The 115,343-nt window shown below is 72.7% G+C and carries 98 protein-coding genes, 3 pseudogenes and 1 riboswitch (1 of these 102 running past the window's edge); of the genes and pseudogenes, 41 read left to right on the top strand and 60 right to left on the bottom strand.

The genetic code is table 11. From position 1 onward, the window contains the following. Together IE272_RS33785 and IE272_RS33780 are read right to left on the bottom strand one after the other, a co-directional pair. Positions 1–1,011, bottom strand: the 5' portion of a protein-coding gene (locus IE272_RS33785) for an ATP-binding protein (RefSeq protein ID WP_050356953.1). Its footprint begins 114 nt before the window's first position; the window shows 1,011 of its 1,125 coding nt (coding positions 1–1,011); its start codon is at positions 1,009–1,011; its stop codon lies off the left edge, out of view. Between the two features lie 214 nt (positions 1,012–1,225). After that, positions 1,226–1,690, bottom strand: coding sequence for an MmpS family transport accessory protein (locus IE272_RS33780; protein ID WP_190009468.1), 465 nt, complete (start codon positions 1,688–1,690; stop codon positions 1,226–1,228). Positions 1,691–1,844: 154 nt separating this feature from the next. On the opposite strand from IE272_RS33780, the gene IE272_RS33775 reads away from it, so the two are divergent. Both IE272_RS33775 and IE272_RS33770 read left to right on the top strand, forming a co-directional pair. Beyond that, positions 1,845–3,248: an SWIM zinc finger family protein gene (locus tag IE272_RS33775; protein WP_190009466.1), complete on the top strand. Its 1,404-nt coding sequence runs from the start codon at positions 1,845–1,847 to the stop codon at positions 3,246–3,248. 203 nt (positions 3,249–3,451) lie between these two features. Continuing rightward, a complete protein-coding gene (locus IE272_RS33770; protein WP_190009464.1) occupies positions 3,452–5,143 on the top strand; it encodes a DUF5691 domain-containing protein in 1,692 nt (563 codons plus the stop codon). 82 nt (positions 5,144–5,225) lie between these two features. On the opposite strand, the gene icmB is transcribed toward IE272_RS33770, so the two are convergent. Beyond that, positions 5,226–5,639, bottom strand: a complete 414-nt coding sequence (icmB, locus tag IE272_RS33765) for a coenzyme B12-dependent isobutyryl CoA mutase small subunit (RefSeq protein ID WP_032791663.1) — start codon at positions 5,637–5,639, stop codon at positions 5,226–5,228. Between the two features lie 352 nt (positions 5,640–5,991). On the opposite strand from icmB, the gene IE272_RS33760 reads away from it, so the two are divergent. Together IE272_RS33760 and IE272_RS33755 are read left to right on the top strand one after the other, a co-directional pair. Next, a complete protein-coding gene (locus tag IE272_RS33760) occupies positions 5,992–6,930 on the top strand; it encodes a lipase family alpha/beta hydrolase (RefSeq protein WP_073957879.1) in 939 nt (312 codons plus the stop codon). 206 nt (positions 6,931–7,136) lie between these two features. After that, positions 7,137–8,921 (top strand): M23 family metallopeptidase, encoded by a 1,785-nt coding sequence (locus IE272_RS33755; protein WP_190009462.1) that lies wholly within the window; start codon positions 7,137–7,139, stop codon positions 8,919–8,921. Between the two features lie 94 nt (positions 8,922–9,015). On the opposite strand, the gene pcrA is transcribed toward IE272_RS33755, so the two are convergent. Continuing rightward, positions 9,016–11,457, bottom strand: coding sequence for a DNA helicase PcrA (gene pcrA / locus IE272_RS33750; protein ID WP_050356947.1), 2,442 nt, complete (start codon positions 11,455–11,457; stop codon positions 9,016–9,018). 280 nt (positions 11,458–11,737) lie between these two features. Then, a riboswitch (cyclic di-AMP (ydaO/yuaA leader) is annotated at positions 11,738–11,904 on the top strand. Between pcrA and IE272_RS33745 the strand changes: the two genes are divergently transcribed. After that, on the top strand, positions 11,903–13,093 hold the full coding sequence (locus IE272_RS33745; protein WP_050356946.1) for a C40 family peptidase: 1,191 nt from the start codon (positions 11,903–11,905) through the stop codon (positions 13,091–13,093). It overlaps the preceding riboswitch by 2 nt. Positions 13,094–13,151: 58 nt before the next feature. On the opposite strand, the gene IE272_RS33740 is transcribed toward IE272_RS33745, so the two are convergent. Continuing rightward, positions 13,152–13,505, bottom strand: a complete 354-nt coding sequence (locus IE272_RS33740; RefSeq protein ID WP_007450921.1) for a hypothetical protein — start codon at positions 13,503–13,505, stop codon at positions 13,152–13,154. Positions 13,506–13,751: 246 nt separating this feature from the next. Here IE272_RS33740 and IE272_RS33735 point away from each other — a divergent pair, with 246 nt between their 5' ends. Next, positions 13,752–14,828, top strand: a complete 1,077-nt coding sequence (locus IE272_RS33735; RefSeq protein WP_190009460.1) for a C40 family peptidase — start codon at positions 13,752–13,754, stop codon at positions 14,826–14,828. A 42-nt stretch (positions 14,829–14,870) separates the two neighbouring features. Beyond that, entirely contained in the window at positions 14,871–15,638 is a 768-nt protein-coding gene (locus tag IE272_RS33730) for a GNAT family N-acetyltransferase (protein WP_050356943.1), read from the top strand. Positions 15,639–15,722: 84 nt separating this feature from the next. Here IE272_RS33730 and IE272_RS33725 read toward each other — a convergent pair whose 3' ends face one another. Together IE272_RS33725 and IE272_RS33720 are read right to left on the bottom strand one after the other, a co-directional pair. Next, positions 15,723–16,418 carry a LuxR C-terminal-related transcriptional regulator gene (locus IE272_RS33725; protein ID WP_007450924.1) on the bottom strand — a complete coding sequence of 232 codons (696 nt, stop codon included), beginning with the start codon at positions 16,416–16,418 and terminating at the stop codon, positions 15,723–15,725. After that, positions 16,415–17,701 (bottom strand): PspC domain-containing protein, encoded by a 1,287-nt coding sequence (locus tag IE272_RS33720; protein WP_056701090.1) that lies wholly within the window; start codon positions 17,699–17,701, stop codon positions 16,415–16,417. Before IE272_RS33720 ends, IE272_RS33725 begins: the two co-directional genes overlap by 4 nt. A 216-nt stretch (positions 17,702–17,917) precedes the next feature. Here IE272_RS33720 and IE272_RS33715 point away from each other — a divergent pair, with 216 nt between their 5' ends. Both IE272_RS33715 and IE272_RS33710 read left to right on the top strand, forming a co-directional pair. Beyond that, complete coding sequence (locus IE272_RS33715; RefSeq protein ID WP_050356941.1) at positions 17,918–19,270, top strand: PspC domain-containing protein; 1,353 nt, start codon at positions 17,918–17,920, stop codon at positions 19,268–19,270. Next, positions 19,257–19,520 (top strand): hypothetical protein, encoded by a 264-nt coding sequence (locus IE272_RS33710; RefSeq protein WP_056701091.1) that lies wholly within the window; start codon positions 19,257–19,259, stop codon positions 19,518–19,520. Before IE272_RS33715 ends, IE272_RS33710 begins: the two co-directional genes overlap by 14 nt. On the opposite strand, the gene IE272_RS33705 is transcribed toward IE272_RS33710, so the two are convergent. The 5 genes from IE272_RS33705 to guaA form a co-directional block, all read right to left on the bottom strand. Beyond that, complete coding sequence (locus IE272_RS33705; RefSeq protein ID WP_032791667.1) at positions 19,427–19,936, bottom strand: DoxX family protein; 510 nt, start codon at positions 19,934–19,936, stop codon at positions 19,427–19,429. The two genes, IE272_RS33710 and IE272_RS33705, sit on opposite strands and share 94 nt — an antisense overlap. A 119-nt stretch (positions 19,937–20,055) precedes the next feature. Further along, positions 20,056–21,324: a hypothetical protein gene (locus IE272_RS33700; protein WP_190009458.1), complete on the bottom strand. Its 1,269-nt coding sequence runs from the start codon at positions 21,322–21,324 to the stop codon at positions 20,056–20,058. A gap of 113 nt (positions 21,325–21,437) precedes the next feature. After that, a complete protein-coding gene (locus IE272_RS33695; protein WP_050356939.1) occupies positions 21,438–22,226 on the bottom strand; it encodes a class II aldolase/adducin family protein in 789 nt (262 codons plus the stop codon). A gap of 88 nt (positions 22,227–22,314) precedes the next feature. Further along, entirely contained in the window at positions 22,315–23,070 is a 756-nt protein-coding gene (locus IE272_RS33690) for an SAM-dependent methyltransferase (protein ID WP_050356938.1), read from the bottom strand. 157 nt (positions 23,071–23,227) lie between these two features. Beyond that, a complete protein-coding gene (gene guaA / locus IE272_RS33685; RefSeq protein WP_190009456.1) occupies positions 23,228–24,814 on the bottom strand; it encodes a glutamine-hydrolyzing GMP synthase in 1,587 nt (528 codons plus the stop codon). 356 nt (positions 24,815–25,170) lie between these two features. Between guaA and IE272_RS33680 the strand changes: the two genes are divergently transcribed. Then, positions 25,171–25,479 carry a chorismate mutase gene (locus tag IE272_RS33680; RefSeq protein ID WP_050356936.1) on the top strand — a complete coding sequence of 103 codons (309 nt, stop codon included), beginning with the start codon at positions 25,171–25,173 and terminating at the stop codon, positions 25,477–25,479. A 354-nt stretch (positions 25,480–25,833) separates the two neighbouring features. Here IE272_RS33680 and IE272_RS33675 read toward each other — a convergent pair whose 3' ends face one another. From IE272_RS33675 to IE272_RS33640, 8 genes and pseudogenes are all read right to left on the bottom strand, one after another. Then, on the bottom strand, positions 25,834–27,576 hold the full coding sequence (locus IE272_RS33675) for a peptidase (RefSeq protein WP_190009454.1): 1,743 nt from the start codon (positions 27,574–27,576) through the stop codon (positions 25,834–25,836). A 102-nt stretch (positions 27,577–27,678) separates the two neighbouring features. Then, entirely contained in the window at positions 27,679–29,559 is a 1,881-nt protein-coding gene (locus tag IE272_RS33670; RefSeq protein ID WP_050356935.1) for a GMC oxidoreductase, read from the bottom strand. Between the two features lie 61 nt (positions 29,560–29,620). Further along, complete coding sequence (locus IE272_RS33665) at positions 29,621–31,237, bottom strand: succinic semialdehyde dehydrogenase (RefSeq protein WP_050356934.1); 1,617 nt, start codon at positions 31,235–31,237, stop codon at positions 29,621–29,623. A 173-nt stretch (positions 31,238–31,410) separates the two neighbouring features. Next, on the bottom strand, positions 31,411–33,072 hold the full coding sequence (locus IE272_RS33660; RefSeq protein WP_050356933.1) for a serine/threonine-protein kinase: 1,662 nt from the start codon (positions 33,070–33,072) through the stop codon (positions 31,411–31,413). A gap of 116 nt (positions 33,073–33,188) precedes the next feature. Further along, positions 33,189–34,913, bottom strand: a complete 1,725-nt coding sequence (locus tag IE272_RS33655; RefSeq protein ID WP_190009453.1) for a serine/threonine-protein kinase — start codon at positions 34,911–34,913, stop codon at positions 33,189–33,191. A 183-nt stretch (positions 34,914–35,096) separates the two neighbouring features. Then, on the bottom strand, positions 35,097–38,132 hold the full coding sequence (locus IE272_RS33650) for a serine/threonine kinase C-terminal domain-containing protein (protein ID WP_190009451.1): 3,036 nt from the start codon (positions 38,130–38,132) through the stop codon (positions 35,097–35,099). 235 nt (positions 38,133–38,367) lie between these two features. Further along, a pseudogene (locus IE272_RS33645) lies at positions 38,368–40,460 on the bottom strand (serine/threonine-protein kinase). Positions 40,461–40,720: 260 nt separating this feature from the next. Next, positions 40,721–42,427 (bottom strand): glycerol-3-phosphate dehydrogenase/oxidase, encoded by a 1,707-nt coding sequence (locus tag IE272_RS33640; RefSeq protein ID WP_050356929.1) that lies wholly within the window; start codon positions 42,425–42,427, stop codon positions 40,721–40,723. 242 nt (positions 42,428–42,669) lie between these two features. On the opposite strand from IE272_RS33640, the gene IE272_RS33635 reads away from it, so the two are divergent. Both IE272_RS33635 and IE272_RS33630 read left to right on the top strand, forming a co-directional pair. Further along, positions 42,670–43,932: a nucleotide sugar dehydrogenase gene (locus tag IE272_RS33635; RefSeq protein ID WP_050356928.1), complete on the top strand. Its 1,263-nt coding sequence runs from the start codon at positions 42,670–42,672 to the stop codon at positions 43,930–43,932. 129 nt (positions 43,933–44,061) lie between these two features. Next, positions 44,062–44,691 carry a hypothetical protein gene (locus IE272_RS33630; protein ID WP_229897906.1) on the top strand — a complete coding sequence of 210 codons (630 nt, stop codon included), beginning with the start codon at positions 44,062–44,064 and terminating at the stop codon, positions 44,689–44,691. A gap of 69 nt (positions 44,692–44,760) precedes the next feature. Here the strand turns inward: IE272_RS33630 and IE272_RS33625 are convergent, their stop codons facing one another. The 4 genes from IE272_RS33625 to IE272_RS33610 form a co-directional block, all read right to left on the bottom strand. After that, on the bottom strand, positions 44,761–45,885 hold the full coding sequence (locus IE272_RS33625) for a GuaB3 family IMP dehydrogenase-related protein (protein WP_007453079.1): 1,125 nt from the start codon (positions 45,883–45,885) through the stop codon (positions 44,761–44,763). A gap of 104 nt (positions 45,886–45,989) precedes the next feature. Further along, positions 45,990–47,492: an IMP dehydrogenase gene (gene guaB, locus IE272_RS33620; RefSeq protein ID WP_032792621.1), complete on the bottom strand. Its 1,503-nt coding sequence runs from the start codon at positions 47,490–47,492 to the stop codon at positions 45,990–45,992. A gap of 138 nt (positions 47,493–47,630) precedes the next feature. Further along, entirely contained in the window at positions 47,631–48,206 is a 576-nt protein-coding gene (locus tag IE272_RS33615; protein WP_030084428.1) for a sigma-70 family RNA polymerase sigma factor, read from the bottom strand. A 279-nt stretch (positions 48,207–48,485) separates the two neighbouring features. Next, on the bottom strand, positions 48,486–49,097 hold the full coding sequence (locus IE272_RS33610; RefSeq protein ID WP_003948568.1) for a response regulator transcription factor: 612 nt from the start codon (positions 49,095–49,097) through the stop codon (positions 48,486–48,488). 451 nt (positions 49,098–49,548) lie between these two features. Here IE272_RS33610 and IE272_RS33605 point away from each other — a divergent pair, with 451 nt between their 5' ends. Continuing rightward, positions 49,549–49,875 carry a WhiB family transcriptional regulator gene (locus tag IE272_RS33605; protein WP_050356926.1) on the top strand — a complete coding sequence of 109 codons (327 nt, stop codon included), beginning with the start codon at positions 49,549–49,551 and terminating at the stop codon, positions 49,873–49,875. Positions 49,876–50,014: 139 nt separating this feature from the next. Here IE272_RS33605 and IE272_RS33600 read toward each other — a convergent pair whose 3' ends face one another. Further along, positions 50,015–50,905, bottom strand: coding sequence for a LysR family transcriptional regulator (locus IE272_RS33600; protein ID WP_007453083.1), 891 nt, complete (start codon positions 50,903–50,905; stop codon positions 50,015–50,017). An 81-nt stretch (positions 50,906–50,986) separates the two neighbouring features. Between IE272_RS33600 and IE272_RS33595 the strand changes: the two genes are divergently transcribed. The 9 genes from IE272_RS33595 to IE272_RS33555 all read left to right on the top strand — a co-directional run bounded on the left by IE272_RS33595 (position 50,987) and on the right by IE272_RS33555 (position 61,434). Next, the gene (locus IE272_RS33595) at positions 50,987–51,655 is read left to right on the top strand and encodes an MOSC domain-containing protein (RefSeq protein WP_190009448.1); all 669 of its coding nucleotides are present in this window, start codon (positions 50,987–50,989) and stop codon (positions 51,653–51,655) included. 183 nt (positions 51,656–51,838) lie between these two features. Then, complete coding sequence (locus tag IE272_RS33590; protein WP_190009446.1) at positions 51,839–53,425, top strand: outer membrane protein assembly factor BamB family protein; 1,587 nt, start codon at positions 51,839–51,841, stop codon at positions 53,423–53,425. A 124-nt stretch (positions 53,426–53,549) separates the two neighbouring features. Further along, positions 53,550–55,079, top strand: coding sequence for a multicopper oxidase family protein (locus IE272_RS33585; protein WP_159392593.1), 1,530 nt, complete (start codon positions 53,550–53,552; stop codon positions 55,077–55,079). Positions 55,080–55,089: 10 nt separating this feature from the next. Continuing rightward, complete coding sequence (locus IE272_RS33580) at positions 55,090–55,863, top strand: SDR family NAD(P)-dependent oxidoreductase (protein WP_050356923.1); 774 nt, start codon at positions 55,090–55,092, stop codon at positions 55,861–55,863. Positions 55,864–55,986: 123 nt separating this feature from the next. Beyond that, positions 55,987–57,105, top strand: a complete 1,119-nt coding sequence (locus IE272_RS33575; protein ID WP_057665312.1) for a LacI family DNA-binding transcriptional regulator — start codon at positions 55,987–55,989, stop codon at positions 57,103–57,105. A 160-nt stretch (positions 57,106–57,265) separates the two neighbouring features. Beyond that, positions 57,266–58,594, top strand: a complete 1,329-nt coding sequence (locus tag IE272_RS33570) for an ABC transporter substrate-binding protein (RefSeq protein WP_050356921.1) — start codon at positions 57,266–57,268, stop codon at positions 58,592–58,594. After that, entirely contained in the window at positions 58,591–59,520 is a 930-nt protein-coding gene (locus IE272_RS33565) for a carbohydrate ABC transporter permease (RefSeq protein ID WP_190009444.1), read from the top strand. The genes IE272_RS33570 and IE272_RS33565 overlap by 4 nt, the downstream gene beginning before the upstream one ends. Next, positions 59,517–60,359 carry a carbohydrate ABC transporter permease gene (locus IE272_RS33560; protein ID WP_050356919.1) on the top strand — a complete coding sequence of 281 codons (843 nt, stop codon included), beginning with the start codon at positions 59,517–59,519 and terminating at the stop codon, positions 60,357–60,359. Before IE272_RS33565 ends, IE272_RS33560 begins: the two co-directional genes overlap by 4 nt. Positions 60,360–60,420: 61 nt before the next feature. Beyond that, positions 60,421–61,434, top strand: a complete 1,014-nt coding sequence (locus tag IE272_RS33555; protein ID WP_056701111.1) for a hydroxyacid dehydrogenase — start codon at positions 60,421–60,423, stop codon at positions 61,432–61,434. 79 nt (positions 61,435–61,513) lie between these two features. Here the strand turns inward: IE272_RS33555 and groL are convergent, their stop codons facing one another. Continuing rightward, positions 61,514–63,139 (bottom strand): chaperonin GroEL, encoded by a 1,626-nt coding sequence (gene groL, locus IE272_RS33550; RefSeq protein ID WP_007453093.1) that lies wholly within the window; start codon positions 63,137–63,139, stop codon positions 61,514–61,516. 99 nt (positions 63,140–63,238) lie between these two features. Next, complete coding sequence (gene groES / locus IE272_RS33545) at positions 63,239–63,547, bottom strand: co-chaperone GroES (RefSeq protein WP_003966899.1); 309 nt, start codon at positions 63,545–63,547, stop codon at positions 63,239–63,241. Positions 63,548–63,825: 278 nt separating this feature from the next. Here groES and IE272_RS33540 point away from each other — a divergent pair, with 278 nt between their 5' ends. Next, positions 63,826–64,302 (top strand): DUF6234 family protein, encoded by a 477-nt coding sequence (locus tag IE272_RS33540; RefSeq protein WP_190009441.1) that lies wholly within the window; start codon positions 63,826–63,828, stop codon positions 64,300–64,302. 37 nt (positions 64,303–64,339) lie between these two features. On the opposite strand, the gene IE272_RS33535 is transcribed toward IE272_RS33540, so the two are convergent. Then, the gene (locus tag IE272_RS33535) at positions 64,340–65,263 is read right to left on the bottom strand and encodes a polysaccharide deacetylase family protein (protein ID WP_078961152.1); all 924 of its coding nucleotides are present in this window, start codon (positions 65,261–65,263) and stop codon (positions 64,340–64,342) included. 161 nt (positions 65,264–65,424) lie between these two features. Here IE272_RS33535 and IE272_RS33530 point away from each other — a divergent pair, with 161 nt between their 5' ends. Further along, positions 65,425–66,648, top strand: coding sequence for a THUMP-like domain-containing protein (locus IE272_RS33530; RefSeq protein ID WP_056701114.1), 1,224 nt, complete (start codon positions 65,425–65,427; stop codon positions 66,646–66,648). Between the two features lie 9 nt (positions 66,649–66,657). Here the strand turns inward: IE272_RS33530 and IE272_RS33525 are convergent, their stop codons facing one another. The 3 genes from IE272_RS33525 to IE272_RS33515 form a co-directional block, all read right to left on the bottom strand. Beyond that, entirely contained in the window at positions 66,658–67,326 is a 669-nt protein-coding gene (locus tag IE272_RS33525) for a hypothetical protein (protein WP_190009439.1), read from the bottom strand. Between the two features lie 50 nt (positions 67,327–67,376). Then, on the bottom strand, positions 67,377–67,841 hold the full coding sequence (locus tag IE272_RS33520; protein WP_050356914.1) for a VOC family protein: 465 nt from the start codon (positions 67,839–67,841) through the stop codon (positions 67,377–67,379). 127 nt (positions 67,842–67,968) lie between these two features. Continuing rightward, a complete protein-coding gene (locus tag IE272_RS33515) occupies positions 67,969–69,483 on the bottom strand; it encodes an MFS transporter (protein WP_190009437.1) in 1,515 nt (504 codons plus the stop codon). A 128-nt stretch (positions 69,484–69,611) separates the two neighbouring features. On the opposite strand from IE272_RS33515, the gene IE272_RS33510 reads away from it, so the two are divergent. After that, positions 69,612–70,361 (top strand): TetR/AcrR family transcriptional regulator, encoded by a 750-nt coding sequence (locus IE272_RS33510; protein ID WP_057665301.1) that lies wholly within the window; start codon positions 69,612–69,614, stop codon positions 70,359–70,361. 52 nt (positions 70,362–70,413) lie between these two features. Here IE272_RS33510 and IE272_RS33505 read toward each other — a convergent pair whose 3' ends face one another. Genes IE272_RS33505 through tsaB form a run of 4 tightly spaced genes read right to left on the bottom strand, consistent with a single transcriptional unit; the run spans position 70,414 to position 72,963 of the window. Beyond that, positions 70,414–70,683, bottom strand: coding sequence for a hypothetical protein (locus tag IE272_RS33505; protein WP_056701117.1), 270 nt, complete (start codon positions 70,681–70,683; stop codon positions 70,414–70,416). Then, entirely contained in the window at positions 70,680–71,798 is a 1,119-nt protein-coding gene (gene tsaD / locus IE272_RS33500) for a tRNA (adenosine(37)-N6)-threonylcarbamoyltransferase complex transferase subunit TsaD (RefSeq protein ID WP_073957894.1), read from the bottom strand. The genes IE272_RS33505 and tsaD overlap by 4 nt, the downstream gene beginning before the upstream one ends. Then, positions 71,798–72,319: a ribosomal protein S18-alanine N-acetyltransferase gene (rimI, locus tag IE272_RS33495; RefSeq protein ID WP_050356909.1), complete on the bottom strand. Its 522-nt coding sequence runs from the start codon at positions 72,317–72,319 to the stop codon at positions 71,798–71,800. The genes tsaD and rimI overlap by 1 nt, the downstream gene beginning before the upstream one ends. Next, positions 72,316–72,963, bottom strand: coding sequence for a tRNA (adenosine(37)-N6)-threonylcarbamoyltransferase complex dimerization subunit type 1 TsaB (gene tsaB / locus IE272_RS33490; protein WP_190009511.1), 648 nt, complete (start codon positions 72,961–72,963; stop codon positions 72,316–72,318). The genes rimI and tsaB overlap by 4 nt, the downstream gene beginning before the upstream one ends. A gap of 134 nt (positions 72,964–73,097) precedes the next feature. Between tsaB and IE272_RS33485 the strand changes: the two genes are divergently transcribed. Then, on the top strand, positions 73,098–73,694 hold the full coding sequence (locus IE272_RS33485; protein ID WP_179890786.1) for a hypothetical protein: 597 nt from the start codon (positions 73,098–73,100) through the stop codon (positions 73,692–73,694). A 56-nt stretch (positions 73,695–73,750) separates the two neighbouring features. Here IE272_RS33485 and IE272_RS33480 read toward each other — a convergent pair whose 3' ends face one another. The 12 genes from IE272_RS33480 to IE272_RS33425 form a co-directional block, all read right to left on the bottom strand. Then, complete coding sequence (locus tag IE272_RS33480) at positions 73,751–73,948, bottom strand: hypothetical protein (protein ID WP_050356907.1); 198 nt, start codon at positions 73,946–73,948, stop codon at positions 73,751–73,753. 137 nt (positions 73,949–74,085) lie between these two features. Further along, entirely contained in the window at positions 74,086–76,173 is a 2,088-nt protein-coding gene (locus IE272_RS33475; RefSeq protein ID WP_190009436.1) for a serine/threonine-protein kinase, read from the bottom strand. Between the two features lie 84 nt (positions 76,174–76,257). Continuing rightward, the gene (locus IE272_RS33470; protein ID WP_229897903.1) at positions 76,258–78,438 is read right to left on the bottom strand and encodes a serine/threonine-protein kinase; all 2,181 of its coding nucleotides are present in this window, start codon (positions 78,436–78,438) and stop codon (positions 76,258–76,260) included. 5 nt (positions 78,439–78,443) lie between these two features. After that, positions 78,444–79,364 (bottom strand): serine/threonine protein kinase, encoded by a 921-nt coding sequence (locus IE272_RS33465; protein ID WP_190009434.1) that lies wholly within the window; start codon positions 79,362–79,364, stop codon positions 78,444–78,446. Positions 79,365–79,461: 97 nt separating this feature from the next. Further along, on the bottom strand, positions 79,462–80,031 hold the full coding sequence (gene tsaE, locus IE272_RS33460) for a tRNA (adenosine(37)-N6)-threonylcarbamoyltransferase complex ATPase subunit type 1 TsaE (protein WP_050356904.1): 570 nt from the start codon (positions 80,029–80,031) through the stop codon (positions 79,462–79,464). Beyond that, complete coding sequence (locus IE272_RS33455) at positions 80,000–81,238, bottom strand: alpha/beta fold hydrolase (protein WP_050356903.1); 1,239 nt, start codon at positions 81,236–81,238, stop codon at positions 80,000–80,002. Before IE272_RS33455 ends, tsaE begins: the two co-directional genes overlap by 32 nt. Further along, on the bottom strand, positions 81,235–82,404 hold the full coding sequence (gene alr, locus IE272_RS33450; RefSeq protein WP_190009432.1) for an alanine racemase: 1,170 nt from the start codon (positions 82,402–82,404) through the stop codon (positions 81,235–81,237). The genes IE272_RS33455 and alr overlap by 4 nt, the downstream gene beginning before the upstream one ends. Positions 82,405–82,464: 60 nt before the next feature. Then, positions 82,465–82,851 (bottom strand): DUF488 domain-containing protein, encoded by a 387-nt coding sequence (locus IE272_RS33445; protein WP_190009431.1) that lies wholly within the window; start codon positions 82,849–82,851, stop codon positions 82,465–82,467. A 47-nt stretch (positions 82,852–82,898) separates the two neighbouring features. Beyond that, the gene (locus IE272_RS33440; RefSeq protein WP_190009429.1) at positions 82,899–84,347 is read right to left on the bottom strand and encodes an NAD(P)H-hydrate dehydratase; all 1,449 of its coding nucleotides are present in this window, start codon (positions 84,345–84,347) and stop codon (positions 82,899–82,901) included. A 74-nt stretch (positions 84,348–84,421) separates the two neighbouring features. Further along, positions 84,422–84,790, bottom strand: coding sequence for a holo-ACP synthase (locus IE272_RS33435; RefSeq protein ID WP_050356899.1), 369 nt, complete (start codon positions 84,788–84,790; stop codon positions 84,422–84,424). 57 nt (positions 84,791–84,847) lie between these two features. Beyond that, positions 84,848–86,695 (bottom strand): glutamine--fructose-6-phosphate transaminase (isomerizing), encoded by a 1,848-nt coding sequence (gene glmS / locus IE272_RS33430; RefSeq protein ID WP_190009427.1) that lies wholly within the window; start codon positions 86,693–86,695, stop codon positions 84,848–84,850. Positions 86,696–86,803: 108 nt separating this feature from the next. Further along, entirely contained in the window at positions 86,804–88,171 is a 1,368-nt protein-coding gene (locus tag IE272_RS33425; protein WP_050356896.1) for a M14 family metallopeptidase, read from the bottom strand. A 353-nt stretch (positions 88,172–88,524) separates the two neighbouring features. Here IE272_RS33425 and IE272_RS33420 point away from each other — a divergent pair, with 353 nt between their 5' ends. The 3 genes from IE272_RS33420 to IE272_RS33410 all read left to right on the top strand — a co-directional run bounded on the left by IE272_RS33420 (position 88,525) and on the right by IE272_RS33410 (position 92,864). Further along, entirely contained in the window at positions 88,525–88,899 is a 375-nt protein-coding gene (locus IE272_RS33420; protein WP_229897901.1) for a hypothetical protein, read from the top strand. A gap of 110 nt (positions 88,900–89,009) precedes the next feature. After that, a complete protein-coding gene (locus tag IE272_RS33415; RefSeq protein WP_190009425.1) occupies positions 89,010–92,402 on the top strand; it encodes an ALF repeat-containing protein in 3,393 nt (1,130 codons plus the stop codon). Between the two features lie 84 nt (positions 92,403–92,486). Continuing rightward, complete coding sequence (locus IE272_RS33410) at positions 92,487–92,864, top strand: hypothetical protein (RefSeq protein WP_190009423.1); 378 nt, start codon at positions 92,487–92,489, stop codon at positions 92,862–92,864. 19 nt (positions 92,865–92,883) lie between these two features. On the opposite strand, the gene IE272_RS33405 is transcribed toward IE272_RS33410, so the two are convergent. From IE272_RS33405 to IE272_RS33390, 4 genes are all read right to left on the bottom strand, one after another. Next, complete coding sequence (locus IE272_RS33405; protein ID WP_190009505.1) at positions 92,884–94,173, bottom strand: RNA polymerase sigma factor; 1,290 nt, start codon at positions 94,171–94,173, stop codon at positions 92,884–92,886. 56 nt (positions 94,174–94,229) lie between these two features. Continuing rightward, a complete protein-coding gene (locus tag IE272_RS33400; protein WP_050360936.1) occupies positions 94,230–94,580 on the bottom strand; it encodes a YciI family protein in 351 nt (116 codons plus the stop codon). Between the two features lie 111 nt (positions 94,581–94,691). Then, positions 94,692–96,029 (bottom strand): BTAD domain-containing putative transcriptional regulator, encoded by a 1,338-nt coding sequence (locus tag IE272_RS33395; RefSeq protein WP_190009421.1) that lies wholly within the window; start codon positions 96,027–96,029, stop codon positions 94,692–94,694. A gap of 121 nt (positions 96,030–96,150) precedes the next feature. Continuing rightward, the gene (locus IE272_RS33390; RefSeq protein ID WP_190009419.1) at positions 96,151–97,233 is read right to left on the bottom strand and encodes an epoxide hydrolase family protein; all 1,083 of its coding nucleotides are present in this window, start codon (positions 97,231–97,233) and stop codon (positions 96,151–96,153) included. Between the two features lie 150 nt (positions 97,234–97,383). On the opposite strand from IE272_RS33390, the gene IE272_RS33385 reads away from it, so the two are divergent. Further along, positions 97,384–97,839 (top strand): MarR family winged helix-turn-helix transcriptional regulator, encoded by a 456-nt coding sequence (locus IE272_RS33385; RefSeq protein WP_190009417.1) that lies wholly within the window; start codon positions 97,384–97,386, stop codon positions 97,837–97,839. Between the two features lie 227 nt (positions 97,840–98,066). Next, positions 98,067–98,546 (top strand): hypothetical protein, encoded by a 480-nt coding sequence (locus IE272_RS33380; RefSeq protein WP_190009503.1) that lies wholly within the window; start codon positions 98,067–98,069, stop codon positions 98,544–98,546. Here IE272_RS33380 and IE272_RS33375 read toward each other — a convergent pair. Together IE272_RS33375 and IE272_RS33370 are read right to left on the bottom strand one after the other, a co-directional pair. Then, positions 98,547–99,490, bottom strand: a pseudogene (locus IE272_RS33375) (hypothetical protein). It abuts the gene before it with no gap. Between the two features lie 340 nt (positions 99,491–99,830). Next, on the bottom strand, positions 99,831–100,250 hold the full coding sequence (locus IE272_RS33370; RefSeq protein ID WP_056701143.1) for an ATP-binding protein: 420 nt from the start codon (positions 100,248–100,250) through the stop codon (positions 99,831–99,833). A gap of 141 nt (positions 100,251–100,391) precedes the next feature. Here IE272_RS33370 and IE272_RS33365 point away from each other — a divergent pair, with 141 nt between their 5' ends. From IE272_RS33365 to IE272_RS33325, 9 genes are all read left to right on the top strand, one after another. Then, a complete protein-coding gene (locus IE272_RS33365) occupies positions 100,392–101,273 on the top strand; it encodes a helix-turn-helix domain-containing protein (RefSeq protein ID WP_056701145.1) in 882 nt (293 codons plus the stop codon). Next, on the top strand, positions 101,270–101,458 hold the full coding sequence (locus IE272_RS33360; protein WP_056701146.1) for a DUF397 domain-containing protein: 189 nt from the start codon (positions 101,270–101,272) through the stop codon (positions 101,456–101,458). The genes IE272_RS33365 and IE272_RS33360 overlap by 4 nt, the downstream gene beginning before the upstream one ends. Positions 101,459–101,460: 2 nt before the next feature. Then, entirely contained in the window at positions 101,461–101,859 is a 399-nt protein-coding gene (locus IE272_RS33355) for a VOC family protein (RefSeq protein WP_050360945.1), read from the top strand. 117 nt (positions 101,860–101,976) lie between these two features. Further along, positions 101,977–102,504 carry a GNAT family N-acetyltransferase gene (locus IE272_RS33350; RefSeq protein WP_078961358.1) on the top strand — a complete coding sequence of 176 codons (528 nt, stop codon included), beginning with the start codon at positions 101,977–101,979 and terminating at the stop codon, positions 102,502–102,504. 88 nt (positions 102,505–102,592) lie between these two features. Next, entirely contained in the window at positions 102,593–103,207 is a 615-nt protein-coding gene (locus tag IE272_RS33345; RefSeq protein WP_050360947.1) for an RNA polymerase sigma factor, read from the top strand. Then, on the top strand, positions 103,195–104,211 hold the full coding sequence (locus IE272_RS33340; protein WP_050360948.1) for a CU044_5270 family protein: 1,017 nt from the start codon (positions 103,195–103,197) through the stop codon (positions 104,209–104,211). The genes IE272_RS33345 and IE272_RS33340 overlap by 13 nt, the downstream gene beginning before the upstream one ends. Positions 104,212–104,364: 153 nt before the next feature. Then, positions 104,365–105,360: a type I pantothenate kinase gene (gene coaA / locus IE272_RS33335; RefSeq protein ID WP_007453141.1), complete on the top strand. Its 996-nt coding sequence runs from the start codon at positions 104,365–104,367 to the stop codon at positions 105,358–105,360. Between the two features lie 29 nt (positions 105,361–105,389). Continuing rightward, positions 105,390–106,355, top strand: coding sequence for a DUF389 domain-containing protein (locus tag IE272_RS33330; protein WP_056701148.1), 966 nt, complete (start codon positions 105,390–105,392; stop codon positions 106,353–106,355). Positions 106,356–106,454: 99 nt separating this feature from the next. Next, on the top strand, positions 106,455–107,558 hold the full coding sequence (locus IE272_RS33325) for a PP2C family protein-serine/threonine phosphatase (protein ID WP_190009415.1): 1,104 nt from the start codon (positions 106,455–106,457) through the stop codon (positions 107,556–107,558). A 231-nt stretch (positions 107,559–107,789) separates the two neighbouring features. Here the strand turns inward: IE272_RS33325 and glmM are convergent, their stop codons facing one another. The 4 genes from glmM to IE272_RS33305 all read right to left on the bottom strand — a co-directional run bounded on the left by glmM (position 107,790) and on the right by IE272_RS33305 (position 112,550). Further along, positions 107,790–109,148 (bottom strand): phosphoglucosamine mutase, encoded by a 1,359-nt coding sequence (glmM, locus tag IE272_RS33320; RefSeq protein WP_050360951.1) that lies wholly within the window; start codon positions 109,146–109,148, stop codon positions 107,790–107,792. Positions 109,149–109,423: 275 nt separating this feature from the next. After that, entirely contained in the window at positions 109,424–109,951 is a 528-nt protein-coding gene (gene rpsI / locus IE272_RS33315; RefSeq protein ID WP_007453146.1) for a 30S ribosomal protein S9, read from the bottom strand. A 43-nt stretch (positions 109,952–109,994) separates the two neighbouring features. Then, positions 109,995–110,438, bottom strand: coding sequence for a 50S ribosomal protein L13 (rplM, locus tag IE272_RS33310; protein WP_007453147.1), 444 nt, complete (start codon positions 110,436–110,438; stop codon positions 109,995–109,997). Positions 110,439–110,930: 492 nt separating this feature from the next. Then, positions 110,931–112,550, bottom strand: a complete 1,620-nt coding sequence (locus IE272_RS33305; RefSeq protein WP_056701151.1) for an ABC-F family ATP-binding cassette domain-containing protein — start codon at positions 112,548–112,550, stop codon at positions 110,931–110,933. A 67-nt stretch (positions 112,551–112,617) separates the two neighbouring features. Here IE272_RS33305 and IE272_RS33300 point away from each other — a divergent pair, with 67 nt between their 5' ends. Continuing rightward, entirely contained in the window at positions 112,618–113,469 is an 852-nt protein-coding gene (locus IE272_RS33300; RefSeq protein WP_190009412.1) for a hypothetical protein, read from the top strand. 65 nt (positions 113,470–113,534) lie between these two features. Here the strand turns inward: IE272_RS33300 and truA are convergent, their stop codons facing one another. The 3 genes and pseudogenes from truA to IE272_RS33285 form a co-directional block, all read right to left on the bottom strand. Next, positions 113,535–114,389, bottom strand: coding sequence for a tRNA pseudouridine(38-40) synthase TruA (gene truA, locus IE272_RS33295; protein ID WP_098891950.1), 855 nt, complete (start codon positions 114,387–114,389; stop codon positions 113,535–113,537). A 90-nt stretch (positions 114,390–114,479) separates the two neighbouring features. Next, positions 114,480–114,983 carry a 50S ribosomal protein L17 gene (gene rplQ / locus IE272_RS33290; protein WP_018960210.1) on the bottom strand — a complete coding sequence of 168 codons (504 nt, stop codon included), beginning with the start codon at positions 114,981–114,983 and terminating at the stop codon, positions 114,480–114,482. Positions 114,984–115,208: 225 nt separating this feature from the next. Beyond that, positions 115,209–115,343 (bottom strand): annotated as a pseudogene (locus IE272_RS33285) (DNA-directed RNA polymerase subunit alpha); the annotation flags it as partial.

Genomic DNA, 115,343 nt, shown 5'->3' with positions numbered 1-115,343 from the left:
GACCGCGCCGAGGATGCCGGCCGCGACGTCGCCGGGGCGCAGGACGCCGTCGCCGAAGTGGGCGGCGAGCGCGAGGCCGTTCGTGACGACGGAGATCGCCTCCGCGGTGGAGAGCGTGCCGGAGGGGGACTTGAGCTTGGTGCGCCCGTCGGTGGTCACCCCGTCGCGCAGCTCGCGGAAGACCGTCACCACGCGCCGGATCTCGGTCAGGCCCTCCGGCGCCGCGGGCAGGTCGAGCGACCGGCCGATCTGGTCGACCCGCCGGGACACGATGTCGACCTCGGCGTCCGGGGTGGCGGGCAGGGGCAGCACGACGGTGTTGAACCGGCGTCGGAGCGCGCTGGACAGCTCGTTGACGCCCCGGTCCCGGTCGTTGGCCGTGGCGATGAGATTGAACCCTCGGACGGCCTGGACCTCCTGTCCCAGTTCGGGAACGGGAAGCGTCTTCTCGGACAGGATCGTGATGAGCGAGTCCTGCACGTCGGCCGGGATGCGGGTCAGCTCCTCGACCCGGGCGGTCATGCCCTCGGACATCGCCCGCATCAGCGGACTGGGGACCAGGGCGTCGCGGCTGGGGCCGTGGGCGAGCAGCTGGGCGTAGTTCCACCCGTAGCGGACGGCTTCCTCGGGCGTCCCGGCCGTGCCCTGCACGAGCAGCGTCGAGTCACCGCTGACGGCGGCGGCGAGATGCTCGGACACCCAGGTCTTGGCCGTACCGGGAACGCCGAGCAGAAGCAGCGCACGGTCGGTGGCGAGCGTGGTCACGGCCACCTCGACCAGACGACGCGGGCCCACGTACTTCGGCGTGATCACCGTCCCGTCCGGCAGGGTCCCGCCCTGCAGATAGGTGGCGACGGCCCAGGGCGACAGCCGCCAACGGGCGGGCCTCGGGCGGTCGTCGGCGGCTTCGAGCGCCTTCAGCTCGTCGGCGAACGCGTCCTCGGCGTGCGGGCGCAGCACCTCGGCGCCCGCCTCCGGCCCGACGGCCGCGGTGGTTTCGGACACGGTCATGGATCCCCCTCCAGATCGGTCGACCTGATGTGGTTCCCACCGTGCACCATGCCACTGACAACGGGCCCTGACCGCAGGTCAGGGCCCGTCCGTGAACGCGCGGGACCGGCTCAGCCACCCCCTCCCGGCCCCAGGCCCCCGGTCGGCCGGTCGGCCGGTCGGCCGGTCAGCCGGTCAGCCGGTCAGCCGGTCAGCCGGTCAGCCGGTCAGCCGGTCAGCCCACGATCGGCGACACCGCGACGCAGCCGCCCGCCGTGAGCATGCCCTCCCCCTTCGCCTCCTTGATGACCTTGCCCTTGTAGGTGATGGTGCAGGTGACGTCGGCGCCGCCCGCGTCCACGGCAATCGGCATGACGGCGGGCGGCATGATGCCGCGCAGCTCGACGGTCTTCTTCCACGGCAGGGTCGGCGACTTGACGGTCTCCAGCTCGGGCTCCATGGCCTCCCCGGCGCCTCCGTGGTACGTGATCTCGTCGACGCTCTTGCCGGTGACCTCGTACGTGACCTCATACTTCTCGTCCACGGTGGTGTCGACCCCCTTGGCGATCGCCTCGTCCACCGACTCGGCCGAGCAGGCGCCGAGCCCGAGCACGAGACCGGCGATGGCGAGGGCGTGGGCAGCGGCGCGCACGGGGCGGTTGGTTCTGGCGGTGCGTGCGGTGCGGATGGTGCGGTTCATTCCGGGATCCCCCCTGGATCGGACCGGGCACGGATCAGTTCCGTACGCGGAGATCGCAGGGAAACGCAAGGAAATGGCAAAGTCAAATCCCGCTCGGGACGGCTGCTTCGCAGGTCGGAGGGGACTGTCAGTGGTGCCCCCTACCGTCGGGGACATGCTGCTATCTCACGGGGGAGAACCCTCGCCCACCGGTGGACCGGTGGCGCGCTGGTCGGTGGAACAGGTGCTGGCACTGGCCCCTGACGACGCATCACGCAAGGCCGGTACGCGGCTCGGCGCGGCCGGCCCGTGGACGGACACGGGCCGCGATGGAGCGGGCGCGGTGTGGGGCCTGTGCAAAGGGAGCGGGAGCACGCCGTACCGGACGGTGGTCGACACCACCGGCCCGGCCTACTCCTGCAGTTGCCCGAGCCGGAAGTTCCCGTGCAAGCACGCGCTGGGGCTGTTGCTGCTCCGGGCCTCCGACGACGCCGCGTTCCGGCCGGGCGAGCCGGCCGACTGGGCCGCGGCGTGGATCGAGGGACGGCGCGGACGCGCGGCGGAGAAGGGCGGGCCCGCCCCGGGCGGCGACGCCGCGCGGGGCCCCGCCGACGCCGCCGCCAGGAAGCGGGCGGAGCGCCGTGCCGAGCGCGTCACGGGCGGGGCCCAGGAGCTGGAACAGCGCCTGGCCGACCTGCTGCGCGGCGGACTCGCCGCGACCGACCGCTCGGGGTACGGCCTGTGGGAGGAGACCGCGGCCCGCATGGTCGACGCCCAGGCCCCGGGGCTCGCGGCCCGGGTGAGGGAGCTGGGCGCCATCACGGGGTCCGGTCCGGGCTGGCCGGTCCGTCTGCTGGAGGAGTGCGGCCTGCTGCATCTGCTGGACACGGCCTGGCTCGGCCGGGAGCGGCTGCCGGACCCGCTGGCCGCGACCGTGCGTACGAGAGTGGGACTGCCCATGTCCGCCGAGGGCGCCCCGGTCCGTGACCACTGGCTGGTCCTCGCACAGTACGACACCCCGGACGGCAAGATCGTCGCCCGGCGGATCTGGCTGTACGGGCGGGAGTCGGGCCGTACGGCTCTGCTGCTCTCGTTCGGCGCGGCGGGCCGGTCCCCGGCGCAGGCGCTGCCGGTGGGCACGACGATCGACGCCGAGCTGACGCCGTATCCGGGCGGCGGGCAGCTCCGCGCGGAGCTGGGCGAGCAGTTCGGAGCCATGACCCCGGCCGGGCCCCCGCCGGGGATCGCCGCAGCCGCCGCGCCGGCGGTCTACGGGGACGCCCTGCGGGAGGACCCCTGGCTGGACGCCTGGCCGGTCACCCTGCGCGACGTCATACCCGTACCAGCCAAGGACGGCTGGCAGGTGGCGGACGCGCACGCCGACTCCGCGCTGCCGATCACCCCGGCCGCGCTGTCCCGGCCGGGTCTGTGGAAGCTCGTCGCCCTGTCCGGCGGCGGCCCGGTCACCGTGTTCGGCGAGATCGGCCACCGGGGCTTCGACCCGTTCGCGGCCTGGGAGCCGGGCGAGACGGAGGAGGGCGGGCGCACCACGGCCGGCTCGGTCGTCCAACTGGTCTGACCCGCGCGACCGCCGACCCGCCAAGCGCACCCTCCACCCCCGCTCGGTGCACGCCGATCGGAGCACCCCCGACCGGGCCGACCCGCCCGGCACACCCCGACCACGACCCACACCTGCCCGACGCACCGCGACCAGGCCATCCCCCGCCACCAGTCCGCCGCCCCAGTCCGACATCCGCGCATTCCTGCCGCTGGAGGGGAAAGATGCCTCGCACGACCAGTCCCACCACCACCGCCGCCGATACCGCTACCGGTACGGCCGATACGGCCGCCACGGCCGTCTCCGCCGCGTCCTCCGCTTCCCTCGGCTCCCTCTCCTGGGAGGAGCTGGTCACCTCGGCGCTCCTGGGTACCGACCGCCGCCCCCCGACGCCACGCGGCGGCCCCGTACCGGCCGATGCCGCCGCGGTCCTGCTGGACGCCGCCGCGCTGCACACCGTGCGGCAGCGGGCCGGGCTGCTGCCCGCCGTGCCGGAGGCCCGGCCCGAGCCCGCCGCACCGGATCCGCGCCCGGCGCTTCCCGAGGCCGCCCGGCACCGGCTCGCCCACCTGCTGGCCGACCGTGCCGCGCCGTCGGGCGGTGGGCGGCGCGGGGCCGCCCCCGACCTCACCGAGCTGATACCTCAGTGGCTGGCCACCGCCAACCGGAAGGGCTTCCGCGCCCCGGCGGCCCTGTTGCCGCCGCTGCTGGACGCCGCCCGTGCCCGTACGGACCTGCGCCCGCAGGCGCTCGCCTTCGCCGGGCCGCGCGGCCTGTGGCTGGCCGGGCTGAATCCCGACTGGAAGTTCGCCCTGCGGGGCGCGGCGAGCGGCGCGCTCCACCCGGACATCTCGGACCCGGAAGCGGTGGGCCGGCTGTGGGAGGAGGGGCTGTTCGCGGAGCGCGTCGCGCTGCTCGACGCCGTACGGGCGCAGGATCCGGCCGCCGCGCTCGTCCTGCTCGCCACGACCTGGTCGGCCGAACGGGCCGAGGACCGGCTGATGTTCCTGGACTCCCTGCGGTCCGGGCTCGGGGGCGACGACGAGCCGTTCCTGGAACAGGCCCTGTCCGACCGCAGCCGCAACGTCCGCGCCACCGCCGCCGAACTGCTGTCCGCCCTGCCCGAGTCGGCGCTCGCCGGACGGATGGCGGCCCGCGCGACATCCTGCGTGAACCCGGACCGTACGGGCGACAGCACCTCCATCGCCGTGGAGGCGCCGCACGAGTGCGACGCGGGAATGCAGCGTGACGGCGTCGCCGCGGTCCCGCCGACCGGCCGGGGCGAACGGTCGTGGTGGCTGGGGCAGTTGGTGGAGGCCACCCCGCTCGGCGTCTGGGAGGAGCGGTTCGGGGGACGTACCGCCGAGGAGGTCGTGACCCTGCCCGTCGCCGACGACTGGGCGGGCGAGCTGCACGCCGCCTGGTGCCGGGCCGCCGTGCGGCAGCGGAATCCGCAGTGGGCACGGGCCCTGCTCGGGCGTCCTTCCGCACCCCCGGCGAGCGGCCCCGGGACGGCCTCGATCGCCGAGCGCTCGAAGCTCCTCGCGATCCTGGACCAGGCCGAACGCGCTTCCTGGGTGGCCGAGTTCATCGCCGCACACGGCCTCTCGGAGGCGTTCCAGCTGCTCGGGGTGTGCACGGTCCCCTGGGCCGGGCCGCTCGGGCGTGCGGTGGTCGACGCTCTCGACATCGCGCGGGACGGCGGGAGTTATCCGTGGAGCTTCAGCGGAGTGATGGGCCTCGCGGAACGCTGTCTGGATCCGGCCGAGGCCGACCGGCTGGAGGTCCTGACGGCGGCGCAGGACGAGCAGGAGGGGGCGTCGCCTGGGGCGGGCGGCTACTGGTCGGAGGCCTTCCAGCGCCTGGTCTCCACCCTGCGGCTGCGCGCCGCGATGGAAGCGGAGCTGATGTCCTGACGCCGCGACGGCGTGGGCGGCGACGGAACGTCCGCCGCCCGCGCGGGCCCCGTACGCAGCGGGCCCGCCCCGGGGGCGGCGTTCAGGCCTGGGCGGCCTGGCGGACGTTGGCGTTGACCCAGGTGACGATCTCGGTCGTCGTCGCCCCCGGCGTGAAGAGCTCGGCGACGCCCAGCTTCTTCAGCGGCGCGATGTCGTCCTCCGGGATGATCCCGCCGCCGAACACCTTGATGTCCTCCGCCTCCCGGTCCTTCAGCAGCTCGATCACCTTGGCGAACAGCGTGTTGTGCGCCCCGGAGAGGATCGAGAGGCCGATGGCGTCGGCGTCCTCCTGGATCGCCGTGTCGACGATCTGCTCGGGCGTCTGGTGGAGCCCCGTGTAGATCACCTCCATGCCGGCGTCGCGCAACGCCCGCGCGATGACTTTGGCCCCGCGGTCGTGGCCGTCGAGTCCCGGCTTGGCCACCACCACACGGATCGGACCGGTCACACCCATCACTGCCTCCACCTGGTCTCCCGCGCCTGAAGGGCCGGGGATGTGAACGAACGTTATCCACAGCATCCCGCAAGGCGCTGTTTCGCGGCAGGCGGGGAGGGGGAAATCACACGTGGGACATGTTCGCCAGGCGTCGTCCCCCGTAACCGCGGTGTTCCGGCCGCGCGGGGTCCGGCGCAAGGGGAGCCGCTACGAGGTCGCCGTACCACCGCGCCGCCAGCCGCACGGCACGGTGGTACGGGCGGCGTCGCCGCCCGGCCGCCACCGGCCCCGCGACCCTCGTGCCGACACCCCATGAGGGCATACGGGGACGGGAGCCGCCTCCCCCGTACGCCAGTACAGGAGGTCGGCCGTGAAGCTCCTCCCTCCCCTCCCCCCGCTGCCCCGCCTGCCGGGCCCCCGGATGTCGTCCGCACTGCTCGGCGCCACCGCACTGGAGCTGGCCGTCCTCGTCGGGCACCTGATCGCCTATCCCTTCGGTCTCACCCCGGAACGCCGCCCGCCGCGCCGGCCGACCCGACCGGCGCGCACCGGCGCCCACGGCCCGGACGGGGGCGAGACCGCTCCCCGTGCGACCACCGCCGGGGGCGAGGCGGCCCCCCACGCGGCCACCGCCCTGCCGCTCGCCGCCGACGACGCGCCACCCGTCGTCCTGCTGCACGGCTTCATCGACAACCGTTCCGCGTTCGTCGTCCTGCGGCGCGCGCTGACCCGGCACGGCCATCGCCACCTGGAATCGCTCAACTACTCGCCGCTGACACGCGACATCCGCGCCGCCGCCGACCTGCTCGGGCTCCATGTGGAGGAAATCTGCGCACGCACCGGGCACAGCCGGGTCGACATCGTCGGGCACAGCCTCGGCGGCCTGATCGCCCGGTACTACGTACAGCGACTCGGCGGTGACCGACGGGTGCGCACCCTGGTGACGCTCGGAACCCCGCACGGGGGCACCGCCGTCGCCCCCGGGGCGGGCATTCACCCCATCGTGCGTCAGATGCGCGGCGGTTCCTCCGTGATCGAGGAGCTGCGCACCCCCGCCCCCGGCTGCCGGACCCGGTTCGTGAGCTTCTGGAGCGAGTTGGACCAGGTGATGGTCCCCGTCGAGACCGCGTGCGTCGACCATCCCGATCTCGACGCGGTGAACGTACGCGTCACCGGCATCGGACACCTCGCGCTGCCCGTGCATCCGACAGTGGCCGCCGCGATCCTTGAGGCCCTCGATGCGCCGGAGGCCGGAGAGGACACCGCCACCGCCACCGGTTCCTCCACCGGGGCAACGTCCGCGGCCTGAAATAGAACATCACTCGAACGTAGGGCCAAGCCTGCGCCTGCCGTCCACCGAAAGGCGGCCGATTGCCCGTTTCCTGCGAACGCAAAACCTGTCGAAGATTGTCGTCCTCACATACCGCCGGGTACAGTCGCGGCCACTGCTTCCCCCTGGGACCTCCCTGACCGGGACCCCAGAACAGTCCTGCTGCCGAGGCGAGAGAGACGTTGGTGAACGACCAGCACCCCCACGCCGGGCATGTCGGGTACGACGACCGATCGACCGGCGGCTTCGACACCGACCCGCTCTTCGGCTCCCTTCCGGGCGGCCACGACACCGGCTACGACGCGGGTCACCCCGCCGCCGGATACGGCGACACCACCTACGGCGCCGGCTACGACGCCCCGTACGCGACCGGACAGCCGGACCACAGCGGCCAGTACGACTCCTCCGCATGGGACACCGGCACCGGCGCACAGCAGACTCCCGCCTACGACGGTTACGCCGCCCAGGAGCAGGCCCCGCAGCAGTGGGACACCTCCGGGGCCTGGCAGCAGGTCACCGACCAGGACCTGACCGGCCAGTGGGCGACCGCCGACACCGGCGCGTTCCCCACCAACGGCTTCCCCGCCGCCCCGTACGGCACGGACACCGCGTACGCCACGGAGGCGTACGGCACCGGGACGTACGGGACGGGCGCCTACGACACCGGTGCGTACCCGGCCGGCACCGCGTACGGAACCGGCGGCATCCAAGACGCCGACGCCTACGGGACCGGGTCGTATCCGACCGGCGCGTACGGCACGGCGGCCGTCGCCGCCGACACCGGGACGTACGCCACCACCGCCTTCACCACGGGCACGTTCGACACGGGCACCCATGGCTCCGGCTCGCACGACACCGGTTCGTACGACACCGGCGCCTATGAGACCGGCGCTTACGAAACCGGTGCCTACGGCACGGGGACGTACGACACGGGCGCCTACGACGCGACCGCGTGGAACTCCGGCGCCACGCCCGGGGACACCGCGTACGAACCCGAACAGACGTCGCACCCGCTGTACGAACAGCAGCCGGCCGACCCGACGGCACTCGACGCGACGGCCGAACCGGACGGCACGGCCGAGGAGTCACCGGCCGGCCCGTCCGTCACCGCCGAGTTCGCCGCTCTCGCACCGGACGCCGCGCCGGAGCCGGACGCCGGGGACGACTTCCCCGCCCCGCACTCCGTGAACCGCACCGCCGTCCGTCCCCCCGCTCCCCGCAACCGGGCCCGTCGGCGCACCCCCGCCAAGCGTTCCGCCCTGCTGACCGTCGCGGTGCCCTCCGCCTGCGTGATGAGCGTCGCGGGCATCGCCGCCGCCTCGGTCGGCGGGATGCCCGGCGGCGAGGAGAAGCCGGAGGAGACGACCACCTCGCTGGCGGTCGCCGACCCCAGCACGGTCAAGCCGGTCGCCGCGAACAACCGGCTGGACAGCCAGCTGGAGCAGCTCTCCGAGGGCAGCGACGACTTCCGGGAGCGTGCGAGCCGCACCCAGGAGCGCATCGACCTGCGGGAGCGGCAGGCGGCGGAGAAGAAGAAGCGCGAGGAGGAGGCCGCACGCCGTGAGGCGCTGCGACCCAAGTTCGTCCTGCCGGTCAAGCAGCATGGGCTCAGCGCCTACTACGGTCAGGCGGGCGTCAACTGGATGTCCGTGCACACGGGCATCGACTTCCCCGTCTCGTACGGCACTCCGGTGATGGCCGCGACCGACGGCACCGTGCGCACCCAGCTGAACAGCGCCTACGGGGTCATGGCGATCGTGACCGCCGCCGACGGCACCGAGACCTGGTACTGCCACCTCAGCAGCACCAAGATCCGCTCGGGCCCGGTGAAGGCCGGAGACGTCATCGCGTACTCCGGGAATTCGGGCAACTCCACCGGTCCGCACCTGCACTTCGAGGTCCGGCCCGGCGGCGGCTCGGCGATCGACCCGCTGGCGTGGCTGCGCAGCAAGGGCGTCGACCCCAGCTGAGACGGAATCACAAAAACGGACAGACGAAAGCGGGAGAGAGAGCCTCGGCCCTCTCTCCCGCTTTCGTGTGTCCGGCTCCGCCGGTCCCGCCCGTCTACAGCTTCTCGACCGGCGCGTACCGCAGCAGGAGCTTCTTCGGGCGTTCGTCGCCGAAGTCGACCGTCGCCTTGGCCTGGTCGCCGAAGCCCTCGACGGCCGTCACCGTGCCGAGCCCGAACTGGTCGTGCGTGACCCGGTCCCCGGCCACCAGGGTGACCGTCGGCTTCTCCGCGCCGCCGCGCCGGGTCGCGAAGCCCGAGGGGCCGGAGCGGGAGCGCGAGGAGGACAGTGAGGACGTGATGCCGGAGGTGGGCCCGGCGGGGGCGGCCATCGGGCCCTTGCGCCGCCAGTCCAGGTGCTGCTCCGGGATCTCCTCCAGGAATCGCGAGGGCGGGTTGTACGAGGGCTGGCCCCAGGCGCTGCGCATCGCGGCCCGGGTCAGATAGAGCCGTTCGCGGGCGCGGGTGATGCCGACGTACGCGAGGCGGCGCTCCTCCTCCAGCTCCTTGGTCTGGCCGAGGGCCCGCATGTGCGGGAAGACGCCGTCCTCCATGCCGGTGAGGAAGACGACCGGGAACTCCAGGCCCTTCGCCGTGTGCAGGGTCATCAGCGTGATGACGCCGGAGCCGTCCTCGTCCTCGTCGGGGATCTGGTCGGAGTCGGCCACGAGGGCGACCTTCTCCAGGAACTCCGCGAGCGTGCCCGTGCCCTCCTCGTCGCCGCGCTCCTGCTCGAATTCGAGGGCGACGGCGGCGAGTTCCTGGAGGTTCTCGATGCGGGTCTCGTCCTGCGGATCGGTGGAGGCCTGGAGCTCGGCGAGATAGCCCGTGCGCTCCAGGACCGCTTCCAGCACGACGGCGGGCCCGGCACCGGACTCGACGATCGTGCGCAGCTCCTCCATCAGCGTGTTGAAGCGCTTGACGGCGTTGGACGAGCGGGCGGCCATGCCGTACGCCTCGTCGACGCGGCGCAGCGCCTGCGGGAAGGAGATCTTCTCGCGCATCGACAGGGCGTCGATCATGGCTTCGGCGCGGTCGCCGATGCCGCGCTTGGGGACGTTGAGGATGCGGCGCAGCGGGACGGTGTCCTCGGGGTTGGCGAGGACCCGGAGGTAGGCCAGGACGTCCCGGACCTCCTTGCGCTCGTAGAAGCGCACACCGCCGACGACCTTGTAGGGCAGGCCGACGCGGATGAAGATCTCTTCGAAGACACGGGACTGGGCGTTGGTCCGGTAGAAGACGGCGACGTCGCCCGCCTTGGCGTCGCCCGCGTCGGTGAGCCGGTCGATCTCGTCGGCGACGAACTGCGCCTCGTCGTGCTCGGTGTCGGCGACATAGCCGGTGATGCGGGCGCCGCTGCCGGCGTTGGTCCAGAGGTTCTTGGGGCGGCGGCTCTCGTTGCGCTCGATGACGGCGTTGGCGGCGGAGAGGATCGTCTGGGTGGAGCGGTAGTTCTGCTCCAGCAGGATCGTCGTCGCGCTCGGGTAGTCCTCCTCGAACTGGAGGATGTTGCGGATGGTCGCGCCCCGGAAGGCGTAGATCGACTGGTCCGCGTCGCCCACCACGCACAGCTCGGCGGGCGCGTCGGCCTCCCCGGCCGGGCCGACCAGCTCCCGCACCAGCGTGTACTGGGCGTGGTTGGTGTCCTGGTACTCGTCGACGAGGACGTGGCGGAAGCGGCGGCGGTAGTGCTCGGCGACGTCGGGGAAGGCCTGGAGCAGGTGGACCGTCGTCATGATGATGTCGTCGAAGTCCAGGGCGTTGGCCTCGCGCAGGCGGGCCTGGTAGAGCGCGTACGCCTGGGCGAGGGTCTTCTCGAAACCGTCCGCGGCCTGCCCGGCGAAGGTCTCCTCGTCGATGAGCTCGTTCTTGAGGTTGGAGACCTTGGCGGTGAAGGACTTCGGCGGGAACTGCTTCGGGTCCAGGTCGAGGTCGCGGCAGACCAGGGCCATCAGGCGCTTGGAGTCGGCGGCGTCGTAGATCGAGAACGACGAGGTGAAGCCGAGCTTCTTCGACTCGCGGCGCAGGATGCGGACGCACGCGCTGTGGAAGGTCATGACCCACATGGCGTTGGCGCGGGGGCCGACGAGCTGCTCGACGCGCTCCTTCATCTCGCCCGCGGCCTTGTTGGTGAAGGTGATCGCGAGGATCTGCCCGGGGTGCGTCCCGCGCTCGGCCAGCAGGTGGGCGATGCGGTGGGTGAGGACCCTGGTCTTGCCGGAGCCGGCCCCGGCGACGATGAGCAGCGGGGACCCGGCGTGCACGACGGCGGCGCGCTGCTCGGTGTTCAGCCCGTCGAGCAGGGCGGCGGAGTCGATCACCGGGCGCGCGTGACCGTCCCGGTAGTACCCGTCCCGGGGCGGCGGGGGCGCGTCGTAGACGCCCTCGAAGAGTCCCTCCGGCACCGCTTCGGGCGCGTGGTCCTCGGGGGGCGGCGGGGGGCCGTCCTCCGCGGGCTGGAGGCCGGTCAGGAAACTGTCGTCAAAGAGGCTGCTCATCGCCTCCCGAGTCTAGGCGGCCGGACTGACAACGTTCCGCCGAAGGCCGGAAGCGGGCGCCCGCACCGGGGAATCGCCCGCCCCTCACCCGTACGCACGGAGACCGGACGTCGACGTTCCGTGAAGGAGTGCCCGGTCGGAGGGGGTGCCGGGCCCCCGATCCGGAAAGGTCACGAAAATGTATCGGGCATATCGCTCATCGTCCTTCCCAGCGGCGGTGCCGGTTGGCTAGCGTGCTCGGTCAGGTGATCCGTACCTCCCTGAGGCGAACCACGCCTAACGGACACCTCTGCCGAATCCGTCCTGCCGCCCTGGCAGTTCGGAACCGGGGACCCACACGCAGCACCGGGGTGAATCGGTCCGTGTCCTCGCATCCGGACCGTAGGACAGCCTTCCGTTCCGTCCGAACCCGACAGCTAACCCGGTAGGCGGTCCACGGAAGGAGATGCCGGTCTTGGCATCGCATCGCAAGCCGCGCACGAAGGTGCGCACCACCACTCCCGCCGTCGGGCTGACGACGGCCGCGCTGGCCTCCGTGACGCTGCTCTCCACGCAGAGCGCCACGGCCGCGCCCGCGGAGCCGAAGCCCGCCGTCGAGGAGGTCCAGAAGAAGGTCGACGCCCTGTACCGGCAGGCGGGCGCCGCGACGCAGGAGTACAACCGGGCCAAGGCCGCCTCCGCGTCCCAGCAGACGAAGGTCGACACGCTGCTCTCCGACGTGGCGAAGCGGACCGAGAAGATCAACGAGGCGCGCCGGGCGCTGGGCTCCTACGCGGCGGCCCAGTACCGCAACGGGGGCATCGGGCCCGCGGCGACGTTCTTCCTCGCGGACAACCCGCAGGGGTACTTCGACCAGAGCCGGCTGATGGACCGGGCGACGGAGCGCCAGCAGAGGTCCGTCACCGAGTTCCGTACGCAGCAGGCGTCGGCGGCGAAGAAGCGCGCGGAGGCGGTGAAGAGCCTGGAGACCCTCACCGAGACGCAGGCCACGCTCGCCTCCAGCAAGAAGGACGTGCAGACCAAGCTCACCGAGGCCCGCGGCCTGCTCTCGCGGCTGACCGCCGAGGAGAAGGCGCGGCTGGCGGAGCTGGAGCGCAAGAAGGAGGCCGAGGCGAAGGAGAAGGCGGCGAAGCTGGCCGCCCGGCAGGCCGCCGAGGCGAAGGAGCGGGCCGAGGCCGAGGAGAAGGCCCGCGAGGAGGCCGCGAAGGAGTCCGGCGACGGCTCGGGCTCCGGTACGGGCACGGATCCGGGCCCGGGCACCGGCAGCGGTACGGACAGCGGCTACGCCGCCAAGGCGGAGAAGGTGCTGGCCTTCGCCCGCGCGCAGATCGGGAAGCCGTACGTGTGGGGCGCCTCGGGCCCCTCCAGCTACGACTGTTCGGGGCTGACCCAGGCGGCGTGGCGGGAGGCGGGCGTGACCCTGCCCCGGACGACCTGGGACCAGGTGGAGGTCGGGACCCGGGTCGCCACGTCCGACCTGAAGCCGGGAGACCTGGTCTTCTTCTACGACGACATCAGCCACGTCGGCATCTACAAGGGCGACGGGATGATGATCCACGCCCCGAAGCCGGGTGCGAACGTCCGCGAGGAGTCGATCTACTACATGCCGATCTACGGGAGTGTGCGCCCGGCGTAGAGCGGGTTCCCGGCGCGGAGTGTGCGCCCCGCCCGGAGCGGGCGCACGCCGCGCGGGCTCAGGTCCAGACCGTGGCGATGAAGATGTTGGCGGCCGTCAGTCCGCCGACCGCGGCGAACGCGCCCTTGTCCACCGTCTCGTCGTCCCGCTTGACGTAGACGAGGGCGAGGATCACGACCAGCAGCGCGAGCTTGATGCCGATCTTGACGTTGTTCACGGTCTGGTCGTCGGCCTGGTTGAGTCCGACCAGGGCGACGCCGGTGACGAGCATGGTCAGCGCGCCGTGCAGCATGGCGGGGATGAACCGGGCGGTGCCGGCCCCCATGGCCTTCATCTGCGTCAGGAAGCCGCCCAGCAGGGAGGCGATGCCGATGATGTGCAGGGCGACGAAGACATTGATGAGTACGTCCATGGCTCCGGAGCCTAGCCATGGCCAAGGTTTTACCTTTCAGTGAGGCAAACCTTCCTTATGCGCTAACTCCGGTATTGACCGTATTGCCCTGATGTACGGGCGTATCGCTGATCAATCATGACCGCAGAAACGTCACATCAGGGCAATAGCAGTCATGACGACTGTTTTCCCGGCACCGGGATTAGCGTCCTTCACGGACCCGCCGATATCCCCCGGCGGGCAGCCGACAGGAAGGATGCCGCCCCCGTGGCAGCGCACCGCAGGTCAGCCCACCGAAAACCCAAGCAGCGCCCGCTCACCGGCTCTGCTGCCCGCACCGCCGCCACCCTGGCGCTCGCCGGGGCCGCCACCGCCGGCTCGGTCACCGGGGCGGGCGCGGCCCCCGCCGAACCGGCCCCCACCGCCTCGCAGGTCAGGGCGGAGGTCGACCGGCTGTACCACGACGCCGAGGTCGCCACGGAGAAGTACAACGGGGCGAAGGAGAAGGCGGACGCCGCCACCCGCACCGTCGACGCCCTCACCGACGAGGCCGCCCGCCGCACCGCCCGCCTCAACACCGCCCGGCACGCCCTCGGTTCGCTGGCCACCGCGCAGTACCGCAGCGGCACCCTCGACCCGGCCGTGCAACTGGCGCTCTCCTCCGACCCCGACGCCTATCTGCAACGCGCCTCCTACCTCGACCGGGCGGGAGACCGGCAGAACGGCCTGCTGCGCGGTATCCGGCGGCAGGTCTCCCAGATCACCGGCGTCAAGGCCCGCGCCGACCAGGAGACCGAACGCCTCGCCGCCCGCCGCACCGAGCTGCGCGAACACCGCACCGCGATCCGCACCAAGCTGGCCGACGCCCGCAAGCTGCTGGACACCCTGACCGCCGACGAGCGCGCCGCCTACGAACACGCCGCCGACGCCCGGCACGGCGGCGGCCCGTCCCACGCCGACCGCTCCGCCGGCCGCGTCCCGGTCGCCGCGCCCGGCTCCCGCGCCGCACAGGCCATCGCCTTCGCGCACGGCGCGATCGGCAAGCCGTACGTCTGGGGCGCGACGGGCCCCAACGCCTTCGACTGCTCGGGCCTGACCCAGGCGGCCTGGAAGGCGGCGGGCGTGAGCCTGCCGCGCACCACCTACACCCAGATCAACGCCGGAGCCCGGATCCCGCGCTCCCAACTGGCCCCCGGGGACCTGGTGTTCTTCTACTCCGGGATCAGCCATGTCGGCCTCTACATCGGCGGCGGCCAGATGATCCACGCCCCGCGCCCCGGAGCACCGGTCCGCATCGCGCCCGTCGATGAAATGCCTTTCGCCGGAGCGACCCGGGTGGCATAGTCCGCCGCGCCGGTCCCGCTCTCCCGCCGAAGGAACTCCCGTATGACGATGGCGAACGCCGTCCAGGACTACGCCCGCGCGCTCGCACTGCGCTCCCCGTCCCACTACCGGGTGGGCCCGTTCACCGTCCGGCACAACCCGGGCTGGGAACTGAAGTACGCCAACTACGCCATCCCCGACCGGGGCGCGGAACCCACGGCGGACGACGTGGCGGCCCTGGTCGACGCGTTCGGGAAGCACGAACGGCTCCCCCGCCTGGAGTTCCTGCCCGCCTGGGCCCCGGCCGTCGAACCGGCCCTGCTCGCCGCCGGTTTCACCGTGGAGAACCGCGCCCCGCTGCTCGCCTGCGGCCCCGAGGACCTCCGGACGCCGAAACCTGTCGACGGACTCCGCATCGGCACCCCGGTCACCGAGGCGGAGTTCACCGGTGCCGCCCGCGTCCAGCACCAGGGTTTCGGCGGCGAGGGCGAGCCCGACCCGGGGGCGACCGACTGGCTGCGCGCGGCGGCCACCGGCGACGGGGTCGCGGCGCTGGCCGTCCTCGACGGCGCGCCGGCCGGCGTCGGCGGCTGCTCGGCCGCGATCGACGGCCTGAGCGAACTGGCCGGACTCGCCGTCGCCGCTCCCTTCCGTCGTCGCGGCGTCGGGGCCGCGCTCTCGGCCTGGCTGACGGAACGGGCCTTCACCCAGGGCTGCCGGACGGTCTGGCTGGAGCCCGGCGATGCCGACGTCGAGCGGGTCTACGCGGGCATCGGCTACCGCCGGATCGGCGAGAAGGTCAACATCTCGCTCGACCCGGCCGGCGGCTGAACCACGGCCCCGGACCGACAGGAGGACGGCGGCCTCGGTCCGAGCAGTGGGCGACGGCCTCGGTCCGACCGGTGGGCGACGGCCTCAGACCAGGCGTCGTGCCGTCGCCCACCGGGTCAGTTCGTGCCGGTTGGAGAGCTGGAGCTTCCTGAGGACCGCCGACACGTGCGACTCGACCGTCTTCACCGAGATGAACAGCTGCTTGGCGATCTCCTTGTACGCGTACCCGCGCGCGATCAGCCGCAGCACCTCGCGCTCGCGCTGGGTGAGGCGGTCCAGGTCCTCGTCGACCGGCGGGGCGTCCGTGGAGGCGAAGGCGTCCAGGACGAAACCGGCCAGCCGCGGCGAGAAGACCGCGTCGCCCTCCTGGACCCGGAAGACCGAGTTCACCAGATCGGTGCCGGTGATCGTCTTGGTGACGTAGCCGCGCGCACCGCCCCGGATGACGCCGATGACGTCCTCCGCGGCGTCCGAGACGGACAGCGCGAGGAAGCGGACCGGGTTCTCGGCCGTGCCCATCATGGGGGCACAGCGGCGGAGCACCTCGACGCCGCCGCCGCCCGGGAGGTGGACGTCGAGGAGGACGACCTCGGGGCGGGTCGCCGTGATGACGGTGACCGCCTGGTCGACGTCGGCGGCCTCGCCGACCACCTCGACACCGGTCTCCTCGGTGCGGCCGATCTCGGCCTGCACCCCGGTGCGGAACATCCGGTGGTCGTCGACGAGCACGACCCGTACCCGTCGCTCCGGGCCCCCGGTGGCTTCGGTGTTCTCGGTCATTCGCTCGCCCTTTCCATCTCCAGCTCGACCTCGGTGCCCCCGCCGGGCACCGAACGCAGCCGGGCGCTGCCGCCGTTGCGCTGCATCCGGCCGATGATTGATTCTCGTACGCCCATCCGGTCCCCGGGAACCTCGTCGAGGTCGAATCCCGGACCCCGGTCCCGTACGGACACGAAGACCGTGCGGCCCTCGACCTCCGCGAAGACCTGGACGGCGCCGCCCTCGCCACCGTACTTGGCGGCGTTGACCATCGCCTCGCGCGCGGCCTGCATCTGCGCGGTCACCTTGTCGTCGAGGGGGCAGTCGCCGACCACGACGACCTCCAGCGGCACCCCGTGCTTGTCCTCGACCTCGGCGGCGGCCCGTTTGACCGCCTCCGCCAGGGTCTCCGGCTCGTCGTCCTCGTCCTTGCCGGTGCCCTCGGGGTTGTAGAGCCAGTTGCGCAGCTCGCGCTCCTGGGCGCGGGCGAGGCGTCTGACCTCGCCGCCGTCGTCGGCGTTGCGCTGGATCAGGGTGAGGGTGTGCAGCACGGAGTCGTGGACGTGGGCGGCGACCTCGGCCCGCTCCTGGGCGCGGATGCGCATCAGGCGCTCCTCGGAGAGGTCCTGGGTCATCCGCACCAGATAGGGGCCGGCGAGCAGGGCGATGCCGGTGAGCACGGCGATGGCCGCGGTGAGCACGTTGCCGAGCTGGGCGGCCGAGCCGCGCACCACCATGAACACGGCGAGGCCGAGGCCGACGAGGGCCACTCCGGCGAGTCCGCGGGCCAGGTGGAGCAGCTTGCGGTTGCGGCCGGTCTCCATCCAGCGGGCGCGGCGGGCGTTGTCCGCCTGCCGCCAGACCAGGACGGAGCCCGCGCCGATCAGGAGGGTGGGCCAGATGTAGCGGTCGGCCTCGCTGCCCATGTCGACGTTGACGACGAACGCGACGGCCCCGACGGTCAGGGCGACCAGCGCGAAGACCTGGCCCCTGTCCGGCTTGCGGAGCTTGCGGCGGCCGTCCGCCGAGGTCTCGAACACCGAGCGCGGGGCGTCGACGCCGCCGACGCCGAGCGGCACGACGATCCAGAACACCGCGTAGAGGACCGCGCCGAGGCCGTCGGTGAAGAACAGTCCGAGGAAGAGGAACCGCACCCAGGCGACGGGCAGCCCGAGGTGTCCGGCGAGCCCGCGCGCGACGCCGCCGAGCAGCCGGCCGTCGGCGCTGCGGTAGAGCTTGCGCGGCGCGGGCTCCTCCGGGTCGGCGGCGAGGGAGCTGGCGGCTCGGGCGGTGGCGGCTGGCATACCCCGATCGTCACACGCGCGGACGCGGGGCGGCATCAGGGTCGGCCCCCGAAGTGACCCTGATGCTGTCCCCCGCGTGCACCTGGTGACAGCTCCCCCGGCCGCTCCGCCCGGCGTGCGCGCCCCGGCCCTTCAGGGGCGCACGCGAGCAATATCAGGGACCGTCCAGGGTCGTCGCGGGTCCCGGCCAGCGGTCCGGCCCGTCACCATGGAGGCATGACCGCTCCCTCGGACGCCGCTCCCGGCGTCGCGCCCCCCGAAGCGCCGAAGCCGACGCTGCGGCGCACCCCGCGACAGAAGGTCGTCGCCGGGGTGTGCGGCGGACTCGGCCGGTACTGCGACGTGGATCCGGTGATCTTCCGGATCGTGCTCGGTGTGCTGTCGGCGACCGGAGGCATCGGTCTGATCTTCTACGGCTTCGCCTGGCTGCTGCTGCCCGCGGACGGCGACGACGAGAACGAGGCGCGCAAACTGCTGTCGGGACGGGTCGACGGGGCGTCCCTGGTGGCGCTGCTGCTGGCGCTGATCGGCTGCGGGCTGTTCCTGTCGATGCTGCACAACCGGGAGATGCTGGCGTTCGCCGCGCTGCTGACGCTGGCCGTCGTCGGCTTCTCCGTGTGGACGCAGTCCCGGCGGACGGCGGGGGCCCCGGAGGACCCGGCGGCCCCGCCCGGCGCACCGGCCGCCCCTCCCGGCCCCGCGCACACCGGCGGCCTCGGCACGCCGCCGCCGGAGGTGAAGGCCCCGCCGACGCCGGGCAGTCCGTCGTGGTGGCGGGACCCGATCGTCAAGGACGGGACCACGGGGCCGGTCGGCTCCGGGTATCTGTGGGGTCCGCCGGACACGGACGCCGGCACGGCGCGCGCCGGGGTGAAGGCCGGGCGGCCCCGTCCGGACGCCCCGTTCCTGACGCCCCGGCCGTCGCCCGTGGAGCGCGGGCCGCGCTCCATCGGCGGCCCGGTCTTCCTGGCGGCGCTGGTGGCGGGCGGTCTGGGCACCGGGCTGAGCTGGGAGCAGCAGCCGCTGGGCGTCGCCCTCCAGATCGGCCTGGTCGCCGCCCTCGCGGTGTTCGGGTTCGGTCTGCTGATCGCCTCGGTGCTGGGGCGGACCGGTTTCGGCACGGTGCTGATGGCGATGATCACGGCGGGTCTGCTGGCGGGTGCGGCGGTGCTGCCGAAGGACATCGACACGTCGTGGGCCCGCCAGGAGTGGCGGCCCGCCTCGGTGTCCGCCGTAGCGCCGCACTACGAGCTGAGCACGGGCGACGCCCGGCTGGATCTGTCCCGGCTGAAGGTGCCCAAGGGCGAGACCGTCCGCACGGGGCTCGATGTGGCGGCGGGGCGGGCGGCCGTCGTCGTGCCGAAGAACGTGGTGGTGAAGGTGCGCGCCGAGGCGGGTCTCGGGGAGATCCGGCTGGAGGAGGGGCAGCGGGTCCAGGTCCGGATCAACAGTGACGAGGCGAAGCAGCGGACGCTGCCGCCGCCCTCGGGCACGAAGCCCGCCGGAACGATCGAACTGGTGCTGGAAGTCGGCATCGGACAGGTGGAGGTCACTCGTGCTGCGTCATGAATTCCGGCCCGGCCGCGCGGTGGCCGGCCTGGTGATGCTGGGCCTGGCCGGCGGGTACGCGGCCGACGCCGCCGGGGCCTGGGAGGTCCCGTGGACGTTCTTCCTGCCGCTGTTCCTCGGCGGGCTGTGGCTGGCCGCGACGGTGACGTGGGCCGCCTACATGCTGCGGCGGCGGCGCGAGGCGAGGAAGGCGTCGGCGGAGAACACGGCGGCGCCCGCGAGCACCAGCGGCAGCCACGCCATCAGATAGGGCAGGTCGTTGCCGTAGTAGTACGGGGTGGCCTGCCAGCTCACGGTCAGCCAGAGGCTCAGCGAGATCAGCGCGCCGCCGAGCGCCGCGAGCCGGGCCCAGAGGCCGACGAGGGTGCCGAGTCCGACGAGGAGTTCACCGGTCGCGATGGCGTAGCCGAAGCCCTCGGGGCTCTTCAGCGCCAGGTCGACGAGGGCGGGGATCGCGGAGGAGTCGCGCACCCCGCGCATCATCTCGCCGATGGACCCGGTGCCGGTCGCGGACAGGAACGCGCTGTCCGTGAGCTTGTCGAGGCCCGCGTAGACGAAGGTGACGCCGAGGAAGATCCGCAGGGGCAGCAGGGCGTACGTGCCCGCCTGCTCCTTCAGCGTCCTGCGCTCGCCCAGACCGTACGATCCGCCGCCGTAACCGTTCATCACCGCTGCCCTACTTCCCGAAGTCCCGTCACCTCGACCATACGTACGCCCTGGGCGCGCTGCTCACCAGGGCTGGGACGCGATCGGCGGCGGAAATTCGCCCGGGGACCGGGTGACGGTCAGTCCGTGACGTCGATCGGGCAGCGGTTGGTCTCCACCCCGGCGGCGGTGACGACCTGGACGTCCACCGTCCCCGGCTCGACCTCGACCGGGACGGGCACGGTCAGGACGGTGTCGGTCGGGTTGGCGAAGCCCCCGGCGACCGGGATCAGCGGTACGTGGACATGGACCGTGCCGATCCGCACGACGAGCCGGGCCAGCCGGTCGGGGCTGCCCGCGCCGGGCGGTACGAAGCCCGCGCCCCGGATCTCGATGTCGTCGCCGGTCCGGATCGGGGCGTCCAGGTCCCCGGCCTCCCGGGCCCGCACGACGGACAGCACGACGGGCCGGCCGCCCTCCGTGTACTTCCCGGCGAAGTAGGTGGCCGCCGAGACGGCCACCAGGAGCGCGAGCCCCCACGGCAGGTCGGGCAGCTGCTCGGGGCGGCGGGCCAGGCGGACCGCGGAGAACAGCACGGCGACGGCGCTGACCAGCACGTACTGCACATCGGTGAAGGAGCCGCGCCCCGAGTCGTCGGTGAGCAGGTCGGCGGCGCGCGGCCGGTCGGCGCGCAGCTTCTGGAGCCGCTGGCCCAGCACCCGTACGGTCACCACGCGCCGTACGACGACGGCGACCGTGCAGACGAGCGCCAGCACGGTCACGACCCCGGCGGAGCGCACGAGGTCGAGCCCCTCGATCAGCGCGTCCCTTTTCTCCGGGTCGGAGGCGCCCGCCAGTTGCAGGGCGAGAACGAGAACGGCGAAGACGGCCAGCAGCACCCAGGCCGCGGCGACCGTACGGGAGGTGGAGAGCCGGTTGTCCTCGCCGATCAGCGGGGCGAGGAGGCCGCCCCGGGCGCGGTGGAAGCGGGCGGCGGCGGTGAGCAGCCCGGCCGTGAGGAGGGCCGCGATCAGCCCGGCGGTACGGGCGGTGGACCAGCCGGCCCCGATCGCGGTGAGGCTCGCACCGACGAGGAGCGCCCCGGCCGCACCCCAGACGGCGAACAACGTCCCCCGCCAGACCTGGTGGAGCCAGGCGTCACCGGCTTCCCGGGCCCGTTCGGCGACGGTGCGGGCGGATCCGGTCAGCTCGTCGGACACCCACTGCCGGGACGCGGACGCGGACTGGGCGACCCCGGCGGGGAGGCCCTTGCCCGCAGCCAGTTCGTCCCGTTTGGCCAGGAACGCGGCGACGGCGCGCCGGTGTCCGTGACGGGCTCCGTGCGGGCAGTCGCCACACGTACAGCCGCCGCTGTGCGTGCCGCTCGTCCTGGATTCGTCCAACGCCACGGAGGATTACGCCCTTTCCCGCCCCGGTACAGCCAACTCACTTGCGATATCAGCGAATTGTGCCGTACCGGGCGGGCAGCGCCCGCATCGGGGCGGACGACGGGCGGGGACCGTCAGAATGTTCGAGAGATCCGCTGCCACAGGGGCTGGTAGTTGATCCAGGCCACCAGGTCGCCGCCGAGGTGGTCGCGGGTGGTGACGGCGTCCCGGTGCGAGATGAGCACGGGCTTCCCGGCGGCCCGCGCCAGCAGCTGCACCTGGCAGGCGCGCTCCATGGTGAGGAACCACCAGGCCGCCGCGTCCACCGAGCCGCCGACGGTCAGCAGCCCGTGGTTGCGCAGGATCACCGCCTTGTGCGGCCCGAGCGCGGCGGCGATCCGCCGGCCCTCGTCCTCGTCCACGACGACCCCGGAGTAGGCGTCGTACAGCGCGTGGTCCTCGTAGAAGGCGCAGGATTCCTGGGTGATCGGCTCGATCGGCTCCCCGAGCGCGGCGAGCGCCCGCCCGTGCGTGGAGTGGGTGTGGGCGACGGCCACGGTGTCCGGTCGGGCCCGGTGCACTGCGGCGTGCACGGCGAACGCGGCCTGGTTGACGTGGAAGCGGCCCCGGAGCACCTGGCCGTCGCCGTTGACGAGGATCAGGTCCTGCGGGGCGATGTCGGCGAAGGGCGCGCCGAACGGGTTGACCCAGAAGCAGTCCGCCAGTTCGGGGTCGCGGGCGCTGATGTGCCCGGAGACCCCGTCCTCGTACCCGAGCTGCCCGAACAGCCGCAGCGCGCCCGCCAGCCGCTCCCTGCGGTACGTGCGTTCCTCGTCCGGCGAGGCGTGCACGGGCGGCATCGCGAACTGGAGCTGTTCGACGGGGATCGGGGCGGGGGCGGGCACGGCGACCGGCTCGGACATGGCGGCTCCTCGGGTTCCCTGGGCGTACGGGACCGGAAGCTACCGCCGGGTGGGTCAGGTGACCAGAGGCGTGACGCCCCCGGCCGGGTCAGGTGCTGAGCACCAGATAGGCGAGCGTGAGGTACGAGCGGTAGCCGCCGTAGTAGCCGGTGCGGCGGGCGTCGATCTCGGCCGTCACCTCGGCGTGCAGCGGATGGTCCGGGTGCTCCAGTGCCCAGCGCTGACCGCGGCCGATCGGTCCCTCGGACTCGAAGAGGTCCCATTCGCGTTCGTCGGCGACGGTGACCTGGAGCGCGCGCAGCCCGACGGACTCCGCCAGCCGGATCAGCTCCAGCAGCGACCCGAAGTCCCCGGGCTCGGCCCCGACGCCCGCCAGCGCGGCGGGGGTCGGCTCCTTCAGCCAGATCCCCTCGCCGAACAGGACCCGTCCGCCGGGGCGCACGGTGGCGGCGAGGGCGGTGAGGGCCTCCCGGGTGGTGCCGGGCCAGGCGTGCGAGGAGCCGATGGAGACGGCGAGGTCGTATCCGTCCTCGGCCCATGCGGCGGCGGGCACCTCGTGGAACCGCACGCGGTCGCCGAGGCCCCGCTGCCCGGCGAGCTTCCGCCCGCGCGCCACGGCGTCGGGGTCGGTCTCGACGCCGTCCCCGGTGGCCCCGGGCGCGGCGTCGACGAGCCGCATCAGCAACTCGCCCCAGCCGGAACCGAGATCGACGATCCGCGCCCCGGGAGCGGGGGCGCAGGCGGCGATCAGCCGATCCGCGTGCTCCTCGGAGAGCGGGGTGTTCCAGGTGAGGCGGTCATTACCGGCGGCGGACACGATGGCGCGGACTTCTTCGGCGGACATGGTGCAGGAGCCTTCCACGGACGGGGGGACCGTGCCACCGGATATGGCCCCGGCCCGGACGCGCCGATGCCGTCGCCCGGGCGAACGGACGACGGCATCGGCTTTGGTCCGGGAGGGCCCTGGGGCGCGCCCTACGGGCTCGCCGGGAGCGGGGAGGTCACTCCCACTCGATGGTCCCCGGCGGCTTGCTCGTCACGTCGAGGACGACGCGGTTGACGTCGGCGACCTCGTTGGTGATGCGGGTGGAGATCTTCGCCAGCGTCTCGTACGGCAGGCGCGACCAGTCGGCCGTCATGGCGTCCTCGGAGGAGACCGGGCGGAGCACGATCGGGTGGCCGTAGGTGCGGCCGTCGCCCTGGACGCCGACCGAGCGGACGTCGGCGAGGAGGACCACCGGGCACTGCCAGATGTCGCGGTCCAGGCCGGCCGCCGTCAGCTCCTCGCGGGCGATGGCGTCGGCGTCGCGGAGCAGGTCCAGGCGCTCCTTGGTGACGTCGCCGACGATGCGGATGCCGAGGCCGGGGCCGGGGAACGGCTGGCGCTGGACGATCTCCTCGGGGAGGCCCAGCTCCTGGCCGACCATGCGGACCTCGTCCTTGAACAGCTGGCGCAGCGGCTCGACGAGCTGGAACTCGATGTCGTCGGGGAGACCGCCGACGTTGTGGTGGGACTTGATGTTGGCGGTGCCGGTGCCGCCGCCGGACTCGACGACGTCCGGGTAGAGCGTGCCCTGGACCAGGAAGGCGACCTCCGGGCCGTCCTCCTGGAGGATCTCCAGCTGGGCCTGCTCGAAGACGCGGATGAACTCGCGGCCGATGATCTTCCGCTTCTGCTCCGGGTCGGAGACCCCGGCCAGGGCGTCGAGGAAGCGCTTCTCCGCGTCGACCACCTTCAGCTTCGCGCCGGTCGCGGCGACGAAGTCCTTCTCGACCTGCTCGGTCTCGCCCTTGCGCATCAGCCCATGGTCGACGTACACGCAGGTCAGCTGGGAGCCGATGGCCTTCTGGACGAGGGCCGCGGCGACCGCGGAGTCCACGCCGCCGGAGAGACCGCAGATGGCGCGCTTGTCGCCGACCTGCTCGCGGATGAGGGCGATCTGCTCCTCGACCACGTTGGTCGTGGTCCAGTTCGGCTCGATGCCCGCGCCCCGGTAGAGGAAGTGCTCCAGGACCTGCTGGCCGTGGGTCGAGTGCATGACCTCCGGGTGGTACTGGACGCCGTAGAGCTTCTTCTCGTCGTTCTCGAAGGCGGCGACCGGCACGACGTCGGTGGACGCGGTGACGGTGAAGCCCTCGGGGGCCGCCGAGCAGGCGTCGCCGTGCGACATCCACACCGGCTGCTCGGTGGGCGTGCCCTCGAAGAGCGTCGAGCCGGCCTTGGAGACGTGCAGCGGGGTACGGCCGTACTCACGGGCGCCGTTGTCGTCGACCGTGCCGCCGAGCGTGGTGGCCATCAGCTGGAAGCCGTAGCACATGCCGAAGACGGGGACCCCGGCCTCGAAGAGCGAGCGGTCCAGGGTGGGCGCGCCCTCCGCGTACACCGACGAGGGGCCGCCGGAAAGGATGATCGCGCGCGGGTTCTTCGCCAGCATCTCGCCCACCGGCATGGTGGACGGGACGATCTCGCTGTAGACCCGGGCCTCACGGACACGGCGGGCGATGAGCTGGGCGTACTGCGCGCCGAAGTCGACGACGAGGACCACGTCGGCCGTGGCGTCGGGGGCGGCGGGGGGTGCTGCTGGCACGGGGGCGGCCTTCCGGCGGTGGTGAAGGGGGTCGGTTCTTCCGATTCTACCGGCCGGGCGCGAGCCCTCCGCCGGACCGGGGGGCGGGGCCGACGCCTCACGGCCGGTGCACGTCGCGTCTCAGGATCCGGGCCCCGTTTTGTGGGGGCCGCCGGGCCGGGTCCATACTGTCCCCCATGCGTCAGCACACGACCTTCGTCTTTACCTATGGCATCCGGCCCGCCGGCTGCCATGGTCGTGCTGCTTGAGCTACTGACAAGCAACGTTCCAGGCGCCCCGGGCCGACAGGCCCGGGGCGTCTCGCGTGTCCGGGTCCGTAGCTCCGGGGGGCCGCCACCCCACCGGGAGTCACCACCATGAGCAGCACCACCGCCGCCACCGCCGTCAGCCCCGCCGAGCGGACCGGCGCCCGCACCGACGAGGCCGCCGCCCTGATCGGCGGCGCCCGGGAGCGCATCGACACCCTCGACGACCGGATCATCGGCCTCGTCCAGGAACGGATGGCCGTCTCGGCGGTGATCCAGGAGGCCCGGATCACCTCCGGCGGCCGGCGGGTCAACCTCTCCCGCGAGACGGCCGTGCTCGGCCACTACAGGGACGCGCTGGGCAAGCCGGGCACCGCGCTGGCCATGACGCTCCTGGAGCTGTGCCGCGGCCGGGTGTGAGACCCGGTGAGCAGCCCGCGGACGGAACGGTTCTCCGCTTGCCGGACACGGGCCGTATCTGCGTTCGGGCCCCGTCTCACCCGTACGGCGCGTGACCGGGAGCGCGGTCCCTTCGTTGATCCTGATGTCCGTGCCAACCAGGGGCGGCATCGGCAGGAAACCACGCGTGGCTCCGCCGGGACGTGTGACGTACCCCAGGTACGTCGTGGGACCACGACCCGGCGTATGTGACCGGTTCGCAGGGGACAGCGGCCCGGTCACCCCATATGCGGCCGATCCCGGGGACGCCCGGGTCGGCCGCATCGGAACGTTCGGGCGGAGGCCGGTTCCCCCCTCCGCCCTCCCGGCCGCCGGTCAGGCGTGCCGCGCGGCCCGTCGCCGTGCCGCCGTGAACAGCACCAGGCCCGCCGCCAGCGCCGCGGCCGCCGCGCCCGAGCCGATCAGGGCGATCGATCCCGTCGAGGCGAGGCCGCCGCCGGAGCCCCCGGTCGTCCCCGCCGAGCCGCCGGACGTGGTGGACGCCGAGGATCCGGAGTCGCCGGACGGGCTCTTCTCCGGGTCCGGGGCCGAGGTCGGCGGGGTGGAGGGTTCGCCGGAACCGCCGTCGCCGCCGCCCGTCGTCCCGCCGGAGCCGGAGCCGCCCTCGCCGTTCAGGACGAGGAACGCGGTGTTGTTGGCCGGCTTCGGGTCGAACGGCAGCGCCGGGTTCTGGAGCCAGGTGTTGCGTACGGTGACCGCGCCGCTCGCGCCGACCATGGCCTTGTCGACCCGCAGCTCGAACGGCAGGTCGAGGCCCGACCCGTCCCGCACGGTCATCGAGGTGTTGCAGACGTAGCGCGGCGCGGGGCTCGTCTGGTCCTCGCGGTACTTCCCGTCGGCGGTCACCGCGCGGCAGCGGTCCGGCTTCGAGGTGACCGACGCGCCCTGGGGGACGGTGAAGTCGACGGTGGCGACGTCCTCGCCGGAGCGGATGTGGCCGATCCACGCCGGGCCCTCGTTGCGGAAGCCGATGTCGGCCTTGACGGTGGCGCCCTCGGGCCCGGCCACCTGGTCGCCGTACGCCACGAAGTCGGCCGTGTTCTCCGTACGGAAGTCGGCGTCCTGCTGGTTGTCGTACGGGTTGAGGTCGGTGCTCCGGGCCGCGGCGCCCTTCGTCACCGGGACCGCCTTCAGCACTCCGCCGGTACCCCGCTCGAAGAGGGCGCCCGCGCGCTGGGAGGCGCGCTGGGCGGCGCTGTTCTCCTGGATGCGGTAGAGGAAGGTGTCGTAGTAGGCGCGCTCGGTGGCCTCCAGCGTCAGCGGAGTGGCCAGCGTGTACGTCGCGCCCGCCTCGAAGGCCCCTTCGACGGAGCAGAGCGCCGTGGTGGAGCCGAAGTCCGGCTGGTCCGGGTCGTCCACGGTGTACTCGCAGTTGGAGTAGCGCTGCGGGATGTCCAGGCCGCGCGAGTACCGCAGCGTGAGCAGGACGCCGTCGGCGTCGCGGGTGCCGCGGTTGGCGAAGGTGATCGGGGCCTGCTGCTTCTCCCCCGGGGTCAGCTCCGTCCTGAACGGCAGCCGCTCCATCACGAGGTCGGGGCCGCCGACCGTGAGCCGGGTGGTGAACGGGGTGAAGGTGGCCCCGTCCGCCTGGCCGGTCACCGTGATCGTGCCGGTGTCGCCGCTCTCGCTGCCGTCGGCGGCGGTGACGACGAGGTCGGCCGCGCCCTGGAGGCCGGGCCAGATGCCCCAGTCCTCGCAGACGGCCTTCGTACCGGTGACCTTGCAGTCCGGGTTGGCCTCGCCGTCGAACTTCACGTCGGCGACGCCCGCGACGCCGCTGAGGTCGAAGGTGAGGGTGAAGTCGCCGCCGAAGCCGCCGTTCTCCTCGTCCTCGGACGGGTTGTTGAGGGAGATCCCGACCGTGGACGACTTCGGCCGGCCGTTCTCCGGGTACGGGTGCAGTGCCGTCTCGGCCGGGCCGCCGAGCGTGAACACCGGCGTGTCCGCGGCCTGTGCCGGGGCGGCCGCCCCGGCGAGCGAGGCCGCGGCCAGCAGGCCTGCCGCGGCGAACGAGCCGGCCGCGCGGTGCAGCACGGTTCTCGGGGTGGAACGTGTCATCGGGGGACCTCTGGGACTCGGCAGGAGCTGTGTGACCGCTGTGACAGTCATCGCGGTACGGGTTCGACCGCGCAGCTCACCGAACAGTTGCCCGCAGAAAGATCACGGATTGGGTACGGGTGTGTTCCCGACGCCCTTCACGTCCGTCCCGGCCTCCGCCGTCCCCTTCGGCGGCACCACGGGGATGCCCAGGAACGGCAGTCTCAGCGCGCCGAACGCCTCCTTCGGCACGGCCGGCGCGAGCGGCTCGACGGGGGTGAGCCGTTCGTAGGCCCCGCCCTGCTCCGGGCGCGGGTCCGCCTCGCCCTTGTTGGGCCAGAAGGACATCGCGCGTTCGGCCTGGGCGGTGATGGTCAGCGAGGGGTTGACGCCGAGGTTGGCGGAGACGGCGGAGCCGTCGACGACGCTGATGCCGGGGTGGCCGTAGAGCCGGTGGTACGGGTCGATGACGCCCTCCTGCTCGCTCGCGCCGATCGGGCAGCCGCCGAGGAAGTGGGCGGTGAGCGGGGTGCCCATCAGTTCGCCGACGTTGGACCCGGCGAAGCCGTTGATCTCCTCGGCGAGCAGGGTGGCGCTGCGGGTGGCCTCCGGAATCTGGGTCGGGTTGGGCGCGCCGTGGCCCTGACGGGCGGTGAGCAGGCCCTTGCCGATGCCGCCCGGTTTGCGGTACGTCGTCAGGGAGTTGTCCAGCGACTGCATGACCAGGCCGATGATGGTGCGCTCGGACCAGTGGTGGTTGGAGAGCGAACGGGCGGCGAGGGTGGGGTGCTTGACCATGTTGGCGAGCCAGCCGCGCACCCGGTGGGCCCCGTAGGGCACCTGGAGGATCGACATCGCGCCCATGGCGTTGGAGCCCTTGCCGTAGCGGACGGGCTCGATGTGGGTGTTGTCGTCCGGGTGGATCGAGGACGTGATCGCGACGCCCTGCGAGAAGTCGGCCTTCGGGGTGCCGTGCTTCTTGCGGTAGCGGCGGTCGCTGGTCTGGGAGCCGACCAGCGCCTCGGAGTTGGTACGGGTCAGCTCGCCGAGCCTCGCGGAGAGCCGGGGCAGCAGTCCCCGGTCCTTCATGGTGTGCAGCAGGGTCTGGGTGCCGTACGTGCCCGCGGCGACGACGACCTTGCGGGCGCGGAGTCTCGTGGGCTTCGCCCTGCGGCGGCGGTCGGTGGGGACGGTGAGGACGCGGTAGCCGCCCTCGGGGTCGTCGGTGATCCCGACGACGGAGGTCATCGGGTGGATGACCGCTCCGGCCTTCTCGGCGAGGTGGAGGTAGTTCTCGTTGAGGGTGTTCTTGGCCCCGTGGCGGCAGCCCGTCATGCACTCGCCGCACTCGGTGCAGGCCTTGCGGGCGGGGCCCGCGCCGCCGAAGTACGGGTCGGGGACGGTGCCGCCCGCCTTCGCCCTCGCGGTGCCGTCGGCGTCCTTGCCGTCGCCGAAGAAGACGCCGACCGGGGCCAGGTGGAAGGTGTCGCCGACGCCCATGGCCTCGGCGGCGGCCTTGAGGTGGACGTCGGAGGGGGTCATGGTCGGGTTGAGCCGGACCCCGAGCATGCGGCGGGCCTGGTCGTAGTACGGCTTCAGCTCGTCCTGCCAGTCGGTGATCGAGGCCCACTGGCGGTCCTCGAAGAACGGGGCGGGCGGCACGTACAGCGTGTTGGCGTAGTTGAGCGATCCGCCGCCGACCCCGGCCCCGGCGAGCACCATGACGTTGCCGAGGAGGTGGACGCGCTGGATGCCGAAGAGGCCCAGCGCGGGGGCCCAGAGGTAGTTCTTCAGGTCCCAGGAGGTCTTGGGGAGGGTGCCGGGGGTGAAGCGGCGGCCCGCCTCCAGGATCCCGACCCGGTACCCCTTCTCGGTCAGCCGGAGCGCCGACACCGCGCCCCCGAAACCCGATCCGACGACCAGGACGTCGTAGTCGTACGCCGCGTCGTCCTCGGCCGGGACATGGCTCACGGCCTGTTTCTGGGCAGGGCTGTCCTGGGACATGGCACTCCTCGGAACGGGATCGGTACGAAAAGGGCGGAAGTCGCTGGGGCCTCCGGGACGGTCAGCGCAGCCGGAACGCCTTCATCGCCTTGAGGCTGCGGGTCATGAACGCGGCGTACTTCTCGTCGTCCATCCCGAAGGCGGGCGCGAGCGGGATGAGCCGCTGCTGGGCGACGGTCTGGGCCTCGGTGTACTTGAGGATGCCCTCGGAGCCGTGCCGTCGGCCGAGGCCGGACTCCTTCATGCCGCCCATCGGGGACTGGACGCTGCCGTAGGCGGGGGCGTACCCCTCGTTGATGTTGACGGTGCCGGTGCGCAGCCGGGCGGCGACCGCGTGACCCCGCTTGGAGTCGGTGGTCCAGACGCTGGAGTTGAGGCCGTACGGGGTGGCGTTGGCCAGCGCGATCACCTCGTCCTCGTCGCTGAAGCGGTAGATCGCGACGACCGGCCCGAAGGTCTCCTCGGTGCAGACGGCCATCGGGGCCTCCACCCCGTCGAGGATGGTCGGCTCGTAGAACAGCGGGCCGATGTCGGGGCGGGCGACGCCGCCGGCGACGAGGGTCGCGCCCTTCTCGACGGCCTCGTCGACGTGGCGTGTGACGGCCTCCAGCTGGCGTTCGCCGACGAGGGAGCCCATGTCGGCCCCGTACGCGAGGGCGTTGCCGAGCCGCATGGCCTTCGTCCGGGTGGCGAAGCGCTCCACGAAGTCGTCGGCGATCGACTCGTGGACGTACAGCCGCTCGATGGAGATGCAGAGCTGTCCGGCGGAGGAGAAGCAGGCGCGGACGGCTCCGGCGGCGGCCTTCTCGACGTCGGCGTCCTTCAGTACGAGCATGGCGTTCTTGCCGCCGAGCTCCAGGGAGACGCCGACCAGCCGGGACGCGGCGCCGACGGCGACCTCGCGGCCGGTGCGGGTGGAGCCGGTGAAGGAGACGTAGTCGGCGCGGCCGACGACCTCGGGGCCGACGACGGGGCCCTCGCCGAGGACGACCTGGAAGACCTCGGCGGGCAGTCCGGCCTCGATCAGCAGGTCACGGGCCCACAGGGCGGTGAGCGCGGTCTCCGTGTCGGGCTTCATCACGACGGCGTTGCCGGAGACGAATGCGGGCAGCGCGTCGCCCACGGAGAGTTCGAGCGGGTAGTTCCAGGGGGCGATCTGACCGACGACACCGCGCGGCTGACGCAGTTCGGTGACCTTGGTGAGGGTCGGGACGACGCCGGTGTGACGGCGGGGCTTGAGGTAGGAGACGGCCTTGCGCCCGTAGTGGCGGGCGGCGACGGCGACGGCCTGCACCTCCTCGTGGGCGTGCAGGCGGGCCTTGCCGGTCTCCAGCTGGATGAGGTCGAGGACCTCGGACTGGCGGCTGAGGACGAGGTCGTGGAAGCGCAGCAGGACGGCGGCGCGCTGCCGTACGGGGACGGCGGCCCAGACGGGCTGGGCGGCGCGGGCCCGGTCGAAGGCGGTGGCGACGTCCTCGGGGGTGGACTCGGGCAGATCGGCCAGCTTCTCCCCGGTGAAGGGGGTGTGGTTGGCCGTGCGGCCCGACCCGACGACGCCGCGGATCAGCTGGGCGATCACCTCGGGGGTGACCACGTCGGCGGCGGTGCGCACACCGGCGGGGGCGGCCGCCACGGGGTTCGTACCGAGAGGGGCGTCAGGGGCCTGCGAGTCCGTCATGAGGCCGAGAGTATGTCCAGCCGAAGGCTTTGGGTACCCGTGGGTAACAGTTTTTCACAGGACCCGCCACCCCTGCCGGGCACCCTCCTCGAACAAGCCAGTGATCGCTGGCGTCATAACCGCTGATCAGTGGCTATGCGGCCGACCGCTCCCCGGCGGCCGGCCCGCGACACTCAGGAAGCGTGAATCTTCAGCCCCTCGGTGACCTCGGCGAAGATCGCGTCGCCGTCCTTCGCCGCCTGCCCCTCGGCGGGCATCCGCACCCGCACGTGCCAGTAGGGGTCGCTCTCCTTCTCGCCGGGGATCAGCAGTTCCCGGAAGCGGTAGCGCACCGGGTCGTCGCCGGACGAGGCGTAGGGGACGAACTCGGTGGTCATCTCGACCGCCTTGCGCCCCTCGTGCGTGGCGTCCTTGTAGGTGACGGAGGCTTCCTCCATCTGCGTGGTGCTCTCCCCGCCCTTCTCGTAGTACGCCTTGCGGGCCACCGGGTCGACGCCGGGGTTGTCGTCCGAACTGTTCTCGCTCTTCACGGGGCGGTGCCAGAAGACGATCTCGAAGACGCCGCTGGGGTCCGCGTACCAGACCAGTTCGCCGTCGTCGTCCTCCTGGACCCGCTTGTACTCCTCCGGCACGGCGACGTCCGCCGACAGGACCTCGTTCTCCGGCCGGACCTGCCAGCCCTCGGGCGGTCCGTCGCCCGCGAACGGGTTCAGCAGGAGCAGGACGAGCGCGACCGCGACCGCCAGCGCCCCGCCGCCGAGCGCGAACTGGGCGACGCGGTTGCGGTGCAGGACGGGCGGCACCCACTTGCTGCCGCCGCTTCCGCCCGCGAGGACCGTCCCGTACGGGGAGGTCGCCGGCGCCGGGGCCGGGGAGGCCAGCTGCTGGAGCGTCCGGCGGACCTCGGCGGCCGGCGGGCGCGCCGCGGGGTCCTTGCGGAGCAGCTGCATGACGAGCGTGCCGAACGCGCCCGTGCCCCGGGCGGGCACCTGCGGCTCGGCGGACAGCACGGCCTGGAGGGTGGCCGGGGTGTGCGAGCGGCGGTACGGGGACATCCCCTCGACCGCCGCGTACAGCACGACGCCCAGCGACCACAGGTCCGACTCCGGTCCGGGGCGCTGCCCGAGGACCCGCTCCGGTGAGATGTACTCGGGCGAACCGACGAACGCGCCGGTCTCGGTGAGCTGCTGCTCGCCCTCGACCTGGGCGATCCCGAAGTCGGTGAGGACGACCCGGTCGCCGGTGCCGAGCATGACGTTGTCCGGCTTGACGTCCCGGTGCAGGATGCCGATCGCGTGGGCGGCCGTCAGCGCGTCGAGGACGGCGAGGCCGATCCGGGCCGCCTCGCGGGGGTCCAGGGTGCCTTCCTGGAGGCGGTCGCCGAGCGACGGTCCGCGCACCAGCTCCATGACGATCCACGGCTTGCCGTCCTCGACGACCACATCGTGGACGGTCACGACGGAGGGGTGGTCGATCCGGGCGGCGGCCCGCGCCTCGCGCTGCATGCGCTGGTGCACCGTGCTGTGCTCGCGCTCGCCGAGGTGTTCCGGTACGCGCGGCTCCTTGACGGCCACCTCCCGGTCGACGACCTCGTCGTGGGCCCGCCACACCGTGCCCATACCGCCGTGCCCGAGCCGGGCGAGCAGCCGGTAGCGCCCGCCGACCAGCCGGTTCACCGCACTGTCCGGGGCGCTCGCGTGGACGGTGGGGGGCGGAATGTGCGCCGGAGGCGCGGGATACGGCGCGGAATGCGGGGCGCCGAAGCCGCCCGGTGGCCGCGGCGGCTGGATTCCGTAGCTGGTGGGCTCGTTCGCCCGTCCCCCGTGATCTGTCATGTACCCCATCCTGGTTCACACGCCGGGCCGGACACCACCTGGGGTGGTCACCGGATGCGGAGCCGTGACGGTTCGGCGACCGGGCCGGAGCATCGGGCGCTCGCCGCGCGCCCTGCTCACTGCTGGGGCTTCGGGGCGCTCCAACTGCGCAGCATGATGTCGAACTTCTCGCGGCTGGCCTCCCAGCCCTCCTGCGGAGCCGTCAGATACAGCGCGTACTCGGGGCCGCCGGAACCCCCGTAATACATCTGGTCGATCCCGTGCCGGGGTCCCGGGTGGTCCTTGGTCTCGTTCCAGGTGAACTCCCAGAGGGCGCCCGGCCGGTCGCGGAAGCTGTTCTTCTCCATCCCGATCCGCTGGTAGCCCGGCAGCCGCTCGGAGAGCTGCTCCTCCATGTTCTCCATGTGCAGATACGGATGGTCGAAGTCCGGGGCCGGGTCGACGCTGATGCGGATGCGGTGGGCCCCGCCGTCCGGCGTGTAGTCGATCTGGCCGTCCTGGACCTGCCGGGTCCAGTCCACCGGCACGACCAGGCTGAACCCCGCCGGGTCGTCGACCCGGTGCCAGCCGTCAGGTATCTCCGGTGTCCCCTCCGATGTGGCAGGGGGCTCCGGGGAGGTCTGCTCCGCGGACGGTGTGCGGCCGGCGGCCGTACCGCCGCTCGTGGAGCCGGGGGTGTCCGAGCCCTCCCGGTACTTCATCGCGAACAGCCCGGCCCCTCCCCCCAGGACGGCGGCGGCGACGACCACGACGAGCACCGTGCGCCACCGGGATCCGGCGCGCCGGGTCACCGGGGCGGAGGCGGGAGCGGTGACCGGGGCGGCGGCGTCCGGGCCGGGGGCGGGCGGCGCCGTCGTGGAGGGGGTCGCTCCGGGCAGCCGGGCGGTGGCGCCGTCGGAGCCGTGGGCGGGGTTGGGGCCGTCGGGGCCGTTCGCGTCCTGGTGGCGGTACCGGGCGTCCTCGGGGAAGCGCTGGGTCGGCACGTGCGCCTGGGCGGCGCGGGGTTCGCGGCCGTCCATGGCGTCCAGCAGCATCTGCTCGGTCTGGGCGGCGGTGGGCCGGTCGTCCGGGTCCTTGCGGAGCAGCGCGATGATCACGGCGCCGAGCGGACCGGCGTTGACCGGGGCGGGCGGCTCCTCGGTGACGACGGCCTGCATCGTGGAGATCGGGGACGTACGGCGGAACGGGGAGGTCCCCTCGACCGCGGTGTACAGCGTCGCGCCCAGCGACCAGAGGTCGGAGGCCGGTCCGGGGTCGCCGCCGCGTACCCGTTCCGGGGCCAGGTAGTCGATGGAGCCGACCAGTTCGCCGGTACGGGTGATGGTGGAGTCGCCCTCGATCGCCGCGATCCCGAAGTCGGTGAGGAGGACCTGCCCGTCGCGGGCCAGCAGGACGTTGCCCGGCTTGACGTCGCGGTGCAGCACCCCGGCGCTGTGGGCGGCGCGCAGGGCGCTCAGCACGTGCAGCCCGATGCGGGCCGCCTCGCGCGGGGCGACCTCGCCGCTCTCCTTGGCGGAGTCGGCGAGCGAGGGCCCGTCGACGTACTGCATGACGATCCAGGGGCGGTTGTCGTACTCGATCACGTCGTGGACGGTGACGACGCCGGGGTGCGTGATGCGCGCCGCCGCCCGCGCCTCCTTCTGCGTCCTGGCGTGCAGGACCAGCCGGTCGGCCTCGGCGACGTACAGCCCGGCGGTCAACTCCTTGACGGCGACCGTGCGGTGCAGCACCTCGTCGTGGGCGCGCCAGACCTTGCCCATGCCGCCCCGGCCGAGGACGTCGCCCAGCCGGTAACGCCCCGCCAGCACCAGTCCCGCGTCCGTGCTCTGTGATCGATCCACGTGATGTCCCCGCCCCGTTCCTCGAATTGCCAGATTACGGAGGCGGAGCGGCGAGGCGGAACGGGGGATCGCCCACGAGACCGCACTGTGATGGTTGTCGGCACCGCACAACACCCGTGACGGGGCAGCGGCGATGACGTGCGGTCAGGCGAGCACGTGCACGCGCTCGGGTGTGACCGGCGGTCAGGTGACCCGGTACGAGGCGATGGCCTGCTCGTAGATCTCGGTGACCCTGTCCCGGCCGCTCTCGGGCCCGATGACCTGGATGACGTGGTACCTGCCGTCGACGATCATGGCGAGATTGCGGACGAACACCTCGCGCCCGCCGCTCTCCTGCCAGGTGAACTGCCCCTCGGCCATGGCCTGCCGGCCGACGTCGACCCGGCGCAGTCCGGACGAGGAGGACCAGGTGGAGTCACGGAACGGCTGGAGCTCGGGCTCCTTGTCCCGCTGGTAGTCCAGCGGATCGGCGCCTCCCGCCTTCACCGTGTCCCGGCCGGGCACCACGAGCAGGGTGAACCCGTCGCTGCCGTAGCGGATCTGCCGGTCCGCGTTGGCGGGGCTGCGCTGCCAGTCCTTCGGTACGCCGACCTCGAAGCCCTCCGCGTCCTTGCGGAGCGCGTAGCCGGGGGCGAGCGCCACCGCCGACCGGCTGGTCTGCGGCTGCTGGGAGCCGGGATCGGCGGATCCGTCCGCCGAGGCGGACGGGCCGGGCTCCCCCGAGGCGGCGGGCGGTGCGGCGGAGCCGGTGGGCGATGCCGGAGCCCCGCCGTCGCCCGCCTCCTGCTTCGGCAGGAACATCACCGCGTACGCGACGGCCGCGGCCATCAGCAGCAGGATGAGGACGAGCAGCAGCCGGCCCAGACTGCGCGGCGAGGAGGACTCCTCGCCCCGGCGCGGCGGCTCCCGCAGCACCCGGGGACCCTTGGGCGCACGCGGTGCGCGGGCCGGGCGCTCCTCCTCCCAGCTCTCCACGGGCCTGCGCACGGACCGGTCGGGCGGCAGCAGCGAGTCCTGCCGGTCCCCCTGATGGCCGCCGCCGCGTTGCTTCGGCGGCTGCTGCCGCTTCCCCTGGCGGTGCCTGCCCTGCGCCGAGCCGCCGCCGAAACGGCCCCGGCGCCGGCGGACCAGCTCGCCCCGACGGCGTACGACGGGGAGCCGGGTGGCGTCGGGCGCGGGCAGCGGTACGACGTCGGCGCCCGCCTCCGGCTCCGGCGCGGAGCGCACCAGTGAGCGCAGCCAGCCGCTCAGCTCCTCGAAGTCCGGCCGCTCCGTGGGGTCCTGGCGCAGCAGCGACTCGACGACGGGCCGCAGCGCGCCGCACTCCTCCGCGAAGGCGGGCGGCTCCCCGCACACCATCTGGACGAGTTCGGCCGCGTTCTCCTCGGGGTAGGGCGCGTGTCCCTGGACTGCACGGTAGAGCAGCGCGCCGAGCGCCCACAGGTCGGTGGAGGGGCCGATCGGGGGCGCGAGCTGCCAGTTCTCGTGGACCGGGCCCGCCTGCTCGGGGGCCCAGCGCTCGGTGACGGCTCCGACGACGGCGATCCGCGCCTGGCGGGCGCGTTCGGCGGCGAGCGGGGTGGCGGGGCCCCGGTAGACGGCGGGCTCGTCGCCGCCCGCGACGGCCTCCTCCCAGGCCCCCGGGGCGGTCCGCCCGTCCCGGGGCGGGGCGGTACGGGCGAGCTGCTTGGGGGCGGCCGGGGCCGGCGGGCCGGGCCGTCGGGAGTCGGCGCGCAGCGCGTCCTCGCCGGAGCCGCCCGCGGAGACGGGACGCGCACCGGGCCCGTCGTCCCAGGTCCCGGCGAGGTGGACGCGGCGGCCGGGCGGGCGGGGGCCGTCGTCGTCCTCGTCGTCCTCGTCGTCGTAGGGGTCCTCGGCGGGGGCGCCCCAGGGGGCGGTCAGCCGGGGGGTCACGGGGGCGTCGGGCGCGGGGCGCTGGAGCGGGAGAACGCCGGTGTCGGCATCCGCGTCCGCTTCGGCACCGGCTCCGGCACCAGTGATGCCGCGGGCGCCCGGGGCGCGCCCTTCCGGCGGCGTCTTCGTGAGGTCGGCCGGGGCGCGGTCGGCCTGCTGCCGGTCCTCGGTGACCCGGGCGGCGGCCCGAGCGCCCGCCCGGTAGGCGGCGATGGCTCCGGCGCGCGCGGCCCGCAGCTGCGCGGCGCTCGCGGCGCCGGGCTCGGCGGCGGGCGGCACGGCGGTGTACGGGACGGCGGGGGCGGCGGGGCGCGGGACGATCTCCTGCCCGGCGTGCGACGCGAAGGGCTCGGCTTCCCGGCCCGGCGGCAGGTCGTACCGTCCCTCGGGCCGGTCGTCGTCCCGGTCGTCGGGCCGGCGCGGTGCGTACCCCTGCGGCAGCGACGCGACGGGAAGCTCCCGGCCCTCGCGGTCCTCGCCGCCGCCGTCCTCGGCGTACTCCTGGACGTCCGCGTACTCCTGGACGTCCGCGTACTCCTCGACGGCCGCGTAGCCCTCGTCGTCCTCGCCGGTCCCGTAGCCCTCGACGGCCGCGTACTCCGCTTCGCCCCTGGCCGGCGGGAGCGCCCGGGCGCCGCCCGGCTCCCTCGGCGGGGCGGGCTCGACGGCCGGGATGCCGTACGTCGTGGGCCCCGCCATCGGGTCGGCGTCGGGCTCCGGTCCGGGGGCGTAGCCGCAGAGCGCCTCCTCGGCGGCGCCCGCGGCGAGACCGGTGAGCATGACACGGCCGTCGTCGCACACCAGGACCGTGCGCACGGTGATGTTGCGGTGGGTCCAGCCGTGGGCGTGCAGCACCCGCAGCGCGGTGAGCACGTCGGAGCCGATCTCGGCCGCACGGTAGGGGTTGAGGGGCCGTTCGGCGAGGAGGGCGGCGAGCGGGCGGGCCGCGACGAGCTCGCTCACTATCCACAGCGAGCCCGCCTCGGCGAACACGTCGAAGACCTGGTCGAGCCGAGGGTGGTCGGGCACCTGGGCGGCGGCCTGCGCGGCCTCGATCGCCCTGCGGACCGCGGGGTCCGTGCTGCGGCGGACCGCACGCCCGGTGGCGCGTCCGGACGCCGAGGGCTGACCGTCGGCGTCGAGCACCTCCGCGTCCACGATCTCCGGCAACGGCACCTGGCGGACCAGGACTTCCTGCCCGCTGTATGTGTCGAACGCCCGGGTCTCGACCAGTTCGTACCCATCGGACGGGGGCAGCGGAAGGCGGTAGCGGTCGGCAAGCACCCGACCCGCATAGTCGTCCACGACGCCTCCCCAGAGCGCGCTCTTCCCCCGGCCGTCGGAGCCGCGCCAATCCGTCAGTCACGGTCGTCCGGCGGGCAATTGACCCGCCGTTCCGGCTGCGTACGGTCTCCGGCCTCTTACGATACGTGGCAACGCGGGCCGACGGGCCGGGTCGCGCCAACCCGGCCCGCACAAACGTTTCCCATCGGCCGTTCCCGGGCGTGCCGGGCGGCCGGTTCCCGGGCCTGCCGGGCGGTCAGCCCGTGGGCGTGAACGTGGCGAACGCCGTTTCGCGCAGCGTCCGGCACTCGTCGCCCTCCCACTCGTCCACCTTGCAGCTGATCATGATCGAGTAGCCGCGCCCGGCGTCCACCTTGAAGCCCCGGTTGAGCACCTTGACCCGGACGCCGTTGTGGTTGCGTTCGAACGTCCAGTCCGCGACGGTCGGATAGCCGTTGTACTCGACCTTCTTTATGCCGCCGTGCTTGTAGCCGTCGCTGAGGACCTTGGCGCTCGCGACGGCCCCGCGCCAGGCGGCCGCCGCGTCGTCCTTGGGCGAGTTGTTGAAGTCGACCTGGACGCGGGGGAAGCTGCCCTGCTTGTCGTTGTAGATGCCGCCGGAGTTGCTGCCCGCGATGGCGGTGCGCTTGAAGCCCCCGGGCATCGCCATGGTGAAGTGGAACCGGTCGTCGGTGACCTTCTCGTACCCGGCGGGCAGGGCGTCGCCCGGGTCCGCCCCGTCGTCCTTGGGGTCGTCGGCCCCGGAGTCGTCGGCGTCGTCGCCGGACGGGTCCTCGGAGGCCCGGCCGTCGTCCGTGCCCTGACCCTCCTTCTGGCCGCCGCCCTTCTCGCCGGCCGAACCGCCGCCGGTGTCGTCGCCCTTGTCGTCGGCGCCCCCGGACGAGGCTCCGGCCGACGCGGCGGTGTCGCCCTTGCCGCCGCCCTTGTCCGCGTCGTCGCCGCCGAGAGTGAGCGCGAGGACCGTGCCGAGAACCGCCAGCGCGAGGACGGCCGCGATGATCGCGAGGGTGCGCCGGGGCACCACGTCGGTGATCGAGGCACGCGTGGACGCGGCCGAGGACGGCGGGCGCTGCCCCGGTACGGAAGCACTCGCCGCCGTCGCCGGCTTCGGGGCGCCCACGGTCGCGGACGCGGCGGGCTTGGCGCCCGGGGTGGAAGTCCCGGGCGGCGACGGAGGCTTGGGCGGGGCGACGGGCGAGCCGCCGGCAGCGGCGGCCGGAGAGCTCGCCGACGCCGCGACCGCGCCCGCGGCGGCCCCCGCGGCCGCCGCCGGGGTCTTCGCGTTGCGCACGGAGCGCAGGGCTCCGCGCAGCCGGTCGCGGGCGCCCTCGCCGGACTCGCCCGACCCGGTGGACTGCTTCGGCGGCTTGGGGGCCTTGGGCTGCTTCGGCGTCCGCTTGACGAGGGGGTCGGCGGCGGGCGTCGGCGGCAGCGCCATGATCTGGGTGGAGTCCGCGGGGGCCGGCGCGGGAACGTCGGGGGCGTTGATGACGTCGTTGAGCAACGCCCGTGCCCCGGCGTCGTCGAGGCGCTGGTCGGGGTCGCGGGCGAGCAGCCCGTAGATGACCTCGGTGAGCGGACCGGCGTTCTTCGGCGGGTCGAGCGGTTCGGTCATCACGGCCGTGAGGGTGGCGATGGCCGAGCCCTTGTCGTACGGCGGGCAGCCCTCGACGCTCGCGTACAGCAGTCCGCCGAGCGACCACAGGTCCGCGGGCGGCCCGGCTTGTGACCGCGGGCCCGTTCCGGCGAGATGTACGAGGGGGCGCCGACGAGCATGCCGGTGGAGGTGACCGACGGGTCCCCCTCGACCTGGGCGATGCCGAAGTCGGTGAGCACGACGCGCCCGTCCTCGGCGATCAGCACGTTGGACGGCTTCACGTCGCGGTGCAGGATGCCCTCGCGGTGCGCCGAGCGCAGCACGTCGAGGATGGCGAGCCCGACCTCGGCGGCCCGCCTAGGCGTCAGCGTGCCGTCCTCGCGGATCGCCTCGGCGAGCGACTTGCCCTCGATCAGCTCCATGACGATCCACGGGCGGTCGTCCTCGTCGACCACGTCGTAGACGGTCACCGCGCTGTTGTTGCGGATCCGTGCGATCGCCTTGGCCTCACGCAGGGTGCGCGTGATCAGCCGGCGCTTCTCGTCCTCGTCGATCGCGGACGGGAACCGCAGTTCCTTGACCGCGACCGTGCGGCCGAGCGTCTCGTCGTCGGCGCGCCAGACCGTACCCATGCCGCCTCGGCCGAGCACCTCACCGAGCCGGTAGCGCCCCGCGAGGAGACGACCGTTCTTGTCCCGTTGGGGCTCTCGTGCCTGCTCCGCCTCCGACATGCGTCCCCTCTGCGATCAACCCGCCCTGGCAGAGCGTTCATTGTCCCTCACCCCGGGACCGGTCCTGGTGCCGGGTCCGGGGTCCGCCGCGCCGCGACCCGGAGAGGGAAGTCCCCACAGCCTCCTACCAACCCGGGCTCCCCGTCCAGGCCGGTCCGGGCGTCCGCCCCCGCTCCACCTGGCCGCCGGAGCCCAACTGGCCCGGTGAAGCAGGGCGGTGACCGCGGCACAGGGGCTCCGCGGTCACCGGGGGGCGTGTCCTAGATCGGCACAATGTCCGGTGCGCCGAGCCGGGCCGCGTCCGCCGTGAGGTCGTCGGGCTGCCGCTGCGATTCGCGTTCGGCCTCCACCCGCTTCTCGTAGTGCTGGACCTCCCGGTCGATCCGCCCCTCGTCCCAGCCCAGCACCGGCGCCATCAGCTCCGCGCAGAGCCGGGCGCTGCGGGTGCCCCGGTCGAAGGTCTCGATGGAGATCCGGGTGCGCCGGGTCAGCACGTCGTCGAGATGGCGGGCGCCCTCGTGGGAGGCCGCGTAGACGATCTCGGCGCGCAGATAGTCGTCGGCGGCGGGCAGGGGTTCGCCCAGGGTGGGATCGGCGAGGATCAGTTCCAGAATTTCCTCGGTCATTGAGCCGTACCGGTTGAGCAGGTGCTCCACCCGGGCGACATGGAGTCCGGTCCGGGCCGCGATCCGGGCGCGCGCGTTCCACAGGGCCTTGTACCCCTCAGCTCCCAGGAGCGGGGTGTCCTCGGTGACGCAGGCGGCGACCCGCTGGTCGAGGCCGTGCACCGCCTCGTCCACCGCGTCCTTGGCCATGACCCGGTACGTCGTGTACTTGCCGCCCGCCACGACGACCAGGCCGGGAGCGGGGTGGGCCACCGTGTGCTCGCGCGACAGCTTGCTGGTGGCGTCCGACTCGCCGGCCAGCAGCGGTCGCAGTCCGGCGTAGACGCCCTGGACGTCGTCCCTGGTCAGCGGGGTGTTCAGGACGGAGTTGACGTGCTGGAGGAGGTAGTCGATATCGGCGCTGGAGGCGGCCGGGTGGGCCTTGTCCAGGTCCCAGTCGGTGTCCGTGGTGCCGATGATCCAGTGCCGGCCCCAGGGGATGACGAAGAGGACGGACTTCTCGGTGCGCAGGATGAGGCCGGTGGAGGAGTGGATGCGGTCCTTGGGGACGACCAGGTGGATGCCCTTGGAGGCCCGGACGTGGAACTGCCCGCGCTCGCCGATGAGCCCCTGGGTGTCGTCGGTCCACACGCCGGTCGCGTTGACCACCTGCTTGGCCCGGATCTCGTACTCCGTGCCGCCCTCGACGTCCTGCACGAGTGCGCCCACGACCCGCTCGCCCTCGCGGAGGAAGCCGACCACCCGGGCCCGGTTCGCCACCTGGGCCCCGTAGGACGCGGCGGTGCGCACCAGCTCGGTGACGAAGCGGGCGTCGTCCATCTGGGCGTCGTAGTACTGGAGGGCGCCGACCAGGGCGTCCTTCTTCAGCGCCGGGGCGACCCGCAGGGCGTGCTTGCGGGAGAGGTGGCGGTGGACGGGGAGGCCGCGGCCGTGGCCGGAGGAGACCGACATCGCGTCGTACAGCGCGACGCCGGAGCCGGCGTAGAGCCGCTCCCAGCCCTTGTGCTGCAAGGGGTAGAGGAAGGGCACGGGCTTCACCAGATGCGGGGCAAGCCGTTCCAGGAGCAGCCCGCGCTCCTTGAGCGCCTCCCGGACCAGGGCGAAGTCGAGCATCTCCAGATAGCGCAGACCGCCATGGATCAGCTTGCTCGACCTGCTCGATGTGCCGGACGCCCAGTCGCGCGCCTCGACCAGACCGGTCGAGAGGCCTCTGGTGGCGGCGTCCAGCGCCGTGCCCGCGCCGACCACGCCCGCCCCCACGACCAGCACGTCCAGTTCGCGCTCGGCCATGGCGGCGAGCGCGACGGTGCGCTCGGCGGGTCCCAGTGTCGCTGTCCTCACTGCTGCCTCCCGGTGGATCGGGGTGGTCGGACACGGGAGTGCCACCCGGCCGAGGGGCCGGCCGCCCGTGTCCACCTCTCGATTCTGTCCGCGCTCCCCGAGTTCAGCCACCGCCTGTGGACAACACCCGGGCATCCGGAGCCACGCAATGCGACATATAGGTCATATTTACGCCTAGTCTGACATTGCGCTGTCCACAGCAGTTGCGATCTTCGCTCTCCGCACTTAGGGGGTCTTCCTGTATGCCCGCAGACCTCGCCGTCATCGGACTCGGTCACCTCGGCCTGCCCCTCGCCCAGGCCGCCGTGACCGCCGGAATCGACACCGTCGGCTACGACCCCGACCCACGCCCCTACGCGGAACTCAGAGCGGGCCGCAGCCCCGTCGAGGGCACCCTCACCGCGTCCGAGATCCGCCGCATGCTCTCCGGCGGCTTCCGGCCCACCACCAACGCCGCCGAGCTGGGCCGGGTCCGTACCGCCGTGATCTGCTCCCCCACCCCGCTCGGCCCCGACCGGACGATCGACCTCACCGCGCTCGGCGACGCCGCCCGCGCGCTCGCGGCCCGGCTGCGCCCGCACACCACCGTGCTGCTGGAGTCCGCCGTGCCGCCCGGCACCACCGAGAACGTGCTGCGCCCCCTGCTCGAAGAGGGCTCGGGGCTCGTCGCCGGACGCGACTTCCACCTCGCCTGCTCGCCGAGCCGGCTCGACCCCGGCAACCGCACCCACGTCCTGGCCAACACCCCCAAGGTCATCGGCGGCCTCACCCCCGCCTGCACCGAGTCGGCCGCCGCCTTCTACGGCCGGCTCACCGACAAGGTCGTACGGGCCCGGGGCCCGCGCGAGGCGGAGATGACGAAGGTGCTGGAGACCAACTTCCGGCACGTCAACATCGCCCTGGTCAACGAGATGGCGGTGCTCTGCCACGACCTCGGCGTCGACCTCTGGGACGTCATCCGGTGCGCCGAGACCAAGCCGTTCGGCTTCCAGCCCTTCCGGCCGGGACCCGGCGTCGGCGGGCACGGCGTCCCGGTGGACCCGGGCTTCCTGCCCTACAGCACCCGCACCCCCGGGCACCCGCTGCGGATGGTCTCGCTGGCGCAGGAGATCAACGACCGGATGCCCAGTTACGTCATCCAGCGCTGCGCGACCCTCCTGAACGAGCACGGCAAGTCCGTCCGGGGCGCGCGCGTGCTGCTGCTCGGCGTCACCTACAAGCCGGACAGCGCCGACCAGGAGGCCGCCCCCGCCCGCGAGATCGCCACCCGGCTGATGGACATGGGCGCCCAGATCGGCTACCACGACCCGCACGTCCTGGACTGGCGGGTGCGCGAACGGCCCGTCCCGCGCGCCGACTCGCTGTACGAGGCGGCGGCCGCGGCCGACCTGACCGTCCTGCTCCAGCAGCACCGCACCTACGACCTCCAGGGCCTCGCGGTGAAGGCCCAACTGCTCCTGGACACCCGGGGGGCCACTCCGGCGGGAGCCGCGCACCGGCTCTGAGACGTGACGGACCGTCGAAAGATTGCCGGTGACCGGTTCCTGGGCGTACTGCTACCCTGCGGCGTCACAGCGCGCACACATGTGCGCAACCGCACACTCGTGCGCAGCCATCCCAGGGGGAGCCCCACCGTGAGTCAGCCCGTGCAGCCGCCGAACCAGCCCCAGCAGCCCTTCGGCGGTCAGCCCGTCGACGGGAACCCGTACGCCGGCCAGCCGGGCCAGCCCGCCCCCGCCGCACCGACCGGCAACCCGTACGGCCAGCAGCCCCCGGCCCCGACCGGCAACCCGTTCGCGGGTCAGCAGCCCGGCCAGGGCGCCCCGTTCGGCGGCGGCGCGCCCTTCGCCCCGGCGCCCCCGGCCCGCAACAACATCCTGCTCGGCGTGCTGGTCGCCCTGGGCGCGGCCATCGTCGCGGGCATCCTGTACGGCGTGATCGCGGGCTCCATCGAGCGCGAGGTCGGCTACGCGGCGGTCGGCGTCGGCTTCCTGGTCGGCTTCGCGTCGAGCAAGATCGGCGGCTCCAACCCGGCGATCATCGGCGCCGCGGCCGTCTTCTCGATCGGCGCCGTCTACCTCGGGCAGCTCGTCGGCATCTCGATGGTGCTCTCCGACCTGGCGCAGATCCCCTTCTCCGAGGTCGTCGGCGACCACTTCGGCACCGTGACGGAGGCCTGGTCGCAGGAGGCCGACTTCATGACCTACCTCTTCCTCGCCCTCGGCGCGATCGCCGCCGTCGGTGGCGCCAAGAAGGCCGGCTGACACCCGCGGGACCCATACGGAAGGGCCCGGACCGTGAGACGGTCCGGGCCCTTCCGCGTACGTACGGGATCAGCGGCGGTGCTGCGAGTCCGCCACCGTCACCTCGACGCGCTGGAACTCCTTGAGGTCGCTGTAGCCGGTGGTGGCCATCGCGCGACGCAGGGCGCCGAAGATGTTCATCGAGCCGTCCGGGGTGTGCGAAGGACCGGTGAGGACCTCCTCCGTCGTCCCGACCGAACCGAGGTCGACCAGCTTGCCGCGCGGCACGTCCTCGTGGACGGCCTCCATGCCCCAGTGCCGGCCTCGGCCGGGCGCGTCCGTCGCACGGGCCAGCGGGGAGCCCATCATCACGGCGTCCGCACCGCAGGCGATGGCCTTCGGCAGGTCGCCGGACCAGCCGACGCCGCCGTCGGCGATGACGTGCACGTACCGGCCGCCGGACTCGTCCATGTAGTCGCGGCGGGCCCCGGCGACGTCCGCGACGGCGGTGGCCATCGGGACCTGGATACCGAAGACGTTGCGCGTGGTGTGCGCCGCGCCGCCGCCGAAGCCGACGAGGACACCGGCCGCGCCGGTCCGCATCAGGTGCAGGGCGGCGGTGTACGTGGCGCAGCCGCCGACGATGACCGGGACGTCCAGCTCGTAGATGAACTGCTTCAGGTTCAGCGGCTCGGCCGCGCCCGAGACGTGCTCGGCGGAGACCGTCGTACCGCGGATGACGAAGATGTCGACGCCCGCGTCGACGACCGCCTTGGAGAACTGGGCGGTGCGCTGCGGGGAGAGCGCGGCGGCGGTGACGACGCCGGAGTCGCGCACCTCCTTGATGCGCTGCCCGATCAGCTCCTCCTGGATGGGGGCGGAATAGATCTCCTGGAGCCGGCGGGTCGCGGACTCGACCGGCATCTCGGCGATCTCGTCCAGCAGCGGCTGCGGGTCGGCGTGCCGGGTCCACAGGCCTTCCAGGTTCAGCACGCCCAGACCGCCGAGCTCGCCGATCCGGATGGCGTGCTGCGGGGAGACCACGGAGTCCATGGGAGCGGCCAGGAACGGCAGCTCGAAACGGTAGGCGTCGATCTGCCAGGCGATCGAGACCTCCTTCGGGTCCCGGGTGCGGCGGCTCGGAACGACAGCGATGTCGTCGAATGCGTAAGCCCGGCGGCCGCGCTTGCCGCGCCCGATCTCGATCTCAGTCACGATGTGTGGCCTTTCCCTCTACGTCTGCGCTGACCAGTATCCCCGACACGTGCCTGAGGGGCGGTACCGGGAACTCCGGTCCGCCCCTCACCTGCGGTGATGCGTTACTTCCTGCTGTAGTTCGGTGCTTCCACCGTCATCTGGATGTCGTGCGGGTGGCTCTCCTTGAGGCCCGCCGAGGTGATGCGGACGAAGCGGCCCTTGCTCTCCATCTGGTCGACGGACGCGGCGCCGACGTAGCCCATGGTCTGGCGGAGACCGCCGACGAGCTGGTGGAGGACGTTGGCCAGCGGGCCCCGGTAGGGCACCTGGCCCTCGATGCCCTCGGGGACGAGCTTGTCGTCCGAGGACACCTCGGCCTGGAAGTAGCGGTCCTTGGAGTACGACCGGCCCTGTCCGCGGGACTGCATCGCGCCCAGCGAGCCCATGCCCCGGTACGACTTGAACTGCTTGCCGTTGATGAACATCAGCTCGCCCGGGGACTCCTCGCAGCCCGCGAGGAGGCTGCCCAGCATGACGCTGTCGGCGCCGGCGGCCAGCGCCTTGCCGATGTCGCCGCTGTACTGGAGGCCGCCGTCGCCGATCACCGGGATGCCCGCGGCACGGGCGGCGAGCGCGGCTTCGTAGATCGCGGTGACCTGCGGGACGCCGATGCCGGCCACCACGCGGGTCGTACAGATCGAGCCGGGTCCGACGCCGACCTTCACGCCGTCGACACCGGCGTCGATCAGCGCCTGCGCGCCGTCGCGGGTGGCGACGTTGCCGCCGATGACGTCGACGCCGACGCTCGACTTGATCTTCGCCATCCAGGCGAGGGCGTTGCTGTTGTGCCCGTGCGAGGTGTCGACGATCAGGAAGTCGACCCCGGCGGACGCGAGCGCCTGTGCGCGCTCCAGCGCCTCGGGGCTGGCGCCGACGGCCGCGCCGACCAGCAGACGGCCTTCGGCGTCCTTGGCGGCGTTCGGGTACTGCTCGGCCTTCTTGAAGTCCTTGACCGTGATGAGGCCCTTGAGGATGCCCGCCTCGTCGACCAGCGGCAGCTTCTCGATCTTGTGGCGGCGCAGCAGCTCCATGGCCTCCACGCCGGAGATCCCGACCCGCCCGGTGACGAGCGGCATCGGCGTCATGACCTCGCGCACCTGGCGCGACCGGTCCGACTCGAAGGCCATGTCGCGGTTGGTGACGATGCCCAGGAGCTTGCCCGCGGGGTCGGTGACCGGCACGCCGCTGATGCGGAACTTCGCGCAGAGCGCGTCCGCCTCGCCGAGCGTGGCGTCGGGGTGCACGGTGATCGGGTCGGTGACCATGCCCGACTCGGAGCGCTTGACCAGGTCGACCTGGTTGACCTGGTCCTCGATGGAGAGGTTGCGGTGCAGCACGCCGACGCCGCCCTGACGGGCCATGGCGATGGCCATGCGGGACTCGGTCACCTTGTCCATCGCGGCGGAGAGCAGGGGGATGTTCACCCGGACGTTGCGCGAGATGAGCGTGGACGTGTCCACCGCGTTGGGCAGGACCTCGGACGCGCCGGGCAACAGCAGCACGTCGTCGTAGGTCAGCCCGAGCGTCGCGAACTTCTCGGGCACTCCGTCGACGTTTGCAGTCATGACACCTTCCCCAAATGGCCTTGATCGGTGCGGATGTCCATGCTAACGGGCTCCACGGGCGTCTCATTCCACGATCAAGATCACCTGGCTGTTCTGTAGCTTCCTACAGTGCCGCCGACGAGCGCCGGCGAGGGCGCCCTACTGCTCGGCGAGTGCCCGGAGCCGGCTGAGCGCACGGTGCTGGGCGACCCGGACCGCACCCGGGGACATCCCGAGCATCTGGCCGGTCTCCTCCGCGGTCAGCCCGACCGCGACGCGCAGGACCAGCAGCTCACGCTGGTTCTCCGGGAGGTTGGCGAGGAGCTTCTTGGCCCAGGCCGCGTCGCTGCTGAGCAGGGCGCGCTCCTCCGGGCCGAGGGAGTCGTCGGGCCTCTCCGGCATCTCGTCGGAGGGGACGGCGGTCGACCCCGGGTGGCGCATCGCGGCGCGCTGGAGGTCGGCGACCTTGTGCCCGGCGATCGCGAAGACGAAGGCCTCGAAGGGCCTGCCGGTGTCCTTGTAGCGCGGCAGCGCCATCAGCACCGCGACGCAGACCTCCTGCGCCAGGTCCTCCACGAAGTGGCGAGCATCACCGGGGAGGCGGTTCAGCCGGGAGCGGCAGTAGCGCAGGGCGAGGGGATGAACATGGGCCAGCAGATCATGGGTGGCCTGCGCGTCGCCGTCGACGGCCCGGTGCACGAGGGCACCGATCACCGTGGTTTCGTCGTCGCGCATCGGACCATGGTGCCCTGAGGCCGCCCGGTCCACTCCATCGCGTCCCGAGTTGTGCACCGAAGCGTTATGAGCGGGTGCGCCGGATGTCATGTCCTGCGCCCTCCCCTTCCGCTCGACCGAATCGTTCCTGAGGAACTCCACGACTCAAGGATGCGTCATCGGCCGGGAAGCGTCACATGGCACCGCTGAGCGGGCGCCCGGATACGGGGTGTGGAGCCGGTGGCCCGCTCCGTGACCCCGTCCGCCGGTCTGCGGACGGGGCGCGGCCCGGGCCGGTCGTCAGCGGACCAGGCCCCAGCGGAATCCGAGGGCCACCGCATGGGCGCGGTCCGAGGCCCCGAGCTTCTTGAACAGGCGCCGGGCGTGGGTCTTGACCGTGTCCTCGGAGAGAAACAGCTCACGGCCGATCTCCGCGTTGGAGCGGCCGTGGCTCATGCCTTCGAGGACCTGGATCTCCCGCGCGGTGAGCGTGGGAGCCGCCCCCATCTCGGCGGACCGCAGCCGACGCGGGGCGAGCCGCCAGGTCGGGTCGGCCAGCGCCTGGGTGACGGTGGCCCGCAGCTCGGCGCGCGAGGCGTCCTTGTGCAGATATCCGCGGGCCCCGGCGGCGACCGCGAGCGCGACGCCGTCCAGGTCCTCGGCGACGGTCAGCATGATGATCCGGGCCCCGGGGTCGGCGGAGAGCAGTCGCCGGACGGTCTCCACACCCCCCAGACCGGGCATGCGTACGTCCATCAGAATCAGATCCGAACGATCGGCACCCCAGCGGCGGAGGACTTCCTCGCCGTTGGCCGCCGTCGTCACGCGTTCGACGCCGGGCACGGTGGCCACCGCGCGACGGAGCGCTTCTCGGGCAAGCGGGGAGTCGTCGCAGACGAGGACGGATGTCATGACCGTCCTCCGCAGCTGATGCGCGTCACCTTGAGCCTCCAGGCTGATACAAGTCGTCACCTGTGCGGTTGACCCCCTCGGACATGTGCCCGAGCCGGATATCCGTCAACCGCATCCGTTCCCTTAACGACGGTCACTCGAAAGAGTTACGGGTCGGGCGGCCGGGTTCGGCACTCTACGTGAAGGGCCGTATACGGAGGAGAACGGCGCGGGTGATTCACCCGTCAACCGAATCTTCACTCGTTGGCATGCCCTTTTTGGCGCTATTTCTTCCCTTTCAGTGGTGTCTGTGGCTAGATTCCCAATCAGTCATATTTACATCTACTAGCACCGTAGATGTACGGTCGAGACCTCGGTCACACCGATCACAGACGGTCCGATCACACAGATCGTCGATCACAGACGGTCGAGATGCCGCTTCCGACGCAGCACAGCTCCGAGGGGACAAGCAATGGCAGATTTCTCCCGCCTTCCCGGACCCAACGCAGACCTGTGGGACTGGCAGCTGCTCGCCGCCTGCCGAGGCGTGGACAGCTCCCTGTTCTTCCATCCCGAGGGTGAGCGCGGCGCGGCCCGGAGCGCCCGCGAGACCTCCGCCAAAGAGGTCTGCATGCGCTGCCCGGTACGTGCCGAGTGCGCGGCGCACGCCCTGGCCGTGAGGGAGCCCTACGGAGTGTGGGGCGGCCTGACGGAGGACGAGCGCGAAGAGCTGATGGGCCGGGCCAGAACCCGGCTGATCACCGCGGCGCCCACCGCGGGGGGCCCCGGCGCCACCTGACACCCGTACGCAGCAACCGAACGCAGAAACGTTTCTTCGACACCTTCAGCCATCCGGCCCGCGACCAGCCGCAGCGGGGCCGGACCCCTCACCGCCCGTGGGCCGCGGGGCCCTGCGGGCGCCGCGGCCCCGCCCGGCCTCAGCGGGCGGCCGTGCGCGACAGCTGGTCCAGGGTGGCCGCCACCGCCGGGACCCGGGCCAGGTCCGGCAGGGTCAGCGCGACGATCTCCCGCTCGATCGCGGGCTCCACGGGCACGGCCCTGGCCCCCTTGGGGCGTACCGACTCGACGGCCAGCTCCGGCAGCACCGCCACCCCGAGCCCGGCCCCGACGAGCCCCATCACCGCCGGGTAGTCGTCCGTGGCGAAGTCGATGCGCGGGGTGAAGCCGGACTCCTCGCAGACCTCGACCAGCTGCCGGCGGCAGCGCGGGCAGCCCGCGATCCAGGACTCCCCGGCCAGCTCGCCGATGGAGACGCTCGGCGCCTCCGCCAGTCGGTGCCCCTCCGGGACCAGGCCGATCAGCCGGTCGGTGAGCAGCGGCCGGACCACCAGGTCGTCCCATTCGCCGCCGGTGCTCCCGTAACGGAACGCCAGCGCGATGTCGCAGTCGCCCTCGCGCAGCAGGTCCACCGAGCGCGGCGGCTCGGCCTCGACGAGCGACACCCGGGTGCCGGGGTGTTCGGCGCGCAGGGCGGCCAGCGCTCCGGGGACCAGGGTGGAGCTGCCGCTGGGGAAGGAGACCAGCCGGACCCGGCCGGCCCGCAGCCCGGCGATGGCGGCGACCTCCTCCTCGGCGGCGGTCAGCCCCGCGAGGATGCCGGAGGCGTGCCGTACCAGCGCCTCGCCGGCCTGGGTGAGGCGCATCTCGCGTCCGGTGCGGATCAGCAGCGTGGTGCCCGCGGAGGACTCCAGGGCCTTCATCTGCTGGCTGACGGCGGGCTGGGTGCAGCCGAGTTCGCGGGCTGCGGCGGAGAACGAGCCGGTGGTGGACACGGCGCGCAGGACACGGAGGTGGCGAGCTTCGATCACCCCACCATCATAAGAAATTCTTGGGGTCCGGGCGAATTCACGACGGGAGCCTTTGGGCCCGAGGGCGACTAGCGTGACCGTATGAAGCTGCTGACCGTGAACATCGGGCAACCTCGCCCCTCCGCGCAGACCGACGGCCCGGGGGGCGTCACCGGGATCGACAAGCGACCGGTGGAGGGCCCCGTCGAGGTCATCGACCCCGGACCCAAGGGCGACGGCGGCAGCGGGCTGGCCGGGGACGCGGTGTGCGACCTGCGTCATCACGGCGGCAGCGACCAGGCGGTGTACGCCTTCGCCCGGGAGGAGCTGGACGCCTGGGAGCGGGAGCTGGGCGGCCGGAAGCTGGCCAACGGGGTGTTCGGCGAGAACTTCACGACCCTCGGCCTCGACGTCAGCGGCGCGCGGATCGGCGAACGCTGGCGGGTGGGCACGGACCTCGTGCTGGAGGTGACCTCGGGCCGCATCCCGTGCCGGACCTTCGCCCACCACCTCGAGGAGAAGGGATGGGTCCGGCGGTTCACCCAGCAGGGCGCCACCGGCGCGTATCTGCGGGTGATCGAACCGGGCGCCGTCCGCGCCGGGGATCCCGTCGAGATCGTGCACCGGCCGGACCACGAGGTCACCGCCGCCCTGCAGTTGCGGGCCGTGACGACCGAACGCACCCTGCTGCCCGCGCTGTTGGCCGCCGGGGACGCGCTGCACCCCGAGGCGCTGCGCAAGGCGCGGGAGTACGTCGCGCGGCAGGGCTGAGGACCGGGCGGGCCGTCCCGTACGGGAAGGGCGGCGGCCCGCCCCGGTGACGCGGCATCATCCGCCGCGGGGTCCGGGGACGTTGCGGCGGGAACTGGACCGGTGTGCGGCGCGTCCACCACCAGTGACCTGTGCCCGAGGAGAAGTCTTCGGGCCGAGTGGCGCCCCAGGGGGAAGAAGACCATGCCCGACCCGCAGCAGCCCTGGTACGCCCCGGGCCCGCAGCAGCAGCCCGTTCCCGGCAATCCGTACGCCTCGGAGGGCGGCGGACCCCAGGGGTTCGGGCCACCGACCGTGCCGACACCGCCGCCGCCGCGTCGCCGGTTCGGCCGGGGGCCGGTCGTCGCCGCGGTCGTCGCCCTGGTGCTCGTGGTCGTGGCGGGAGGGGTGTACGCGCTCTCCGACCAGTGGCGGGACGAGCCCGCGAAGCCCGTGGCGAAGGAGTCGCCCGGCCCCTCCGGGTCGGTTTCCCCTTCCGGTACCCCTGCGGCGGGCGGCCCGGAGCTGAGCCGCATTCCGACGACGAAAGAGGTCGCCGCCGCCCGGAAGCCGGGCGAGTCGACGGCGTGGATCGCCGACGACCGGTCGGACCTGCCCAAGCAGATCAACAAGGTCCACGACCTGTGGATCGTTGGTGACACCGCTGTCCAGGCCCTGCACCGGAAGGTCACGGCCTACCGGCTCTCGGACGGCGCCGAGGTCTGGAACGTCGACCTGCCCTCCTCCGTCTGCGAGACGCCGGCCAACCCGACGCCCGACGGCAAGGTCGTGGTCTTCCATCACGAGCGGCCGGACAACGAGCGGGGCAATCGCTGCAACCAGATGCAGATGATCGATCTGAAGACGGGGAAGCAGGGGTGGCACAAGAAGCTCGACGAGCCCGGTGACGAGGACAGCACGTTCATCGTCTACAGCGCCATCAGTGGCGATGTCCTCTCCGTGGCCCGGGGCCAACGGGCCATCACCTACCGGATGGACGACGGGAGCAAGCTCTACGAGATCCCCCGGGAGCACAAGAACAAGTGCGTCCCCGACGACGTGGCGGGCGGCGCCGCCCGGCTCCTGGTGACCTCCAACTGCATGATCGCCATCGACCGGAGCAAGAACTACGGCCAGGTGCGCGAGCTCGACCCGCGTACCGGCAAGGTCCTGTGGCGCTACCGGATGAAGACCGGCTGGAGCTTCGGCAGTCTGATCTCCATGGATCCGGTCGTCTTCACCACCTACAACAACGAGGACACCGCGAGCGACTGGCGGATCACGGTCCTGGACCCCGGGGGCAAGCACCGCACCACCTTCGACGCCCGGGCCAAGGGCTTCGAGCACTGCGCCGGAGAGGGGGCCGGCGGAAACATCCAGCCCTGCCGGGGCACCGGGGTCGGCAAGGGCCTCATCATGCTGGGGGGCACCGAACAGGTCGGCGCGTACGACCTGAAGACCGGGAAGTTCCTGTGGGGGATCAAGGACGAGCGGCTCCGGAGACTCCATCCCCTGCGCGCGGAGGACGGCAAGTCGATGCTCATCTACGAGGCGGCCGGCCCGAGCAGCCCGGGCCGGACCTTCCTCATGGGCCCGCGTGGCGCCGGCACGGAGACGAACGTCGTGAAGCACCCGGTGGCGACCGCCCCGTGGGAGTACGAGATGTCCATGGGGCACACGGCCTACGTCGACGGGCGGCTCGTCCTGACGTCGACGATCGTGAGCGGCGACGAGAACCGGAAGCCCGTGCGCGAGGCCCGCATGCTGTCCTTCGCCCCCTCCGCACCCTGACCGCCCCGCGCCACCCCGACGGGAAGTAAGGGGTCGCCCCCGCCCGGCCGTAGGGGCCCGGTCGGGGGCCGCTCAGGGCTCTGCCCCATGCCCGGCGGGCGGTCGGCCCGGAATGCTCGTGGGCATGGAGAAGACCAGGGGGCGACGGCGGCTGAAGCGGGTGCTCATCACGGCGGCGGTGGTGGTGGGGGTGCTCGTGGCCGCGGTGGGCGGCTCGTTCGCGTGGCTGTGGACGAGCGCGGACATCAGCACGGTGGGCAAGGCCCGTTTCGGCAACGCGCTGGCGGTGCCGCCGCTCGCGCCCTCGACGGTGGACAAGGACGGCACGCGCGTCTTCGACCTGCGGATGCAGACGGGGAGCACGGAGTTCCGCACGGGGGTGGCGACCCCGACCTGGGGGTTCAACGGCGGCCATCTGGGCCCGACGCTGCGGGCGGAGCGCGGCGAGCGGGTGAAGGTCCGGGTGCGCAACACGCTCGACGAGGCCTCCGGCGTTCACTGGCACGGGATGCACCTGCCCGCCGCGATGGACGGCGGACCGCACCAGAGCGTCGAGGCGGGCGGCACGTGGACCCCGCGCTGGAAGGTCGACCAGCCCGCCGCGACACTCTGGTACCACCCGCATCCGCACGGGGCGACGGAGCGGCATGTGCAGAAGGGTCTCGCGGGGATGTTCCTGCTCGACGACGAGCACTCCGGACGGCTCGCCCTGCCGAAGACGTACGGGGTGGACGACCTGCCGGTGATGGTGCAGGACGTCACCTTCGACGGCGCGGACCTCGACCACGGCCACGGCTTCCTGGCCAACACCGGCTTCCTCGGGGAGCGGACCATGGTCAACGGCACGCTCGACCCGTACGCCGAGGTCGGCGACGAGCGCGTACGGCTGCGCCTGCTGAACGCGTCGACCGCCCGCATCTACACCTTCGGCTTCGACGACGACCGCTCCTTCTCCCTGGTGGGGACGGACGGCGGGCTGCTGGCGGCGCCCGCCGCGCTGAACCGGGTACAGCTCTCGCCGGGTGAGCGGGCGGAGGTCGTCGTGACGATGCGGCCGGGCGAGCGGACGGTGCTGCGCAGCTACCCGTGGCGGGACGGGGACGCCTGGGAGCGGCGGTTCAACGGGGGCGACGACTCCTTCGACGTACTCCAGTTGCGGGCGGCCGAGCGGTTGCGCCCCTCCCCCGCCGTCCCCTCCCGGTTGGCCGGGGACGAGGGGCTGGAGCTGCCGGGGGCCGGCGACGCCGTGCGCGGCCGCCATTTCGAGCTGCGCAGGTCGGGGATCAACGGGCGGCCGATGGCGATGGGCCGGGTCGACGAGACCGTCGTGCGGGGGACGACGGAGGTCTGGACGCTGCGCAACGGCGGCGACATGACCCACAACTTCCATGTGCACGACGTGCAGTTCCGGGTTCTGGACGTGGACGGGAAGCGGCCGGAGCCGGCGCTGCGGGGCCGTAAGGACACGGTGGCGGTGCCGGTGGGCTCGACCGTGCGGATCGCCCTGCGGTTCGACGGGCCGTCCGATCCGGACACCCCGTACATGTACCACTGCCATCTGCTGTCCCATGAGGACGAGGGAATGATGGGCCAGTTCGTGGTGGTGGACAAGGGGCAGCGGGCGGGTGCGCCGCCCGGTCATGCGGGGCACTAACGTGCGGCGTATGACGACTGCACTGATCACGGGCGCGACGGCGGGCATCGGGGCCGCGTTCGCGCGGCGTCTCGCGGCCCAGGGGCACAACCTGGTGCTGGTGGCGCGGGACACCGCACGGCTGCGCGAGCAGGCCACCGAACTGCACGACCGGCACGGCATCGAGGCCGAGGTGCTGAGCGCCGATCTGTCCACGGAGGGCGGGATCGCAGCGGTGGAGAAGCGGCTCGCGGACCGCACGCACCCGGTCGATCTGCTGGTCAACAACGCCGGGTTCGGCAACAAGGGGCGCTTCCTGGAGGTGTCCATGGCCGATGAGCTGACGATGCTGAAGGTGCACTGCGAGGCGGTGCTGCGGCTGACCTCGGCGGCCGTCGCCGGGATGAAGGAGCGGGGCCGGGGTGGGGTCGTCAACGTGGCGTCGGTCGCGGCGTTCGTGCCGCGCGGTACGTACGGGGCGTCCAAGGCGTGGGTCGTGCAGTTCACCCAGGGCGCGGCGCGGGATCTGGCCGGGTCGGGGGTGCGGCTGATGGTGCTGTGCCCCGGGTTCGTGCGGACGGAGTTCCACGAGCGGGCCGGGATGGGCACGGACAACATCCCGAACTGGATGTGGCTCGACGCGGACAAGCTGGTGGCGTCCGCGCTGGCGGATCTGGCGCGGGGGAAGACGGTGTCGATCCCGGACCCGCGCTACAAGGCGCTGATGGGGCTGGTCAAGGTCGCCCCGCGGGGTCTGCTCGGCGGGGTCACCTCGCGGACGGGGCGCAAGTACGGTCCGCAGTAGCCCCGCACGCGCCGCTGCGCGCGGTACGGGAAGGGCTCCGCCCCTCCCGCGTCCGGCCGCCCTGTGATCGAATGATCGCCCATTGCTCAGGGTTCGATCATTCTGCTCCAGGGGGCTGTCTCCGTGCGCGAAGGTGCTGCTGAACGTCATGACCGGCTGCTGAACCTGGTGCGCGAGCGCGGCACCGTACGGGTCTCCGACCTGGCGGACCGGCTCGGCGTCGCCACCGTCACCGCCCGGCGCGATGTCGAGGTGCTGGCCTCCCGGGGGCTGCTGGAGCGGGCGCACGGTTCGGTTTCGTGGCCCGCCGACCGGGGCCCGGCCGGTACGCCGGTGGGCGGCGGCCCCGTGATCGGGATGCTGGCCCCGGCCGCCGCCTACTACTTCGCCGAGGTGATCCGGGGCGCGCACGAGGCGGCGGCCCGGCTCGGCGCGCGGCTGATCCTGCGGGTCACCGACTACCGCCCCGAGGACGACGCGGCGCATGCGGCCGGGCTGCTGGCGGCCGGGGCGCAGGGGCTGCTGCTGGCGCCGAGCTGGACGGAGCCGGACCACCCCGAGCGGTACGGCGAGTGGATGGCCCGGCTGCCCGGCGAGAAGGTGCTGGTGGAGCGCGAGGGGGTGCCCGGCGGTCCGCTGGAGGGCCTGGACCGGGTGGGTTCGGACCATGCGCACGGGGTGCTGCTCGCCGTGCGGCACCTGGTGGGTCTGGGGCACGGGACGCCGATGCTGGTCGCCCGCTCGGACAGCCCGACGGCCCAGGCGGTACGCGCCGGGTACGCGCGGGCGCTGGCCGTGCTGGGGCTGGCCGGGACGGAACCGCCGGTCGCGTCGGTGTCCGCCGACCGCGATCCGGCGCTCTTCGAGCGGTCGGCGCTGGCGGTGCGGTCGGCGGTGCGCGAGGGGCGGACCGGCTCGGTGCTGGTCCACAACGACGAGGAGGCCATCCGTCTGGTGCGACGGCTGGCCGAGCTGGGCGTGCGGGTCCCCGAGGACCTGGCGCTGATCACGTACGACGACGAGGTGGCCGCGCTCGCCGACACCCCGCTGAGCGCGGTGGCCCCGCCCAAGCGGGACGTGGGGCGCGCGGCGGCGGAGCTGCTGGTGGAGCGGCTGTCCGGGCCCCGGTACCCGGCCGGCGGGGACGGGCGGGCGCCCCGGCGGCATGTGGCGCTGCTGCCGACGTTGCGGGTGCGGGGTTCCTGCGGGCGGCCGGCGGGAGAACCGGCCGCAGGGGCATGACCGGCCGTCCGGTTTCATGGCGTTCAGCCCGTTTCCCGCCCTCCTCTTTCGATCATTATTCGATCATTCAATCTTTCGCTCTTGACTTCGCTCAAGGGGAATCGAAATATCGCGGCACGGCCGGAACTTCCGGCCGTACAGCTCGTACAGGAGCCATGCCGTGAGCCGCAGTTGGTCCCGTCCCGTCCAAGCGCTGGTCGGCGCCGCCACCGCTCTCGCCGTTGTCACGGCGTGCGGCGGCGCCGACGACTCCCGCGCCCGAGGTACCGCCGACGACCCGGTGACCGTGTCCTTCTGGGCGTGGACGAAGGGGTCGCAGGAGGTCGTGGACGCGTTCAACGCGACCCACGACACGATCGAGGTGGAGTTCGAGGAGATACCCTCGGGCGGCCTCGGCGGCTACCCGAAGATCGCCAACGCGGTGAAGGCGGGCATCGCCCCCGATCTGCTCTCCATCGAGTACCCGCAGCTGTCCGCGTTCGTCAGCCAGGGGTCGCTCCAGGACATCAGCTCCTACCTGACCGAGGACGTCAGGAAGAAGTTCCTGCCGCAGACGATCGAGATGACGACGCTCGGCGGGAAGAACTGGGCCGTCCCCTTCGACGCCGCGCCCCAGATCTTCTACTACCGCAAGGACTTCTTCACCGAGCACTCCATCGAACCGCCCGCCACCTGGGACGACTTCCGGGACGCGGCGGAGCGGGTGAAGGAGGTCTCGCCCCGGACGAGGATCGCCACCTTCTTCCCCGACGACCCGACGTTCTTCCAGGCCATGGCGTGGCAGGCGGGCGCGCAGTGGTTCCGGGCCGGGACGGACGCCTGGCGGATCGACACCACCGACCCCGCCTCGGCCCGCACCGCCGACTACTGGCAGGGCATGATCGACGACCGGCTCGTCTCCACCGCCTCCTCGTTCAGCCCCGAGTGGACCAGCTCCCTCAAGCAGGGCACCACCGTCGGCTACCTCGGGGCGTCCTGGGGCGCGGGCGTGCTCGCGGGCATCGTGCCCGAGCAGAAGGGCGAGTGGGCGGCGTTGCCGCTGCCCAGCCCGGAGGCGGACCGGCCGGCCAGCGGGATGATCGGCGGCTCCACGTTCGCCGTCAGCAAGGGCAGCACCAAGACGGCGGCGGCCGTCGAGTTCGCGCTGTGGATGTCGACGCACGAGGACGCGATCAACGCGCGGATCGGGGCGAGCACGTCGAGCGCCCTGCCCGCCTCCCCCGCCATGGTGCCGATCGCGAAGAAGGCGTTCGACACGGGCTTCTACGGCGGCCAGGACCTGTACGGGCTGTTCGAGGAGGCCGGCAGGTCCATCGGGCCCGACTGGGTGTGGGGCCCGAGCCCCGGCGCGACCAACTCCGCGCTCGGCGACGAGCTGGGCGAGGTCGTCGGCGGCGGTTCGACGCTGCCGCGCGCGATCAGGCGGGCCCACGAGGCCACCGTCGCCGATCTGCGCAAGCGCGGCCTGAAGGTGGAGGAGGGTTCATGAGCACCGGTGGACTCCGCGCGAAGGCGCTGAGCTCGCGCGCCCGTACGCGACTGGCCGCGGGCGCCCTCCTCGCCCCCTTCTTCGCCCTGTTCACCGTGGCGATGATCGTCCCGGTCGGCTACGCGCTCTGGCTCAGCCTCTTCACCGAGAAGCAGTCCGGCCTCGGCTTCGACGGTCCCCGTACCGTCTTCGACGGGCTCGGCAACTACGCGACGGCCCTGGGCGACCAGGCGTTCCGCGACGGCTTCTGGGTGCTGCTCGGCTACTGCGCGTTCTACATCCCGCTGATGGGCGGCGGCGCGATCGTGCTGGCGCTGCTGCTGGACTCCGCGCTGGCCCGCGCCCGCCGGTTCTTCCAGCTGGCGCTGTTCCTGCCGCACGCCATCCCCGGTCTGATCGCCGCGCTGATCTGGATCTACCTCTACACCCCGCAGCTCAGCCCGGTCGTCGCCGCCATGGAGGCCGGCGGCTTCGGCTTCGACTTCTTCTCCTCCGAGGGCACACTGCCCTCGATCGTGAACATCGCGCTGTGGCAGTGGCTCGGCTACAACGTGGTGATCTTCTACGCGGCCCTCCAGGCCGTGGACCGCTCGCTGCTGGAGGCGGCGACCGTCGACGGGGCGGGGAACTGGCGGATCGCCCTCTCCATCAAACTGCCCCTGATCCGCTCCTCCCTGGTGATGGTCCTGCTCTTCACGATCATCGGTTCGCTCCAGCTGTTCACCGAACCCCTGATCCTCAGCCGGGGCTCGGGCTCGGCGGTGACCAGCACCTGGACCCCGAACATGTACGCCTACAGCGCCGCCTTCGAACGCAACGACTACGGCCTCGCCGCCGCCGCGTCCGTCCTGATCGCCCTGGTCGCCGCCGCGCTCTCCTTCGTCGTCACGCGCTTCACCAACCGTAAGAAGGAGGCACGCCCATGACCTCCCAGCGATGGCTGTCGAAGACCTCGGTCAACGTCGTCCTGCTGATCGCCGCCGTCTACACGCTGTTCCCACTGGTCTGGCTGCTGACCGCGGCCACCAAGGACGCCGGGAACCTGCTGGGCGGGGACGTCTTCTCCTTCGAAGGCTTCGACCTCGGGCACAACCTCTCCGAGCTGACGTCCTACCAGGACGGCATCTACTTCCGGTGGTACGGCAACTCGCTGCTGTACGCGGGCATCGGGGCGCTCGGCTGCTCGCTGATCAGCGTCGCCGCCGGGTACGCCTTCGACAAGTACCGCTTCCGGGGCAAGGAGAAGCTGTTCGCCCTGGTGCTGCTGGGCGTGCTGCTGCCCTCCACGGCCCTGTCGCTGCCGCTGTATCTGCTGGCCGTCGAGACCGGCACCGTCAACACCTACTGGGCGGTGCTGATCCCGGCGCTGGTCAACCCGTTCGGGGTGTATCTGTCCCGGATCTTCAGCGCGGGCTACATACCCGACGAGGTCCTGGAGGCCGCCCGTATCGACGGGGCGGGCGAGCTGCGGACCTTCTGGTCGGTCGGCCTGCGCATGGTGATGCCCGGCTTCGTGACGGTCTTCCTGTTCCAGTTCACCGCGATCTGGAACAACTTCTTCCTGCCGCTGGTCATGCTGTCGGACAAGGACCTGTATCCGCTGAGCCTGGGCCTCTACAACTGGCACAGCAACGCCAACGCCGATCCGACCTTCTACCCGATGGTCGTCACCGGCTCCCTCCTCGCCGTCACCCCGCTGATCATCGCCTTCGTCACGCTCCAGCGGCACTGGAAGGCCGGTCTGACCGCGGGGAGCGTCAAATGACGCCCCGTAGGGGAGCGCCGCATGACCGCAGGGAGTGTCGCCCGACATCGAGGAGTGTCACATGACCGCCCCCACCGCCCTCCTGGCCATGGGCCCGGGCATCGCGGAGCAGTTGTTCGGCGCCCGGCAGCGGGCGCGGCTCACCGCGCTGGTGGACACCGACCCCGGCCTGGTCGCCCACCGGCTGACCGACCCGGCCCCCGAGGTCGCCCGTGCGCTGGCCGGGGCGGAGCTGCTCATCACCTGCTGGGGCGCGCCCCCGCTCACCGCCGAGGTCCTCGCCGCCGCCCCCCGGCTGCGCGCCGTGGTGCACGCGGCCGGGAGCGTCAAGCACCACATCACCCCGGCCTGCTGGGAGCGCGGCCTGCGGGTCACCTCGGCGGCCGCGGCGAACGCGCTGCCGGTCGCCGAGTACACGCTGGCCGCGATCCTCCTCGCGGGCAAGGACGTGCTGCCCGCGGCCCGCCGCTACCGGGAGCTGCGCGCCCCGCACGACTGGCGCGCGGAGCTGGCGGGGCACGGCAACTACCGGCGGTGCGTGGGCATCGTGGGCGCCTCGCGGATCGGCCGCCGGGTGATCGAGCTGCTGCGCCCGTTCGATCTGGAGGTGCTGCTCTTCGACCCGTACGTGGACGCGGGGACGGCGGCGCGGCTGGGTGCGGAGCAGGTGGGCCTGGACGAGCTCTGCGCCCGCAGCCGGATCGTCTCCGTCCACGCGCCCGAACTGCCCGCCACCCGGCACATGATCGGCGCGGCGCAGCTGGCGGCCATGCCGGACGGGGCGACGCTGATCAACACCTCGCGGGGTTCGCTGATCGACGGCGACGCGCTGCTGCCCGAGCTGGTGTCGGGGCGGCTGAACGCGGTGCTCGATGTGACGGAGCCGGAGGTGCCGCCCGCCTCCTCGCCGCTGTACGACCTGCCGAACGTGCTGCTGACGCCGCATGTGGCGGGTTCGCTGGGCGACGAGATCCACCGCTTGGCGGACTTCGCGCTGGACGAGGTGGCGCGGTACGCGAGCGGGCTGCCGTTCGCGGACCCGGTGACGCCGGAGGACCTGGCGCGCATGGCGTGACCGGCCGGAACGCACCGAGGCCCGGCGCCCCCACGACGGGGGTGCCGGGCCTCATGCGTACCGGGAGGTACGGGCGGTACTAGTGGGAGTGGCCGTGGCCGCCGTGACCGGCGTCGGCCTCTTCCTCGGCCGGCTTCTCGACGACCAGGGTCTCGGTCGTGAGCAGCAGCGACGCGATGGACGCGGCGTTCTCCAGGGCGGAGCGGGTGACCTTGACCGGGTCGATGACGCCGGCCTTGACCAGGTCGCCGTACTCGCCGGTGGAGGCGTTGAAGCCCTGGCCCTTGTCGAGCTCGGAGACCTTGGAGGTGATGACGTAACCCTCCAGGCCGGCGTTCTCGGCGATCCAGCGCAGCGGCTCGACGGCGGCGCGGCGGACGACCGCGACACCGGTGGCCTCGTCGCCGGTCTTGCCGAGGTTGCCCTCCAGGACCTTCACCGCGTGGACGAGGGCGGAGCCACCGCCGGAGACGATGCCCTCCTCGACAGCGGCGCGGGTCGCCGAGATGGCGTCCTCGAGGCGGTGCTTCTTCTCCTTGAGCTCCACCTCGGTGGCGGCGCCGACACGGATGACGCACACGCCGCCGGCCAGCTTCGCGAGGCGCTCCTGGAGCTTCTCGCGGTCCCAGTCGGAGTCCGTGGACTCGATCTCGGCCTTGATCTGGTTGACGCGGCCCTTGACGTCCTCGGAGTTGCCCCCGCCGTCGACGATGGTCGTGTCGTCCTTGGAGACGGTGACGCGGCGGGCGGTGCCCAGCACGTCGAGACCGGCGCCGTCGAGCTTGAGGCCGACCTCTTCGGCGATGACGGTCGCACCGGTGAGGGTGGCGATGTCACCGAGCATGGCCTTGCGGCGGTCGCCGAAGCCCGGGGCCTTCACCGCGACGGCGTTGAAGGTGCCGCGGATCTTGTTGACGACGAGGGTGGAGAGCGCCTCGCCCTCGACGTCCTCGGCGATGATCAGGAGCGGCTTGGAGGCGCCGGCCTGGATGACCTTCTCCAGGAGCGGGAGCAGCTCCTGGATGGAGCCGATCTTGCCCTGGTGGATCAGGATGTACGGGTCGTCGAGGACGGCCTCCATACGCTCCTGGTCGGACACCATGTACGGGGACAGGTAGCCCTTGTCGAAGGCCATGCCCTCGGTGAACTCCAGGTCCAGACCGAAGGTGTTGGACTCCTCGACGGTGATGACACCGTCCTTGCCGACCTTGTCCATCGCGTCCGCGATGAGCTCGCCGACCTGGGTGTCCTGCGCGGAGAGCGCGGCCACGGCGGCGATGTCGGACTTGTCCTCGATCGGGCGGGCGGTCGCGAGGAGCTCCTCGGACACGGCCTTGACCGCGGCGTCGATGCCCTTCTTCAGGGAGGCCGGGGAGGCGCCGGCGGCGACGTTGCGCAGGCCCTCGCGGACGAGCGCCTGGGCCAGGACGGTCGCGGTGGTGGTGCCGTCACCCGCTACGTCGTTGGTCTTGGTCGCCACCTCCTTGACGAGCTGGGCGCCGAGGTTCTCGTACGGGTCGTCGAGCTCGACCTCACGCGCGATGGTGACACCGTCGTTGGTGATGGTGGGAGCGCCGAACTTCTTGTCGATGACGACGTTGCGGCCCTTGGGGCCGATCGTCACCTTGACCGTGTCGGCAAGCTTGTTGACGCCGCGCTCAAGGGCGCGACGGGCGTCCTCGTCGAACTTCAGAATCTTCGCCATGGGCTGTGTTCCCTCTCAAAAATGAACTGCGCCCCTCGCCGCCCGGCTAGTTATTTCGCAGGGGGCCAGGGGCGCAGAACACAGACAAACGTGGGTGAATTACTTCTCGACGATCGCGAGAACGTCGCGGGCCGAGAGGACGAGGTACTCCTCGCCGTTGTACTTCACCTCGGTGCCGCCGTACTTGCTGTACAGGACGACGTCGCCGGTCTTGACGTCGAGCGGAAGCCGCTCGCCGTTCTCGAAGCGGCCCGGGCCCACGGCGAGGACGACGCCCTCCTGGGGCTTCTCCTTCGCGGTGTCCGGAATGACCAGGCCGGAAGCCGTGGTCTGCTCGGCGTCGAGCGGCTGGACCACAATGCGGTCCTCGAGCGGCTTGATCGCAACCTTGGAGCTGGTGGTCGACACGATCCGGTCTCCCCCTTCGGAGATCTCACGGGGTTTAACAGTCTGTGGGCGGCGACCTGACCGGCCCGTCGTCGCGGGTGCCGGACCTGCCCTGTCGCGCAGAGTGCTGCTGGCACTCTCCAGGGGGGAGTGCCAGCACCGAGACTATGACCGCGATTAGCACTCGGTCAAGCGGAGTGCCAATTCACCACCCTCGCGCCGTCTCGATCGGGGATCCATCGGATCACCGTCCGGACAACGTGGGGGCGGAGCCCGGTGTTCCGTACAACGGTTCGGAGATGACGCACCCCGAGAGCCGCCTGCCCGGCCGGCCGGACGAGAGGGCCGCTTCACGGTCGTCGGCTCCGGGGGGCTGCGCGGACCCTCTGATGGGCCTGGTGCTGGTGCTGGCCGAGCTGGTTCTCGGCGCGCTGCCGCTCTTCGTGGTCACGGTGACGACCCTGTCGCCACCGCACGGGCCCGCCGAAGGCTTCGCCGACACATGGGGCCCGACCCTCACCCTCGCCGCCCTGGCCGTGATCCCCACCGGTCTCGCCGTGGCCCTGCTGCGCAATCGGTGGCACTGGGCGGGCGGAACGCAGGTACTCGTCGCGCTGGCCCTGTGCGCGGCCGCGCTCGCCTCGGCGGTGCAGGAGCGGCCGGACCCGTGGAGCGACCGCGACCCCGGACCCACGGCCACCTCGTCCCCCGCGTGGAACTCCCCGCCCTGCCGCAGCGGCGGCGACACCAGCGAATGCGCGCGCAGCGGGGGCTGAGCGCGCATTCACGGCGACGTGCGGGGAAGGAGGCGGGTCAGACGTAGTCCTCCAGCTTCGCCACCGCGTATCCCTTGTCGGTGATGGTCTTCATGACCCGGCGGATCATGTCGGGCATCGAGCCCTTCCAGTCCTCCTTGCCCCGGAAATGGGTGAGGACGATGTCGCCGGGGTGCAGGTCCCGGTCCCACTCGCGCCATTCCATGTGGTCGGGGAAGGCCTCGGAGGACCACAGAGGTACGGCGGTGATCCCGCAGGACTTGGCGACGACGAGGGTGTCGCGGTTGTAGTTGCCGTAGGGCGGGCGGAAGAGGGTGGGGCGCTTCCCGTAGTGCTTGAGGATCTTCTCCTGCTGGTCGCAGATCTCCCGCTTCTGCTCGGCGTAGGAGAGGCCGGGCAGATAGCGGTGGTTGAGCGTGTGGTTGCTGATGACCACTCCGCGCTGCTGCATCTTCTTGAAGTAGCCGTAGTCGTCGTTGGTGACGTAGTCACTGAGGAACGCGCTGTACGGGATGTCCAGTTCGGTCATCATCCGCAGCAGCTCGGGGTCCTTCTCCGCCCCGTCGTCCATCGTCAGGAAGACGATCTTCTCCTTGGTCGGGACGGTGGTGAAGACGGGCGGCAGCCCGGCGTCGTCCCGGACCTCGAAGCCCTTGCGGGTGGTGATGCGCGGCTTCACCTTCGGCGGCTCGGGGGCCGCGAGCGGGGTCTTGGCGAGCCCCCACTTCTTCGCGGCGACGGCCCGTGCGGCCTGCTTCTTCCTGAGCGCCTCGGCGTACGTGTCCAGGGCGCGGGCGGGCCCGGCCTTCGGAGCGGCCTCGCCCGGCTGGCCGGCGGCGGGCTTCGCGGGCCCGCCGGGGGCCCCCTCGCCCCGGCCGCCCGTCTCCGCCGCGCACCCGGAGGCGACGGCGGCGGCCAGCAGGGCCGCCAGCACGACGACGCCCGACCTGTGCCGCTTCATGGCTGATTTTTCTTTTTGTCGTACTAGCTGCATGGCGCCGCATCCTGCCAGCAGCGGCCCGCCTCCCCGCCCCGACACCGCGAGCGGACCGGCGCCGTCCCCCGGCCGGCCCACAGCGGCCTCCGGCGGCGCGGGAAACGGCACCCGGCGCAGCGGCCACAATGGACCGGGTGAACGCAACGACCCCCTCCGCCCCGGCCGACGAACCCGCCCGCGCCGCCTTCGCCGCGCTACGCACCCCCGAGGGCGAACAGCTGCTGGCCGAGCTGCGCGACCACGACCCCGCCGACGAGCTGGCCGCGGCGACCCGGCTGCGCCGCACGCACCCGGCGGAGCTGGTGTCGGCGGCCCTGGGCCAGGCCCGGCTGCGGCAGCGGGCGGTGGCCAAGTTCGGGGCCGAGGACGCCTACCGGATGTACTTCACGCCCAACGGGGTCGAGCAGGCCACCCGCACCTCCGTCGCCGCCCACCGCGCCGCGCGGTTCGCCGGGCTCGGCGTGCGGAGCGTGGCCGACCTGTGCTGCGGCATCGGCGGCGACGCCCTCGCCCTGGCCCGCGCCGGAATCTCCGTCCTGGCCGTGGACCGCGACCCGCTGACCGCCGAGGTGGCCCGCGCCAACGCCGAGGCGCTCGGCCTGGAGGATCTGATCGAGGTGCGGTGCGCCGATGTCACGGAGATCGACACCTCCCCGTACGACGCGGTCTTCGTGGACCCGGCACGGCGGGGCGGACGCGGCAGGATCTTCGATCCGGAGGCGTATTCGCCGCCGCTGTCCTGGGCGGCGGCGGCCGCGCTGAAGGCCCCGAGGGCGGCGCTGAAGATCGCCCCGGGCGTCCCGCACGAGGCGATCGGCCCGGAGGCGGAGGCCGAGTGGATCTCGGACGGCGGCGACGTGAAGGAGGCGGTGCTCTGGTACGGGGAGGGCTTCGCGCCCGGTGCGTTCCGGGCCACGCTGCTGCCCTCCGGGGCGACCCTGACCGCCCCGGCCCCGCTGCCCGCCCCGCCCGTGGGCCCGGTCGGGCGCTATCTGTACGAGCCGGACGGCGCGGTGATCCGGGCGCATCTGGTCGCCGACATCGTGGAGCGGTGCGGCGGGCGGCTGGTGGACGAGACGATCGCGTACGTCACGAGCGACACGCGGTACTCCTCCCCGTACGTCTCCGGGTACGGGATCACCGACCGGCTGCCGTTCAACATGAAGAAGCTGAAGGCGCTGCTGCGGGAGCGGGAGGTCGGCGTACTGACCGTCAAGAAGCGCGGCTCGGCGGTCGAGCCGGAGGAGCTGCGTCGCCGGATGAAGCTGAGCGGTCCGCACTCGGCGACGGTGTTCCTGACCCGGGTGGCGGGGGCTCCGACGATGCTGATCGGGCATCCGCTGGAATGAACCGGGGCGTCAGCGGCGGGCCGGGACGTCAGCGGGGGCCGGGACGTCCAGCGGGGCAGGCGCCGTCAGGACGCGCAGCACCCAGCGACGGTGCGTCAACGCCTTGACGGCGCCGATGAGTCCGGTGAGCCACGCGACCATGCCGAGGCCCATGATCAGGGCGACCATGCCGTACGAGTCGTCGCCGGGCCGGGCGCTCGCCGGGCCGATCACGCAGAGCGCCAGCCCGCCCGCCGCCAGGACGAACGACAGCAGCAGCCAGACCAGGCTCATCCCGGGCAGCCGCAACTCCCGGTCGCGCTCCGGATCCCGGTCCAGCGCGCCCCACTCCGCCAGCAGCGCGCGGACCTCCCGGTCCCGGGCCACCGAGAGGGCGACGAGGATGACCGCCGGTATCAGCGCCCCGGCCCCGAGGAGCAGGGACAGGATTCCGGCGATCCCGCTGAAGAAGTCCGCCGACGCCTGCTCGAACATGACGAGTCCGGACCCCACGAGCAGCCAGCCGAACGCGGCGAGCCCGGCCCACATCACCAGCACACCGAGCCGCCCCGGCCCCAGGTGCATCCCCACCAGCGCGCGCAGGATCAGCGCGCGGTCGGCGAGCATCGTCTCGCGGTCCGGCCAGGTGCGGATCTCCACGGGAGGCGGGGGCGGGGGCAGCGAGGGGCGGTGTGACATGAACCAGACACTATCGGGAGCGGGCCCATGGTCCGGGCGGGCCCGGCGGCTCAGGCGTCGCGCAGTGCCTGGATGTCCAGCTTGCCCATGGCGAGCATCGCCTTCATGGTCCGGTCCGCCTTCGCCGGGTCCGGGTCGGCCAGCAGGCGCGGCAGCTCGTTCGGCACGATCTGCCAGGAGACCCCGAACCTGTCCTTGAGCCAGCCGCACTGCCCCTTCTCGCCGCCCTCGGAGAGCGCCTCCCAGAACCGGTCCACCTCGGCCTGGTCGGCGCAGTCCACGGAGAGCGAGATCGCCTCGGTGAAGGGGAACTGCGGGCCCCCGTTGAGCCCCATGTAGTCCTGGCCCGCGAGCCGGAATTCGACGGTGAGCACGGAGCCCGTCTCGCCCGGGGCGGACTCGCCGTAGTGGGTGACGTCCAGGACGCGGGAGTCCCCGCCGAAGATCGCGACGTAGTGCTCGGCCGCCTCCTTGGCCTGACCGTCGTACCAGAGACAGGGGGTGATCTTCTGCATGGTCTTCTCCTCGTCGGGCCGTCCGCACGTCCGGGCCGGCCGGTCCGGACGTCGTGGAAGGTAGACCCCGCCCGCCGCCCGGACTCATCGGACACGCCCCGGACCCGCCGACCCCACCCGCGCGGCCTCAGCGGGCGGCGGCGTCGCCCTCCCGCTCGGCGCCCCGGCCCCGCTCCGCGGCCGCCGGCCCGTCGAGGGCCTTCCGCTCCGCCGGCAGCAGGACGTACGCGGCCAGCGCGGCCAGCGCCAGGAGGCCCGCCGCGGCCCAGAACGCGGCCTCGTACCCCGAGGACACCTCGGCAAGCCCGGTGGAGCCGCCGGTGACCTGCGCGGCGACGGTGACCAGCACCGCGAGGCCGAGCGAGCCGCCGACCTGCCGCGAGCTGTTGAGCAGCCCCGAGGCCATGCCGGTCTCGCCGGGGGCCACGTCGGTCGTCGCGGCCGTGCCGAGCGGGACGAAGCAGAGCCCTATGCCGAAGGAGCAGAGCAGCGACGGGCCGAGGATCGAGACGAGGAAGCCGCCGTCGACCGTGGCGGTCGCCGCGAACCAGGCCATGCCGAGCGCCGCCAGCGTCGCGCCCACCGTCATCAGCCGCCGGAGGCCGAGCACGGCGACCGCGCGGGTGGCGAGGATCGAGCCCGCGACGACGCCCACGCAGAACGGCAGGAACGCGAACCCGGCGGCGGTCGGTCCGAACCCGAGGACCAGCTGCATGTAGAGCGAGACGAAGTAGAACGCGCCGAACTGGGCCGAGGCCAGCAGCAGGCAGAACAGGTTCGCGGTCAGCACCGGCCGCCCCTTCAGCAGGCCGGGCCGGAGCAGCGGGGAGGCGGTCCGCAGTTCGACGGCGACGAAGGCGGCCAGCAGGACCACCGCCGCACCGAGGGAGGCGAGCGTGGTCGCCGAGCCCCAGCCGTGGTCCGAGGTCCGCACCAGACCGAGGACCAGCAGCGTCGTCCCGGCCGTGACCAGCAGCGCCCCGGCCACGTCCAGCCGCGCCCCGGCCCGACGCCCCCCGCCGACGGGTCCGGTGCGCGCGGCGGCGGCCAGCGCGAAGGCGACGATCGGCACGTTGACCAGCATCACGGACCGCCAGCCCGTCGCGTCGGTGAGGACCCCGCCCGCCAGCACCCCGACCGCGCCGCCCGCCGCACCCGCCATGCCCCACAGCCCGAGCGCCCGGGACCGGGCGGGCCCGGCCGGGAAGGCGAGGGTGATCAGGGCGAACGCCACCGGGGCGAGGGCCGCCGCGCCGACGCCCTGGACGGCGCGCGCCGCCACCAGCGACCCGGGTGACCAGGCGAGCCCGCCGGCCAGGCTGGCGAGACCGAAGAGCACCAGGCCCGCCGTCAGGACCCGCCGCGGACCGGCCAGATCGGCGAGCCGGCCGCCGAGCATGAGGAGCCCGCCGAAGGCGAGGGCGTAGGCGTTGACGACCCACAGCAGCCCGTCCCCGCCGAAGCCGAGGTCGCTGCGGATGTCGGGCAACGCGACGTTCACCACGGACATGTCCAGCGACACGAGGAACTGCACCGTGAGCGCCACCACCAGCAGCCACCGCGCGTGCCGCTCCCCCGCGCCCGGCGCGCCCGCCGCCCCGCCCTCGTCTCTTTCCGTCCCGCTCTTCTCCGCGCCGCCCATGACGTCCCCTTTCCCTTCGCGCTTCCCTCGATCGGGAATTACCATACACGTATAGAAAATAAGCGCCGGAGCACCGGGAGGGTCCCTCGGCGGACCGGAGCAGGGCCCCGGAAGGAGAGAATGCCCAGGTGTCAGGCACCGAGAAGACCGAGAAGACGAAGAAGACGAAAAATCCGGCGCCGAGCGGCAAACCGGGCACTTCCGGGCGGCCCGTGGGACGGCCCGTCGGGCGGCCCCGTCGGCTGGACCCGGACGTGATGGTCGCCACCGCACGCCGCATCGTCGAGGAGGAGGGCGTCGCCGCCCTGTCCATGCGACGGGTGGCGAAGGAGCTGGGCAGCACGCCCATGGCGCTCTACCACTACGTCCAGGACAAGGACGAGCTGCTGATGCTCACCCTGTCCGGCACGGCGGCGGCGTTCCCGCGCCCGGAGCTGCCCGAGGACCCGCGCGAGCGGCTGGTGGCGGTGGCCGCGCACATGCACGACATCATCGGCCGGATCCCCTGGGTGCTGGACATCCTGGCGCTGGGCGAGCTGACCGACCGCAACGCGCTGTGGATGGTGGAGGAGATCGTCGACTGCGCGCTCGCCTGCGGCCTCTCCCCGGCCCGCTCGGTACGGGCGTACCGGACGATCTGGAGTTACGTCTACGGGGACCTGGTCTTCCGCAGGGCGGCGGACCGCCGGGCGGAGAACCCGTCGCGCCGGGAGTTCTTCCCGGAGATGATCACCGAGCGGGACGCGGCGGAGCTGCCCCGGCTCACCGAGGTCAAGGACCGCTGGCGGGAGTTCGCCGCCGACTACGAGACCGTCGAGGAGCTCGACGCGATCGTGGACGGCCTGCTCAGGCGCGGGACGCGGGACACGAAGGCCTGACCGGGCCGGTCCGCGGGAGCCCGACGGCTCCCGCCCGTCCGGTCGCCGGCGCTCAGCCCACCGCCTCGAAGCGCCACCGGTGCACCGGGCGGGTGATCAGGGCGGCGTCGGGCTCGGGGAGTTCGGGGAGGTCGTCGCCGTAGGAGGCGTCCTGCCACCACGTCATCACCAGCACCCGGTCCTGCGGGGCGCGCAGCAGTTCGCTGCGGTGGGGTTCGCGGGCCAGCTCGGCGGCCCGCGCCCGCGCCCACTCCAGGAGTTCGCCGCCGCGCCCCTCGGCGGCGCGGGCCTCCCACATCAGGACGATGGTCCCGGCGCTCATGAGTACAGGTTGTCCTTGCTGATCTCGTGCACGTGGTCGTGATCGTGCGAGTGACCGTGACCGTGGTCGGCGCCCGGCACGTGCGGCTCGGTCACCGGCAGCGAGGAGTCCGCGGAGAGCTCCAGGTCGGAGGGGCGGCGGTTACGGGCGACCATCTCCGCGCCGAGCGCCGCGACCATCGCCCCGTTGTCGGTGCAGAGCCCGGGGCGCGGCACCCGCAGCCGGATGCCGGCCCGCTCGCAGCGCTCCTGGGCCAGGGCGCGCAGCCGGGAGTTGGCCGCGACGCCGCCGCCGATCATCAGGTGGTCGACGCCCTCGTCCTTGCAGGCCCGGACCGCCTTGCGGGTGAGCACGTCCACCACGGCCTCCTGGAAGGACGCCGCCACGTCCCGCACCGGCACCTCCTCGCCCGCCGCGCGCTTGGCCTCGATCCAGCGGGCCACGGAGGTCTTGAGCCCGGAGAAGGAGAAGTCGTACGGGGCGTCGCGCGGGCCGGTCAGGCCGCGCGGGAACGCGATCGACGCCGGGTCGCCCTCCTTCGCGAGCCGGTCGATGACCGGGCCGCCGGGGAAGCCGAGGTTCAGCACACGGGCGATCTTGTCGAACGCCTCGCCCGCCGCGTCGTCGATCGTCGCGCCGAGCGGGCGGACGTCGCTCGTGATGTCGGGGGCCAGCAGGAGCGAGGAGTGGCCGCCGCTGACCAGCAGGGCCATCGTCGGCTCGGGCAGCGGGCCGTGCTCCAGCTGGTCGACGCAGATGTGCGAGGCGAGGTGGTTGACCCCGTAGAGCGGCTTGCCGAGCGCGTACGCGTACGCCTTCGCGGCCGAGACGCCGACGAGCAGGGCTCCGGCGAGCCCGGGGCCCGAGGTGACGGCGATCCCGTCGAGGTCGCGGGCGCTGACGCCCGCCTCCTTCAGGGCGCGCTCGATGGTGGGGACCATCGCCTCCAGGTGGGCGCGGGAGGCGATCTCGGGGACGACGCCGCCGAAGCGGGCGTGGGTGTCGACGCTGGAGGCGACGGCGTCCGCGAGCAGGGTCGTCCCGCGCACGATGCCCACGCCGGTCTCGTCGCAGGAGGTCTCGATGCCGAGTACAAGGGGTTCGTCGGCAGCCATCATTCAGTCCCGGTTTCTGGTGCGTGCTCGTGCACTGCTTGCTCTTGCATGGTGAGGCGCATGACCAGGGCGTCGATGTTCCCCGGCTGGTAGTAGCCGCGCCGGAAGCCGATCGGCTCGAAGCCGAAGCGCTCGTACAGCCTCTGCGCCCGCGTGTTGTCGACCCGGACCTCCAGGAGGACCGTGGCGCACTCGAAGTCGGTGGCGGCCTTCAGCAGGTCGGTGAGGAGTTCGGAGCCGAGGCCGGTGCCCCATGCCTCGCGGCTGACCGCGATCGTCTGGACGTCGGCCAGGTCGCCGAGGGCGGCGAGCCCGGCGTAGCCGACGATCCGCCCGGTCGCCGGGTCCTCGGCGACGACATAGTGGCGGGTGGCGCCGGGGCCGCGGGCGTGGGCCAGCTCGGACCAGAACATGCCGGGCGACCAGGCGTCGTCCGGGAACAGCGCGTGTTCGAGGTCGAGCACCGGGGCGATGTCCCACCAGCGCATCTCGCGCAGTACGGCGGCGGTGACGGCGCTCACTGGGGGGTGACCACCTTGTAGTTCTTCGGGACCTGCGCGTCGGGCCTGCGCAGATACAGCGGCCGGGGCTCCAGGAACTCCTGCCCGGCGGCGAGGCGTTCGGCGGCGAGCGCGGCGAGCGCCCCGGCGGCGACGTGCTCGGGGGCGCGCGCGTCCGGGAAGGCGTCCGGGTAGAGCACCGCGCCCGCGCCGACCACGGGGAGCCCGGCGAGCGCCCCGGCGATGTCGGCGGGCCGGTCGACGGCGGGTTCGCCCGTACGGGTGCGGGCGTCCTCGTACCGCGCCCAGTAGACCTCCTTGCGGCGCGCGTCCGTCGCCACGGCGAACGGCCCTTCCAGGCCCTCCAGGCCGGCGGCGTACGCGAGGCCGTCCAGGGTGCACAGGCCGTGGACCGGCACGGAGAGGGCGGAGGCGAAGGTGGCGGCGGTGACCAGGCCGACCCGCAGACCGGTGTAGGGGCCGGGGCCGACGCCCACGACCACATCCGTCACGGCGTCGAGCTTCGTCCCGGCCTCGGCGAGGACCCGGTCGACGGCGGGGAGCAGCAGCTCCCCGTGCCTGCGGGCGTCGACCTGCCCCGAGGAGGCGATGACGGACGTGCCGTCGTGCAGGGCGACGGTGACGGCGGGCGTGGCGGTATCCATGGCGAGCAAGAGCACGCAAACAGCCTACGGCTCCGCCGACGGCGTTACGGCGTCCGTACGGCGTCCCGGCCCGCCCGCTCCCTGCTGCTACCGTCACCGGGTATCCGCGGGTACGACGTAAACGCTTGTACGACATGCGGCAACGGCAGTCGAAAGGGGAGTTCACGGTGGCTAGGGGAAGCTCGGGAATCGTGGCCGGGCTCACTGCGGCGGCGGTCGCCGCGGTCGCCTTCCTCGCTTACCAGGCCTCGGCGAACGCCCCCGCCTCGGTGGCGTCCACGCCCGGCAAGAAGCCCTCCGCCTCGGCCTCGGCCCAGCCCTCCGCCAAGCCGAAGCCCACCGCCGACCCGCTGGCGGTCCCGGCCGCGTCCGGCAAGGGCGAGCGCGTCGTGTACGCGCTGAAGGACCGCCGGGTGTGGCTGGTCGACGAGGACAACAAAGCGATCCGTACCTTCACCGTGATGCCGAGCCCCGTCAGCCCGCCGCCCGGGGCCCACCAGGTCACCTCGCGCTCGGGCACGGTCCAGGGCTCGGACGGCGTCCCGATCGAGCACGTGGTCCGCTTCGCGAACGTGGACGAGGTGGCGATCGGCTTCAGCGCGGCGCAGGACGGCTCGATGGCCAGCCCCGACCCGACGTCGAAGACCGGCGGCGTCCGGATGAAGCGCGCGGACGGCAACGCCATGTGGACCTTCGCGACGGTCGGCGCGAAGGTCGTCGTCGTCCCGTAGGGCCCAGAGGGCTTACGGGGCCGGGGCCTCGCTCCCCGGAACCCGAGGTCTCCGTCCTACGCCGCCCGCCGCCGGACGGCGTTCCCGCGGGCGCTCTCCTCGTCCCGGTCCGCCGCTCCGGATGCCTCCGGGGTGTCGCTCGGCGGGGTGGAGACCGCGGTGGCCGCGGCGCACGAGGCCAGCAGGTCCTTCATCGACAGGGCGGACGGAGTCGGTCGCGGCTGCGGTCGCGCTGCGCGCTCGGGCGTCGGCATGGATGCCTCCTTGGTGCTCCGATGGAGGGCGTGGTTAGGTAGACCTAACCACGTCTCGTACCCATGTGACCACGACCACGGCCCCCCGCGCAACAGTTTACCGACGCACTGTCGGGAAGGTCTCGTGAAGGGCGCTGTCAGAAGACGGGCAGCGCGCTGAGCGAGGCGCCGTCCGTGAGGAAGACCCGTCCGCCGTCGGCCGTCAGCCAGTACCGGTCGGGGTGGTCGATCAGCCGGAACACCCAGGGCTGACGCTGCTCGACCACGTCCAGGACGTTCACTCCGCCCTTGTCCCGGTCGACCGCCACCGACCAGAGTCCGTCGCCGTGCACGACGAGCGGGCTGGGCGCGTCGCACTGGAACAGCCCCTCGCTGGCCCAGTCGGTCGGCTTGCCGTCGGCCAGCGTCCGCCGTCGCGGCGTGCCGACGAGGGCCGCGTACACATACGGCCCCGCGATGGTCGGCGGCCCCCAGTACGCCGTGATGTCCACGCCCTCCTTCGGCTTCGGCGCCTGCTCCCAGCGCTCCTTGCCGCTTCCGGCGTCGAGGGCGACCAGCCGGTGTCCGGTCACGACGGCGGTGTCCCCGTCGACCGCCAGGCCCGGGCGCCCCTCCGCCTGGTCGCGGAGCGTCCACACCACCCGGCCGTCCCCCGTGGCCAGCGCCACCACGTCGTGGCTGCCGGTCACCACCAGGCGTCCGGCGGCGAGCGCCCCGCGTGAGCCGGACTCGCCGGTCACCTCGATGCCGGGGTCGGCGGTCCAGCGCACCCGGCCGTCCGACCGGCCGACGCTCCGGACCCGGCCGCCCCCGGTGACCACGTAAACCGCTTCCTCGTCCGCCGCCAGGACGGTGGCCGCCTCCGCGTCGTCGGCCGTCCACTTGGGTTCGCCCGTCGACGCCACGAAGGTGCGCAGCACACCGTCGCCGTCGGCCGCGGCCACCAGCCGGTCCGAGAGCGAGGCGTACCGCCGGACGGCCACGGGCTCCTGCGCCTTCCAGGCCACCGAACCATCCACGACCCTGCGCGCCACCAGACCGCCGCCCGGCGCTCCCACCACGATGACGTCGCGTATCGGCAGCGGCGCCGGGCTCTGCTCGTCCATGGCCGACTCGACGGTCCACAGCGGTTCGGGGGTCTGCCCATGGACGTAGTCGCCCCGCTCGGCGGAGTACGGGCGGGCCTTCGGCGTCGCCACCGCGGGCGGTATGTCGAACGGATCGGCCGGCCGGCCACGCCACCACACGGCGCCGCCGCCCCCGGCCGCCACCACCCCGCCGACGGCCAGCGCGGTCAGCACCCGGCGACGCGTCACGGGCTTCCCGGACGCCCCCGCGGGCAGCGTGGTCAGGAGACCGAGGCTCCGCTCGCGCTCCGTGACGTCCCGGGCGATGGGCCCCTTCCGCCAGACCCGGCCCGCTCCGCGCGGCGGGTCGAACGCCGGGATCAACTGCTCCGGGGTGGGCCGGTGCGCGGGATCCTTGGCCAGCAGCGGAGCGATCAGGGGCCGCAGCGCGTCGGGGACCGCGTGCAGCCTCGGCTCGCCGTGGACGACCTCGTACTGCACCGCGGCGACGTGCGCCCCCTCGTACGCCCGCTGCCCGCTCGACGCGTACACCAGCACGGCGCCCAGCGAGAAGAGGTCCGCCGCCGGGCCCACCCGCCGGCCGAGCGCCTGCTCGGGCGCGCCGTAGCCGGGGGTGACCGGGATCTGGCCGGTGGTGGTCAGGGTCAGCCCGTGCTCGGGCCGGGCGATGCCGAAGTCGATGATCCGGGGACCCGAGGAGGTCAGCACGATGTTGGACGGCTTCAGGTCGCGGTGCACCAGCCCGGCGGCGTGGACGTCCCGCAGCGCGCGGGCCAGCGCCACGGCGAGGACCCGCACCACGGGCTCGTCGAGCGGCCCGTGGTCCCGGACCGCCTCGTCGAGGGTGGGGCCGATCAGGAACTCGCTGGCGATCCAGGGGCGGCCGCCGTCCGTCCGGGCGTCCAGCACCCGCGCGACGCCGTCACCCGTGACGGCCCGGGCCATCTGCGCCTCGCGGACGAAGCGCTGCGTCAGGCCCGGATCGTGGGTGAGGTGGGCGTGCAGGACCTTCACGGCGGCGGCCCGCCCCTGTCCGTCCTGGCCCACGTACACCCGGCCCATGCCGCCCTCGCCCAGGACGCCGCGCAGGTGGTAGGGACCGAGGCTGATCGGATCGCCGGATTCCAGGGGGTGCATGTGCAGCGGTGCCTCTCGTGCGGTCGGTGCGGTCGTTACGTGGGGGGGGGGCGGGAGGGACGGGAGGGCGGACGGGAGGGCGGATCAGAGCAGGGGGAAACCGGCCGCGTACGCGTCGCCCAGGGCGACGAGCAGCCCCGCCCGCTGATGGGGGAAGTACCGGCCGGCCGCCGCCTTGAAGGGCCGGGAGGACCTGCCGTCGCTCCGGCGGGTGGCGACCAGCCCCGACGTGGAGGCGCTGTACAGGTGCTCGGGGCCGACGGCCGGCTCCACGGCGAGGGCGATCCGGGTGTCGGTCCGGCCCTTCTCCGCCCAGCGCAGGGCCCCGTCCCGCGCCCCCACCGCGAGGACCCCTCGGCCCTGCTCCGCCACGTACACCACGTCGTCGGCCACCGTGGGCGGGCTCTGGCCGGCCCCCGGCTGTCCCCGGTCGAACCGCCAGGCCCGCGCGCCGTCGCCGAGCCGCCAGGCGGCCAGCCCGTCCGACGTCGTGTAGACATGCCGGTCGTCCACCGCGAACCGGGCCCGGACGAAGGGGGGTTGCTTCCCGCCGAGCGGCCGGTCCCACAGCAGCCGCCCGGTCCCGGTGTCACGGACGGACAGGGTGAGGCCCCCGTCGGCCGCCTGCTGCACCAGGACCAGGTACGCGCCCCGGACCTCGGCCGTCAGGAAGTGCAGCCGCGTGGATCCGTCGGGGCGCGCGGGCAGGGGCACGGTCCAGCGCGGACGCCCGGTGTCCAGGCCGAGGGCCACCAGCGACCACGACTGGTCCTTGCGGAACGCCGAGGGCGATACCGGCCCGTCGCCCCCCACCACGTACAGCGTCCCGCCCGCGACGCCGAGCAGTTGGTTCTGCCGGTGCCTGCCCTGGAGGTCCGGGAGGTCGCCGACGCGCTCGCCGAACTTGCCGTCGGTGAGGTTCACCGTGCGGACCACGAGCGGATCGGTCTCCTCGAAGGGGTACTCGATCGCGAGGAGGCGCCGGCCGTCCGTGGCACTCTGCGGGAACTGGTGCAGGTCCTGGTCCTCCCACCGGGGCTTGCCGGACTTCGGGTCCAGGGCCTGGAGGAAATTCGCGTCCTTCGCGATCACGACCAGGTTCTCCAGCAGGTGCGGCGCGGACGGCACCTGCGGATCGATGCCGTAGTCGGCCTGCGCCTGCCATCGCATGTCCCAGGCCGGTCCCTTGCCGGGCCCCGGACTCTTCCCGGTGGAAGCGTCCTTCCCGGGCCAGTAGTGGACGCCCGCCGCGAGCGCCGCCGCGCCGAGCAGGGAGCCGCCGCCCAGGGCGAGCAGCCGGCGGCGGGACGGCGCGGCCGGCGCGGTGGCCCCGCGGGCGGCCACGTCCTCCGGGCGGTCCGCGGGCGGCGGGAGGCGGTGCGGCGTCACGGACCAGACCGCCGCCGACCGGCGCACGGTCTCCATCAGCAGGACGGCGGGCAGCTGCTCCGCGAAGTCCCCCGCCGGCGGGGCGAGTTCGGCCGCGAGCTGCTCGACGGGCGGCCGCTCAGCCGCGTCCTTGGCCAGGCAGCGCGACAGCGCCGGGAGCAGACCCGCCGGTACGCCGGTGAGGTCGGGTTCCGCGTAGCGGACGCGGTACAGGAGGTCCGCCGCCTGCCCGGAGCCGAACGGGCCGTGGCCGGCCGCCGCCAGGGTGAGCACGGCGGCCAGGGCGAACACGTCCCCGGCGGAGGTGTGTTCCTGTCCGGTGGCCTGCTCGGGGGACATGTACGCGGGCGTGCCGGCCGCCGCCCCGGTACGGGTCAGCCGGTCGTCGCCGAGGGCGCGGGCGATCCCGAAGTCGATGACCTTGGGGCCGTCGGCCGTGAGCATGATGTTGGACGGTTTGAGGTCGCGGTGGACCACTCCGGAGCGGTGGAGCTGGGTGAGGGCGGCGCACAGCCGGGCGCCCAGGGCCCGTACGGCGGTCTCCGGGAGGGGGCCCGTCAGCTCCACCGCCTCGTCGAGCGTCGGCCCCAGGACGTACTCCGTGGCCAGCCAGGGGGTTTCGGCGGCGGGATCGGCGTCGAAGACCCGGGCGCCGTGCACCGGGCCGATCACCCGGGCGGCCTCGGTCTCCAGCCGGAAGCGGGTACGGAAGACGGGATCGGAGGCGATCCTGGCGTGCATGGTCTTGAGGGCGACGACGCGCCCGCCGCCGGAGCGGGCCAGGTAGACGGTGCCCATGCCGCCGCTGCCCAGGCGGGCCAGCGGTCGGTAGCCGCCCAGCTGCCGAGGGTCTTCGTGGGTGAGTGCCAGGAACACGGCGATCAGCCCCGCGCCGTGGCGGGAACGGTGGGCGCGCCCGTCGGGGAGGGCAGCTCCGCGGCGAGGACCTCGGCCGACTGCCGGACCAGTTCGGCGGCGACCCGCGCGGGCAGCGGCACGGGGAACACGCCGTCGAGCACGGTGGATCCCGCGGCCCCCCGGGTGGCGTCCCCGGCGGCGGCGAGTTCGGCCGCCAGGCGCGCGGCGTCCGGCCGGGCGGCGGGGTCGCGCGCCAGGCATCCGGAGACCGAGGCGCGCAGCGGGAGCGGCAGTTCGGCGCTCTCGGGGACGGTGTGGCCGGTGCTCGCGTAGGCCAGGACCGTGCCGAGGGCGTACACATCGCCCAGCGGCCGGGGAAGACCGCCCGTCAGCTGTTCGGGGGCGACGCTCGCGGGCTCCTGCCCGGAGTTCGCCGCACGGCCGGGCCCGGCCGTGCGGACCGCGCCGAACCCGGTCGTCCGGGGCCCGTCGGACGTGATCAGGACCGCGGCCGGGCAGAGTCCCGCGTGGGCCGCTCCGAGCGCGTGGAGGGCGGTGAGCGAGCGGGCCAGCGCGACGCCCAGGGCCAGCACGAAGGCGACCGGGAGGGGGCCGCGGTGCGCCGCGAGCGCGGCGGGGAGGGGGAGGGCCGGGGCGTACGGGGCCGCGTACCAGGGCCCCCCGGACGGATCGTGGCCGGTCTCGTGCACGGGCAGGAAGCCGGGTACGGAGGAGAGGCGGTGCGCGCCCTGCGCCTCGGCGGACCAGCGCCCGGCGTCGCTCCGGAGGCGGGGCAGGCACAGGACGACGGTGCCGTCCCCGTCGGCACGGCGGGCGATGTAGCGGCGGTCCGGGGAGGGCCGGCCGCCGTCCCGCGCGTCGAGGGCCGCCAGCAGGACGTAGGGCCCGATACGGGCAGGGTCGTCGTGGCGTAGGTGTTCCATGCGCGTTCCCCCGTGGTCAGTGCCGAACGGAGCAACACTACTGATCCACCGGGCGCCCGCCGACGCCCCCTCCCCCGGCCCGCCCCGGGGAGCCGCCCTACGCCAGGTCCGCCCGCAGCCCCGCCCAGCGCGTCCCGATGCCGACCAGGGTCACCTCGCGCCGCTCGTCGTCGGTGTCGCCGGTCGCCCGGTCGATGAGGACCCGCAGCCGGTCGTCGGCCAGCTCCTCGACCTTGCCGTCGCCCCACTCCACGACCACCACGGACTCCGGCAGCGACACGTCGAGGTCCAGGTCCTCCATCTCGTCGAGCCCGCCGCCCAGGCGGTACGCGTCGACGTGGACCAGGGCGGGGCCCCCGGTCAGCGAGGGGTGGACGCGGGCGATGACGAAGGTGGGCGAGGTGACCGCGCCGCGCACGCCGAGGCCCTCGCCGAGGCCCCGGGTCAGCGTCGTCTTGCCGGCGCCCAGCTCCCCGGTGAGCATGACCAGGTCGCCGGGGGCCAGCACCCGGGCGAGCCGACGGCCCAGGTCCTGCATCTGTTCGGGGGAGGTGACGCCGAGCGTCACCGTCACGGCCTCGGGTACGGCCCCGGCGGGCTCGGGAACGGTCGTCCCCGCTGTCTCCGGAGCGGTCTCAGCGGCCGGGCTGCTGTGCGGTGCTTCCATGTCCGCCAACGTTAGCGCCCGGCACCGTGCCGCTGCGTACGAGCAGGTCGGCCAGCCGGTCGGTGACCGTCTCCGGGTGTTCCAGCATCACCAGGTGCCCGGCGTCCGGCACGATCACCAGCTCGGCGTCGGGCAGGACGTCCGCGATGGCCTCGCTGTGCGAGCTGGGGGTGACCAGGTCCTTGTCCCCGGCGAGGATCAGCACGGGCACGTCCCGGAACGCGGGCAGCGCGCCGCTCTTGTCGTGCTCGGTGAAGGCCGGGTAGAACTCGGCGACCACATCGATCGGGGTCGACTCGATCAGCCGTTCCGCGAACCGGGCGACCGCCGGGTCCACGTCGCGCGAACCGAACGAATACCGCTTGATCAGCCCGGCGAAGAGGTCGGCCGTGGCACGCCGCCCCTTCTCCACCAGCTCCGTCTGCGAGCCGAGCGCCTTCAGCACCCCGGGCAGCACCCGGCGCACCGCGTTCACGCCCGCCACCGGCAGCCCGAAGCTGACCTCGCCGAGCTTGCCGCCGGAGGTGCCGACCAGGGCGACGGCGGCGACCCGGTCGCGGATCAGGGCCGGGTACTGGTCGGCCAGCGCCATCATCGTCATGCCGCCCATGGAGTGCCCGACCAGCACCAGCGGGCCCTCGGGGGCCGCCGCGTCGATGACCGCCCTCAGGTCGCGGCCGAGCTGGTCGATGCCGACCGGCACCCCGTCCGCCTGGGCCCGGCCGCGCCCGGAGCGGCCGTGGCTGCGCTGGTCCCAGTAGACGGCGCGTACGAGGCCGCGCAGGGCGGCCCGCTGGAAGTGCCAGGAGTCCTGGCCGAGGCAGTAGCCGTGGCTGAAGACGACGGTGACCGGGGCGGGGGCCTTGCGCCCGAAGAGCCGGCGGCGGCGGGTGCCGGACGCGCCGGGGCCGTCGTCGGCCGCCGGAGCGTCCTCCACCTCGTCGATCTCGTAGTACAGCTCGGTGCCGTCGTCGGCGACGGCCCGGCCCGGCGTGCCGCGCAGCGAGCCGTAGGGCCCGGTCGCGTCCAGCGCGAGGCGGGCCTTCTTGCGGATGCCGCGCCCGACGGTGAGCCGCTCGACGGCGACCCCGGCGGCCGCGCCGGCGGCGAGCACCCCTATGGCGGCCCCGGCGATCCCGGCCCGGCGCCAGCCTGCCGCGCCGGCGGCGGTCGCGGCCACCACGGTCCCCGCGTCGCTCGCGCTCACCTCGGCACGCCCCCGATCAGGTCGGCCGTCCCGTTCACGTACACCCGGGGCACCCGGGCGCCGATGCGGGTGACGATCTCGTACGCGATGGTGCCGGCGGCATCCGCCCAGTCCTGCGCGGTCGGCTCGCCCCGGTCGCCCGGCCCGAACAGCACCGCTTCCGCGCCCGGTTCCGGACGGTCGCCGTCGAGGTCGACGACGAACTGGTCCATGGCGACCCGGCCCGCGACCGTGCGCACCTTCCCGCCCACCAGGACGGGGCCCGTGCCCGACGCGTGGCGCGGGACACCGTCCGCGTAGCCGACGGGGATCAGGCCGAGGGTCGTCTCGGCGGACGTCGTGTAGTGGTGGCCGTAGCTGACGCCGTGTCCGGCCGGGGCGTCCTTGACCAGGGCGACGGACGCGGCGAGCGTCATCACGGGCCGCAGCCCGAAGTCGGCGGGCGTGCCCAGCTCGGGGGCGGGCGAGATGCCGTACATCGCGATGCCGGTCCGTACGAGGTCGAAGTGCGCCTCGGGGATCGTGAGCGTGGCCGGGGAGTTGGCCATGTGCCGCACCTCGGGCTCCACGCCCTCCTTCTCGGCGTACGCCACCATGTCGCGGTACACGCCGAGCTGGGCGGCGATCGAGGGGTGGCCGGGCTCGTCGGCGCAGGCGAAGTGCGACCAGAGGCCGGTGACCTTCACCCGTCCGGCCCGCTCGGCGGCCAGCGCCTCGGTGACCAGCTCGGGCCAGTCGGCGGGCTGACAGCCGCTCCGGCCGAGGCCGGTGTCGGCCTTGAGCTGGATCCTGGCCGGGCGGCCGGCCCCGTCGGCGGCCGCGACGACCTCGCGCAGCGCCCACATGCCGCTGACCGATACGTCGATGTCGGCGTCGATCGCCTCGCGCCAGGGGCCCCCGGGCGTCCACAGCCAGCACATGATCCGGCCGTCGATTCCGGCCGCGCGCAGGGCGAGGGCCTCGTGCGGGGTCGCGGTGCCCAGCCAGGCGGCCCCGGCCTCGCGGGCGGCCCGCGCGCAGGGCACGGCCCCGTGCCCGTAACCGTCGGACTTCACCACGGCCATGAGCTGTGCCCCGGCCGCACGCTCGCGCAGGACGCGCACGTTGGCGCGCAGCGCGGCGAGGTCGATCTCGGCACGGGCTCTCAGGGACGCTGTCTCGTTCATCGCGCCCAGTCTCTCAGAGGCGTCGGTCGCCTCCCCGGCAGTGCACGCCGATATCCGGCCCTATGTACGTTTCATCACATGCTTCAGGTGGTCGACCAGGACCGGGACATGGCTGTCGGCCAGGTCCTTGACGGCGGTGATCAGCGTGACGGGACCGCCCTCGCGCACCAGGCCGACGAGCCGCTCGACGGCCTCCGTGTGCGCCGGATCGTCCAGTTCGGTGCGGTAGCGCTCGACGAAGACGTCGTGGCGCGCGCCGGAGCGGTCCTGGTGGTACCAGGAGCGCAGTTCGTCCGAGGGGGTGACGTCCTTCAGCCATACGTCGATCGCGGCCCGCTCCTTGGAGACGGCCCGGGGCCAGAGCCGGTCGACGAGGACCCGGGTGCCGTCGCCGTCCTCCGGTTGTTCGTAGACCCTGCGTACGCGTACGGGTTCGCTGTCGCTCACCTCTGCCGACCGCCCTTCCGCTTCCGGGCCTCCACCATCGCCCGGGCTCAGCCGGCCCGCACGTCGCGCCAGGCGGCCCGGATGCCGTCCGCGACGTCCTGCGCGGAGACCGGGGCCCCGTCCGAGCCGTGCCGGGCGGCGAGCCCGTGGAGGTACGCGCCCACGGACGCGGCGTCGCGCGGAGCGAGTCCGGCCGCGAGCAGGGACCCCGTGAGACCGGAGAGCACATCGCCGCTGCCCGCCGTGGCGAGCCAGGACGTGCCGGTCGGGTTGACCCGTACGGGGGTGTCGCGGGCCTCCGCGATCAGCGTGGTGGAGCCCTTGAGGAGCACGGTGGCGCGGTAGCGGGCGGCCAGTTCGCGCACCGCGGCGAGCCGCCCGGCCTCGACCTCCTCGCGGGCCGTGCCGAGCAGCGCCGCGGCCTCCCCCGCGTGCGGGGTCAGGACGGTGGGGGCGGTCCGGGTCCGCACGGTCTCCGCGTCCAGCAGCCGCAGCCCGTCCGCGTCGACGAGCACGGGGACGTCGGCGGCCAGGACGTCCGCGACGGCCGCCTCGGCGCTCCGCCCGTCGCCGAGCCCGGGCCCGACCACCCAGGCCTGCACCCGCCCGGCCTTCGACGGCGGCCCGGCGTGCACCAGCGCCTCGGGGTAGCGGGCGATCACCGCGTCCGCGCCCGGTCCGACGTACCGCACGGCCCCGGCCCCGCCGCGCAGCGCTCCCGCGACCGCGAGGACCGCGGCGCCCGGGTAGCGCTCGGACCCGGCGACGACGCCGACGACCCCGCGCCGGTACTTGTCGCTCTCCGGGCCCGGCACCGGGAGCAGCGCGGCGACGTCCGCGTACTGGAGGGCCTCCAGGTCCGGCGGCTCGGGCAGTTCCGGGCCGAGCCCGATGTCCACCAGTCGCAGGGCCCCGGCGTGTTCGGCGGCCGGGTCGATCAGGAGGCCGGGCTTGTAGGTGCCGAAGGTGACCGTCGCGTCCGCCCGGACCGCGTCGCCGTGCACCTCCCCGGTGTCGGCCTCCACCCCGCTCGGCAGGTCGACGGAGAGGACCGGGGTACGGTCCCGGGTCACCGTGTGGAGCAGCCCGGTGGCGTCCTCGCGCAGCCCGCCGCGTCCGCCGATGCCGGTGATGCCGTCCACCACGAGGTCGAGCACGCCGAGCCCGTCCGGCCCGTCGACGACCTGTCCCCCGGCCGCCAGCAGCGCGGCGAGGCCGCCGGAGTGGGCCCGGTCGGGGGCGAGCAGCAGGGCCCGGACGCCCGCGCCCCGGCGGGCCAGGCGGGCGCCCGCGTACAGCGCGTCGCCGCCGTTGTCGCCGCTGCCGACCAGCAGCAGGACCCGGGACCCGTACACCCGGCCGTTGCGCCGGAGCAGATCGCCGCAGGCGACGGCGAGCCCGGCGGCGGCGCGCTGCATCAGGGCGCCCTCCGGCAGCCGCTGCATGAGGGCGGCCTCGGCGGCCCGTACGGTCTCCACGCTGTAGGCACGTCGCATGGGTCCAACCCTCCGCGATCACGGGGGCGGACGCCAGCCTTCGCGGCGCGTGGCGGGGTCATCCGTGCGGGCGCTCACCCCTCGGCGATGACCACGGCCGACGCCACTCCCGCGTCGTGGCTCAGCGAGACGTGCCAGCCGCGCACGCCCAGTTCCGCGGCGCGGGCGGCGACCGTGCCGCGTACCCGCAGCCGGGGCTGCCCGCTCTCCTCGACCCAGACCTCCGCGTCGCTCCAGAGCAGCCCGCCGGGCGCGCCGAGCGCCTTGGCCAGGGCTTCCTTCGCGGCGAACCGGGCGGCGAGCGAGGCGATTCCGCGCCGCTCGCCGCTGGGCAGCGTCAGCTCACTGTCGACGAACAGCCGGTCGGCCAACTGGGGCGTACGCTCCAGCGCCGCACCGAACCGCTCGATCTCGGCCACGTCGATCCCGACCCCGATGATCACGACCCCACCCTCGCTGTTCCTGTCGCGCTCGCGCCCCGGACGCCCCGGGCCGCTCGCTCACTCCACGGTCACGGACTTCGCCAGGTTGCGCGGCTGGTCCACTTCGTTGCCGCGGGCCGTCGCGAGCTCGCAGGCGAAGACCTGGAGCGGCACGGTGGCGACCAGCGGCTGAAGCAGCGTAGGCGTTGCGGGGACCGTGATGAGGTGGTCGGCGTACGGGACGACGGCCTCGTCGCCCTCCTCGGCGACGACGATGGTGCGCGCGCCCCGGGCCCGGATCTCCTGGATGTTGGACACGATCTTGTCGTGGAGCACCGAACGCCCGCGCGGCGAGGGGACGATGACGACGACCGGGAGTCCCTCCTCGATGAGCGCGATCGGCCCGTGCTTCAGCTCGCCGGCCGCGAAGCCCTCGGCGTGCATGTAGGCGAGTTCCTTGAGCTTGAGCGCGCCTTCGAGGGCGACCGGGTAGCCGACGTGCCGGCCGACGAACAGGACCGTGTCGTGGTGGGCGAGGGACCGGGCCAGCTCGCGCACGGGCTCCATCGTCGTGAGGACGCGGTCGACCTCGCCGGAGATCGCGGAGAGCTGGCGCACCACCGTACGGATCTCGTCGCCCCATTTGGTGCCGCGTACCTGGCCGAGGTAGAGCGCCACGAGGTAGCAGGCGACGAGCTGGGTGAGGAAGGCCTTGGTGGAGGCGACGGCGACCTCGGGTCCGGCGTGCGTGTAGAGGACGGCGTCGGACTCGCGCGGGATCGTCGAGCCGTTTGTGTTGCAGATGGCGAGCACCTTCGCGCCCTGTTCGCGGGCGTGCCGCAGCGCCATCAGGGTGTCCATGGTCTCGCCGGACTGCGAGATGGCGACGACGAGGGTGCGCTGGTCCAGGATCGGGTCCCGGTAGCGGAACTCGCTGGCGAGTTCGGTCTCGCAGGGCAGCCGGGTCCAGTGCTCGATGGCGTACTTGGCGATCATCCCGGCGTGGAAGGCGGTTCCGCAGGCGACGATGACGACCTTGTCGACCTCCCGCAGTTCGGCGGCCGGGATGCGCACCTCGTCGAGGTGGAGCGTGCCCTCCCCGTCGACCCGGCCGAGGAGGGTGTCGGCGACGGCCCGGGGCTGGTCGGCGATCTCCTTGAGCATGAAGGAGGCGTATCCGCCCTTCTCGGCGGCGGAGGCGTCCCAGTCGACGTGGTACTCGCGCACCTCGGCGGGCTCCCCGTCGAACCCGGTGACGACGACGCCCTCGCGGCTCAGCTCGACGACCTGGTCCTGGCCCAGCTCGACGGCGGACCGGGTGTGCGCGATGAACGCGGCGACGTCCGAGGCGAGGAACCACTCGTCCTGCCCCACGCCGACGACGAGCGGTGAGTTGCGCCGGGCGCCGACCACCACGTCCGGCTGGTCCGCGTGCACGGCGACCAGGGTGAACGCCCCCTCCAGCCGCCGGCACACCTGCCGCATCGCCTCCGCCAGGTCCCCGCCCGCCGAGAAGGCCTCGGCCAGCAGATGCGCAACGACCTCGGTGTCCGTCTCCGACTCCAGGGCGTGCCCGCGCCCGGTCAGTTCGTGGCGCAGGGCCGCGAAGTTCTCGATGATCCCGTTGTGCACGACGGCGACCCGGCCCGCGTTGTCCAGATGCGGGTGGGCGTTCGTGTCGGTGGGCGCTCCGTGCGTCGCCCATCGGGTGTGCCCGATGCCGGTCCGCCCGGCCGGCAGCGGCCGGTCCCCCAGCTCCTTCTCCAGATTGACGAGCTTGCCCGCCTTCTTCGCGGCGGCGAGCCCGCCGTCCGCGAGAACGGCGACGCCCGCCGAGTCGTAGCCCCGGTATTCGAGGCGCTTGAGTCCTGCGACGACGACGTCCTGCGCCGACTGCCCACCGACATAACCCACAATTCCGCACATAGCGGCACCCTAAGGCCGGAAGCGTCTCGCGGCGGGAATCCGCGCGGCGGCCCGGCCCCGGCGACGCGTTGCCGGGGCCGGGCCGGGCGGCGCATCCGCGCGGCCCCGTCAGGAGCAGTACTGCGCCTCCTTGCCGATCGACCGGTACATGCAGTCCGCGTTCTCGATCAGCTGGAGCACCGCGTCCCGGTTGCGGGAGGTCTCGCGCTCGATGACCTCGTCGGGCGGATAGAAGCCGCCGCCACCGGACGAGCGCGGGTACATCTCGAAGGTGTAGCCGAAGATCTTCTGCGAGCCCCACAGCCAGTCGTCGATCGACCCGTCGGTGATGTACAGGTCACTGGACTGCTCGGCGGTGTAGCCGTTGCTCGCCGCCATCTTCTGGCCGACGGCCGCGAACGCGTTGCGATCGTCGGCGGTCATGCCGGGGGCGGTGTCGTTGTACGTGTAGCCGAAGGGCCACAGCACCAGTTCGCTGTACGTGTGGAAGTCGATGGCCGCCGTGATCTGCTGCTTCCCGCCGACCACCCGGCCGCGCACGAAGTCCGCGACGACCTTCGTCTCGGGTGCGGACTCGGCGGCCGGCCCCCGGTAGGTCTCCGAGGAGGGGCTGGAGGAGGAGCCGCCGCAGCAGCCCCACTTGTAGGCCCAGTTGCGGTTGAGGTCGGTGCCGACCGCGCTGGAGCCGGAGTTGGGCTGCCGGTTCTTGCGCCAGCTGCGGTACGAGCCCGAGGCGATGTCGTACTCGCCGCCGTCCGGGTTCATGTCCGGCACGATCCACAGCTCGCGGCCGTTGACCGCCTGCGTGATCCGGGAGTCGGAGCCGTAACCGGCGGCCAACTCGCGGAGCAGGTAGAGCGACATCTCCACGGTCAGGTGCTCACGGGCGTGCTGGTGGGCGGTGAACAGCACCTCGGGTTCGGCCTCGTCGGTGCCGACGTTGTCGCTGACCTTGACCGCGATGACGTCCCGGCCCTGGTACGTCTTTCCGATGACGCGCTTGCTCATGATCGAGGGGTTCGCGGCGATACGGGCGTTGATCTCCGCGTTCATCTCTGCGTAGTTGTGGTAGCGGGAGTCGGCCGGCGGGAAGTCCTGCACGCCGACGTCCTCCGCCCCCTGCGCGTGTGCGTCGGGCGCGGGCAGCGCCTCCAGGGCGTGGCCGCGCTGCCGGAGCTTCCGCGCCTGCGCGGCGTCCGCGGTGATCACGACGCCGTGGTCGTGCACCTCGTCGATCGAGACGCCCGCGCGGGCGATGTCGGTACGGGCGGCGGGGGTGGTGCGCCCGGTGATCTCGTACTGGAGCGTCCGCTCGTCCGCGACGACGGCCGCGTCCGGGCCCGCGGGTCCGGCGGTCGCCACGGTGGTGGCGGGAGCGGCGAGTCCGAGGGCGAGCAGAACGGCCAGGGCGGCGTTGCGCCGGGTTTTCGCCGGCCGGGTTCTCGGCCGGGACGTCCGTGTACTGGCGAGTCGCATGCGGCAGTCTCCTGAGTCCGTCGGGGTGGGGGGTGGAGCTGTGCGACGGGCACAGAATCGTGCGATGTCATGCTCTGGTCAAGACGTACATTCCGGCCATCCGCCGACCGGGAAGCGGAGGACGCATTCCGGGCTTCTTGAAAAATTCGTGACGTGATCGACGCTGATCTTCATACAACCTTTTCACCGCTGTGTCGAAGTTCACATTCCGCTTCCTCTTATGTCGCCCATGCCGTACGTATCTTGCTTGCCTTCGCCTGCGGCAACTGTTGGGCTGAACGCTCCCGGAAAGGCGGCAGCGGGGTACGAGCAGGGGGCTCGGAGCGCCTTTCCGGTGATTGCGAGGAGGGGATTTGAGAAAGCGCGTACTGAAGGCCGCGCCGACGGAGGGCGCACTGTCCGGCGTCATCGTGGCAGCGCTTGCTACGGGGCGGACGGCCCCGGCCCAGGAGGAGTTGACGCTCCGTCCGGTGGGGGGAGAGGTCCCCGGACACGCCGTGGAGGACTTCGCCTATCCACAGGCCGACAAGATCCTCGCCGAGCACAGCCTGGAACTGCCCGCCGTCCACGGCGTCCAGACCAACGGGTACGCCACCGAACTGTCGACGACCGTCGACGGCGAGGACCACCGGTACGACGTTGCGGCCAACTCCTGGGCCGCGGTGGGCGAGTCGGCCGACCCGGAAGGCCGCGAGCACGTGCTCGTGGAGATCGTCACCTCCGGGTAGCGGCCGGACACATCCCGAAAGAACGCCGTCGGCAGGACAGCCGCAGGGCTGTGCCGCCCTGCCGTCGTGCGTAGCGCACCCAGCGTCCTCACATCGAAAGGAACCACGTCGTGCCACCCAGCCTGTGGAGCAGACGCCGCATCATCACCACCCTGACCGCGATGACCGCGGTCGCCGCCGTACCCGGATCGCTCGTTCTCTCCGGGGCCCCCGCGTATGCCGCGGAGGGTGACGCCGAACTGCCGGGCGGGGTCCCGGACACCGCCCGGGGCCAGGTCCTCTGGGCCTACCTGACCGGTGGCCGTGCCGTACGGGCGGCAGCCGCCGCCGCACTGGTCGGCAGCGACGCCCAGGTGTCGGCGTTCCTGTCCGGCGAACTCGCCCCGGCCAAGGCCGAGGACAACCGCGTGGCCGTGTTCCAGGGCCTCGCCTGGGCGGGCAGGTCCGTCCAGGCCGCGGCGAGCCGGGCGCTGTCCGGCGGCGACGACGCCATCGCCGCGTACCTCAAGGACGGTTATCTGGCCTCGCTCAAGACCGACCTCCGCGCCGAGGTCTTCCGCGTCATGGAGAGCGGTGGAGCGGGCCTCCGCCGCCGGGCGAACACCGCCCTGGACGCGGACACCCAGGAGGCGTTGGAGACCTTCCTCCTGGACACCCGCTTCGACGGCCAGGAGGAGGACGAGCAGGTCGAGGTCTTCAAGATCCTCGGCACCGCCTCCCCCCAGGTGAAGGAGTACGCGGAGCGCGCACTGCAGGACGGGTCCGCGAAGGCGATCCAGTGGTTCCTCAACACCGGGCAGCACATCGCCCGGGCGCGCGACGAGGAAGCGGCCACGATCGACCAGCTCGTGTCGATCGTCGAACGCGAGGGCAAGCAGGCACGGCTCAAGACGGACAAGGCCGTCGCCGCCGCCGAGCAGGCGAAGGAAGCCGCGCTCAAGGCCAAGGACGCCGCGCTCACGGCAGCCGCGGAGGCCAAGGCCGCGCAGAACGACGTACGCAAGTCGGCGGCGGCCGCCAACAAGGCGTCCGAGGCGGCCCGCGGTGCGGCACGCGCGGCGCAGACCGCGATCAGCGCCTCGCGGGCCGCCCAGTCCGCCTCGACGCGGGCGGCGAACGCCGCACAGGCCGCCGCCGCGGCGGCCGCGGTGGCCGGCCGGGCAGCCTCCCGTGCCTACAACGCGGCCATCGCCGCCTCCGGTGACGCCTCCAAGGCGTCCGCAGCGCTCTCGGCGGCCAAGGGCGCCCGCGCCGCCGCCGCAAAGGCGCGCACCGCCGCGAAGGCCGCCGAGCAGGCCTCCGTCTCGTCCACGCAGGCCTCCGCCGCCGGTGCCGCCGCCGCCTCCGCGGCCGGCAACGCCGCGGCCGCCGCCAGCGCCTCCGCCGACGCGGCCAACGCCGCGGGCGCCGCGACGGCCGAGGCCCGCAAGGCCCGCGAGGCCGCCGCCGACGCCAACGCGCAGGCGGCCCGCGCCACCAGCGCGGCCAACCTCTCCCGGCAACTGGCGGGCAAGGCGGCATCGGCCGCCGCAGCGGCGCACAAGGCGGCCAACTCCGCCGCCGACCACGCCGACAAGGCCGCCGCGGCCGCCGAGGAGGCGGCCAAGTACGCCGGGCAGGCGATCGAACTCGCGACGCGGTCCCGCGTCTTCGCCGAGGAGGCCATGAAGGCCGCCACCACCGCGGCCGACGCCGTCCAGGAGGCGACGGACGTCGAAGCGGCGGCCCGGGAGGCCGAGGCGACCCGCATCGAGCAGGACACCGAGGTCGGCATCATCGCGGCCCGGCTCAAGGCCATCCAGGAGCAGGAGGCCCTGAAGCGGATCGAGACCCAGCGCACCCAGAGCGACCAGACGGCCCAGGAGATCCGCGACCTGATCGCGCGCGCTCAGGAGGCCTTCACCGCCGGGGACGAGACGCGGGCCGTGTCCTCGGGTCGCGAGGCGGCGGTCAAGCTCCTCGACAGCCACGGCACATGGACGCGCCAGGCGGCGGAGTTCGCCCTCGCCGCCGGCGACTACGAGATCCTCAACTGGATCGACGTCGACCGGCCGGCGGCCCAGCGGCAGGACGACCGCGAGACCGTTCTGGCCCTGGCCGAGATGGCGGCCCCGGACGTCGCGGCAGGCGCCCATGTGGCGCTGAAGAGCCAGGATCCCGACGCGGCGAGCCAGTTCCTCGAACAGGGCGTGACCGACACGTCCGTCGAGGAGAACCGCGTCAAGGTCTTCACGATCCTCGGTCAGCAGCCCGGCCCGGCGGTCAAGGCCAAGGCCGAGGCGGCGCTCGCCGACGGCAGTCCGACGGCGCTGTTCGACTTCCTGAGCACGGAGTACGTCGAGGCGGTCAAGGAAGACGACACCGTCGAGGTCTTCAAGATCCTCAACACGGGCGGGGCCTACCTCCGTTCGGCGGCGAAGGTCGTGCTGGAGGGGTCCGCCCTCATGCGGCGGTCGTTCATCGCGAACGACCAGTTCAACGTCGCCCGCCTCGACCACGACGCCGAGGCCCACGTCGCCGCGATCCGGGCGGCCATCGCGCACGCCGCGCAGATCGCGCAGCGGGCCCTGGAGGACGCCGCTCGCGCCGCCAAGGCGGCGGCGGACGCCCGGAAGGCAGCCGCGGAAGCGGCCGACTGGGCGAGGAAGGCCGACGACTACGCCAAGGCCGCGGGCGCCGCGGCCACCAAGGCCCGCGACAACGCCGAGGCGGCCGACGCGTCGGCCGCCAAGGCCGCCGCCTCCGCGAAGCGGGCCGAGAGCGCCGCCGTGGTGGCACGGTCCGCCGCGCGGGCCGCGAACTACTCCATGAACCAGGCCTACGCCTCCGCCGGCCGGGCCCAGGCGTCCGCCGCCTCCGCCGCCCAGTCCGCGGCGAGCGCGCGCGCCTCCGCCGCGCAGGCGGGCAAGGACGCGGCGGAGGCGGCTGCGGTCGCGTCCGACGCGCACCGCATCGCGCGGGAGAAGCGGCAGCAGGAGATCGCCGCCGCTGCCGCCGCCGCGGAGAAGAAGGCGAAGGAGGACGCGCAGAACGGCGCCAACCCGGCCGACGACCCCGGGAACGACAAGAACAAGGCCCAGGAGGACGGTGAGTTCCTCGGTCTGACCAAGGATCAGTGGATCACCTACTCCGGCCGTGTCAGCACCATCGCGGGCACGATCTCGGCCGTCGCCGGTGGAGCGGCGCTGGCGGTCGGCTGGATCCCGGTCGTCGGTCAGGGCGCTGCCGCGATCCTCGGTGGCGTCTCCCTCATCGCGGGGGGTGTCTCCCTGCTGGCGGGCGGCGTCAACGTCATCGCGAGCTGGGGCACGGACGACTTCAAGAAGAACCTGGGCACGTTCGCGCTGAGCGCCCTGTTCTTCGGCAAGGGCCGGGCGGTGGCCGCGGTGTCCAAGAAGGTCGGCAGCAGCCTGTCGGGCATCGCCGACGACGTCGGCATGAAGGTGTCCGGCTTCCTGGAGGACACTACGACGGCGGCGATCGGCTGGTTGAACTGGAGTTGACCGGGCGATGACTCCGGCGGGTGGGCGGCACCGAGCGCGGTGCCGCCCACCCGCGCCGCGTACACGAGGGACGGGAGAGGGCGAGTGCAGGCGGAGACTTTGACGACGGGCCAGTGGTGGATCGTGGCGGTGGCCGCGTCCGCGTTGTTCCTGGCGGCGGTCCACTACTGCTTCAGGAATCGCAGGGCGACGGTCTGCTCGTTGATCGCGCCCGCCATCGGAGCGGTCACCGTCCTGGGGTTCGGACGCGCACGCGACCACTCGGAGGTGGAGGCGCTGATCATCTTCTCCGTCTCGCTGCTCTCCCTGGCCCTTCTGATCGTGGCCATGCGGCCGGACATGGAGAAGATCAGGGCGAAGGCCCTGGCCGGTGAGACGTACGAGATCCCGAAGTGGAAGATCAACCTCTACGGGGTGCTGGTGGTGGCGTTCGCGGTGGTCGTGGTGTTCCTGCTGCTGTAGGAACACCACGGTCCGGCTGCTACTCCCCCAGCTTCCGGCGCAGCGCGGCCCGCTCCGGCTCGGTGCCCGCGAGCTCCAGCGCCTCCCGGTAGGCGGCAGCGGCCTCCCCGTCCCGCCCCAGCCGGCCGAGCAGGTCCCCCCGCGCCACGGCGTACGGCGGGTACGCCCGCAGCCGGGGCTCCCCCGCCAACGCGTCGAGCAGCGCGAGACCGGCCCCCGGCCCGTCCCGCATCGCCACCGCCACGGCGCGGTTCACCTCCACCACGGGGGACGGGGTGAGCGTGCGGAGCACGTCGTACAGGGCCACGATCTGCGGCCAGTCCGTGGCCGCCACGTCCGTCGCCTCGTCGTGCAGGGCGGCGATGGCGGCCTGCACCCCGTACGGCCCGGCCGGCCCGCCGGTCAGCGCCCGGACGACCAGGGCGCGCCCCTCCTCGATCATCGGCCGGTCCCAGCGCCCCCGGTCCTGGTCCTCCAGGAGCACCGGCTCGCCCTCCGGCCCGGTCCGCGCGTCGCGCCGGGCGTGGACGAGCAGCAGCAGCGCGAGGAGCCCGGCGCTCTCCCGCTCGGCGGGCAGCAGGCGGCGCAGTATCCGGGCCAGCCGGATCGCCTCCTCGGCCAGGTCGAGCCGCTGGAGACGGGGACCCGAGCTGGCCGCGTACCCCTCGGTGAAGACCGAGTAGACGACCTGGAGGACTCCGGGCAGCCGCCCGGGCAGTTCGTCGGGGCCGGGCACCCGGAACGGGATCCGGGCCTCGCGGATCTTCTTCTTGGCCCGCACGATGCGCTGGGCCATGGTCGCCGTCGGCACGAGGAACGCCCGCGCCACCTCGGGTGTGGTGAGCCCGGCGAGGCAGCGCAGGGTCAGAGCGGTGCGGTCCTCGGCGGCGAGGGCGGGGTGGGCGCAGGTGAAGAACAACTGAAGCCGCTCGTCCGGAAGTTCATCGGAGCCGAAGCCGGAACCGGAACCGAAGCCCTGACCTGAGCCGGACACGTCCGGGGCGGGGGCGGGCTCGGCACGTTCCGCGTCGGCGGCGAGGACGGCGAGCCGGGCGGCGTACGCCCGGTCGCGCCGCAGCCGGTCCACCGCCCGCCGCCGGGCGGTCGTCAGCAGCCAGGCTCCGGGCCGGGCGGGGACGCCCTCGGCGGGCCAGTGCCGCAGCGCGGCCTCGATCGCCTCGGACGTCACCTCCTCGGCCAGGTCGAGGTCCCCGAACCGGCGGACGAGGGAGGCGAGCAGCAGCCCGCGCTCCTCCCGGAACACCGCCTCGACGGCTTCGGCGGTCTCGCGGCCCTCCCCCGGGGACACACCCTCGCCCGCCCTGTCCGGCTCCCCCGCCTCGCCACCCTCGCCCGGCACGGCTCTCAGGCCCCGAAGTCCGCGACCGGCCGGACGACGACCGAGCCGCCGTCCCGCGAGCCGGGACAGCGTGCGGCCCAGTCGAGGGCGGCGTCGAGGTCGGGCACGTCGATCACGAGGAACCCGCCCAGCAGCTCCCGCGTCTCGGCGAACGGCCCGTCCGTCACGGTCCGCTCCCCGGCCGGTGAGACCCGCACGGTGGTCGCGGTCACCAGATCGGCCAGCGACTCCCCGGAGACATGGATGCCCGCGTCGCGTACGTCCTTGTCGTAGGCCATCCAGTCCTCGACGGTGCACTGGGGTGCGCCGCCCTGCTCGTCGACGGCCCCGCTGTGGATCAGCAGCATGTACTTCATGGTCGGCTCCTTCTCGCCTGTGTGTCGCGCCCGCCGTGCGGGTCGCCCTACACGATGACGACGAACGGGACCGGGCCCGATCGACACGCCGCCCGAATAATTTTCACGACTTCATTCCGCCCGCCCGCAGACGCCCATGTTGCACCAGCGACGCCGGCCGCCCACGTCGAGGAAGAGCCACCCGCAGCCCTTCCCCGGGCAGACCCGGACGGTGAGGCGGCGGGGGTCGGCGAGCAGGTCCGCGGCGCGCTGGGCCACGGCGTACAGCGGGAGCCGGGCCCCGGATTCCGGGTGCGGGCTCCAGCGCCCGAGGCCGTCCTCGTCCTGGACGAAGACCGCTCGGCGCATGGCGTCCTGGATCACCTCGGCGACCCGGGCGAACGCCCCGCCGTCGCCCCGGCCGCGCTCCTCGGTGAGACAGCCGTACAGCGCGCTCCGGAACTCCCGTGCTCCCGCAAGTACGGCGCTCGCCTCCTCGGGCCGCTCCTCCGCCCTCCGCAGCAGCCGGGTGACCGTACGGTCGTCGAGGAGGTCCAGATGTCCGGCCCAGACCGCGAGCGTGCGGTAGCCGCGCAGCCACTCCGAGCCGGGCAGCCGTTCGCCGCCCCATCCGGCGTAGGTGTTGCAGAACTCCAGGGCGGGGTCCCCGCTGGTGTTCCACGGCAGCCACTCGCCCCGCACCCGGACGGCGTACGTGGGTGGCAAAGGCCGCCGCAGGGCCGGGTCGTCCCGGCGTACCCGCTCGTACAGGGCCCGCAGGTCCCGCCCCGGCTCGGCGTCGAAGGCGGACTGCAGGGCGCTGCGCGTGGCCCGGTAGAGCCCGAGCGCGTCCGCCGACCGCCCGCTGCGGTGCAGGGCGACCATGCTGTCCGCGACGAGGCGTTCCCGCTCGGGGTGCTCCTCGGCGAGCGGGGGAAGCTCGGCGGCCACGCGTTCGTGCCGCCCCAGCGAGAGGAGGAGCCGGGCGCGCTCCTCCGCCGCCGACAGCCGCAGCGCGGCGAGCGGCCGGCCGATCCGGTCGCGCAGGGCCTCGTCCGCGACGTCCGCGAGCGGTTCGCCCCGCCACAGCTCCAGCGCCCGGTCGTAGCGGAGCACCCGCTCCTCGTCGTCCACGGCCGCCGCCGCCTCGCGTACCCCGTCCTCGAAGGCGCGGGCGTCGATCACGTGACCGTCGGGTCGGAGGAGGTAGCCGTCGTTCCCCGTCTCCAGATGTACGCCGCCGGGCCCGAGGGCGGCGCGCAGCCTGCCGATGTACGTGTGCACGGTGGACCGGGCCCCGGCCGGAGCCTCGCCGTTCCAGAGCAGGTCGATGAGCCTGCCGGTCGGAACGGTCCGGCCCGCCTCCAGGGCGAGGACGGCCAGCAGACACCGCTCCTGACGGCGCAGCCCCGCGAGCACGGGCCGCCCCCGGTCGAGGACGGCGAAGGGCCCGAGCAACTGGAATTCCATCGGGAAAGCATCAGCCGTCCCCGCCTGCGGGACCACCCCTCCGGCGTCCCGGCGGCAGCTGCCCGAGGCGGGCGGGAAGAGGTCCGCCGCTGCCCGAGGCGGACGAGGAGTAAGTCCGCCGCTACGAGAGGCGGGCGAGGAAGAAGTCCCGGACGTCCTCGGCGAACAGCTCCGGCACCTCCATCGCGGCGAAGTGACCGCCCCGGTCGAACTCCGACCAGTGCCGGATGTCGTACAGCCGCTCGGCCAGCGGTCGCACCGACTGCGTGATGTCGTGCGCGAAAACGGCCACGCCCACCGGCACCGGGCACGGCTCGGTCCCCCGCGCCGCCTCGCGGTGCAGCCGCGCCGAGGAAGCCGCGGTGGCGGTCAGCCAGTACAGCGAGACGTCGGTGAGCATCCGCTCGTCGCTGATCGGCGAACGGGGGTCCGTCCACTGGGCGAAGCGCTCGGCGATCCAGGCGAGCTGGCCGACGGGCGAGTCGGTCAGCGCGTAGCCGATCGTCTGCGGGGTGGCGGCCTGCAGAGCCTGGTACGGAGGACGGCTCGCCATAAGCCGCCTGACCTGGTCCAGCCGGGCCTCGTCCGCCTCGGACAGGTCGATGCCGGCCTCCGGGTCCGGCCGGGTCGGCAGGTAGTTGACATGCACCCCGACCACCCGTTCGGGGGCCACCGCGCCGAGCGTCATGGAGATGCCCGATCCGAAGTCGCCGCCCTGCGCGCCGTAGCGCTCGTACCCGAGCCGGCGCATGAGCTCGGCCCAGGCCCGTGCGACCCGGACCAGGTCCCAGCCGCGTTCGTGGGTCGGCCCGGAGAAGCCGTAGCCCGAGATGGACGGGATCACCAGGTGGAAGTCGCGCGCCAGCGGCTCGATCACGTCGAGGAACTCCAGGAAGGAGCCGGGCCAGCCGTGGGTGAGTATCAGCGCGAGTGCGTCCGGTCTCGGGGACCGGACGTGGACGAAGTGAATGTTCTGGCCGTCGATCTCGGTGGTGAAGTGCGGAAGTTCGTTGAGCGCGGTCTCGTGCGCGCGCCAGTCGTACCCGGTGTGCCAGTGGTCGGCCAGCTCCTTGAGCCGCGCCAGCGGGAAGCCGTAGTCCCACCCGGCGTCGGCGATCTCGTTGGGCCAGCGGGTGCGGGAGAGCCGGTCGTTCAGGTCGTCGAGGTCGGCCTGGGGAATGTCGATACGGAACGGCTTGATCATGATGTTTTCTCCAGGGATACGGGGCCGGTGATCTCATGACGGTCGACGTGATCCACGACCACTCACCCACATCATTGGTAGCACCAACGTTGGCTCGACCCACCATACGCTCGATCGTGGGTTCGGCCAACGAGTTGTTACATTGCGTCCGTGGACACGGAACATAAGACGCCGCAGCGGCTGCGCGCGCTGTCGAGCAGGCTGGTCAACCAGGCGGCGCTGGCCGCCAACCGGATCGTGGATCAAGAGCTGACGGGGGCCGGCGCGCGGCGCTACCACTACGCCCTGCTGGCGGCGGCGGAGGAGTACGGCCCGTCCAGCCAGGCCGACCTCGGCCGCCGCACCGGGATCGACCGCAGCGACATGGTGGCGACGGTCAACGACCTCGCCGAAAGGCGACTCCTGGAGCGCGCACCCGACCCGAAGGACCGCCGACGCAACGTCATCACCATCACCCCGGCGGGCCGGAGGGAACTCACCCACCTCGACGGGCTGCTCGCCGCCGCCCAGGACGAGTTCCTCGCCCCGCTGCCCGAGGCCGACCGGCAGAACCTGATCGACCTGCTCACCCGCCTCGTGGATCACCACCGCGGCGATCACGGCTGAACGCACCGCACCCCGCCCCGACGCACCCCGGGGAAACGGAGGTCGCACGGACCGCCCCTGCCCGCAGGCCCTCCGGCCCGGCCCATGTCGTGGTGAGCCTTTGGTGAGCGGCCCGGCGCATGCTTCGGCGAACGCGGCCCCGGCCTCCGGCCGACGGCCTCCGACTTCGGGGAGTTCTCATGCGCAGCATCGTTCCAGTCGCGCTAGGCACGGCCTGCGTGGCCGTGATGACACTCGGCACGGGCCACGCGGCGGCAGCGGCCCCCGCCACCGCCCCTCCGCAGGGTTCCGGCTGGGAACCGGCCCCCTCGGCCCCCTGGGACGTCGCGGCGGGCGAGCGGTGCGCGTTCGCCCTCCACGGCGAGCCGATCGTGGACGAGGTCGTACGGCGCGAACTGCCCCCGCCCGCCGAGGGCGTCACGCGGAGCGCGTACAAGGGCGATCTCGTGGTCCGGGTGACGAACAAGGAGACCGGGGCCCACTACGACGCCGACGTGAGCGGCTCCGCCGTGGTCGACGCGCACGCCTCCGGGGCCCAGTTCTGGCGGGTGGTGGGCCCGGTGCTGGTGGGCGTCGGGGACGGCAACCTCGCGCGGGGGATGTACGTCGTCGACGGCGTCTACACGATCGGCATCAGCCCGGCGGGCAGCAAGACCGTGACGGGCCCGGTGGTCGCCACGGACAGCGTCTGCGACCGCATCGCCTGATCACGCGCCGAGCAGGCACGGCTCGTCGTCGGCGTACGCGCGGACATCGCGGCACTCCCCGCAGCACCCCGGCACGGGCGACCGGAAGGCCCGGTCGCAGTCGTCGCAGTTCTGGAGCGGGACGACGGGCACGGCGGCGGGCACGGGCGGCGGAAGAAGCGCGACGAGCCGGTGCCGCACCAGCTTCGCCGGGTGCCGGAGGGGTACGGGCGGATCATCGGTGAGCGCGACCCGCACCGCGTCCGGCCGCACACCCGCTCCAGCCAGGCGGCGACCCCGGGGGTGAGCCGCTCCACGTCCACCTCGGAGAGGGCGAACAGGGGCGCGGAGACATGGAGCCCGGCGAGCAGGCGGGCGGCCTCGTCGAACAAGGGGGCACTGGGCCTGCGGGGGAAGGGCAACGGCGGGGGCGGCGGCTTGGGCGCGGCGGCCGACGGCACGAGCCGGGGCGCGGGGGCGGGGGCGGGGGCAGGAGCGGGTGGCGCGGGGGCGGGCTCCCGTACGACGACGGGCTCGGACGCCGATACGGGTACGGGCTCCGGCACCTGCTCCTGCACCGGCTCCGGCACACGCACGAGCTGGGGAATCGCTCGCCGGGCAGCCGCCTCCGGGTGGTTGTACGACTCCGTACGCGTGGCCACCCGCCCACCCTGGACGCGCTCGCGGATGCGGCGCAGGAACCCGTGGCGCTCCAACTCCCGCAGCGCGGCGGCGATGCGCGCCTCGCTCTCCGGGAAGATCGCGGCGAGGGCCTTGACACCGATGCGCCGCCCGGCGGGCAGCGACTGGATGTGGGTGCCGAGGCCGATGGCCAGCAGGGACATGTCCCGGTGCTGGGAAAGCCGGTTGGAGATGATCGAGTAGCCGTCGGTGAGCCGGATATTGATGTGTACAACACCGGCGGACGGGGCGCGCGAGGGCGCGCTAACCTGCTGGGTATCCATCGGGAAGATGCTGCTTCCTTGTTGGTCAGGTCCTCGGTCGGGATGCCAGTCCCGGCCGGGGGCCGTCTCATGTCTGGGGTGGTGGTCAGCGTGAGCATATGCCCGCCAACAGGTCGTAAATCCAGCCCGGTTGGCACACTTCACCCATGCGAGTGACGACGCCGTCGCGCGCTTACGCGCCCGCGCGCACAGGGGGTGGCCACTGGTCGGATCAGGGTGGGGTCGGGTTATTTCCCCCGTACTTAAAAGCACGTACTCAAAAGCTTTTATGTCGCGGGTGACCACGACGCGGTTCACCACGTCGCGGTTCACCGGGTCCCGGCCCACCGGGTCGCGGCAGTCACGATCCGGTGAGCGCCACCTCCGCCCAGACGGTCTTGCGCGGGAACGGCCCGTGTTCCGTACCCCACCGCACCGAGAGCGCCTCCACGAGCAACAGCCCGCGCCCTCCCTCGGAGTCGGCGTCCGGCTCCCGCTTCACCGGGAGGCTTTCGCCCCTGGTGTCGGCGACCTCGATCCGCAGGACGTCGTCGTACACGCTGAGCAGGATTCGGAAGTCCCGCCCCGGGACGTACCCGTGCAGCGCCGCGTTGGTCGCCAGCTCACCGATCACCAGGCTCGCGTCCTCCAGCGGCAGCCCCCAGGAGCGCAGTTGTTCGGTGGCGAGCAGCCGGGCGAGCCGCGCACCCCGGCGAGTGGCGGAGAGCTGGACGGCGAACTGTCCGGTGCGTGCACGCGGTTGAGTGATTTTCTGGCTCATGTCACTCAGAGTGTCCGGCCGTATCTACTCTGAGAAGCACTGACGCGAGTACGGACAGTGACTGTCCCCGGTGTATCGGGCCCCGTCCCCGCTGTACGCGTCCGGCACACGCACACGTACACGGGTGGAGGCATCTGTCGCATGGCTGACATGAACAACCAGGACCGCGAGAACCGCACGGCGCTCGACGGGAACGACGAGGACCAGGACTTCGGCCTGGATGACGACTCAGGGGCGGTCATCGCGGCGGTCGGCCGGCAGATCAAGCTCTGGCGAGAGTCGGCCGGACTGCGGGCCGCCGAGTTGGGAACGGCCATCGGGTACAGCGAGAACCTGGTCTTCAAGGTCGAGGGCGGTCGGCGCATCCCGAAGCCGGAGTTCCTGGACCGGACCGATGACGCCGTGGGCGCGGGCGGCAAGATCGCGGCGATGAAGAAGGACGTGGAGGAGGCGCGGTATCCGAAGAAGGTCCGCGACCTGACGAAGCTGGAGGCGGAGGCCGTCGAACTCGGCGCGTACGCGGGGGTCGTGATCCACGGACTGCTCCAGACCGAGGAGTACGCGCGCGCTCTGTACCGCGAGCGACGGCCCGCGTACACGGAGGACAACATCGAGCGCCTCGTGGCGGCCCGCATGGCCCGACAGGTGGTCTTCGACAGGCGACCCGCGCCGCTGCTGACCTTTGTCCAGGAAGAGTCGACGCTGCGCAGGCGGACCGGAGGCAGAATGGTCCTGCGCCGCCAGCTCGAACACCTGCTTGAGCTGAGTCAGTTGCGGCATGTCGAGATCCAGGTCATGCCGATGGAGGCGGAGGAGCACGCGGGTCTCGGCGGTTCACACCGGATCCTTAAGCTCAAGGACGGAAAGACGGTCGGGCACAACGAGGTCCAGCTCATCAGCGGGCTGATCACCAACCCACGCGAGGTGCAGATCCTGGAGATGCGGTACAACCTGATCCGGGCGCAGGCCCTCACTCCTCGGCTGTCACGGGAATTCATCGAGAAACTGCTGGGAGAGACATGAGCACCGAGCTGACTTGGTTCAAGAGCAGCTACAGCACCAACGACGGCCCTGACTGCGTCGAAGTCGCCGCCGCCCCCACCACCATCCACGTACGCGACTCCAAGCAACTCCCCACCGGCGGCCCGCACCTCGGCTTCACCCCGGCCGCCTGGGCGGACTTCGTCACGTACGCGTCGGAGGCCTGACCATGCCCGTACCGCTGATCGTCCAGGTCAAGGACTTCGATCACCTGGTCCTCAACGTCGGGGACGTGGAGCGAGCTCTTGATTTCTACTGCGGGGCGCTCGGCCTGGAGCCGGTACGGGTCGAGGAGTGGCGGGCGGGGAAGGTGCCGTTCCCGTCGGTCCGGGTCAGCCCGACCACGATCATCGACCTGCTGGACCGTCCCCGCGGCGAGTCGAACGTGGACCACATCTGCCTCGTCGTCGACCCGCTCGACTGGCAGGAGGTCATCGACTCCGGGGTGTTCACAGTGAAGGAGGGCCCGGTCCCTCGCTTCGGGGCCAGGGGCTCGGCCACCTCGGTCTACGTACTCGACCCGGACGGCAACACGGTCGAGCTGCGCTGGTATCCGCAGGACGCGTAGGCCGGGCGGCCCCGCGCGAGGAATGGATGGGCGGTGAGTCGTCGAGCGCGCGACGTCTCACTGCCCCTGAACCTTTCCGCCCGACCCACCCCCGTGGGCCCGTGCGAGGATCGCGGCGTGAACGATCTACGTTTCCGCCCCGCCGGCGACACCGATCTCGCCACCCTCGTCCGGCTGCGCGACGACGCGGCCCGCTGGATGATCGCCCGGGGCATCACCGGCCAGTGGCAGACCGGCCAGCTGGACGAGGATCACTTCCGCGCCGTCATGGCGAGGGGCGAGGTCTGGCTCGCCAAGGCCGGCGGCCGTGTGGCCGGAGCCTGGGAGCTGTGGTGGGAGGACGAGGACGCCTGGGGGCCGCAGCCGCCGGTAGCCGGCTACGTACATCGTCTGATGGTGGACCACGGCACCGCCGACCCGGGGACGGGGAGCCTCCTGCTGCGGGCTGCGGAACGCCGCGTCGCCGCGACGGGCCGGACGCGCGTCCGCCTGGACTGCCTGTCCGGCAACACACGTCTCAACGCCTACTACCTGGACGCCGGTTACCGGGTCGTCGGCCACAAGGAAGGCAAGCCGCAGCCGGTCGGCGCACCCAAGTCGTTCACGCTCCTGGAGAAGCGCTGCGGCCGGACGGCTGCTTCCTGAGCCGCCCGCATGGCCGCCGTGAACCTTTCCGGCCGCTGCGGACAACAGGGGTGACAGGCACACCGACCGACGCACCCCTGGAGGCGCAGTGACCGGACCACCTCCGGCCCGCCCCGGCACCGAACGCGAAGACGACGCCGAAGTCATCACGCAATCCCTCGGCGAGCCCGAACTGTTCGCCGGGCTGTACGACCGGCACGCCCCGGACATCCACCGCTACGCCGCCCGCCGCCTCGGGGAGGGCGCGGCGGACGACATCACGGCGGAGACCTTCCTCATCGCGTTCCGTACCAGGGACCGCTACGACACCGCCCACCGGCTGGCCCGGCCCTGGCTGTACGGCATCGCCGCCAACCTGATCGGGAAGCACCGCCGTACCGAGGTCCGCGCACTGAAGGCGCTGGCCCGGACCGGCCACGACCCGGTGGCCGCGTCCTGGAGCGACCGCTCGGACGACCGGGTGGCCGTCCAGGCCCCCCTGGCCGGGGCACTGGCCAAGCTCTCCCCCGGCGACCGGCACGTCCTGCTGCTCGTCGCCTGGGCGGACCTCGGCTACCAGGAGGTGGCCGATGCGCTGCGGATACCGCTGGGCACCGTCAGATCCCGCCTGAACCGGGCCCGCCGCAAGGTCCGCGAGGCACTGAGCACCGACCCCGCGTTCACCTCGGCCGAACAGGAGCTGAACCCGTCATGGACGAACTGACCCAGCTGCGGGAGCTGCGCGCCGACGCTCCCGTCCCCGACCGCGCCGCCCTCGCCCCCGGGCGCGCACTCCTGACCGACGCCATCGCGGGCAGGAGCCGCCGAACCCGCAGGCTGCGGGCCGACTGGCGGATCGCCTCGCTCGGCGCGGCGGTGGCGATCACCGCGGCGGCGTTGTTCATCACCCAGACCGTGAACGCCCCAGCGCCCCAGCATGGTGATCTCGCCTCCCGTGCGGGCGGCCCGGACCTGTCCAGCCCGGCCGCCGCCCTGGGCCAGGCCGCCGACTTCCTGGAGCGGCAGAAGACTCCTCCGGAGCCCCGGCCCGACCAGTGGGTCTACGAGCGGGAGGTGGGCGGCACCGTCACGATACGTAGGAGTCTCCACTGCCCGCCTGGTCCGCCTCCGCCCACGAACATGGTCCGGTCAGCCCAGGACACACCCCAGGACACGTGGAAGAAGTACGACGACAAAGCCCTTGAGAAGACACCCAACCCCAGCCATCCGTACACTCCGAGCCAGCTCCACCGCATCGCCAGCGCGCTGCCGAAGGCCCCGCAGGATCTTCTTGCGGAGCTGCGCCGGCTGAACCCCTCCAACGAAGAGATCTTCGCTGGAGCGGATAGCAGAGACGACCGCAGCTTCCTCACGGCACTTGCTCTGTTGGAGGAGTCGTACACGGTCCCGCCGAACGCTCTCGCCCGCGTTTACCAAGCCCTGGCGACAGTGGAGGGCGTCAAGGTCATCGATCACTTGGTCCGTGATGCGTCAGGCCGCGAGGTCATCGCCGTGACACGCGACATGGTCCCGAGCAAGAGCCGCCTGGAGATCTTCATCAACCCGAAGGACTACAGCTATGCGGGGTACAGGGAGGTCACCACGGAGACTCACAAGATCCACCACGGCGGCGTCCACCCTTCGCAGACTCAGTACCGAGGAGACGTACTCAACGATCTCGCCAGGATCGACACCGCCATAGTCGACGCCGATCGCGAAATGCCCTGACCGTACGGCTCGCACCGCCCAGGCGCGGGCCCGGTGCCCGGCACGAGGGAGCAGGCACCGGGCCCGCAACAGCCCCACAGCACGCCCCACCCCCACCACCCACGTGACCGAGCCCACCCCCCACTCCGTTAAAACTCCCGCAACAATGAACAGGTGATCACCTCACCCGCACGGAGCCCCCACCGTCGCACCGAGCACGCGCCGACCCCCTACGTCGACCTCTCGCGCGACGAGTGGAGCGCGCTGCGGGACAAGACGCCGCTGCCGCTGACCGCCGACGAGGTGGAGCGGCTGCGGGGGCTCGGGGACGTCATCGACCTGGACGAGGTGCGGGACGTCTATCTGCCGCTCTCCCGGCTGCTCAACCTGTACGTCCAGGCCACCTCCGGGCTGCGCGGCGCGCTGAACACCTTCCTCGGGGACGCCGGGAACGGGCACGGGGCGCAGCGCGGCACCCCGTTCGTCATAGGGGTCGCGGGCAGTGTCGCCGTCGGCAAGTCCACCAGCGCCCGTATCCTCCAGGCGCTGCTGGCCCGCTGGCCGGAGCACCCGCGCGTCGAGCTGGTGACCACGGACGGGTTCCTGCTGCCGATGAAGGAGCTCAAGGCGCGCGGGCTGACCTCACGCAAAGGGTTCCCGGAGTCCTACGACCGGCGCGCTCTGACCCGCTTCGTCGCCGACATCAAGGCGGGCAAGGACGAGGTGACCGCGCCCGTCTACTCGCACCTGATCTACGACATCGTCCCCGGCGAGCGGCTCACCGTGCGCCGCCCCGACATCCTCATCGTCGAGGGCCTCAACGTCCTCCAGCCCGCACTGCCCGGCAGCGACGGCCGCACCAGGGTCGGGCTCGCCGACTACTTCGACTTCAGCGTGTACGTGGACGCGCGCGCCGAGGACATCGAGACCTGGTACCTGAACCGCTTCCGCAAACTGCGCGCCACCGCGTTCCAGGACCCGTCCTCGTACTTCCGCAAGTACACCCAGGTCTCCGAGGAGGAGGCACTGGACTACGCGCGCACCATGTGGCGGACCATCAACAAGCCCAATCTGCTGGAGAACGTGGCTCCGACGCGCGGCCGTGCCACCCTGGTGCTCCGCAAGGGGCCGGACCACAAGGTCCAGAAGCTGTCCCTGCGCAAGCTCTGACCCCTGCGCCCCGGAAGGGCGGCCGCCACGTGCTGCACCTGCGTCTGATCGTGCCCGCCGACACCACGGACGAGGTCGTCGCCCTGCTGGAGTCGACCGTCGGCACCGCCCATCTCGTGGTCCTGCCGGGCGCCGCCCGCTCCCCCGCCGGTGACGTGGTGATGTGCGACGTGGCGCGCGAGGCCGGCGACGAGCTGATCGGTGCGCTGCGCCGCCTCGGCATCGACAGGTCCGGGTCGATCACCATGGAGAACATGGAGCTGACGCTCTCCGACCACGCCGACCGGGCGGAGGACGAGGCCCCGGGCGACGGTGCCGACGCGGTGCTGTGGGAGGAGCTGACGGAGGCGACGCACGAGGAGTCGACGTTCTCCATCACCTACGTCTCCTTCCTCGCCCTCGCCACGATGCTCGCCGCCTGCGGGGTGATGCTCGACAACGCGGTGCTGATCGTGGGCGCGATGGCGGTCGGCCCGGAGTTCGGCCCGCTGGCCGGGATCTCCACGGCCCTGGTGCAACGCGCCCCGCGCCTGGTGGCGCGCTCGCTGTGGGCGCTGATCGGCGGCTTCGCCCTGGCGATGATCATCACCGCGGGCTTCGCCTGGCTGATGGACGCCTTCGGCCTCTTCAACAGCGACATGATCGACAAGCCCCGGCCCAACACCGGGTTCATCTGGCACCCGGACTGGATGTCGTTCGTCGTGGCGTTCCTCGCGGGCGTCGCCGGGACGCTCTCGCTCACCTCCGCGAAGTCCGGGGCGCTGATCGGGGTGGCGATCTCGGTGACGACCGTCCCGGCCGCCGCCAACGCGGCCGTCGCGTTCAGCTACTCCGACTACCAGCAGACCGTCGGCTCCGGGCAGCAGCTGCTCGCCAACCTCGGCGGGATCATCCTCGCGGGCACGCTGACGCTGCTGCTCCAGAAGGGCCTGCTGAGGCTCCGGCGCACACGGAAGCCCCCGGCGAGCACCCCGGGCGCTTCCGTACGGGCCTGACCCACCGGGCCGCCCTCCCTCTACTGCCGACCCCGCCCCGCCCCCGCGCCGCCTCCTCCTGCCGGTGCGGACCGTACGGCGGCGGTGTAGAGAGGAGGCATGTCCCAGCGCCGCGCAGGACCCCGCCCCCGGTGGGCGCTGGTCGCCATCCCGATCGGGTGGATCGTCGCGGTGTCGGTGATCGATGTTCTCGCGCCGCCCGACATCCATCTCGGCCCGCTGCTCGTGGCGGCCCCGGCGATCACGCCCTCGTTCGGCGGGCCCCGGACCGTGGGCCTGGTCGCCGCGCTGGCGGTCATCGCGCAGACGGCCATCGGGGTGCTCCGCGACCCCGACGAACTGCTCTCGGCTAACCACGAGGCCCAGATCATCGCCCTGATCCTGGTCGGCACGAGCCTGGTGGTCTTCTGCGTCCTGCGGGAGCACCGCGCGAAAGAGCTGACGCAGGTGCGGTACGTGTCCGAGGTCGCCCAGCGTGTGGTCCTGCCGCCGCTGCCGAGGAAGCTCGGCCCCCTGCGCGCCTCCGCCCTCTACCTCGCCGCCGAGGCGGAGGCCCGGATCGGCGGAGACCTGTACGCGGCGGCCCGCACGACCTCGGGGACCCGGCTGATCGTCGGCGACGTCCAGGGCAAGGGGATGACCGCGGTCAACGACGCCGCCCTGCTGCTCGGAGCGTTTCGCGTCGCCGCCCACCGCCGGGCGGACCTGGACGAGCTGGTGACCTACCTCGACCGGAGCGTGTGCTGGGACCTGATGGAACCGGGCGAGGCCGGCCGCTTCGGAGAAACGTTCATCACCGCCACCGTCCTGGACATCCCCGACCGGGACGGCCCGGTCCGGATGATCTCCTGCGGGCACCCGCCGCCGGTCGTCCTGCGCGACGGCCGGCCGACGACGGCGGACATCCGTCGTCCGGCGCCCCCGCTGGGCCTGGGCGAACTGGCGCAGCCTCGCTACCACGTCGACAGCGTCCCGTTCGAGCCGGGAGACCTCCTGCTGCTGTACACGGACGGTGTCACCGAGGCCCGCGACGCCACCGGCGCGTTCTACCCGCTGACCGACCGCATCACCGGCTGGAGCGAGAGCGACCCCGACGCCTTCCTCGACCGCTTCCGGCGCGACCTGCTGCGCCACGTCGGCGGACACCTGAACGACGACGCCGCCATGATCGTCGTCACCCGCCCCGCCCTCCCCCGGGCGTGACCCGCGCCCCCGGCAGCACACCTCCACGACCAGGCGACCACCCGACAACGTACGTGACCACGGGCTCCGCACACCGCTCCGCACACCCCTCCGGCACGGCACAGCGTACGGAGAAGCCCCCGGCGACCACGTGGATTCCCGTGGTCGCCGGGGGCTTCCCGTACGCATGCGACCCGTACGCCGGGCCGAGGGCCGTGGGCCGTGGGCCGTGGGGCCGTGGGGCCGTGGGGCTCAGCCCAGCGCGGACTTCACCACATCGGCCAGCCGGCCCGCGACGGCCCGCGCCTGCTCGATGTCGGCGGCCTCGACCATGACCCGCACCAGCGGCTCCGTGCCCGACTGGCGCAGCAGTACGCGCCCGGTCTCGCCCAGCTCGCGCTCCGCCTCGACGACCGCGGTGGCCAGCTCGGAGGAGGTGTTCACCCGGGTCTTGTCGACGTCGGGGACGTTGATGAGGACCTGCGGCAGGCGCTGCATGACCCCGGCCAGCTCGGCGAGGCTCCGGCCGGTGGCGGCGACGCGGGCCGCCAGCATCAGACCGGTCAGCGTGCCGTCGCCGGTCGTGGCGTGGTCCAGGACGATGACGTGCCCGGACTGCTCGCCGCCGAGCGCGAAGCCCTCGGCCTTCATCGACTCCAGGACGTACCGGTCGCCGACCGCCGTCTGGATGAGCCGGATGTTCTCGCGCTCCATGGCCAGCTTGAAGCCGAGGTTCGACATCACGGTGCCGACGACGGTGTCCTGGCGCAGCTGACCGGCGTCCCGCATCGCGAGGGCCAGTACGGCGAGGATCTGGTCGCCGTCGACCTCCTCGCCCGCCGCGTCCACGGCGAGGCAGCGGTCGGCGTCGCCGTCGTGCGCGATGCCGAGGTCGGCCCCGTGCTCGACGACGGCGGCGCGCAGCAGCTCCAGGTGGGTGGAGCCGCAGCCGTCGTTGATGTTCAGACCGTCCGGGTCCGCCCCGATGGTGACGACCTCGGCCCCGGCCCGCGCGAACGCCTCGGGCGAGACCCGGGCGGCGGCGCCGTGCGCCTCGTCCAGGACGACCTTGAGACCGTCGAGCCGGTTGGGCAGGACGCCGATGAGGTGGGCGACGTACCGGTCGAAGCCCTCCGTGTAGTCGGTGACCCGGCCGACGCCGGCGCCGGTCGGGCGGCTCCACGGCTCACCGGTGCGGTGCTGCTCGTAGACCGTCTCGATCCGGTCCTCCAGCTCGTCGGCGAGCTTGTGGCCGCCGCGCGCGAAGAACTTGACGCCGTTGTCGGGCATCGCGTTGTGACTGGCGGAGAGCATCACGCCGATGTCCGCGCCGAGCGAGCCGGTGAGGTACGCCACGGCGGGCGTCGGCAGGACACCGACGCGCAGCACGTCGACACCGGCGCTGGCCAGGCCCGCCACGACGGCGGCCTCCAGGAACTCTCCGGAGGCTCGCGGATCACGTCCGACCACGGCGGTCGGGCGATGGCCCGCGAAGGTGCCCGCCTCGGCGAGTACGTGCGCCGCCGCGACCGAGAGGCCGAGCGCGAGCTCGGCCGTCAGATCGGCGTTGGCGACACCGCGTACTCCGTCCGTACCGAAGAGTCGTCCCACTGGTGTCCTCCGAAGTGCTCCGAAACCACAAACCACTGCACAGCAATCGAACTGAGCAACCAAACAACGAAAGCAACGAAAAGAAGAAAAAAGGCACGTCAGGCGGCATGGCGCGACGACCGGGCGGGATGCTCGACCGCGCTCACCGGGCCACGGTCCCCTCGCAGGCCGATGAACGTCTTATGCCGTTATACGCCCGCGAGCGCCGATAAACGAACGCCCCGGCAGCACGGAGTGTGCCGCCGGGGCGAACGTGACAGTCGAGCAGGCGATGTTTAGCGCTTGCTGTACTGCGGGGCCTTACGGGCCTTCTTGAGACCGGCCTTCTTGCGCTCGACCGCACGGTCGTCGCGGGAGAGGAAGCCGGCCTTCTTCAGCGTGGCGCGGTTGTTGTCCACGTCCGCCTCGTTCAGCGAGCGGGCCACACCGAGGCGCAGGGCGCCGGCCTGACCGGAGACACCGCCACCCGAGATGCGGGCCACGACGTCGTAGCGACCGTCGAGCTCGAGAACCTTGAAGGGCTCGTTGACTTCCTGCTGGTGCACCTTGTTGGGGAAGTAGTCCTCAAGGGTGCGACCGTTGATCTTCCACTTGCCGGTGCCCGGGATGATCCGGACGCGGGCGATGGCGTTCTTGCGACGGCCAAGGCCGGCCGCGGGCTGCGGGTCGCCGAAGCGGCCAGCGAGCGACTCGGAGGTGTACTCACCCTCGACGGGGACCTCGGACTCGAAGGTGGTCACCTCGGCGAAGGTCTCCTCGCCCTCGGTGCCCTCGACGGGGGTCTCAACAGTGGTCTCGGCCACGATTCTCCTCAGATCTTTCTGTATGTCTTAGGGGTGGCCGGAACTACTGCGCGACCTGGGTGATCTCGAACGGGACCGGCTGCTGAGCAGCGTGCGGGTGCTGGTCGCCCGCGTAGACCTTGAGCTTCGAGATCATCTGACGGCCCAGGGTGTTCTTGGGGATCATGCCCTTGATGGCCTTCTCGACGGCCTTCTCGGGGTTCTTCGCGAGAAGCTCGTCGTAGCGCACCGAACGGAGACCGCCCGGGAACCCGGAGTGGCGGTACGCCATCTTCTGGGTCTTCTTGTTGCCGGACAGGTGAACCTTGTCGGCGTTGATGATGATGACGAAATCGCCCATGTCCATGTGGGGGGCGTAGATCGCCTTGTGCTTGCCTCGGAGGAGGTTCGCAGCCGTGGTGGCCAGACGGCCCAGGACGATGTCCTGAGCGTCAATGATGTGCCACTGGCGCGTGACATCGCCGGGCTTGGGGCTGTACGTACGCACTTCGCAGCCTTCGCTTCTTCAGTGGATGGGATCCAGACACACGGCACCTCTGAAGCGATATGCAGCTGGGGCTCACAATGCCGGGGACGCTGCCCGTATGCGAGCCACTGGTAACTGCTCCAGGGAACCTACGTAAGGCCCTTCGCGTGAGAACGACGAAGCCAATACGTATAACAAACGGAGAGCCTACCGGTGAGCCCCCACACAGGTCAAAACGCCCCTGCCCGACCAGCCCGCCCGCACCCCCGGCCCCACCGCACCTACCCAGCCCGCCCGGCGCTTGAGCCGACCTTTCCAGCCCCGCCGCACCCACCCAGCCCGTCCGGCGCTTGAGGACACCTCTCCAGCCCCGCCGGCGCTTGAGGCGACCTTCTCCAGCCCCGCCGGCGCTTGAGGCGCGGGGGCTCGGGGGCAGCGCCCCCGCAACGGCGCCGCACGGCACCCCACCCTCGCACCCACCACACGCTCACCCCACCCCGCCGACCGCCAAGGTCACCGCACCCGCTCCACCCTCCGCTCGTCCCACACCGGCTCCGCCGTCTCCCGGACGACCCCGTCCGAGCCGAAGACCAGATACCGGTCGAAGGACTTCGCGAACCACCGGTCGTGCGTGACGGCCATCACCGTGCCGTCGTACACCTCGAGACCGTCCTGCAACGCCTCCGCCGACTCCAGGTCCAGGTTGTCCGTCGGCTCGTCCAGCAGCAGCGCCGTCGTGCCGGCCAGCTCCAGCAGCAGGATCTGGAACCGCGCCTGCTGCCCGCCGGACAGCTTCTCGAACGGCTGGTCCCCCTGCCGCTCCAGCTCATAGCGCCGCAGCACCGACATCGCCCCGCCCCGGTCCTTGGCGTGCTCGGACCAGAGGATCTCCACCAGCGTCTTGCCGAGCAGTTCCGGATGCGCGTGCGTCTGGGCGAAGTGCCCGGGCACGACCCGCGCCCCGAGCTTCCACTCCCCCGTGTGCGCCACCGGCTCCCCCGCCAGCAGCCGCAGAAAGTGCGACTTGCCCGACCCGTTGGAGCCGAGGACCGCGACCCGTTCCCCGTAGTAGATCTCCAGGTCGAACGGCTTCATCAGCCCGGTCAGCTCCAGACTCTTGCAGGTCACCGCCCGCACCCCGGTCCGCCCGCCGCGCAGCCGCATCCGGATGTCCTGCTCGCGCGGCGGCTCCGGCGGCGGGCCCGCCTCCTCGAACTTCTTGAAGCGGGTCTGCATCGCGTGGTAGCGGTTCGCCATGTCGGGGCTGTTCGCCGCCTGCTGCCGCATCCGCAGGACGAGCGCCTTCAGCCGGGCGTGCTCCTCCTGCCAGCGCCGCAGCAGCTCCTCGAACCGGGCGAAGCGCTCCTTGCGCGCGTCGTGGTACGTGGCGAAGCCGCCGCCGTGCACCCATACGTCGCTGCCCGCAGGGCTCGGCTCAACGCTGACGATCTTCTCGGCAGCACGGGACAGCAGCTCCCGGTCGTGGGAGACGAAGAGGACCGTCTTACGGGTCTCCTTCAGCTTCCCCTCCAGCCACCGCTTGCCCGGCACGTCCAGATAGTTGTCCGGTTCGTCCAGCAGCAGGACCTCGTCGGGCCCGCGCAGCAGCGCCTCCAGCACCAGCCGCTTCTGCTCACCGCCGCTGAGCGTGCGCACCTCGCGCCACTGCGCCTTCTCGTACGGGACGCCCAGCGCGGCCATGGTGCACATGTCCCAGACCGTCTCGGCCTCGTACCCGCGCGCCTCGGCCCAGTCGCTGAGCGCCTGCGCGTACGCCATCTGCGCGGCCTCGTCGTCGACGGTGAGGATGCGTTCCTCGGCCGCGTCGACGGCCTTGGCGGCCTCCCTGATACGAGGCTGGGCCACGGAGACCAACAGGTCCCGCACCGTCCGCTCGTCCCGCACCGAACCCACGAACTGCGGCATCACACCGAGCCCGCCGCTCACCGACACCGTGCCGCCGTGCGGCTGGAGCTCACCGGCGAGCAGCCGCAGCAAGGTCGTCTTGCCCGCCCCGTTCGCCCCGACGAGCGCGACGACGGCCCCGTCGGCCACCCGGAACGAGGCGTCGCCGAGCAGCACCCGCCCGTCCGGTAGGTAGTACTCCAGGTGGCCTGCTTCGAGATGTCCCATACAGAGCATTGTCACGGTCCGCGAACGGTTGTCCCAACCGGTTTACGTCTCCCTCTAAACTGCGCGCATGAGCTTTGGGCAAGGGGGGGCCTCCTGGGGGCCCGGGGGCGACGGGACTCCGGACTGGGCGGCGCTGGCGGAGGAATCCGCGGCGCGCGCCCGCCGGAAGAAGCTGATGATGATCGGCGGTGGCGCGCTGGCCACTGTGGCGATCGGCGCGATCGTGACCACGGCGGTGGTCACGTCGAACGGCGGCGGCACGGGCAAGGCGGACAAAAACGCGAGCCAGCTGCCCGCACCCGCCGACCTCCCCGAGGACACCTCGGCGCCCGCGCCCTCGTTCTCCTCGGTCGCACCACCGCCCCCGCCGGACCCCAAGGACTACATCTCCAGCGCCAAGAAGGACAGGGCGCCGATCACCGTCGAGGGGTTCTTCCCCGGCAAGAAGCTCACCATGGGCGACCGCGTGCACCTCAAGGGCGCGACTAGCAGCACCGCGAAGTGCACGACGGGCACCCAGGGCGCCCTCGGCCCGGTCCTCACGAACAACGGCTGCGACCGGCTCATCCGGGCCACCTACCGCAAGGACGGGGTGGCCGTCACGGTCGGCATCGCCGTCTTCGGGACGGAGGCCAGCGCCAAGAAGGCCGTCGACCAGAGCGCGGGCGGCCTCGCCTCCCTCAGCGGCGGCGGCGTCGACACCTTCTGCCGGGGCGGCACGGTCTGCCTGAGTACCGCCAACTCCTACGGCCGCTACGCCTACTTTACCGTCGGCGGCTTCCTGAACGGCAAGCGGGTCACCACGGCGGACAAGGGCGTCTACGCGGTCAACAAGGACCTGACGAACTTCACCTTCCGCCAGATCCACCGCCGGGGCCAGCTCCAGGCCTCCCAGGCCGCGGCCGCCCCCAACGGCTGACGGGGCGACGCCCTCGGCGCCGAACTCCCGGTCGTCCGACCGGGAGTTCGGCGCCGCAGCGACGCTCAGCAGCAGCCGGCCCCCGGCAACGTCCGTACGTTCCGGGCCTCGACGGCGCGGGCCGCCAGCAACTCGTCCGCCGGATAGGCCACTTCCTCCAGCGTGAGCCCGTGCGGGCGCACCACGTGCACCCCGGGGTCGCGCACCTTCGCGGCGAGCACCTCGGCGGGCCAGCCGGCCGGCCGCCGCCCGTCGCCGACGAACAGCGCCGCCCCGATCAGCGCCCGCACCATGTTGTGGCAGAACGCGTCCGCCTGCACGGTCGCGGTGAGGACGCCGGAGCCGGAATCCCGTACCCAGCCGAACTTCTGGAGCGTACGGATGGTCGTCGCGCCCTCGCGCTTCTTGCAGTACGCGGCGAAGTCGTGCTCCCCCACCATCAGCGCGGCCGCCTCGTTCATCGCGTCCATGTCCAACGGCCGGTCGTGCCAGAGCACATGACCCCGGGTCAGCGGATCGACGCCGCCGGGCCGGTCCCCCACCCGGTACGCGTACCGCCGCCACAGTGCGGAGAACCGGGCGTTGAACCCGGCCGCTGCGGGAGCCGCCCGCCAGATCCGTACGTCCAGCGGCAGCCGGCCCGCCAGCCGTCGCAGCAGCTTCTCCTCGTGCTCGGCCCAGACCGCCTCCGGCAGGTCCACGTGGGCCACCTGGCCGCGCGCGTGCACCCCGGCGTCCGTCCGGCCGGCCACCGTCAGGTCGTACGTCACGGCGGAGCGGGTCACGGTCCGCAGCGCGTCCTCGATCTCGCCCTGCACCGTGCGCCGGCTGGTCTGCTTCGCCCAGCCGGAGAAGTCCTTGCCGTCGTAGGCCAGGTCCAGCCGCACCCGTACGAAACCGGGCTCCGCCTCGTCACTCACCGCGTCATCCTCTCACTGCCCCTGGTCAGCAGAACGGGCCCGCACCGCCCCGAAGGGTGATGCGGGCCCGTCCCGTGGTCGCTAGAACGCTCAGGCGTCCTTGGACTCCGCGTCGTCGGCCGGCTTGGCGTCCTCGACGGACTCGGCCGCGGGGGCCTCGTCCTTCTTGAGGGCGTCTTCCTTGACCGCACGCTTCGTGGCGGCCTCGGCCTCACCGGTGGCCTGCTGGGCCACGGTCAGCGCCTCGACCAGCTCGATGACCGCCATCGGGGCGTTGTCGCCACGACGGTTGCCGATCTTGGTGATACGGGTGTAACCACCGGGGCGGTTCTCGTATCGGGGAGCGATCTCGGTGAAGAGCGTGTGGACGATGCTCTTGTCCGTGATCGTCTGGAGCACCAGGCGACGGTTGTGGATGTCGCCCTTCTTCGCCTTGGTGACGAGGCGCTCGGCGACCGGACGCAGGCGACGGGCCTTGGCCTCGGTCGTCGTGATGCGGCCGTGCTCGAACAGCGACTTCGCCAGGTTGGCGAGAAGCAGACGCTCGTGCGCGGCGCTGCCGCCCAGACGGGCACCCTTTGCGGGACGCGGCATGGTGATTCTCCTTGTGTGCTGCACCGGCCGTATCAGGTACCGGTGTCAGTTCCCGCGAGGCGGACGCCTCCCGGAAGTCATACGTGCCGGTCGGGCACGGCTTTCAAGCCCGCCCGACGTTCGCCGGACATCAGCCAAAATCAAGCCCGTCCGGCGATTGAGGACAAATCCTCAGCCCCGGCCCGGGGCACCCGCAAAACCGGGCACCCCCAGCCGGGAGGCGACTCAGTACTGCTCGGTCTCCACGAAACCGGCGTCCGCGTCGTCGTCGGCGCCGAAGGCGTCGGCGGCGGCGGTCGGGTCGAAGCCGGGAGGCGAGTCCTTGAGCGCGAGGCCCATACCGGCCAGCTTCGCCTTGAC

The sequence above is a fragment of the Streptomyces anulatus genome (assembly GCF_014650675.1).
In the GTDB taxonomy this organism is placed as follows: Bacteria; Actinomycetota; Actinomycetes; order Streptomycetales; family Streptomycetaceae; genus Streptomyces; species Streptomyces anulatus.
This window is presented reverse-complemented; position numbering and strand designations above follow the sequence as displayed.

Excerpts from the sequence above, each read along its gene's own strand:
- IE272_RS33565 (WP_190009444.1), top strand. The coding sequence starts at position 58,591 with ATGAGCACCGGTGGACTCCGCGCGAAGGCGCTGAGCTCGCGCGCCCGT.
- IE272_RS33485 (WP_179890786.1), top strand. The coding sequence starts at position 73,098 with ATGCGGCAACGGCAGTCGAAAGGGGAGTTCACGGTGGCTAGGGGAAGC.
- IE272_RS33475 (WP_190009436.1), bottom strand. The coding sequence starts at position 76,173 with ATGCACCCCCTGGAATCCGGCGATCCGATCAGCCTCGGTCCCTACCAC.
- pcrA (WP_050356947.1), bottom strand. The coding sequence starts at position 11,457 with ATGAGCAGCCTCTTTGACGACAGTTTCCTGACCGGCCTCCAGCCCGCG.
- IE272_RS33580 (WP_050356923.1), top strand. The coding sequence starts at position 55,090 with ATGACGACTGCACTGATCACGGGCGCGACGGCGGGCATCGGGGCCGCG.
- IE272_RS33590 (WP_190009446.1), top strand. The coding sequence starts at position 51,839 with ATGCCCGACCCGCAGCAGCCCTGGTACGCCCCGGGCCCGCAGCAGCAG.
- IE272_RS33370 (WP_056701143.1), bottom strand. The coding sequence starts at position 100,250 with ATGAGCCAGAAAATCACTCAACCGCGTGCACGCACCGGACAGTTCGCC.
- IE272_RS33725 (WP_007450924.1), bottom strand. The coding sequence starts at position 16,418 with ATGACCGAGAACACCGAAGCCACCGGGGGCCCGGAGCGACGGGTACGG.
- tsaB (WP_190009511.1), bottom strand. The coding sequence starts at position 72,963 with ATGGATACCGCCACGCCCGCCGTCACCGTCGCCCTGCACGACGGCACG.
- IE272_RS33480 (WP_050356907.1), bottom strand. The coding sequence starts at position 73,948 with ATGCCGACGCCCGAGCGCGCAGCGCGACCGCAGCCGCGACCGACTCCG.
- IE272_RS33340 (WP_050360948.1), top strand. The coding sequence starts at position 103,195 with ATGGACGAACTGACCCAGCTGCGGGAGCTGCGCGCCGACGCTCCCGTC.
- IE272_RS33540 (WP_190009441.1), top strand. The coding sequence starts at position 63,826 with ATGACGCACCCCGAGAGCCGCCTGCCCGGCCGGCCGGACGAGAGGGCC.
- IE272_RS33560 (WP_050356919.1), top strand. The coding sequence starts at position 59,517 with ATGACCTCCCAGCGATGGCTGTCGAAGACCTCGGTCAACGTCGTCCTG.
- IE272_RS33395 (WP_190009421.1), bottom strand. The coding sequence starts at position 96,029 with ATGGAATTCCAGTTGCTCGGGCCCTTCGCCGTCCTCGACCGGGGGCGG.
- IE272_RS33530 (WP_056701114.1), top strand. The coding sequence starts at position 65,425 with ATGGACCGGGTGAACGCAACGACCCCCTCCGCCCCGGCCGACGAACCC.
- IE272_RS33780 (WP_190009468.1), bottom strand. The coding sequence starts at position 1,690 with ATGAACCGCACCATCCGCACCGCACGCACCGCCAGAACCAACCGCCCC.
- IE272_RS33745 (WP_050356946.1), top strand. The coding sequence starts at position 11,903 with ATGCCGGTCTTGGCATCGCATCGCAAGCCGCGCACGAAGGTGCGCACC.
- tsaE (WP_050356904.1), bottom strand. The coding sequence starts at position 80,031 with ATGGAAGCACCGCACAGCAGCCCGGCCGCTGAGACCGCTCCGGAGACA.
- IE272_RS33365 (WP_056701145.1), top strand. The coding sequence starts at position 100,392 with ATGGCTGACATGAACAACCAGGACCGCGAGAACCGCACGGCGCTCGAC.
- IE272_RS33705 (WP_032791667.1), bottom strand. The coding sequence starts at position 19,936 with ATGAACGGTTACGGCGGCGGATCGTACGGTCTGGGCGAGCGCAGGACG.
- IE272_RS33380 (WP_190009503.1), top strand. The coding sequence starts at position 98,067 with ATGACACTCGGCACGGGCCACGCGGCGGCAGCGGCCCCCGCCACCGCC.
- IE272_RS33775 (WP_190009466.1), top strand. The coding sequence starts at position 1,845 with ATGCTGCTATCTCACGGGGGAGAACCCTCGCCCACCGGTGGACCGGTG.
- alr (WP_190009432.1), bottom strand. The coding sequence starts at position 82,404 with ATGAACGAGACAGCGTCCCTGAGAGCCCGTGCCGAGATCGACCTCGCC.
- IE272_RS33325 (WP_190009415.1), top strand. The coding sequence starts at position 106,455 with ATGTCCCAGCGCCGCGCAGGACCCCGCCCCCGGTGGGCGCTGGTCGCC.
- IE272_RS33465 (WP_190009434.1), bottom strand. The coding sequence starts at position 79,364 with ATGGAACACCTACGCCACGACGACCCTGCCCGTATCGGGCCCTACGTC.
- IE272_RS33440 (WP_190009429.1), bottom strand. The coding sequence starts at position 84,347 with ATGCGACGTGCCTACAGCGTGGAGACCGTACGGGCCGCCGAGGCCGCC.
- IE272_RS33505 (WP_056701117.1), bottom strand. The coding sequence starts at position 70,683 with ATGAGCGCCGGGACCATCGTCCTGATGTGGGAGGCCCGCGCCGCCGAG.
- glmS (WP_190009427.1), bottom strand. The coding sequence starts at position 86,695 with ATGTGCGGAATTGTGGGTTATGTCGGTGGGCAGTCGGCGCAGGACGTC.
- IE272_RS33400 (WP_050360936.1), bottom strand. The coding sequence starts at position 94,580 with ATGAAGTACATGCTGCTGATCCACAGCGGGGCCGTCGACGAGCAGGGC.
- IE272_RS33535 (WP_078961152.1), bottom strand. The coding sequence starts at position 65,263 with ATGAAGCGGCACAGGTCGGGCGTCGTCGTGCTGGCGGCCCTGCTGGCC.
- icmB (WP_032791663.1), bottom strand. The coding sequence starts at position 5,639 with ATGGGTGTGACCGGTCCGATCCGTGTGGTGGTGGCCAAGCCGGGACTC.
- IE272_RS33610 (WP_003948568.1), bottom strand. The coding sequence starts at position 49,097 with ATGACATCCGTCCTCGTCTGCGACGACTCCCCGCTTGCCCGAGAAGCG.
- IE272_RS33515 (WP_190009437.1), bottom strand. The coding sequence starts at position 69,483 with ATGGGCGGCGCGGAGAAGAGCGGGACGGAAAGAGACGAGGGCGGGGCG.
- IE272_RS33615 (WP_030084428.1), bottom strand. The coding sequence starts at position 48,206 with ATGCGCGACGACGAAACCACGGTGATCGGTGCCCTCGTGCACCGGGCC.
- rplQ (WP_018960210.1), bottom strand. The coding sequence starts at position 114,983 with ATGCCGCGTCCCGCAAAGGGTGCCCGTCTGGGCGGCAGCGCCGCGCAC.
- IE272_RS33670 (WP_050356935.1), bottom strand. The coding sequence starts at position 29,559 with ATGTCCCAGGACAGCCCTGCCCAGAAACAGGCCGTGAGCCATGTCCCG.
- IE272_RS33360 (WP_056701146.1), top strand. The coding sequence starts at position 101,270 with ATGAGCACCGAGCTGACTTGGTTCAAGAGCAGCTACAGCACCAACGAC.
- IE272_RS33305 (WP_056701151.1), bottom strand. The coding sequence starts at position 112,550 with ATGGGACATCTCGAAGCAGGCCACCTGGAGTACTACCTACCGGACGGG.
- IE272_RS33425 (WP_050356896.1), bottom strand. The coding sequence starts at position 88,171 with ATGCGACTCGCCAGTACACGGACGTCCCGGCCGAGAACCCGGCCGGCG.
- IE272_RS33720 (WP_056701090.1), bottom strand. The coding sequence starts at position 17,701 with ATGCCAGCCGCCACCGCCCGAGCCGCCAGCTCCCTCGCCGCCGACCCG.
- IE272_RS33665 (WP_050356934.1), bottom strand. The coding sequence starts at position 31,237 with ATGACGGACTCGCAGGCCCCTGACGCCCCTCTCGGTACGAACCCCGTG.
- IE272_RS33770 (WP_190009464.1), top strand. The coding sequence starts at position 3,452 with ATGCCTCGCACGACCAGTCCCACCACCACCGCCGCCGATACCGCTACC.
- IE272_RS33300 (WP_190009412.1), top strand. The coding sequence starts at position 112,618 with ATGAGCTTTGGGCAAGGGGGGGCCTCCTGGGGGCCCGGGGGCGACGGG.
- IE272_RS33680 (WP_050356936.1), top strand. The coding sequence starts at position 25,171 with ATGAGCAGCACCACCGCCGCCACCGCCGTCAGCCCCGCCGAGCGGACC.
- IE272_RS33525 (WP_190009439.1), bottom strand. The coding sequence starts at position 67,326 with ATGTCACACCGCCCCTCGCTGCCCCCGCCCCCGCCTCCCGTGGAGATC.
- IE272_RS33605 (WP_050356926.1), top strand. The coding sequence starts at position 49,549 with ATGGCAGATTTCTCCCGCCTTCCCGGACCCAACGCAGACCTGTGGGAC.
- IE272_RS33555 (WP_056701111.1), top strand. The coding sequence starts at position 60,421 with ATGACCGCCCCCACCGCCCTCCTGGCCATGGGCCCGGGCATCGCGGAG.
- IE272_RS33520 (WP_050356914.1), bottom strand. The coding sequence starts at position 67,841 with ATGCAGAAGATCACCCCCTGTCTCTGGTACGACGGTCAGGCCAAGGAG.
- IE272_RS33730 (WP_050356943.1), top strand. The coding sequence starts at position 14,871 with ATGACGATGGCGAACGCCGTCCAGGACTACGCCCGCGCGCTCGCACTG.
- IE272_RS33715 (WP_050356941.1), top strand. The coding sequence starts at position 17,918 with ATGACCGCTCCCTCGGACGCCGCTCCCGGCGTCGCGCCCCCCGAAGCG.
- IE272_RS33585 (WP_159392593.1), top strand. The coding sequence starts at position 53,550 with ATGGAGAAGACCAGGGGGCGACGGCGGCTGAAGCGGGTGCTCATCACG.
- IE272_RS33595 (WP_190009448.1), top strand. The coding sequence starts at position 50,987 with ATGAAGCTGCTGACCGTGAACATCGGGCAACCTCGCCCCTCCGCGCAG.
- guaB (WP_032792621.1), bottom strand. The coding sequence starts at position 47,492 with ATGACTGCAAACGTCGACGGAGTGCCCGAGAAGTTCGCGACGCTCGGG.
- IE272_RS33660 (WP_050356933.1), bottom strand. The coding sequence starts at position 33,072 with ATGACAGATCACGGGGGACGGGCGAACGAGCCCACCAGCTACGGAATC.
- IE272_RS33690 (WP_050356938.1), bottom strand. The coding sequence starts at position 23,070 with ATGTCCGCCGAAGAAGTCCGCGCCATCGTGTCCGCCGCCGGTAATGAC.
- groL (WP_007453093.1), bottom strand. The coding sequence starts at position 63,139 with ATGGCGAAGATTCTGAAGTTCGACGAGGACGCCCGTCGCGCCCTTGAG.
- IE272_RS33695 (WP_050356939.1), bottom strand. The coding sequence starts at position 22,226 with ATGTCCGAGCCGGTCGCCGTGCCCGCCCCCGCCCCGATCCCCGTCGAA.
- tsaD (WP_073957894.1), bottom strand. The coding sequence starts at position 71,798 with ATGGCTGCCGACGAACCCCTTGTACTCGGCATCGAGACCTCCTGCGAC.
- IE272_RS33390 (WP_190009419.1), bottom strand. The coding sequence starts at position 97,233 with ATGATCAAGCCGTTCCGTATCGACATTCCCCAGGCCGACCTCGACGAC.
- IE272_RS33355 (WP_050360945.1), top strand. The coding sequence starts at position 101,461 with ATGCCCGTACCGCTGATCGTCCAGGTCAAGGACTTCGATCACCTGGTC.
- IE272_RS33675 (WP_190009454.1), bottom strand. The coding sequence starts at position 27,576 with ATGACACGTTCCACCCCGAGAACCGTGCTGCACCGCGCGGCCGGCTCG.
- IE272_RS33635 (WP_050356928.1), top strand. The coding sequence starts at position 42,670 with ATGCCCGCAGACCTCGCCGTCATCGGACTCGGTCACCTCGGCCTGCCC.
- IE272_RS33740 (WP_007450921.1), bottom strand. The coding sequence starts at position 13,505 with ATGGACGTACTCATCAATGTCTTCGTCGCCCTGCACATCATCGGCATC.